This window comes from Peribacillus sp. FSL E2-0159 (genome assembly GCF_038643155.1).
Classification (GTDB): domain Bacteria; phylum Bacillota; class Bacilli; order Bacillales; family DSM-1321; genus Peribacillus; species Peribacillus simplex.
On sequence record NZ_CP152053.1, the window covers coordinates 378,530 to 493,872 of the forward strand.

Annotated in this window: 75 protein-coding genes, 9 rRNA genes, 4 pseudogenes and 4 riboswitches (2 of these 92 running past the window's edge); of the genes and pseudogenes, 74 read left to right on the forward strand and 14 right to left on the reverse strand. The window is 41.8% G+C overall.

Annotated features, from left to right (window positions below; translation table 11 throughout):
- Both NYE63_RS02025 and NYE63_RS02030 read right to left on the reverse strand, forming a co-directional pair.
- Window positions 1–173 carry the beginning of an MFS transporter gene (locus NYE63_RS02025; protein ID WP_342603883.1) on the reverse strand. It extends 1,144 nt beyond the left edge of the window, so only the first 173 of its 1,317 coding nucleotides appear in the window; the start codon lies at window positions 171–173; its stop codon lies beyond the left edge, outside the window.
- Window positions 174–273: 100 nt separating this feature from the next.
- On the reverse strand, window positions 274–990 hold the full coding sequence (locus NYE63_RS02030) for an RraA family protein (RefSeq protein WP_342603884.1): 717 nt from the start codon (window positions 988–990) through the stop codon (window positions 274–276).
- Between the two features lie 196 nt (window positions 991–1,186).
- On the opposite strand from NYE63_RS02030, the gene NYE63_RS02035 reads away from it, so the two are divergent.
- The 6 genes and pseudogenes from NYE63_RS02035 to gnd all read left to right on the forward strand — a co-directional run bounded on the left by NYE63_RS02035 (window position 1,187) and on the right by gnd (window position 7,361).
- Window positions 1,187–1,837, forward strand: coding sequence for a GntR family transcriptional regulator (locus NYE63_RS02035; RefSeq protein ID WP_342603885.1), 651 nt, complete (start codon window positions 1,187–1,189; stop codon window positions 1,835–1,837).
- 62 nt (window positions 1,838–1,899) lie between these two features.
- Window positions 1,900–2,156, forward strand: a pseudogene (locus tag NYE63_RS02040) (DDE-type integrase/transposase/recombinase); the annotation flags it as partial.
- Between the two features lie 90 nt (window positions 2,157–2,246).
- A complete protein-coding gene (locus NYE63_RS02045) occupies window positions 2,247–2,978 on the forward strand; it encodes a GntR family transcriptional regulator (RefSeq protein ID WP_342603886.1) in 732 nt (243 codons plus the stop codon).
- On the forward strand, window positions 2,971–4,515 hold the full coding sequence (gntK, locus tag NYE63_RS02050) for a gluconokinase (RefSeq protein ID WP_342603887.1): 1,545 nt from the start codon (window positions 2,971–2,973) through the stop codon (window positions 4,513–4,515). Before NYE63_RS02045 ends, gntK begins: the two co-directional genes overlap by 8 nt.
- Before the next feature lie 18 nt (window positions 4,516–4,533).
- Window positions 4,534–5,880, forward strand: a complete 1,347-nt coding sequence (locus tag NYE63_RS02055) for a GntP family permease (RefSeq protein ID WP_342603888.1) — start codon at window positions 4,534–4,536, stop codon at window positions 5,878–5,880.
- A 77-nt stretch (window positions 5,881–5,957) separates the two neighbouring features.
- On the forward strand, window positions 5,958–7,361 hold the full coding sequence (gene gnd / locus NYE63_RS02060; RefSeq protein WP_342603889.1) for a decarboxylating NADP(+)-dependent phosphogluconate dehydrogenase: 1,404 nt from the start codon (window positions 5,958–5,960) through the stop codon (window positions 7,359–7,361).
- A 357-nt stretch (window positions 7,362–7,718) separates the two neighbouring features.
- Here gnd and NYE63_RS02065 read toward each other — a convergent pair whose 3' ends face one another.
- Entirely contained in the window at window positions 7,719–7,937 is a 219-nt protein-coding gene (locus NYE63_RS02065; protein WP_342603890.1) for a hypothetical protein, read from the reverse strand.
- Window positions 7,938–9,460: 1,523 nt separating this feature from the next.
- On the opposite strand from NYE63_RS02065, the pseudogene NYE63_RS02070 reads away from it, so the two are divergent.
- From NYE63_RS02070 to NYE63_RS02080, 3 genes and pseudogenes are all read left to right on the forward strand, one after another.
- Window positions 9,461–9,659: pseudogene (locus tag NYE63_RS02070) on the forward strand (IS3 family transposase); the annotation flags it as partial.
- A gap of 131 nt (window positions 9,660–9,790) precedes the next feature.
- Window positions 9,791–10,483, forward strand: a complete 693-nt coding sequence (locus tag NYE63_RS02075; protein WP_342603891.1) for a hypothetical protein — start codon at window positions 9,791–9,793, stop codon at window positions 10,481–10,483.
- 38 nt (window positions 10,484–10,521) lie between these two features.
- Window positions 10,522–13,707 carry a biotin/lipoyl-containing protein gene (locus tag NYE63_RS02080; RefSeq protein ID WP_342603892.1) on the forward strand — a complete coding sequence of 1,062 codons (3,186 nt, stop codon included), beginning with the start codon at window positions 10,522–10,524 and terminating at the stop codon, window positions 13,705–13,707.
- Between the two features lie 384 nt (window positions 13,708–14,091).
- Here the strand turns inward: NYE63_RS02080 and NYE63_RS02085 are convergent, their stop codons facing one another.
- Genes NYE63_RS02085 through NYE63_RS02095 form a run of 3 tightly spaced genes read right to left on the reverse strand, consistent with a single transcriptional unit; the run spans window position 14,092 to window position 17,994 of the window.
- The gene (locus NYE63_RS02085; RefSeq protein WP_342603893.1) at window positions 14,092–15,306 is read right to left on the reverse strand and encodes a Ger(x)C family spore germination protein; all 1,215 of its coding nucleotides are present in this window, start codon (window positions 15,304–15,306) and stop codon (window positions 14,092–14,094) included.
- Window positions 15,290–16,393 (reverse strand): spore germination protein, encoded by a 1,104-nt coding sequence (locus NYE63_RS02090; RefSeq protein WP_342603894.1) that lies wholly within the window; start codon window positions 16,391–16,393, stop codon window positions 15,290–15,292. The genes NYE63_RS02085 and NYE63_RS02090 overlap by 17 nt, the downstream gene beginning before the upstream one ends.
- Window positions 16,394–16,419: 26 nt before the next feature.
- On the reverse strand, window positions 16,420–17,994 hold the full coding sequence (locus tag NYE63_RS02095) for a spore germination protein (protein ID WP_342603895.1): 1,575 nt from the start codon (window positions 17,992–17,994) through the stop codon (window positions 16,420–16,422).
- Window positions 17,995–18,839: 845 nt separating this feature from the next.
- Here NYE63_RS02095 and pbp4b point away from each other — a divergent pair.
- The 14 genes and pseudogenes from pbp4b to NYE63_RS02165 all read left to right on the forward strand — a co-directional run bounded on the left by pbp4b (window position 18,840) and on the right by NYE63_RS02165 (window position 38,290).
- Window positions 18,840–20,195, forward strand: coding sequence for a penicillin binding protein PBP4B (gene pbp4b, locus NYE63_RS02100; protein ID WP_342605662.1), 1,356 nt, complete (start codon window positions 18,840–18,842; stop codon window positions 20,193–20,195).
- A gap of 52 nt (window positions 20,196–20,247) precedes the next feature.
- A pseudogene (locus NYE63_RS02105) lies at window positions 20,248–20,780 on the forward strand (iron chelate uptake ABC transporter family permease subunit); the annotation flags it as partial.
- Window positions 20,781–21,036: 256 nt separating this feature from the next.
- The gene (gene hutP / locus NYE63_RS02110) at window positions 21,037–21,486 is read left to right on the forward strand and encodes a hut operon transcriptional regulator HutP (RefSeq protein WP_207439498.1); all 450 of its coding nucleotides are present in this window, start codon (window positions 21,037–21,039) and stop codon (window positions 21,484–21,486) included.
- Window positions 21,487–21,601: 115 nt separating this feature from the next.
- The gene (hutH, locus tag NYE63_RS02115; RefSeq protein WP_342603896.1) at window positions 21,602–23,119 is read left to right on the forward strand and encodes a histidine ammonia-lyase; all 1,518 of its coding nucleotides are present in this window, start codon (window positions 21,602–21,604) and stop codon (window positions 23,117–23,119) included.
- A gap of 319 nt (window positions 23,120–23,438) precedes the next feature.
- Window positions 23,439–24,836: an amino acid permease gene (locus tag NYE63_RS02120; RefSeq protein WP_342605663.1), complete on the forward strand. Its 1,398-nt coding sequence runs from the start codon at window positions 23,439–23,441 to the stop codon at window positions 24,834–24,836.
- Between the two features lie 1,036 nt (window positions 24,837–25,872).
- Entirely contained in the window at window positions 25,873–27,078 is a 1,206-nt protein-coding gene (locus tag NYE63_RS02125) for a glycine betaine/L-proline ABC transporter ATP-binding protein (RefSeq protein WP_342603897.1), read from the forward strand.
- Window positions 27,079–27,082: 4 nt separating this feature from the next.
- Window positions 27,083–28,810, forward strand: a complete 1,728-nt coding sequence (locus tag NYE63_RS02130; RefSeq protein ID WP_342603898.1) for a glycine betaine ABC transporter substrate-binding protein — start codon at window positions 27,083–27,085, stop codon at window positions 28,808–28,810.
- 672 nt (window positions 28,811–29,482) lie between these two features.
- A complete protein-coding gene (locus tag NYE63_RS02135; protein WP_342605664.1) occupies window positions 29,483–30,682 on the forward strand; it encodes an FAD/NAD(P)-binding oxidoreductase in 1,200 nt (399 codons plus the stop codon).
- Between the two features lie 62 nt (window positions 30,683–30,744).
- Entirely contained in the window at window positions 30,745–32,157 is a 1,413-nt protein-coding gene (locus tag NYE63_RS02140) for an MBL fold metallo-hydrolase (protein WP_342603899.1), read from the forward strand.
- 240 nt (window positions 32,158–32,397) lie between these two features.
- Complete coding sequence (locus tag NYE63_RS02145; protein WP_342603900.1) at window positions 32,398–33,573, forward strand: MalY/PatB family protein; 1,176 nt, start codon at window positions 32,398–32,400, stop codon at window positions 33,571–33,573.
- Window positions 33,574–33,636: 63 nt separating this feature from the next.
- Complete coding sequence (locus tag NYE63_RS02150; protein ID WP_342603901.1) at window positions 33,637–35,082, forward strand: sigma 54-interacting transcriptional regulator; 1,446 nt, start codon at window positions 33,637–33,639, stop codon at window positions 35,080–35,082.
- 169 nt (window positions 35,083–35,251) lie between these two features.
- Window positions 35,252–36,730: an amino acid permease gene (locus NYE63_RS02155; protein ID WP_342603902.1), complete on the forward strand. Its 1,479-nt coding sequence runs from the start codon at window positions 35,252–35,254 to the stop codon at window positions 36,728–36,730.
- Window positions 36,731–36,822: 92 nt separating this feature from the next.
- Entirely contained in the window at window positions 36,823–37,200 is a 378-nt protein-coding gene (locus NYE63_RS02160) for a RidA family protein (protein ID WP_342603903.1), read from the forward strand.
- Between the two features lie 94 nt (window positions 37,201–37,294).
- The gene (locus NYE63_RS02165; protein WP_342603904.1) at window positions 37,295–38,290 is read left to right on the forward strand and encodes a D-cysteine desulfhydrase; all 996 of its coding nucleotides are present in this window, start codon (window positions 37,295–37,297) and stop codon (window positions 38,288–38,290) included.
- A 588-nt stretch (window positions 38,291–38,878) separates the two neighbouring features.
- Here NYE63_RS02165 and NYE63_RS02170 read toward each other — a convergent pair.
- Window positions 38,879–39,004, reverse strand: coding sequence for a hypothetical protein (locus tag NYE63_RS02170; RefSeq protein WP_342603905.1), 126 nt, complete (start codon window positions 39,002–39,004; stop codon window positions 38,879–38,881).
- 328 nt (window positions 39,005–39,332) lie between these two features.
- A complete protein-coding gene (locus tag NYE63_RS02175; protein WP_342603906.1) occupies window positions 39,333–39,515 on the reverse strand; it encodes a hypothetical protein in 183 nt (60 codons plus the stop codon).
- A 361-nt stretch (window positions 39,516–39,876) separates the two neighbouring features.
- Here NYE63_RS02175 and NYE63_RS02180 point away from each other — a divergent pair, with 361 nt between their 5' ends.
- The 7 genes from NYE63_RS02180 to essA all read left to right on the forward strand — a co-directional run bounded on the left by NYE63_RS02180 (window position 39,877) and on the right by essA (window position 51,334).
- On the forward strand, window positions 39,877–40,791 hold the full coding sequence (locus NYE63_RS02180) for a nucleoside hydrolase (RefSeq protein ID WP_342603907.1): 915 nt from the start codon (window positions 39,877–39,879) through the stop codon (window positions 40,789–40,791).
- Window positions 40,792–41,391: 600 nt separating this feature from the next.
- Entirely contained in the window at window positions 41,392–41,682 is a 291-nt protein-coding gene (locus NYE63_RS02185; protein WP_034306171.1) for a WXG100 family type VII secretion target, read from the forward strand.
- 96 nt (window positions 41,683–41,778) lie between these two features.
- Window positions 41,779–42,018: an EsaB/YukD family protein gene (locus NYE63_RS02190; RefSeq protein ID WP_342605665.1), complete on the forward strand. Its 240-nt coding sequence runs from the start codon at window positions 41,779–41,781 to the stop codon at window positions 42,016–42,018.
- A 71-nt stretch (window positions 42,019–42,089) separates the two neighbouring features.
- The gene (gene essB, locus NYE63_RS02195) at window positions 42,090–43,436 is read left to right on the forward strand and encodes a type VII secretion protein EssB (RefSeq protein ID WP_342603908.1); all 1,347 of its coding nucleotides are present in this window, start codon (window positions 42,090–42,092) and stop codon (window positions 43,434–43,436) included.
- A gap of 30 nt (window positions 43,437–43,466) precedes the next feature.
- The gene (gene essC / locus NYE63_RS02200) at window positions 43,467–47,945 is read left to right on the forward strand and encodes a type VII secretion protein EssC (protein WP_342603909.1); all 4,479 of its coding nucleotides are present in this window, start codon (window positions 43,467–43,469) and stop codon (window positions 47,943–47,945) included.
- On the forward strand, window positions 47,938–50,865 hold the full coding sequence (esaA, locus tag NYE63_RS02205; protein WP_342603910.1) for a type VII secretion protein EsaA: 2,928 nt from the start codon (window positions 47,938–47,940) through the stop codon (window positions 50,863–50,865). The genes essC and esaA overlap by 8 nt, the downstream gene beginning before the upstream one ends.
- The gene (essA, locus tag NYE63_RS02210) at window positions 50,852–51,334 is read left to right on the forward strand and encodes a type VII secretion protein EssA (RefSeq protein WP_342603911.1); all 483 of its coding nucleotides are present in this window, start codon (window positions 50,852–50,854) and stop codon (window positions 51,332–51,334) included. The genes esaA and essA overlap by 14 nt, the downstream gene beginning before the upstream one ends.
- A 291-nt stretch (window positions 51,335–51,625) precedes the next feature.
- Here the strand turns inward: essA and NYE63_RS02215 are convergent, their stop codons facing one another.
- Both NYE63_RS02215 and NYE63_RS02220 read right to left on the reverse strand, forming a co-directional pair.
- Window positions 51,626–52,576, reverse strand: a complete 951-nt coding sequence (locus NYE63_RS02215) for an ABC transporter substrate-binding protein (protein WP_342603912.1) — start codon at window positions 52,574–52,576, stop codon at window positions 51,626–51,628.
- A 3-nt stretch (window positions 52,577–52,579) separates the two neighbouring features.
- A pseudogene (locus NYE63_RS02220) lies at window positions 52,580–53,121 on the reverse strand (hypothetical protein).
- 157 nt (window positions 53,122–53,278) lie between these two features.
- Window positions 53,279–53,500: riboswitch (cobalamin riboswitch) on the reverse strand.
- A 197-nt stretch (window positions 53,501–53,697) separates the two neighbouring features.
- Between NYE63_RS02220 and NYE63_RS02225 the strand changes: the two are divergent.
- The 10 genes from NYE63_RS02225 to rrf (NYE63_RS02270) all read left to right on the forward strand — a co-directional run bounded on the left by NYE63_RS02225 (window position 53,698) and on the right by rrf (NYE63_RS02270) (window position 70,143).
- Window positions 53,698–54,654 carry a MoxR family ATPase gene (locus NYE63_RS02225; protein ID WP_342603913.1) on the forward strand — a complete coding sequence of 319 codons (957 nt, stop codon included), beginning with the start codon at window positions 53,698–53,700 and terminating at the stop codon, window positions 54,652–54,654.
- Entirely contained in the window at window positions 54,654–55,847 is a 1,194-nt protein-coding gene (locus NYE63_RS02230; protein WP_342603914.1) for a DUF58 domain-containing protein, read from the forward strand. Before NYE63_RS02225 ends, NYE63_RS02230 begins: the two co-directional genes overlap by 1 nt.
- Window positions 55,844–58,045 carry a DUF4129 domain-containing transglutaminase family protein gene (locus NYE63_RS02235; RefSeq protein WP_342603915.1) on the forward strand — a complete coding sequence of 734 codons (2,202 nt, stop codon included), beginning with the start codon at window positions 55,844–55,846 and terminating at the stop codon, window positions 58,043–58,045. The genes NYE63_RS02230 and NYE63_RS02235 overlap by 4 nt, the downstream gene beginning before the upstream one ends.
- A 36-nt stretch (window positions 58,046–58,081) precedes the next feature.
- Window positions 58,082–58,183, forward strand: a riboswitch (purine riboswitch).
- Window positions 58,184–58,325: 142 nt separating this feature from the next.
- Window positions 58,326–59,882, forward strand: a complete 1,557-nt coding sequence (gene guaA, locus NYE63_RS02240; RefSeq protein ID WP_342603916.1) for a glutamine-hydrolyzing GMP synthase — start codon at window positions 58,326–58,328, stop codon at window positions 59,880–59,882.
- Between the two features lie 221 nt (window positions 59,883–60,103).
- A riboswitch (purine riboswitch) is annotated at window positions 60,104–60,205 on the forward strand.
- Between the two features lie 100 nt (window positions 60,206–60,305).
- Window positions 60,306–61,637, forward strand: a complete 1,332-nt coding sequence (locus NYE63_RS02245) for an NCS2 family permease (protein WP_342603917.1) — start codon at window positions 60,306–60,308, stop codon at window positions 61,635–61,637.
- 153 nt (window positions 61,638–61,790) lie between these two features.
- A complete protein-coding gene (locus NYE63_RS02250) occupies window positions 61,791–62,633 on the forward strand; it encodes a transcription antiterminator (protein WP_342603918.1) in 843 nt (280 codons plus the stop codon).
- 214 nt (window positions 62,634–62,847) lie between these two features.
- Entirely contained in the window at window positions 62,848–64,917 is a 2,070-nt protein-coding gene (gene ptsG / locus NYE63_RS02255; protein ID WP_342603919.1) for a glucose-specific PTS transporter subunit IIBC, read from the forward strand.
- A gap of 387 nt (window positions 64,918–65,304) precedes the next feature.
- Window positions 65,305–66,855, forward strand: a 16S ribosomal RNA gene (locus NYE63_RS02260).
- Window positions 66,856–67,031: 176 nt separating this feature from the next.
- A 23S ribosomal RNA gene (locus NYE63_RS02265) occupies window positions 67,032–69,964 on the forward strand.
- A gap of 63 nt (window positions 69,965–70,027) precedes the next feature.
- Window positions 70,028–70,143: ribosomal RNA gene (rrf, locus tag NYE63_RS02270) — 5S ribosomal RNA — on the forward strand.
- Window positions 70,144–70,257: 114 nt separating this feature from the next.
- On the opposite strand, the gene NYE63_RS02275 is transcribed toward rrf (NYE63_RS02270), so the two are convergent.
- Window positions 70,258–70,473, reverse strand: coding sequence for a DUF3951 domain-containing protein (locus NYE63_RS02275; RefSeq protein WP_342603920.1), 216 nt, complete (start codon window positions 70,471–70,473; stop codon window positions 70,258–70,260).
- Window positions 70,474–71,041: 568 nt separating this feature from the next.
- On the opposite strand from NYE63_RS02275, the gene NYE63_RS02280 reads away from it, so the two are divergent.
- The 8 genes from NYE63_RS02280 to NYE63_RS02315 all read left to right on the forward strand — a co-directional run bounded on the left by NYE63_RS02280 (window position 71,042) and on the right by NYE63_RS02315 (window position 82,506).
- A 16S ribosomal RNA gene (locus tag NYE63_RS02280) occupies window positions 71,042–72,592 on the forward strand.
- A 176-nt stretch (window positions 72,593–72,768) separates the two neighbouring features.
- Window positions 72,769–75,701: ribosomal RNA gene (locus NYE63_RS02285) — 23S ribosomal RNA — on the forward strand.
- A gap of 63 nt (window positions 75,702–75,764) precedes the next feature.
- Window positions 75,765–75,880, forward strand: a 5S ribosomal RNA gene (rrf, locus tag NYE63_RS02290).
- Together the 16S, 23S and 5S rRNA genes form the textbook arrangement of a ribosomal RNA operon.
- A 912-nt stretch (window positions 75,881–76,792) precedes the next feature.
- The gene (locus NYE63_RS02295) at window positions 76,793–77,995 is read left to right on the forward strand and encodes an MFS transporter (protein ID WP_342603921.1); all 1,203 of its coding nucleotides are present in this window, start codon (window positions 76,793–76,795) and stop codon (window positions 77,993–77,995) included.
- A gap of 69 nt (window positions 77,996–78,064) precedes the next feature.
- Complete coding sequence (gene aroD / locus NYE63_RS02300; protein WP_342603922.1) at window positions 78,065–78,832, forward strand: type I 3-dehydroquinate dehydratase; 768 nt, start codon at window positions 78,065–78,067, stop codon at window positions 78,830–78,832.
- Between the two features lie 60 nt (window positions 78,833–78,892).
- Window positions 78,893–79,777 carry a shikimate dehydrogenase gene (locus tag NYE63_RS02305; RefSeq protein ID WP_342603923.1) on the forward strand — a complete coding sequence of 295 codons (885 nt, stop codon included), beginning with the start codon at window positions 78,893–78,895 and terminating at the stop codon, window positions 79,775–79,777.
- 279 nt (window positions 79,778–80,056) lie between these two features.
- Entirely contained in the window at window positions 80,057–81,265 is a 1,209-nt protein-coding gene (locus NYE63_RS02310) for an MFS transporter (RefSeq protein ID WP_342603924.1), read from the forward strand.
- A 227-nt stretch (window positions 81,266–81,492) separates the two neighbouring features.
- Window positions 81,493–82,506: a LacI family DNA-binding transcriptional regulator gene (locus NYE63_RS02315; RefSeq protein WP_342603925.1), complete on the forward strand. Its 1,014-nt coding sequence runs from the start codon at window positions 81,493–81,495 to the stop codon at window positions 82,504–82,506.
- Window positions 82,507–82,626: 120 nt separating this feature from the next.
- Here the strand turns inward: NYE63_RS02315 and NYE63_RS02320 are convergent, their stop codons facing one another.
- Window positions 82,627–83,184, reverse strand: a complete 558-nt coding sequence (locus NYE63_RS02320; protein WP_230304103.1) for a shikimate kinase — start codon at window positions 83,182–83,184, stop codon at window positions 82,627–82,629.
- An 800-nt stretch (window positions 83,185–83,984) separates the two neighbouring features.
- Between NYE63_RS02320 and NYE63_RS02325 the strand changes: the two genes are divergently transcribed.
- The 16 genes from NYE63_RS02325 (at window position 83,985) to purD (ending at window position 102,679) form a co-directional block, all read left to right on the forward strand.
- Window positions 83,985–85,535: ribosomal RNA gene (locus tag NYE63_RS02325) — 16S ribosomal RNA — on the forward strand.
- A 176-nt stretch (window positions 85,536–85,711) separates the two neighbouring features.
- A 23S ribosomal RNA gene (locus tag NYE63_RS02330) occupies window positions 85,712–88,644 on the forward strand.
- Between the two features lie 63 nt (window positions 88,645–88,707).
- A 5S ribosomal RNA gene (gene rrf / locus NYE63_RS02335) occupies window positions 88,708–88,823 on the forward strand.
- Between the two features lie 528 nt (window positions 88,824–89,351).
- Window positions 89,352–89,552 carry an NETI motif-containing protein gene (locus NYE63_RS02340; RefSeq protein WP_342603926.1) on the forward strand — a complete coding sequence of 67 codons (201 nt, stop codon included), beginning with the start codon at window positions 89,352–89,354 and terminating at the stop codon, window positions 89,550–89,552.
- 74 nt (window positions 89,553–89,626) lie between these two features.
- Window positions 89,627–89,728: riboswitch (purine riboswitch) on the forward strand.
- A gap of 179 nt (window positions 89,729–89,907) precedes the next feature.
- Window positions 89,908–90,396: a 5-(carboxyamino)imidazole ribonucleotide mutase gene (gene purE / locus NYE63_RS02345; RefSeq protein WP_063235771.1), complete on the forward strand. Its 489-nt coding sequence runs from the start codon at window positions 89,908–89,910 to the stop codon at window positions 90,394–90,396.
- Complete coding sequence (gene purK, locus NYE63_RS02350) at window positions 90,380–91,540, forward strand: 5-(carboxyamino)imidazole ribonucleotide synthase (RefSeq protein WP_342603927.1); 1,161 nt, start codon at window positions 90,380–90,382, stop codon at window positions 91,538–91,540. Before purE ends, purK begins: the two co-directional genes overlap by 17 nt.
- Entirely contained in the window at window positions 91,537–92,829 is a 1,293-nt protein-coding gene (gene purB, locus NYE63_RS02355) for an adenylosuccinate lyase (protein ID WP_342603928.1), read from the forward strand. The genes purK and purB overlap by 4 nt, the downstream gene beginning before the upstream one ends.
- Window positions 92,830–92,932: 103 nt before the next feature.
- Window positions 92,933–93,652 (forward strand): phosphoribosylaminoimidazolesuccinocarboxamide synthase, encoded by a 720-nt coding sequence (gene purC / locus NYE63_RS02360; protein WP_342603929.1) that lies wholly within the window; start codon window positions 92,933–92,935, stop codon window positions 93,650–93,652.
- The gene (gene purS / locus NYE63_RS02365; protein WP_034306118.1) at window positions 93,645–93,899 is read left to right on the forward strand and encodes a phosphoribosylformylglycinamidine synthase subunit PurS; all 255 of its coding nucleotides are present in this window, start codon (window positions 93,645–93,647) and stop codon (window positions 93,897–93,899) included. The genes purC and purS overlap by 8 nt, the downstream gene beginning before the upstream one ends.
- Complete coding sequence (gene purQ, locus NYE63_RS02370; RefSeq protein ID WP_137018223.1) at window positions 93,896–94,582, forward strand: phosphoribosylformylglycinamidine synthase subunit PurQ; 687 nt, start codon at window positions 93,896–93,898, stop codon at window positions 94,580–94,582. Before purS ends, purQ begins: the two co-directional genes overlap by 4 nt.
- A complete protein-coding gene (purL, locus tag NYE63_RS02375) occupies window positions 94,566–96,788 on the forward strand; it encodes a phosphoribosylformylglycinamidine synthase subunit PurL (protein WP_342603930.1) in 2,223 nt (740 codons plus the stop codon). The genes purQ and purL overlap by 17 nt, the downstream gene beginning before the upstream one ends.
- Complete coding sequence (gene purF, locus NYE63_RS02380; protein WP_192207627.1) at window positions 96,773–98,188, forward strand: amidophosphoribosyltransferase; 1,416 nt, start codon at window positions 96,773–96,775, stop codon at window positions 98,186–98,188. Before purL ends, purF begins: the two co-directional genes overlap by 16 nt.
- 42 nt (window positions 98,189–98,230) lie before the next feature.
- Window positions 98,231–99,256, forward strand: coding sequence for a phosphoribosylformylglycinamidine cyclo-ligase (gene purM / locus NYE63_RS02385; RefSeq protein WP_063235723.1), 1,026 nt, complete (start codon window positions 98,231–98,233; stop codon window positions 99,254–99,256).
- A complete protein-coding gene (gene purN, locus NYE63_RS02390) occupies window positions 99,256–99,831 on the forward strand; it encodes a phosphoribosylglycinamide formyltransferase (RefSeq protein WP_063595368.1) in 576 nt (191 codons plus the stop codon). The genes purM and purN overlap by 1 nt, the downstream gene beginning before the upstream one ends.
- Before the next feature lie 18 nt (window positions 99,832–99,849).
- A complete protein-coding gene (purH, locus tag NYE63_RS02395) occupies window positions 99,850–101,385 on the forward strand; it encodes a bifunctional phosphoribosylaminoimidazolecarboxamide formyltransferase/IMP cyclohydrolase (RefSeq protein ID WP_144478720.1) in 1,536 nt (511 codons plus the stop codon).
- Window positions 101,386–101,404: 19 nt separating this feature from the next.
- Window positions 101,405–102,679 (forward strand): phosphoribosylamine--glycine ligase, encoded by a 1,275-nt coding sequence (gene purD, locus NYE63_RS02400; protein ID WP_342603931.1) that lies wholly within the window; start codon window positions 101,405–101,407, stop codon window positions 102,677–102,679.
- A 49-nt stretch (window positions 102,680–102,728) separates the two neighbouring features.
- Here purD and NYE63_RS02405 read toward each other — a convergent pair whose 3' ends face one another.
- The gene (locus tag NYE63_RS02405) at window positions 102,729–102,995 is read right to left on the reverse strand and encodes a YgaP-like transmembrane domain (RefSeq protein ID WP_342603932.1); all 267 of its coding nucleotides are present in this window, start codon (window positions 102,993–102,995) and stop codon (window positions 102,729–102,731) included.
- Between the two features lie 145 nt (window positions 102,996–103,140).
- Here NYE63_RS02405 and NYE63_RS02410 point away from each other — a divergent pair, with 145 nt between their 5' ends.
- From NYE63_RS02410 to NYE63_RS02420, 3 genes are read left to right on the forward strand one after another with little or no spacing between them, the layout of a single operon-like run.
- Window positions 103,141–104,886, forward strand: a complete 1,746-nt coding sequence (locus tag NYE63_RS02410; RefSeq protein ID WP_342603933.1) for an adenine deaminase C-terminal domain-containing protein — start codon at window positions 103,141–103,143, stop codon at window positions 104,884–104,886.
- Window positions 104,887–104,929: 43 nt separating this feature from the next.
- Complete coding sequence (locus tag NYE63_RS02415; protein WP_342603934.1) at window positions 104,930–105,967, forward strand: DUF3048 domain-containing protein; 1,038 nt, start codon at window positions 104,930–104,932, stop codon at window positions 105,965–105,967.
- A gap of 26 nt (window positions 105,968–105,993) precedes the next feature.
- Entirely contained in the window at window positions 105,994–106,308 is a 315-nt protein-coding gene (locus NYE63_RS02420) for a YerC/YecD family TrpR-related protein (protein ID WP_034306094.1), read from the forward strand.
- Window positions 106,309–106,317: 9 nt separating this feature from the next.
- Here the strand turns inward: NYE63_RS02420 and NYE63_RS02425 are convergent, their stop codons facing one another.
- On the reverse strand, window positions 106,318–106,452 hold the full coding sequence (locus NYE63_RS02425) for a hypothetical protein (protein ID WP_260399461.1): 135 nt from the start codon (window positions 106,450–106,452) through the stop codon (window positions 106,318–106,320).
- Between the two features lie 78 nt (window positions 106,453–106,530).
- Between NYE63_RS02425 and NYE63_RS02430 the strand changes: the two genes are divergently transcribed.
- The 7 genes from NYE63_RS02430 to gatB all read left to right on the forward strand — a co-directional run.
- Complete coding sequence (locus NYE63_RS02430) at window positions 106,531–107,214, forward strand: heptaprenylglyceryl phosphate synthase (RefSeq protein ID WP_063235730.1); 684 nt, start codon at window positions 106,531–106,533, stop codon at window positions 107,212–107,214.
- 61 nt (window positions 107,215–107,275) lie between these two features.
- Window positions 107,276–109,522 carry a DNA helicase PcrA gene (gene pcrA / locus NYE63_RS02435; RefSeq protein ID WP_342603935.1) on the forward strand — a complete coding sequence of 749 codons (2,247 nt, stop codon included), beginning with the start codon at window positions 107,276–107,278 and terminating at the stop codon, window positions 109,520–109,522.
- A 103-nt stretch (window positions 109,523–109,625) separates the two neighbouring features.
- Window positions 109,626–111,632, forward strand: a complete 2,007-nt coding sequence (gene ligA / locus NYE63_RS02440; protein WP_342603936.1) for an NAD-dependent DNA ligase LigA — start codon at window positions 109,626–109,628, stop codon at window positions 111,630–111,632.
- An 11-nt stretch (window positions 111,633–111,643) separates the two neighbouring features.
- A complete protein-coding gene (locus tag NYE63_RS02445; RefSeq protein WP_342603937.1) occupies window positions 111,644–112,813 on the forward strand; it encodes a CamS family sex pheromone protein in 1,170 nt (389 codons plus the stop codon).
- A gap of 380 nt (window positions 112,814–113,193) precedes the next feature.
- A complete protein-coding gene (gene gatC / locus NYE63_RS02450; RefSeq protein WP_076372748.1) occupies window positions 113,194–113,484 on the forward strand; it encodes an Asp-tRNA(Asn)/Glu-tRNA(Gln) amidotransferase subunit GatC in 291 nt (96 codons plus the stop codon).
- Window positions 113,485–113,496: 12 nt separating this feature from the next.
- Window positions 113,497–114,957: an Asp-tRNA(Asn)/Glu-tRNA(Gln) amidotransferase subunit GatA gene (gene gatA / locus NYE63_RS02455; RefSeq protein WP_342603938.1), complete on the forward strand. Its 1,461-nt coding sequence runs from the start codon at window positions 113,497–113,499 to the stop codon at window positions 114,955–114,957.
- A gap of 12 nt (window positions 114,958–114,969) precedes the next feature.
- Window positions 114,970–115,343: the 5' portion of an Asp-tRNA(Asn)/Glu-tRNA(Gln) amidotransferase subunit GatB gene (gatB, locus tag NYE63_RS02460; RefSeq protein ID WP_251432209.1), read on the forward strand. Its footprint extends 1,054 nt past the window's final position; the window shows 374 of its 1,428 coding nt (coding positions 1–374); the start codon lies at window positions 114,970–114,972; its stop codon lies beyond the right edge, outside the window.

Sequence of the window (115,343 nt, forward strand, 5' to 3'; positions counted from 1 at the left end):
AGAGCATCCATCATCGGTTTAGCGACCACAGATAGATTGGCTCGGTCCATGTACGCTATCAAACCTATAATAAAAAAGATCAAACCCATTCCCCAACGTAATCCAATTTTTCTTTCCTTCCCTTGAGATTCGGCGATTAATTCTACCTGCTTATCGACCTTCACTTGTTTCATCTTTTTATCCACTTCCTTTATAAGAATTGATAACTGAAAAAGTATAAAACAGGATTATGTTGGGAGCCTAGGTGAGAAATAAGTATTTTTAGTAAATCGATTAATTCTGATTATTATCTAACATCTTTTCCCAAAGAGGATCGAAACGACGAAGGTATTTATCAACACCTAACGCTTGCAACTCTTGACGTCGTTTTTCATCTGCTTCTTCTTCCTTTTTGCCGATTTCAATAAAACTTAATGTTTCTTCTTGTGGAACAACTAACAGGCCATCGTTACTTCCAACAATAATATCCCCAGGGTTAATGATGCATCCTGAAATGGATACAGGCACATTTACGTCGCCACCAATACTATAGACTTTGGTAGTTAAAGGTGAAATCGCGTAAGAAAACACGGTGAATTGCAAATTATTAATTATTTTAGTGTCGGTGACAGGCCCGTTAATGATCGCAGCAATGGCTCCTTTTTCCATCGCAACTCTTGTTGTAATTTCTCCCCAACATGCAAAACGCTCTTCTTCGTTCATATCAATCACAACTACATCACCAGGCTGTACTAAATCCAGTGCCTTATAAACTAATAGACCGTCATTTGGAGGGATTCGGACCGTCACTGCCGGACCAGCAAATGTGGTTTCAATCGGGAATAAAGGCTTGATTTTCTTAGTACTGATTAATTGGAAATTCAAATGATGCCCATAATCACTTGGTGAAATAGTTCCCAATTGCTTTACTTCTTCAAGTTTGGGTCTTGGAGTTTTAGAATTTACCGTTATCATTACATTCATCCTTTCTTTGTAAACGCTATCAATCATTAACTTATACCTCTTATGACTTGTTGTATTTATGTTGTATATTATATGTATACAACAGGTAAACTTATTAGTCAATCTATTCTGAAATTTAAATACGCGATTTATATGATAGAATATAGTAAGTTAAAGAAATTCCTTGTTGTTTATTTTTATATACCATTATGTAGTATTAATACTTTTTAAAAGGATAGATAAAATGAGCATACACCAACCCAAAAGACAATTTTTAAAAGATCGAGCTTATGAGATGATTAAGAAACTACTTATGAACGGAGAGTTATCGCCAGGAGAATTTGTTAAAGAGGGGGATCTTAGTGAACAGTTAGAAATGAGCAGGACTCCTATTCGGTCAGCCCTTCAGCGTTTAGAACATGATGGATTGGTTCGTATTCATCCAAAGCAAGGTATCTATATATGTGATATTTCTGTGAAACAAGTCAATGAAGTGTATGAAATACGTATTGCACTTGAAACATTTGCGTTACGAAAGCTTTCACATAGTATTGAAAAACCCCAACTAGAAGAACTATATGACATCTTAAACAAGCAATACGAGTATATAAAAAATGAGGATTCCTATTCAGCACTTGAATATGATATGAGGTTCCATCTTAGAATAATGGAGTTTAATAAAAATGAACAAATGTTAGAGATGTTTAAAAGCATTAGAGAAAAACTGAAATTTTACGGAAAAGAAGTATTAAAGAAAAAAATAGATCGCCTAAAGCAAACATATGATGAACACGTATTAATTGTAGAGGCCCTGGAAAAAGGCAACACGGAAGAAGTAGTTCGAAATATTGAAGAACACTTACAATATGGCAGAAAAACGCTTCTGGATCCATGAACTGTACGGCAAAAGTGTTAAATGATCCTAGTTTCTAAAAAACATAAAAAAGGACTGACTTTGAACTGCAGTATCTGAACAACTTTGTGGAACAAGATCATCGTTTTATAAAAGCGGATCCGTTCCATGTGGGGATTGAAATCGTTTCGAACAGCCATATATTTTGAGTGGTATCGAAGCTATGCATAGGGTTAAAAAAAACCAACCTCATCAACGGGCAAAGTCTGCCCAAAATGAGGTTGAATTCATTCATAAGTTCATTTTGCACCAGAACCTTCTAAACTCCCCACGAATTTACCTTATACTAACAAGAATCTAGTTAAATTCAAAAAGCTTGCATTATCCATTATTTTTTTTTATTATAATACTTGTATACAAGTGTACTTGAACTCTACAAGAAGGTGAATTTATGACTGAATCAAAGGAATTTCTTTACCCTGTAAAATGGCTTTCAAAAGCTTCAGCTGGTGATCGTGTAACATCCGAGCTTAGAATGCGTATTATTTCGGGGATGATTGAAAGCGGTACCATCCTTTCTGAAAATAAATTAGCTGCTGATTTTGGTGTTAGCCGCTCACCAGTTCGTGAAGCGTTAAAAATACTGGCATCTGAAAATATCATCCGATTAGAAAGAATGGGTGCGGTTGTCATTGGTTTAACAGAAAAAAAATATGCAGAAATATATGATGTACGGATACTCATCGAGACGTTTGTATTTGAACGTCTAGTAAAGGTTGACACGAATGAATTAGTAATGGAGCTTAGTAAAATACTGGAAATGATGAAAATTTCCATAAAATACAGAGATGCTGATGAGTTTTCCTATCAGGATGTCCTGTTCCACGAAACGATCATTCGGTCCATCAATCATTCCTACATTCTGATGATTTGGGATAATTTAAAACCTGTGATGGAAAGTTTGATTCTTCTATCCATGCGTTGTCGTTTTAAAGAAAAGTATGAAGACTTTACACGGATCATTAATAATCATCAACTTTATATTGATGCGATAAGAACAAAAGATCGAGACCTCATGATTAAGTCGTTACATGTAAACTTTGATGATGTTCAAGGGGAAGTTGAAGACTTATGGATGGCCCAACAGATGCTTTCAAAAGGAGTCGAACAAGAAAATGACTAGCTATATGTTAGGTGTAGACATCGGTACAACAAGTACAAAAGCTGTATTATTTACGGAAAAAGGCGATGTCATTCAGCAAGAAAATATTGGTTATCCTCTTTACACACCGGATATGACAACAGCGGAACAAGACCCTGAGGAGATTTTCCAGGCTGTTCTGAAAGCCTTTTCAAATATAACGAAACAACATTCAGATAAAAAGATATCATTTATTTCATTTAGCAGTGCGATGCATAGTGTAATAGCTATGGATGAAAATGACCAGCCGCTAACCCGTTGTATCACTTGGGCAGATAATCGCAGTGAAGCTTGGACCCATAAAATTAAAGATGAATTAGATGGGCATGAAGTTTACAAACGAACCGGAACACCGATACACCCGATGTCTCCTTTATCCAAAATCACCTGGATTGTGAATGATCACCCAGAGATCGCAACCAATGCTAAAAAGTATATCGGGATTAAAGAATATATCTTTAAAAAGTTTTTTGATCAATATGTTGTCGATTATTCCCTTGCTTCATCCATGGGCATGTTGAATCTCAAAAACTTGGATTGGGATGAGGAAGCCTTAAGAATTGCTGGAATAACGCGTGGTCAATTATCTGAACTTGTACCAACAACAAAGATATTTAACAACTGTGACCCGGATTTAGCCAATCAAATTGGGATTGATCCACAAACCTCTTTTGTCATTGGGGCAAGTGATGGTGTCCTTTCAAATCTAGGTGTAAACGCTATCCGGAAAGGAGAAATCGCTGTCACGATTGGGACAAGCGGTGCGATTCGGACGATTATTGACGAGCCGAAAACAGACGAAAAAGGAAGAATCTTTTGCTATGCCTTAACGGAAAAGCATTGGGTGATTGGCGGGCCGGTAAACAATGGCGGGATGGTCCTTCGCTGGATTCGCGATGAGTTTGCTTCTTCCGAGGTAGAAACAGCTAAAAGGCTTGGAATCGACGCTTATGAAGTCTTAACCAAGATTGCCGAACGTGTAAGACCAGGCGCTGATGGATTGTTATTCCATCCATATCTTGCAGGTGAACGTGCACCATTATGGAATCCAGACGTGCGGGGTTCATTTTTCGGATTAACACTCTCGCATAAGAAAGAACATATGATTCGAGCAGCTCTAGAAGGAGTCATTTACAATTTATACACAGTATTTTTAGCCTTAACCGAATGTATGGAAGGTCCTGTGACCCGAATTCAAGCTACGGGAGGCTTCGCAAGGTCGGCTGTTTGGCGGCAAATGATGTCCGATATCTTTGAATCGGAGGTCGTGGTTCCAGAAAGCTACGAAAGTTCGTGCCTGGGTGCTTGTATATTAGGATTATATGCCACCGGGGAAATTGATTCCTTCGAAGTAGTTTCTGAAATGATAGGCAATACCCACAAGCACACACCGAAAGATGATTCTGTAAAAGAATATAGGCAACTACTGCCGATTTTTATTAACCTATCAAGGGTATTGGAAAACGAATATACACAGATTGCAAATTATCAAAGAAACTTAATAAATGCTACAAAGTAAAGACATGGAGGAATTAAAATGCCATTAGTTATAGTCGCTTTAGGAATTGTCGCTTTATTAATTTTAATAATGGGCTTAAAATTAAACACCTTTATTTCCTTAATCATTGTATCGTTTGGAGTAGCTTTAGCACTTGGGATGCCACTTGATGGAATTGTCAAAACCATTGAAGCTGGATTAGGCGGAACACTTGGTCACTTAGCGTTAATCTTTGGACTTGGAGCGATGTTGGGTAAGTTAATTGCAGATTCAGGCGGCGCGCAGCGCATTGCCATGACCCTTGTTAAAAAATTCGGTGAAAAGAATATTCAATGGGCAGTCGTAGCAGCATCATTTATTATCGGTGTCGCGTTATTTTTTGAAGTGGGATTAGTATTATTAATTCCAATCGTATTTGCCATTTCAAGAGAATTAAAAGTTTCGATATTATATCTTGGTATTCCAATGGTAGCGGCATTATCCGTAACTCACGGTTTCTTACCGCCGCATCCAGGACCAACCGTTATCGCTGGTGAATATGGTGCAGACATTGGTCAGGTTTTACTTTACGGCTTCATTATTGCGGTTCCAACCGTTATTTTAGCTGGACCAGTATTTACGAAGATAGCTAAAAGATTAGTACCTGAATCATTTACGAAAACAGGCAGCATTGCCTCTTTAGGGGAACAAAAATCTTTTAAACTTGAAGATACACCTGGATTTGGAATCAGTGTATTTACGGCTTTACTTCCGGTTATATTAATGTCAATTGCTACAATTATCACTTTGATGCAAAAAACAATGGGCTTTGAAGACAATGGTTTACTAGCAGCTATCCGTTTTATTGGTGAGGCCGGTACTTCCATGTTGCTCTCCTTATTATTTGCGGTCTATTCAATGGGATTAGCAAGAAAGATTCCAATGAAAGATATTATGGAATCTTGTACATCAGCAATCTTGCATATCGGAATGATGCTCTTAATCATAGGGGGCGGAGGAGCCTTCAAGCAAGTATTGATCGACGGCGGTGTAGGTGACTATGTAGCTGAATTATTTAAAGGTACATCATTATCACCAATCTTGCTTGCCTGGATCATCGCGGCAATCCTGCGTATTTCCTTAGGATCTGCAACCGTAGCTGCTTTAACGACAGCTGGTTTAGTTATTCCGATGTTAGGTCAGACGGACGCTAACCTTGCTCTAGTTGTACTTGCTACAGGAGCGGGAAGTTTAATCGCTTCACACGTTAACGATGCTGGTTTCTGGATGTTTAAAGAGTATTTTGGTTTAAGCATGAAAGAAACATTTGCAACATGGACCTTGCTTGAGACGATCATTTCAGTAGCTGGATTAGGATTTATTCTATTACTAAGCTTATTTGTATAAGCCTTTCCCGGCAGTAAATCCCCCACTATGGCAGGGATTTACTGCCTATTATTCTTACATAGAAGGAGCAGAAATAAATGTACAATACAATTGGTGTCATTGGTTTAGGGGTAATGGGCAGTAATATCGCTTTAAATATGGCTAGTAAAGGGGAACAAGTAGCTGTCTATAACTACACAAGAGATTTAACGGATCAGCTTGTAGCTGAATTGGACAGTCAGTCGCTCCATCCGTATTACGAAATCCAAGACTTTGTTCAGTCACTTGAAACTCCAAGAAAGGTTTTTCTAATGGTGACTGCGGGTAAGCCGATCGACTCGGTGATCAATTCATTGCTTCCTCATCTTGAATCAGGCGATATTATCATGGACGGCGGTAACTCCCATTACGAAGATACTGAACGCAGATATGATGAATTGAAATCTAAAGGAATCAGTTATTTGGGAATTGGTATTTCTGGTGGAGAAGTCGGGGCATTAAAGGGACCTTCAATCATGCCAGGCGGAGATAAAGACGCCTATGAAAAAGTAGCTCCGATTCTGACAAAAATCGCAGCACAAGTAAATGATGATCCTTGCTGTACCTATATCGGTCCAAAAGGAGCAGGTCATTTTGTAAAAATGGTACATAACGGGATTGAGTATGCAGATATGCAATTAATCGCCGAAGCCTATACATTTTTAAGAGAAAAGTTGCATTTGGAAGTTCATGAAATTGCTGACATCTTTGAAACATGGAATCAAGGCGAACTGAAAAGTTATTTAATCGAAATCACTGCTGAAATTTTAAGGAAAAAAGATGAAGTAACTGGCTTACCCTTGATCGATGTGATTCTTGATAAAGCAGGACAAAAAGGTACAGGCAAATGGACCAGCATGCAAGCTATTGATAACGGAATACCAGCATCGATTATTACTGAGTCTTTGTTTGCTCGCTATATTTCCGCTTTAAAAGAAGAGCGGGTTAATGCAGAAAATATTCTAACAGGCCCTGAGAACGATCAGCAAAAATTAGATAAAAATGAGTGGATTGACTATATTAGACAAGCATTATATATGGGAAAAGTTTGTGCATACGCACAAGGTTTCACTCAATATAAAATGACTTCTGAACTTTTCGGCTGGGATTTGCCTTTAAAGGATATTGCGCTGATTTTCCGTGGTGGCTGCATCATTCGTGCAGAATTTTTAAACGTCATTAGCGAAGCCTATCAAGAGCAGCCGAATCTGGCTAATTTATTAATCTCACCATATTTTGCCGAAAAGGTTACGGATTACCAGGTAGGATTGCGAAAGGTTGTCTGTGAGGGAATAAATTCCGGTATCTCGTTTCCATGTTTAAGCACTTCACTCACTTATTACGATAGTTATCGAAAAGGCATCTCAAATGCTAACCTTTTGCAAGCACAACGTGATTATTTTGGAGCACATACCTATGAACGACGTGATTTAGCAGGAGTCTTTCACACAAACTGGCAGTGATAGAAAATGATAAAAGAGACGATCATTTCTCAATAACCGTTCTTGAATTTGAGACAGTTACTTTACTTCAATAAGAGAGTTGCTTTGGCAGCTCTTTTTTTATGTAACAAAAGGGGGGCTATCTAAATTTTAAAACAAAGTTGATTGGAGCGGGTGTGCGAGACTCCTGCGGGAAAAGCGTGTCCAGGGGAGACTCCGCAGGCTGTAATTAAAGAGGGTGGAAATTTTAGTTAGGGCATTTTAATTGGTGTATTTAATTGATAATAATCCCTATATGATCGATAGGATACCATTTTTTTATCCTGATAATATCCATCTAACTGCAAAATTTTGGATTTATTGGTTTCTAAATAATAATTAAACCCTTCTTTCTAAACTATAGAAAGCATAGGAAATTCCAAGCATTTGTTTCTTGGTAACTTTTTTATCAGGGTGATGTTGTATAAAATCAGCCAACTGTTGTACAGATGTTGATGGAATGTCTGCGATATTAAATAAGGCTTCCTTAATACTAGACTTTACTTTATTCAAAGTAGTCTTTGCTTTATGTTTGATTTTGTTGGAATGCCTTGTCATAAATATCACTCCTACTCTGATTATAGTTAAAAGATTTATTATGTTATTTCCAATCATCAAACGAAGTAAACTCAAATTTTAATACTGGGAGAACTTCTACAAAAATAGAAAAAGACTTGGTGGAAAAGATTGACGGGCAACGAATAATGTTTTTTTGGAGGTTTAATACTCAGGTTAAGTGGTATATAAATGATATCGGTTTATAGCAGTTTATTCCCCTGCTACCTTAATTTTATGGCCGGGGTTCACTATGAAATAGTATCGTTTCATGAATGATGTCGGCAAGTGGCACATATTCTTCTTTTGATTATTACCAATTAGATAAAAAAGGAGTGATATATCATGAGGCAAATGTGTATTTACTGTTTTAAATGGGCTGACATAGATACGATGACACCAATTTTTGAACAAGGTAGAGAGTTCGTCAATTATTATTGTGAAGATTGTGTTACTGCTGTTATGGATAATTTGTTTAAGCTCCCATACAAACATGTATGCGAACAATCAAGAACCCACTAGCATCAAGCAATGCGAGTTAAAAGATAAGCGATTGAGCTGAAGCACCATAACTAGAAGCCATCTCAATCGAGAAGGGCTTTTTTTGTTCGGGTTTGTCCTCTTATTAAGAATAGCGCATTTTAAGATTAATTTAGTCGAACCTTTGCGAAATATTGATTTATAGTCCTTTTTTTATCCTATTACTTTCTTTTTCATTTAAAGATGAATGGGGGCATTAAATCTCCTGTTTCTAGGGGGCAACGAGGATTCAGTAATATATATTTAAAGGCGAAGGCCTCCCAAAGTTTACTGTGTGGGAGGCCTTTTCTTCATGTGAGAATGGAGCTTCATCTTTGTTTGAACATGGATGTAGATAATGAATATTAATGTAACTGCAAGTAATTATCTTCACCCAATTTGTATCCAGCAAGCAGGAGGTTTAACCCTAGTTATTTCAACCCACTTAAACAATATGATTATACCGAATATTATTAGGTAGTACCTATGAGGTAGTATATCGGAGTGAGGAAAAATTAAATTTGATGCATGATTTAATTAATGAATTTGAATTAGATATTAACAATATTTTTGTATACAACAGATGGGTATCTAAATAAAGTAATAGTAATATTTGTCTTTAACTTTAACAATATTGCTCTTTATTTCTTGTGTATCAGGATTTTATCAAAATAAAAACAGTTAAAGAAACTAAAGCATATAAGGGGAAGATTAACCTGTTAAAGGAATTCAATGTTTGTTATACTCTTGACGCTGATGTTAAGTGGGAGAAAATAAAAAAAGGATTGAGTAGTAAAAAAGAGGATGTTTTACAAGAAGTCTTAAAAAGGATGGAACACTGTGAGTATTTTATTGTAAAAAGTGATAGTAAGCATCATATTATCAATACATCTTTAATACGTTATATACGTATTTTTGATGGAAATAAGTAATCTCACTACTGCTTTCTTAGAATATAAGTTATGGTTGTATTCTCCTAACAGTCTATCTGGAAGGGGATTTTTTCTATGGTAAAAAAGGGGCAGGCCTTTTATACATATACAGAAGAATTAAAGCGGTAAGTTGGAGGAAGGCTGTCATTTCCGACAGCTTCGTGAGCGATTTAGTATCAAAAGTGATGCGCAAATAGCGAATTGGGTAAAGAAAGTCCAAAATAATGAGCCATTAGAAAACCAGTGCGGTATATGGAACCGTAGGAATTTTACTATCTAAAGCACAGGTGGACTAAAGCGCAATTCAAAATCTACATGGGCAGAGAAAATATATTTGGTACAAAAACAGCAGAGCAAGCTTATGTGCTATTCATGGTTGGTTAACACTTTGAAAGGAGTGTAAAGATGAATAAAGAATTAGATGATGGTTTTATTGGGGCATTAATGGTTTCCCTTCAAGACGAAAGGGTCATTGAAAAGATAAAAGAAATAGCAGAAGCGGGCTCGTATAGTCAAATGGGTGAACATAAGGAGCTGCTTAGAGAAAAAGAAAATGAAATTGCAAGGCTCCAACAAGAGATTGAGTCGAAAAAAGAGGAAATTAGTGAGTACCAAATAATGATCCACCATCTAAATGAGAAAATGGAATCCTATTTTAATGAATTACAAAAGAGAAGAGCAGACTTTCGGGAAGCAGAAGAACTTTATGAAGCTGTTCATCAATTATCCGAAACCACCAAAAGTTCCTTAAAAGGAATCTTCAAGGGCGGTTCGGTGCAGGAATTTATTGTCTGTGGTGTGCAATATGAAAACATTTCATCTTTGTGGGATTTTATTAAAAACGAGATTATGGAAGGACGAGAGCAGGAAAGAGAGATTTTGCTCGCCCTTTTTCTGTTTTTCTTTCAAGAGTACAGTAAAACATACGATACCCCTTTATATAAAATACAGGAAGTGAAAATGAATGAGGTCTTCAGAGAAGACTTATACATAAGAGCCCACAATAGCAAAATATCCGGGAACATTACGGACATCCTGCTGCCAGGATATATAAGCATTAATGGTAAAACCATTAAAAAATCCGTTGTGAGAATCTAGCAGGCGAAAAAGAGAATGATAATAAAGGAGAAATAACAATGACATCGATTATTATCCCAGAGATTGAAGAAGGCATTGAAAAAATCCTTCTTATGCAATGGTATAAACAGCCAGGCGATTATATTACGGTGGGCGAAAGCTTAGCCAAATTCAGCTGTGAGGGCATCGAATTTGACCTCTTTTCAGAAAAAGAAGGTACCCTTAAAGAATTGCATGTAGCGGAGGACACTATAGTCAAGATTGGTGATCTGATATGTTATTTGGATTCTGGTGAAGCTCTTTCAGGAGAATTATTAAAAGAAGTTGAAAAACAAGAAATAATAGAAGATAAAGAGCCCCTTGAGAACGTAACAAGTTTAGCTGAAAAAAATAACATAGACAGTTCTATTTACTTAATGAATAAGAACGAGGAGCAGGCTCTATTCTCACCTGATTCCCAAACCGTTCCGGTCTCTGCCATTTCAATGACTTATAAAGAAGTGAGATCTTTAATCAGCCATTTATATCAGAGTGCAGAAGAAACCTTTTTTAAGGATGAAGCGGGCTTCTTTCAAGACATTAAAAAGATGCTCCGTTCCAGATGGGTTTACATGAATAACGGAAATGTTATATATGATCACAACATTGCAGCTTTATTTCCTTATAGAAAATACTATGAATTAATGGACGAAGATTTTGACTACAAAAAGCATCTGGACGTTTCCGGTTTTATAGGTGATGCCATGACAAGGGAAGAAGCTGCCAAAAGTTTCAATACAACCGATCACCCTGTATATAAGAAAATAATAGCTTTAGAGGATTACTCCACGAGTAAAAATCCTTCCATTTCAAGGATATTTGCCAATCAAACGACGAACTCTTCTAAATCAATAGCTTTTAAATTCAACGGGTACGACATTCAAAATTTCGATGTAGTAAATCAAAAAACCAATTTGCTAGGAAAAGGATTTTTCGTTCCTGTTTTCCGTTTAAATGGGGAAAATGCCTTTGAAATCAATGATCAAATGGCTCTCCATCTCTGGCTGGAAAACCGGTTAGTACCAAGTGGATTAAGTGCAGAACGCCAGAAGGAGTATGACTATTTGCTGGCATTGTATCAATTAAAGGGTTTAGATCATGAAAATTTTCTAAAAGAATTGCCATCAATCGCTATTGATTCCAAGACGTTTTATGAAAAGCTTTTAAACTCTGAAAAAGTAAGAGCTGATATTGATACATATGATGAAAAGATGTTAACAGATCCAAACCGAGGACATTGGGATTTATGGCCTGTCCACTCTGATGAAAAGCCTTTAACGATAAAACTGAACGAAGAAATAATGGCCAGAAACCCTAAAATGGATATTAGGGAGGACGGCATAGTTGGCATTGATTTTGGAACGAAAAGTACAGTGGTCGTTCATCAAGAAGAAAGTGATTTTACCCTTCCCATGCGTATTGGGGTTGGCTACCTTAACACGGAAGTACAAGACTGGCATTATGAAAATCCAACTGTGATTGAATTTATTGATTTAGAACATTTCCTGGAGCTATATCAAGAAAAAGAAGGAAGACCAGATACAAGGTGGCAGGATGTGACGGTTTCCCACAATGCCCTTAACAACTTGATGAATGGAAAGAGTGACCATTATTATTCCATATTGAATAATCTAAAGCAGTGGGCTGGAGAAAAGAAAAACGAACTCCGATTAAAAGACAAGAGGGGATATGCCGTTGTACTGCGTTCCTTTCTGGACTTAACCGATCAGGAAATCAACCCAATTGAGTTATATGCCTACTACCTCGGTTTGTATATCAATAACCAGAACAATGGAATTTACCTGGATTACACCTTATCTTTCCCGGTGACGTATGAAAAAGAGGTAAGAGAAAAAATTCTAAAGTGTTTTGAGCGTGGGTTGAAAAAGTCGCTTCCTATGCCGATTCAGCAGGATGAAGAATTAATGAAAAAGTTTCGTGTCACCGCTGGGGCGAGTGAACCTGCTGCCTATGCCGTTTGTGCCTTACAGGAATACGGTTTTGAACCGGAAGAAGATGAAAAAACGTACTACGGTGTGTTTGATTTTGGTGGAGGAACGACAGATTTTGATTTTGGTATTTGGCGTGAAGCGGGCTTGAAAGAAAGCAGATATGATTATGTCATTGAGCATTTTGCAGCGGGCGGGGACCGTTATTTAGGCGGAGAGAACATGCTAGAGCTTTTGGCGTTTCAAGTGTTTAAAAACAATCAAAGAACAATGCGTGAGCTAAATATTCCTTTTACTCTCCCAGCAGAATGTGTGAAATTTCCCGGAAGTGAAACGCTGATTAATGAGTCACAAGAATCCAAGTTAAATACGAAACAATTGGTAGAAAAATTAAGGCCACTTTGGGAAAGACATGAACGGTATGAAGAACAGTTTGGAAAAGGCATGATTCGGACAGACTTGTTTGACAAAACGGGCCACGCAAAACTCAATGTGGAACTTTTGATCGATCAAGATGAAATGGAACAACTGATTGAGGAAAGAATTGAAAAAGGCATTAAAAATTTCTTTGAGTCATTAAGGCGCGCTTTTGCCTGGTCAGAACCCGGCAAAATTAATAAAGTAAATATACTGCTTGCGGGTAATTCAAGTAAATCCCCGGTCGTTATGAATCTATTTAATAAATGGATTGAAAGGGAAGTACAGAACACTCAAAACTGGGGAGAAGTGTCTGATAAACTTTTTGAGATTCTTCCACCACTAGGGACAGAAGGCGCTTATTTAAAGCAAGAAGAGAGAAACAGAGTGGTTAACCGCGATATTTTAACAGCTCCTACGGGAAAAACAGGCGTTGCTTTTGGACTTGTACAAAGCAGAAAAGGCGGAAGTATAAAAGTTATTGACCGCGATATGGTGAATGGTGAATCAAAGTTCAAGTATTTTCTTGGCATCGGGAGAAAAGGGAAATTAAAAACAGTGATAGATCAAGAAGAAGAATATAACATATGGCATCTTTTCATTGATGCGTCAGAAGAAGATTTTGAAATTTATTACACAAGCCTGCCGGAAGCTAGTACCAACCAGCTTGATATTAAGCAGGCACAGAGGAAAAAGCTTCGAATTGCGCATGCAGATGATTCAGCTTTTGTTTATATTCGAACCATAAGCCCGACTGTTATTGAATATGTTGTTGCAGACGAAGACTCGATTTTAAATGGGGTTTATTTAAGTGAAATTACAAAAGTGGAATTAAGCTGATCTTTCGCTTGAAAAATTTAGGAAGACATGTTAAACGAAAAATATTTTCATAAACACACAACAGATAGTGCGCGAAGACGATAACACCACGTAATAAATTTAGGATATGAATAAATAAAGAAGCTATTTGAGTGTATTAAATGGTAGATGTACCCAACTGGTTTATCGGTTAAGGTTTTATCTAAAAAGGGCCGTGAGTGAAAACAACTCACTTTAAAGTTAAAGGTCTCCCACAGTATACTGTGGGAGACCTTTTCATGCTCATCGTATTTGTATTCCCATGTTCGCCGTTTAATAGCTTCCCGTGGTACTTTATAATGTTTAAGAAAAATTTTTCACTTTCAACATTTAATGCTAGAAGCTCAATGTGTTTATCCTGAGGGTTCACTTCTTTGATCCTCCTGATGTTCCATAATCATTAATAGTTAATTTTACATCGTAGTTGATCTGAGTTTCACTAAATGTTTGGTCCCAATCCTTTTTGACCTTATTCCATACTTTGGGGTGCTCAATTCTCAATCGATTTCCGAAGCCAGCAACGTCCACTTGGTATTCTTTTTGCATTTTTTCTATTACATTCCCCACCAAGCGTTTCACTTCTTTTTCAGATGATTTTTCTGCTTTTTTGAGAAATTCATTTTTAAAAGTATTTCCCGAAACCACCCAATTTTCAGACAGTCTACCCACTGATTCAATGTTTACATCAAAAGAGATGTTGTTTCCTGTAACTCGAGGTATGATAATGCTTTTCATGGACTCTATTTCATACACAATCAGCTGACCGGTTTCTTTATAAAAGCTTTTCACTACACCGCCTTTCCCCTTACCTGTAATCCATGTTACGCCCTCCAGTTCTTCCTCATTCAAAGTACCAGCCATTTTGTGTGTCTTTCCATCGATCACGGCAGCTCCGGCAAATTTGACTTGCCCATCCGCTGATAGAACTTTTTGCAATAGAAAACTAGATCCTGATTTGATTTTGCTTTCTACTTTAATATGCGACATGGGAGGTAAAATCCTCGCTGTTCGATATGCATTTTCTACAATGCCAGCCAGACGAAACGCCGGAATTTCTCCTGCTTTCTTTGTTTCCAGTGTCTTGCTTGCTCTTCCTTTACTTATGAACACAAGACAGCTTGGTCTAACTTCACTTTCTCGAAAGTTTTGATCAAGTAATTGTTCCAATCTATACGATTTTGCAAGATCTTCGCCGATAACAACCACTTTCATATGGTGAGCGGTTACGGGTTGTTCACTTCTCAATGATATTTCACGAACCATTTGATGGAACGAATCTCCAGTTTCAGAAACGTTAACATAAGATTTTTGTTGTGGTCCTGATTGTTTCGTTGTTGAACTTGCTACTTGTGGAGTGATAAATTGATAGGTTGCAGTAATCAGGTCCTTTTTTGAATAACCATCCCCTTGTTCGTTTAACTTTTTCTCGATGGAGGACTTCTTGCCTTTATCGAATGCCAAACCTATACCTAAACTTTGCTCTTCGATTTCATGACTGCTCCAACATCCTGTAAGGAATAAGAACAAAAGAACGGAGAGGGAAATGAAGAGAGGACGTATATTGCTATGCGATTGTTTCATATTTCCCTCCCTTAATCCTTGAGATGATAAGCAGGAGAAGCGGGAGTAAACCAAATAATAACAAGGCGATATTGCCGACGAAATCTCCTTGTTTAAATAGGTCATTGATATTTCTCGGTATCATGGCAATGATGTAGAGAATTGGGAGCAAGCCAAACATAAATGGGTGAATGCTCTTTTTCGTAAGTTGAGCTAGCCCTAAAGCGGCTGCAAAGTATGTGATGGTAAATGTGGCGAATATTTGCATAATCCAAACCACGAGCAATAAAGATTCAAACCGCTCAAAGATCAAACCGGAGATTTCAAAACTCCGTATAAGGTCAAGTGTCGGCCATGTTCTCAGGACCACTCCATCAACAGATAATGCCCCGATAACCATTACGACCGTTATCACATAAAAAATCAATGGAATGGAAACTCCTACAAGCAGGGCTTTTACTGCTTTTTTTGGCTGATTCATAAACGGAAGAAGCAGTAGCATGATTTCAGGCCCTGAAAAAGCGAGAGCGGTTGTTTTTACTCCTTTTAGTACAGGGATGACTCCGTCTCCTAATACAGGACGCAGATTATCGATCTCAAATATTTTAAAGCTCATAAAGGTAACAGCCAAAAAAAGGATAACTGTCAAAGGTAATATAATCTCAAATAGACGGGCGATCGGGTTAATGCCACCGATGATCAGATAAAGACCTACCCACATGAAAATCATGGTAATTGCCCAAGTAGGGGTACCTTCAAGAAGTAAATACCTTACTACCTCCGCCATTGAACGGAGCTGAAACCCGGAAGTCATAAGAAAATAGCAGATTACAACCAAACTGAGTAACCTACCCACCCATTTTCCAACAATATCATTGATGTATTGATAAAAGGTTTTTTCGGGAAACTGTTGGCTTAATTTGACCATGATCACCCCCGCGATTATCGCTATAACTCCGCCAAAAATAACGCTTATCCATACATCTGGTGTATGTACCCTCTCTGTAGATGATCTGGGTAGGGTGAGTAATCCTGTGCCAAGTATGAAGTTGATGACAATGACAGCTGCTTGAGGAGTTGTGATTTTGTCTTTCGGACTGAGAATCATTCTTTAACCACCCTTTCACCGATAGATTATCCTTTACGCATGGGGTTTTTTGTATGCAACATCTTTGGACGGCTTTTCATCATCATAAGTGGCATGCGAACCATCAGGTCTTTCCACTCACTTAAGCGATAAGGAACGGCTGGACTCAAATAAGGCACACCAAAGCTTTTTAATTTCACTAAATGACTGGTCATTAAAAGAAAAAAGAGAATGACCCCATACAATCCAAATGTGGCAGCACAAATCATAGCTGGAAAACGCAAAATCCGTAATGTAATCCCAATACTATAGTGCGGAATAGAAAATGATGAAATAGCAGTTAACGCTACTACAATCACCAAAACAGGGCTAACAATCCCTGCCTGTACAGCAGCTTCTCCAATGATTAAACCGCCGACAATGCCCATTGCGGGACCGATTGGCTTAGGTAAGCGCAGTCCTGCTTCCCTTAATATCTCGATGGATATTTCCATGAATAAAGCTTCGATAAGTGCCGGAAACGGAACCCCGGACCTGGTTCCTATAATGGAGATGGCCAGTTTGGTCGGAATCAACCCTGAATGAAATGAGATGAAAGCAATATACAAAGACGGTGTAAAAAGAGCCAGAATAGCCGCGAGGTAACGAAGCATACGGATGAATGTACCAGGAATCCACCTTTCATAATAATCCTCCGGTGATTGTAACATCATGCTTAATGTTACTGGAACGATCAAAGCGAAGGGCGTCCCATCTAATAAGATGGCCACTCGACCTTCCATTAAAGCAGCGATCACGCGATCCGGACGCTCTGTATTCTGTACTTGCGGAAAAGGACTAAGGTAATTATCTTCGATAAGTTGCTCTACATAACCTGATTCAGGAACATTATCAATATCGATCTTCTTAATTCGGTTTTCTACCTCTTGAACTAATTCGGGATCAACAATATCTTTTATGTAAGCGACAACCAAGTCTTTTTTTGAACGCTTTCCTACTTGGAATTTTATTAATGATAAATTCTCAATTTCACCACTACCCCTTAAAAAAGATGTATTATCGCTCAATGATTCAGTGAAACCGACCCGTGGGCCTCTGACTAATGCCTCTGATACCGGTTCTTCAATCGTCCTTGTTTTAAGTTTTGTAGTTCCAAGGATCAGCGCATCCAATGATCCATCAATTAAAAGAGCGGTAGAACCTGTGAGTACTTTAGATGCTAATTCTTTAATGGAACGAACTGCTTCTATTTCACTAATGGCTAACACTTCATTTTTTATAAATTCTTTTGAAATGCTTCCTTTGAGGTAGGGAAGGTACTGGTTATATTCTGCTGAAAAATCAACCATCAATGAAGGCATAATATGCTTATCAATGAGATCTTTATCCGATAGTCCATCCGCAAAAATGATAACTGACCGTATACCGGTACGCCCTAGATTAAATTCCCGAAAATGCACATCCCAATTATGGCCAATTTCTTGCTTAACACAATCAAGATTAGAATTAAAATTATCTGTAAACTGACACGTTGCATCTTGGGAGGTAGTTGCTTCTTGTTTGTCCTTATCGGCACCTTTTCCTTTTTTACCAAACTTTGTTATCCACTCTTTCATCATCATCACTCATCCTTTGAGGTACGAAGCCTATTAAACAATTTGCTGATTGAATACGGTATAAAAAACACAATAAAAGCTTGTATAAAAACCTGCCATTCTGGAAGGTAGGAAACAATCGTTTTCCACATTTTCATCACCCTATACTTGCCTCAGATAGCAGCAGAATTATGTAAAATTCCTTTATTTCTAAAATAGTATTAATATCTTCTTCGTTTCTTATGCAATGAAGTTAAAAGCCACTAGCGTATTTGCATCAATTTATACTTCGCAATAGCTATGCGGAAAAAGTGATTTTGAATATAGTAGAGGAGAGAAAGAAGAGAAATCGATATCTGGGATTTATCCGAATGATTATAGTGAGATTTAATAAACATGAATCGTGGACAATTGATTGAGATGTTTAGTGAGGCTTTAGAAAGAAAAAAATAGAGGGTGTTTTTTTATCGGTGCTTTTACTGGGTATCTTAATTAACGATGAAATGAGGGAATTATTTTTATAATTGGCTTTTCCTCTTTGAAATGGAGAAGACTTATGCTCAAGATATTGAAATGTAATTTTAAAAATATAAATAACAAATTGAAATGATTTTCGAAATCATATATACTGAAAATTGAGAATTATTGTTAAATATTATCCACTTTTGGGGAATATTAGCATTTATCAACTTGAGAATTAGATATCCTAATCACAACCAGGGACGGAATAGGATACACGATTAGCGCTTTATAGGATTGTGAAGCCCGGAGAAAAAAGAATGGAATGAATGAGAATATTATCTATCGGTATTGGTCAAAAGGTAAAGTTGTTCCTTAGTTTTTAAAGTGCGATTTTAAAGGGGTGGAAAATGATGAATATATGGACAAGCTTCACACTAAGTTCAATTCTGGCACTTTCCCTACTAGCGCCATCCGTGTCTTTTGCTAATGAAAATCTAAATAAGGAAGCCGCCAGTCAGTATCCAATATTAAAGAAAGCAAAAAATCCAGAAGAAGCGGGCTTTTCGTCTGAAAAGCTGGAAAAGGTGGATCAGCTTATTGAAATGGAAGTGGCTGCCGGTTTCCCTGGTGCTGCCCTGATTGTCATAAAGGACGGGAAGATCGTTAAAAATGAAAGCTACGGGTACAAACAGAAATATAATGAACATACACCTCTTAAGAAGTTTCAGAAAATGGAAACTGACACGTTATTTGACCTTGCTTCAAACACTAAGATGTATGCAACCAATTTTGCTATTCAGAAATTGGTAAGTGAAGGCAAGCTGAATATCCAGGCAAGAGTTCAGCAATACATACCCGAATTCAAAGACACGGAGGAAGATGTGATCAAAGGAAAGGACAATCTGAGGATTATTGATGTTCTTCATCATACTGCAGGGTTTAGACCTGATCCGCAATACCATAATCCAAAGGTTTCTAAAGAACTTTATTCCCAGGAACGGGATAAGACCATCGAGTTCATTTCCAAAACACCGCTCACATATGTACCTGGAACACAGAATGTATACAGTGATGTCGATTATATGCTGCTTGGCGCCATTGTTGAAGAAATAACGGGTCAGCAGCTTGACAGCTATGTTGAAAATGAATTGTACAAGCCGCTTGGGTTGAAAAATACAAAGTTCAATCCTCTTCAAAAGGGCTTTAAACCAAATGATTTTGCTGCAACGGAATTGCTTGGTAACACCCGGGATGGCGTGATAGATTTCCCTAACATTCGCACATACACACTTCAAGGGGAAGTACATGATGAAAAAGCCTTTTATTCGATGGGAGGCGTTTCAGGGCATGCCGGTCTTTTCTCCAATACGAAAGATATGGCTGTCCTTCTGCAGGTTATGCTGAATGGCGGGGGATACGGTAAACATAAGTTGTTTGATCAAGGAACCATTGATGAATTCGTGGCGCCTTCCGAGATGAATCCTACCTATGGACTTGGATGGAGACGAAATGGCGATGCTAGCATGGAGTGGATGTTCAGTCCTTATGCGAGCGACAGTGCTTACGGTCATACTGGATGGACTGGGACAGTCACGATCATTGATCCCGAAATAGATTTAGGGATTGTTTTACTTACAAATAAAAAGCACTCTCCGCTCGTTAACCCTGTAGCCAATTCCAATCAGTTTTTCGGAGACCTCTTCAAAACAGGAAGCTATGGAAGTGTTGTAACTGCGATTTATGAAGCATTGGAAACGAATGAATAATTGTATATCTCCATAAAGTGAAAGGCCTCCCATTTGTGTCGGGAAAGGGCAGGTGACTCCTGCGAGACTATTATTGGTAGGCATAGAATTAATGCAGCATTCGGTGTAGGTCTGGATTTCATGAAGGCATTAATCTGGATATCCGGGACGATCTGGGGGACGAATTGGACTTTTGTCTGGGCGTTATTACCGTGGTTGGTCGTATTGATACCTTTAGCGATTTATAAATCCAAAGTATTGGATGTTTTGCGCTTAGGTGACTCGATTGCCATTGGAGTTGGTGTGCAGATAGAAAAGGAACGCAGGCTTTTATTGCTGATTTCAGTCGCATTGGCAGGTGTATGCGTTTCTGTGGGCGGAGGCATTACGTTTTTAGGCCTGATTGCACCGCATATAGCCAGGAGATTAGTGAGGGCAAGGCATGCAAAACTACTTCCACTGACTGCAATCTTAGGTTCATTATTGCTGTTATCTGCCGATACTTTAGGAAGAGTCATCATGGCCCCAATGGAATTGCCAGTGGGGATTATCGTTTCGATTTTAGGAGCGCCGTATTTTATCTACTTACTCGTGAAAAACATTTGATATATATGGAGAAGTATAGAAAAATTCCAGAAAAAAAGCCCATTTTCCAGGACGTTTATGAGAATGGGCTTTTTTGCATATGGGTGATTTTTAAAGGATATTAATGAGAGCTGTACGGTAGAAAGCAGGATTGGGGTGTTATAAATTATCCCCTAAAAGAAATTTTTAAAAAAATATGTTGACCGAATAGCTTGTATCCGCTTACAATAATATTTAGTTATTAGTGTATTTAGAAAATTGTAAAAGAGGTACTTGCATGACAAAGGAATTCGACAGAAGAATCGGGCGCCATGCAATCATGTACGCGTTTGCGGACGAAGAGGAAGAAGTCATATTGACGAATGATCTAAAGCGGATGGATTGGCTTTATGGAAAAGGTAAAGTCGGTTCAATGGAGCTGCAGAAAATAGTTGCGGCCATTGAGACATCAGCGAAAAGACTTGGATTAGTCAATCCCGATATGTATCGTGAAATGCATGCGCTGTATCATGCGATCATCGAAGCACTCCAAGGTGTGACACGCGGCCAAGTCGAGCTTGGTGGCCTTTTGAGGACTGCGGGCCTTCGGTTTGCAATCGTTCGGGGCAGGCCGTTTAAAAACGGGGACGAAGGTGAGTGGATTGCTGTCGCCGTGTATGGAACGATTGGAGCACCGGTTCGGGGATTTGAACATGAAGCCGTTGGCTTGGGAATTAACCACATTTAAATAATTAAAAGCCTATAGTTATTTTAGTGAAATAGGGGGCTGTATTGAAAGACTGGATAAGTCTGTCAATATGGCCTCCTTTTGTGTGTTTAAAAAAAGAATAGGGGTGTAGGAAATGATTATGTTAACGGGTCAAACTTTAACGATTGAAGAAGCGAAAAAAGTATTGTATGGAGAGGCATTTGTCACGGCTTCTGCTGAGAGTGTTAAGAAAGTTGAGAAAAGCCGGGAAGCGGTTGAAAATATCGTGAAACAAAAGAAGGTCATCTATGGTATCACAACAGGTTTTGGAAAGTTCAGCGATGTATTGATTGATGCAGAGGACGCAGAGCAGCTACAGTGGAATTTGATTCATTCCCATGCATGCGGAGTCGGGGAACCATTTCCAGAGGTGGTTTCGAGAGCTATGGTCCTTCTCCGTGCCAATGCACTATTAAAAGGGTTTTCAGGCGTCCGTCCTGTCGTCATTGAACGTTTGATCGATCTATTGAATGCTCATATCCACCCGGTCATCCCTCAGCAAGGTTCTCTTGGGGCAAGTGGGGACTTGGCGCCGCTTTCACATTTGGCGTTAGTATTGATGGGAGAAGGGGAAGTGTTTTATAAAGGAGAGCGAATGGAAGCCATCGTAGCTTTATCGAAGGAAGGCATTCTTCCAGTGACACTTAAAGCAAAAGAAGGTCTTGCATTAATTAACGGAACACAGGCCATGACGGGGATGGGCCTCGTAAATTACATTGAAGCTGAACAGCTGGCCCATCAAACTGAAGCGATTGCTTCACTGACTTTAGAGGGATTACGCGGCATTGAAGATGCCTTTGATCCGGATGTGCATCTAGCACGCGGTTACCGCCAGCAAACAGAGGTCGCGGAACGGATTAGCCGCATGATCAGCGGAAGCCAGCTTATCACCAAGCAAGGAGAACTGCGGGTACAGGATGCTTATTCGCTCCGCTGCATCCCGCAAGTGCATGGGGCATCATGGCAAACTCTTGATTATGTAAAAGAAAAATTAGAAATCGAAATGAATGCTGCGACAGATAATCCGCTTATTTTTGACGATGGGGAAAAGGTTATTTCAGGGGGGAACTTCCATGGCCAGCCAATTGCATTTGCGATGGACTTCATGAAAATCGCCGTTGCTGAGCTTGCGAACATTTCAGAGCGCCGCATTGAGCGACTCGTCAATCCTCAGCTGAATGATTTACCGCCATTCTTAAGTCCTTCACCTGGCTTGCAGTCGGGAGCGATGATCATGCAATATTGTGCAGCTTCACTCGTCTCTGAGAATAAAACACTCGCACATCCAGCAAGTGTTGATTCCATTCCATCTTCAGCAAACCAGGAAGATCATGTAAGCATGGGAACGATTGGGTCCCGACACGCCCATCAAATCATTCAGAACGTTCGCCGCGTTTTGGCGATTGAGCTCATTTGTGCCTTACAGGCGGTGGAATACCGTGGAATAGAAAAGATGGCTCCGTTTACAAAAGAGTTTTATACGGAAGCAAGAAAGCTCATTCCAAGCATTACCCAAGATCGTATCTTTTCAAAAGATATCGAAGCAACGGCAAGCTGGTTACATCAAATCGATTGGAATTCATTTATTCATAGGAGTTTACCTACAACATAATATGAAGTGCGGAATATCCGAATAAACGTTAGGCTTATAGCCCATTGACTTGGGTTTTAAGCCTAACATCGTTATGTAAATGCTACTAGATCCCAGAATCCAAAAAAGGTCTAAGCAGAGAAAATGACCTTGAAATAGTAATAAATACAGGAAATGACTATTGATGGAATGATCGAATTTACCTATTCGTCTAGATTAAATATGCATTTTTGGAGGGGAATCTAATTTGGAAAATCGGCAATTGCAACCACCTGTCATAAATGAACAAAACCAGCCGTCAAATACGTTACAAAGAAAGCTAAAAGCGCGCCATCTTACGATGATTTCGCTGGGCGGTGCAATTGGAACAGGGCTGTTCCTCGGAAGCGGACCGGCCATTCACTCTGCAGGGCCTGGCGGTGCTTTGGTCGCTTACGCCGTAATTGGTATAATGGTTTATTTTATTATGACAAGCCTCGGAGAACTGGCCTCATTCATGCCAGTCAGCGGAGCTTTCAGTACCTATGCTACGCGCTTCATCGACCCGGCATTAGGGTTTGCGCTTGGTTGGAACTATTGGTTCACTTGGGCGATGACTCTTGCCGCGGAACTATCTGCCGCAACGATGGTAATGAAGTTTTGGTTTCCGAACAGTCCTTCATTTTTATGGAGTTCTTTGTTCTTAGTATTGATATTCTTATTGAATTACGTATCTGTTAAAGGGTATGGAGAAGGGGAATATTGGTTCTCCCTCATTAAAGTGGCAACCATCATCATTTTTATCGTTGTCGGAATATTGATGATATTCGGGATCATGAACGGAGAGGCAATCGGTTTTAAAAACTTCACAGTTGGTGACGCTCCGTTTGCCGGTGGTTTTTTGGCAACATTGGGTATTTTCATTGCTGCTGGATTTTCTTTTCAAGGTACTGAAATAGTCGGTGTGGCAGCGGGTGAAAGTGAAAACCCGGCCAAAAATGTACCTCGTGCAGTTCGCAGTATCTTTTGGAGAATCTTCCTTTTTTACATCCTAGCCATACTTGTAATTGGATTGATCGTTCCTTATACGAATGGCAGTCTGCAAGGACACACGATCATGGTCAGCCCGTTTACGATGGTGTTTGAAAAAGTGGGACTGGCATTTGCTGCATCCGTGATGAACGCCATCATTTTGACGGCCGTATTATCCGCTGGTAATTCAAGTCTTTACGTGACAAGCCGAATGTTGTACTCAATGGCACAAGAAGGGCTGGCACCGCGTATTTTTGGGAAGCTTAACAAGCGCGGCATTCCCATTTGGGGACTGGTTATCACTTCACTTGTAGGGATGTTGGCCTTTTTTGCCTCTATCTTTGGTGATGGAGTTATTTATATTTGGCTTATGAATGCGGTTGGAGTCACTGGATTTATATTTTGGCTGGGTATAGCGGCAAGCCATTACAGATTTAGAAAAGCTTATATTGCTCAAGGGTATTCACTGGACGATCTTCCCTATAAGTCAAAATGGTTTCCTTTCGGACCGATATTTTCCTTTGCTCTTTGTTTTTTCGTTTTATTGGCGCAAAACTATCAGGCCTTTATTGGCGATGACATTAACTGGGCTGGTGTGTTCGCTGCCTATCTTGGCATCCCATTCTTTCTGGTAATGTGGCTAGGTTATAAGTTCATTAAGAAAACAAAAGTAATTCCGCTAGAGGAATGCCAAATTGATTTTGATGAACATAGGAATGCCAATTAGTATGTATCGATAATATGCATAAACCTTGAAATGAAATAGTTGTTTCAAGGTTTTTTTTTGTATATGTGACACATTTCCATGTATGTCTGGAAAAAACATAACCAATAAAAAAAGTATGAAATTCCAATTTTGCCAGATCCGGAACCGCTTAAATTTACCCGTTATTTAGGACTGAAAACCGCTTTTTCCTTTTTTTGGATCATTTAGGGATTTAAAAAAAATGAAAAAAATTTGTGGCGGATGATGGGCGTTTATGATTATAGGAAGCCAAAGTGTTGGTATATCAACGTTTTTAGAGTCTTCCGGAACCTTTAGAATCGATGGGGTAAATGGGCTTTTTAGGCAAGAATTCCGTCCCACATCATTTGAACTTATATTCATTCTTTGTTAAGGTAATGAAGTACTTTAGGGGAACAGGTTCAGTCAGTGTGCTTGGACTGAACAAAACTCTAAAATAAAAAACCATTATATTTCAGTTGATATATGCTGTGCCTGTTAGTTTCCTCAGTTGTATTGCACCTCTTTTCCCTGCAAAGCTCAAATTACACATTGGGAATCCCATAATCATATTTCTATGCGTTTTGGTGTTATACTGCACTGCAAGTATCATTCCACCTGGTTAAGGAAATGAAGTACTTTAGAGGGTAGTCGTAAGTCCACCATCTGGACAAAACTCTAAGTGGAAATCGTTAATATTACAGTTGGTATATGTTGTGCCTGCTAGTTTCCTCAGTTGTGATTGCACCTCTTTTTTCCTACTTGAAATGCTCAATTTATCACACATAATATAATCCAAGTAAAGAATTACTTCTTGGGAATAATAAATATAGATTATTTTTTTATGCACGTTATGCCCTGAGCCACTGAATAAGTGTCACTTCCGCTTTTTTTTGAAGGAAAAGTAATGGGGTAGAATAGCTTTGTTAATTTCGGTTATTTAAAGATACTTGTGCATTAATAATCATCACTCGCATAAAATGGGGGAATTCAGCAAAACTGAATATCATATGGGCAACTATTAGAATGAGGTGACTTGATGAAGCCGTATGTAGAAGTCAGAAATGTCTCGAAAATTTTTGGCAAATCTCCAAAAGCAGCAACAGACTTATTGAAGCAAGGCAAATCGAAAAAAGAAATCTTGAAAGAAACGGGACAAACGGTCGGAGTGAATAATGTTAATTTCGAGATTTATCCCGGCGAGATTTTTGTCATCATGGGCCTATCAGGAAGCGGGAAATCCACTTTGATCCGCATGTTCAATCGTTTGATCGACCCCACTTTGGGTGAAATCTTAATTGATGATGAAGATATCGTGAAGATGAACGCTGCCAGGTTAAGGGAAGTCAGACAAAAGAAAATAAGCATGGTATTTCAGAACTTTGCTTTATTTCCGCATAAAACGATATTGGAAAACGCTGAATTTGGGCTCGAAATTCAAAAAGTGGATCCAGTAAAACGTCATGAAAATGCTATGAAGGCTCTTGAGGCCGTTGGATTGAAAGGCTACGAAAATCAGCTGCCATCACAGCTTAGCGGTGGAATGCAGCAAAGGGTTGGGTTAGCCCGTGCACTAGCAAGTGATACGGATATCCTATTGATGGATGAAGCCTTCAGTGCCCTTGATCCATTGATTCGTAAGGATATGCAGGATGAACTGATTCAAATCCAAGATCAGTACAAAAAAACGATCATTTTCATTACCCATGATCTTGATGAAGCATTAAGAATCGGGGATAGAATTGCCCTTATGAAAGATGGAAGTGTAATTCAATTGGGAACCCCTGAACAAATCATGATGAATCCAGCCAATGAATTCGTCGAGAAGTTTGTGGAAGATGTTGATCTATCAAAAGTATTGACAGCATCTCACGTGATGATACGCCCAGAGAAGATCGCGGTGGACAGAGGTCCGAGGGTTGCCTTGGAAATCATGCGTAAACAAGGGTATTCCAGCATTTTTGTTGTGGATAGAAAGCAGAAGTTATTGGGGGCCGTGACTGCTGAACAGGCTCGTCAGGCAATGAGCAATAACCAATCGATTTCTGAAGTGATGTCAACTGATATCCCGACTGTAAAAGAGGATGAATTACTTGGAAACCTCATGGATGTGATGGCAACTTCGAGCTTGCCAATCTCAGTCATCGATGATCAGAAAAGAATTAAAGGAATTCTTCTTCGCGGTGCCGTTATCGGTGCTTTGGCAGGAAATAAAGATTCCTTGAATGAAATGGAGAGTGAATAATTCAATGAATATGCCGAAAATCCCACTAGGAGCATGGGTCGATTCTTTAGTGGATTGGATAACTATTGTATTTGCTGGATTATTTACATTTATAACAAATGTAATCGAGGGTCTATTGAATATCCTGGTCGATGTAATGAGTGCAGGACCTTCAATCGTTTTAATTATAGTCCTGACCCTTCTGGTTACCTATACAAGCAGATGGCCATTGGGAATATTTACATTCGTCAGCTTACTATTGATCGATAATCTTGGTTATTGGGAATCAAGCATCCAAACACTGGCGATCGTTATTTTGTCAGGAGTCTTAACGATAGTGATCGGGATACCGATTGGAATATGGTGTGCCCAAAATAACACGGTGCGTAAGATCGTTACCCCGATCTTGGACTTCATGCAAACGATGCCCGCATTCGTTTATTTGATTCCTTCGATCTTATTCTTTGGAATAGGGGTAGTACCGGGGATTATTGCGTCATTCATTTTCGCTATCGCACCGACAATCCGAATGACCAATCTTGGGATTCAGGAAGTGCCTAATGATTTGATCGAGGCATCGGATGCTTTTGGTTCAACCACCAGCCAAAAGCTATTCAAGGTACAAATACCATTGGCTACTCCAACTATTATGGCAGGAGTCAACCAAAGTATCATGTTGGCACTATCCATGGTTGTTACAGCCTCATTGGTTGGAGCACCCGGACTTGGGGCGGATGTCTACCGGGCTGTCAGCCAAATAAATGTGGGGCAAGGATTTGAAGCAGGATTATCCATCGTAATCATTGCAATCATTCTCGATCGTATCACGCAAAATCTTCGTAAACCAGCATACGAAAATCTCGTTAGCAGGAAAATCATTTTTATAATATTGGCTTTACTTGTTGTGGGTACTGCATTATTCGGTATTTTTACAAAAGAAAAAGCTGTAAACGGGGATGAAAACAGTCTTGCTGCCAAAGCCAATTATGAAATCATCGGAATTGAACCTGGAGCAGGAATAATGAAGTTGACTAAAACGGCTATAGATGATTATAAGCTGGATGATTGGAAAGTGGTTGAAGGGTCATCGGCAGCGATGGTTGCAGAATTGAAAAAAGCAATTGATAAAAAAGAACCAATCGTCGTTACAGGATGGTCACCGCATTGGATGTTCTCGAAATATGACTTGAAATATCTCGAAGACCCGAATGAATCCTTCGGTAAGGCTGAAAATATTAATTCGATTGCCAGAAAAGGCCTCGAACAAGATGCCCCCGGCGCTTATAAAATTCTTGATCAATTCTTCTGGGATACTAAAGATATGGAAGATGTAATGGTCAAAGTTACTGAAGGTATGTCTCCTTCAGAAGCAGCAGAAAAATGGATAAAGGAAAATCAGGACAAAGTATCCGAATGGACCAAAGGTGCTGAATCAGGAAATGGTGAAAAAATCAAACTGGTTTATGTTGCTTGGGACACTGAAATTGCCAGTACAAATGTGATTGGCAAGGTACTGGAGCAGAATGGCTATGATGTAACATTGAGTCAGGTTGAAGTGGGGCCAATGTTTGCTGGTGTAGCAAACGGAAGTGCGGACGCAATGGTGGCTGCATGGCTCCCAGGAACACATCTTGAATACTATAATAAGTATAAAGCTGATATGGTTGACCTTGGACCCAACTTAAAAGGAACAAAGCTTGGTCTGGTCGTACCGGATTACGTCGATGTTGATTCGATTGAAGACTTAAAATAAGAAAAACGAGGCAATTTTGTATTATCCCCTACAGGTAGACTGAGGAAAAAGAGAGCATGATAAAAATGTTCTTAACAGTTTAACCTGGGAGGGGATTTTTCTATGGCAAAAAAGGGCCAAAGAATTAATATGAGAAGTCAATCGTTTGATGTTGGATGAGGGTTAGTCATATCGTCAGCTTCGTGAGCGATTTGGTTTAAAGCACGACAGTATACATCCAGTTTTAAATTCTATAATACCAGTAACGTTAAATCGCCTAAATAAATTGAGGGCGATTTTTTTCTTTCATCAGAAGTAACACATTACCATTGTTTATGATCCTATTTCAGATAAACGAAGCCGGAAATAAAAATTCTTGTTAACCGATATGTTAAAGAACCATTTTATACAAGTTGATTTTATTACAGGTGCAAAAATAGTTCCTATTCCTAAGAAGGCTTCAAGCCTGATGAGAAAGTCTTTTTAATAAGAATGGTAGCAAAATTGAGAATTTATAAAGTGTGGGGTGTGTAAACCAAGCCGTTTTACAGGAGAAATAAGTTGGCATGTTTTTTGCTGTATAAAATGGTGAGTAAAAGTTGGTAGCCATTTACATCCTAATCATTCATGCTGAAGCATTTAGATTGGTGAGCCACTTTATAAAATGGAAATGAGGTGCTTAGAATGGCAAAGATGAAGAATGAAACACAATACAAAATTTTGATTGTAGGAGGTGGCAGTGCCGGAATTACGGTCGCAGCTCGTCTCTTGCGGGAATCACGCACTCTGAGCGGAAAGATTGCCATCATTGAACCTGCGACGAAACATTATTATCAGCCATTATGGACGCTTGTAGGAGCTGGCGAAGCTGACAAAATCGTGACACAAAGGGAGGAAGCATCCGTTATTCCGAACGGAGCCGTGTGGGTACAGGATGCGGTTACCACATTTCAGCCAGATGAAAACGTTGTTGTAACAGCATCCGGAAAGAAACTGCACTACGAATATCTAGTTGTCGCTGCAGGGATTCAAATTAACTGGCATGAAATCAAAGGTTTAAAAGAGAGTATTGGAAAGAATGGGGTATGTAGTAATTACTCTTATGATTATGTTGATAGCACTTGGGAGGCGATCAGAAACTTCAAGGGGGGGACTTCCATTTTTACAAATCCGAACACGCCGGTAAAATGCGGTGGAGCTCCTCAAAAAATTATGTATTTGGCAGAAGACTATTTCAGAAAATCAGGAGTTCGCCAGCAATCTGAGGTTATTTTTGTTTCAGGGAACCCATCCATATTCAATGTGAAAAAATATGAACAGGCACTAAATAAAATAATTGAACGAAAAGAAATCACGACATGTTTTATGCATCATCTAATTGAAATTGATGGTGACAAGAAACGAGCGACATTTGAAAACCTTAACACAAAAGAGCGCGTGAATATGCATTATGACATGATACATGTGGTACCGCCGATGAGCCCCCCTGATTTTATCAAGAATAGTTCCCTCGCAGCTAGTAATGGTTGGCTGAATGTAGATAAATATACGCTGCAGCATGAACACTTTGACAATATATTTGGCATAGGGGATTGCACAAACTTGCCTACGTCAAAAACAGGGGCTGCAATTCGGAAACAAGCGCCCGTGCTTGTGCAAAATTTACTTCATCGGATGCGTGCCAAACAAATGGTTCATAAATATGACGGCTATACATCATGTCCACTTGTTACTGGATACGGGCGGCTAATACTGGCTGAATTCAATTATGATTTACAGCCACAAGAAACCTTTCCTATCGATCAATCCCGTGAGAGGTTCAGTATGTATGTATTGAAGAAAAACTTGCTTCCCATTATGTATTGGAACGGGATGCTTAAAGGTATGATGTAATAACATTTCTGATAGCCATAACAAAACAAAAATAAGCAAGTCCCTTAAAAGGAGGATGATTTATGCTACTCAAGTATTTTTATGATGAGAAACTGGCTCAAGCTTCATATCTTGTGGGATGTCAAGCTACTGGCGAAGCGATCATTGTTGATCCGTCACGTAATATTGAATCTTACTTAAAAACGGCAAGAACACATGGCATGCAGATTGTGGGTGCAACGGAAACACACATCCACGCAGACTATTTGTCTGGTTCACAAGAGCTGGCTTCAAGGCTTGGGGCCACATTGTATTTGTCTGATGAAGGAGGGGCGGACTGGAAATATGAGTACGCAACTGGGTATGAACACTGCTTTCTAAGAAATGGAGATATCTTTGCCATTGGTAATATCAATTTTGAGGTGGTACATACACCAGGACACACACCTGAACATATATCACTGCTTATAACAGATGGGGGTGCATCTACCAAGGATCCACTCGGCATATTTACTGGGGATTTTGTATTTGTCGGTGATGTGGGGCGTCCCGACTTATTAGAAAAAGCCGCAGGGGTGCACGGGTCTTCGGAAAAAATGGCACGCATGATGTATCGGTCTTTACAGCAGTTTAAAAACCTTCCTGACTATCTGCAAGTATGGCCGGGGCATGGAGCGGGCAGTGCTTGTGGAAAAGCGCTAGGTGCAATCCCGTCATCAACTATCGGCTATGAAAAACGGACAAATTGGGCACTGCAATATAATAATGAGGATCGCTTTATAGAAGCGCTGTTGGCTGGACAGCCGGAGGCACCCCCTTATTTTTCAATGATGAAGCGGTTGAATAAAGAGGGATCGCAGCAAATTCGAAGTATAGCAGCACCACTTACAATGGAGGATTCAATAGATATTGTGCAGGAATGGACGGAACAGGGAATTGTCTTAGATACGCGTCCAGCCTGTGAATTTGCCACCAAGCATATACGAGGCGTAATTAATATCCCATATAACAAATCATTTGTAACGTGGGCGGGATGGCTCTTGGATTATGACTTGCCAATATACCTTCTAGCAAGCGATGCAGATGTTGCAGATATTGTAAAAGATCTCCAGTCCATTGGATTGGATCGCGTTATTGCAACAATGGAACCATATATCATTGAGCACGCTGGCGAATCTGATTCACGTGTTATGAAATATGAAGAATTGACTATGGATAAGATAGATGACGCAATTCAAACAGAAAGCATATATGTGCTTGATGTCCGAAGCATGGGCGAATGGAAGGAAGGCCATATTCCACAGGCTAATCATGTCATGCTTGGTCATTTACAAGAACAAGCACATAAACTTCCACATGATAAACCAATTTTGGTTTATTGCAAAACAGGAGGAAGATCAGCCATCGCTGCAAGCCTTTTACAAGTTCATGGTTTTAAAGAAGTACAAAGCCTTGTAGGCGGTTATGAGGAATGGAGAAAACAGAAGAAGTTGTAACCCACCGCAGATCTTAATGAAAATCTCTTAATTTTATCATCCATGCGAAAATATTTCCTAAGATTGCAAACGTGATTATGATTTTGGGGTGATTGGGTTTAAAAAAAGACCGCGTCACTAGGGAATTCAAACAAGATATTCTATGAAATAAGGAGAATTTATAAGAGAAATGAGTTGGCATGACAATTGCTTATATAAAAGGCAGGATACACAAGCAAACATGAGAAGGAGAGATACTCGATGAAATATAATTTTGACCAAGAAATCCGTCGACAGGGTACAGCCTGCGAAAAGTGGGATGATCTTGAAAATCATTTTGGCGTAAAGGATGTTATTCCGATGTGGGTGGCCGATATGGATTTTCAGTCTCCACAACCTGTCATTGAAGCATTAAAACAACGTGTGGAGCACGGTGTATATGGCTACATGCTTAGGCCTGACTCGTATATGGAATCCATTGTTGGTTGGCTAAAAAGAAGACATCGATGGTCCGTTGAGAAAGAATGGATTACCCACAGCCCAGGTGTGATTCCAGCCCTATCGTTGGCGATTCAGTCCTTCACGCAGACAGGGGACAAAATTATTATCCAACCGCCTGTATACCATCATTTTGCCCGTGTGATCCAAGCGAACGGCCGTGAAATCGTAAACAACCCGCTTAAGCTTGAAAATGGGAGTTATTCCATAGATTTCGATGATCTAGAGGCAAAGATAGATTCAACGGTAAAAATGTTGATTCTGTGTAGTCCTCATAACCCAATCGGAAGGGTATGGAGCAGAGAAGAATTGACGAGATTGGGACAGATTTGTATGAAGCATAACATTCTCGTTGTGGCAGATGAAATTCATTTTGACTTTGTTTATAAGACACATACACACATTCCTTTTGCCTCTATTTCAGAAGAGTTTGCGAATCATTCTCTTACCTGCATTGCGCCAAGCAAAACTTTTAACCTGATGGGTGTACAGACGTCAAGTATCATTATTCCAAACCAGCAGTTGCGTGAAAGGTATGATCGAGAACTTAATGCATTATCCATTGGTTCGCCGAACATATTTGGCGTTGTTGCGTTAGAGGCTGCATATCGACACGGAGAAGAATGGCTGGATCAGCTCCTTGAATATTTGCAGGGGAATTTGGAGTTCACTCTGAGTTACTTCAGCAAAAACATCCCGCAAATCAAAGTCATTCAGCCTGAAGGCTCATACCTTGTATGGCTTGATTGCCGGGAATTGGGAGTTGAAGAAATGGATCAATTTATGTTGCGCCGAGCAAGGGTTGCGATGAATGAAGGGCACATTTTCGGTATGGAAGGAAAAGGGTTTATGCGACTTAATATCGCTTGCCCGCGTTCGATGTTGAAAAATGCCTTGGGTGGCATAGAAAAAGCTGTTTCCTCTTTGTGCAAAGCGTAGAAATTTATTTTATAATAAAATTATTTTATTATTTCATATAGCGCTATAGCAGAGGAGGATAATATGGCAGGCTTTATCGGCATACAGCAGTTTATTCAAGATTACGCTGAGAACACAGCAGGAATCCTTGGTCTGGATATAACCGTGCTTGATGAAAAGGGCGTTCGCATTAGCGGAACCGGCTACTATAAAGATCTCATTGGCAAAACTGCTCCGGAAGGCTCCTTTTTCAGAATGATATTGGAAACAGGGGAGCCTGGAGTGGTTTACGATGTGAAAAGAGATGAGTCGCAGTGTAGGAGTTGTAAATTCGTAAATCAATGCAAAGAACTCGCGACCATCGGGTTTCCTATTGTAAAGCAAGACAAACCAGTTGGCGTCATCGGCATGATTGGTTTTTCCCATGAACAAAAGGAGAAAATGATTATAGAATCAGAGAATCTGATACAGTTTTTACGCAATGTTAGTACATTGTTAGTCAATAAATTAGCAATGCTGGATCCTGGTAAAGAACCGGGTTGCAAAATTCAAGAAGATATCCCGATCCCCCCGAAATCTATTACTTTTGAAAACATTCTTGGTAAAGATTCCGGGCTTCAAGATGTTGTTAAAAAAGCAAGACGGATTATAAACAGCCCATCCACTGTCCTGATTAGGGGAGATAGCGGTACAGGGAAGGAATTATTAGCCAAAGCGATTCATTTTGAAAGCAAGCGCCGGATGCATTCATTTGTAGCAGTTAATTGCGCTGCCATACCTGAGAGCTTGTTGGAAAGTGAGTTGTTTGGTTATGAGGGCGGATCATTTACCGGCTCAAGTCGGAATGGGAAAATGGGAAAATTCGAATTAGCGCACAACGGAACCATTTTTCTTGATGAAATTGGAGATATGCCGCTTTTCTTGCAGCCAAAGTTATTACGGGTTTTACAAGAAAGAGAGATTGAAAGAATCGGAGGAAAAAAAGCAATCGAGATTAATGTACGGGTGATTGCAGCCACTCACCGAAACCTGGAGGAAATGGTGCGAAACGGCACTTTTCGGGAGGATTTATATTATCGTCTCAATGTCCTCCCTCTCCATACCAAACCATTGAAAGAGCGGCGTGATGATATTGCTTTGTATCTCGAACATTTCATGAATAAACATTGTAAGAACATGCAAAGGTACCCATTGAGACTTGACCCCATGCTGGAGCGATGGCTCATACGCTATGATTGGCCGGGGAATATACGGCAGTTGGAAAACGCTGTAGAATATATGGTCAATATGGCCGAATCAGATATTGCGGGCTTCCATGATTTACCTGACTATCTCTTTCAACAGGATCCTCTATCTGTTGAGTGTAGTGGCTTAAGTTTAGAACAAATGATTTCAGAATATGAAAAAGACATAATCCAGAGCTTTTTCCTGGCTGAAAAATATCGAGATGATAAAGAACAAATTGCCCGGGAACTAAAGATCAGCCTGTCTACTCTTTATCGCAAGCTGGAAAAGTATAAATTATGTTAACTTCATCTATTTCACTCAAGAATGCGGGAGAGTGCTTATAGCATTTTCTCGGCTGAATTGACCGAAAATTATAAAAGTATTCCATCAATAAAGAGATTTTTCAAAAGAACAGTAAGATGAGCCTGCATGCCAATTTTATTTGAACTATGAGTAAACAGGGGGATACACTATGGGGAAATTAGAAGCAGAGATAAGCAACACCCTAGAAGAGCGAAATCCAAAAGCATCATTACAAAGGAAGCTTAAATCCAGACATTTAACGATGATGGCTATTGGTGGAGCTATTGGAACTGGATTGTTTGTATCCAGCGGATCGACGATTAGCACTGCGGGGCCGGGAGGAGCGCTTGCTGCATTCATTCTGGTCGGTATCATGGTCTATTTTGTCATGAATAGTTTAGGAGAGCTATCGGCCTTCTTACCGGTCCCAGGGGCCTTTGACATCTATGCCTCAAAGTATATTGATCCTGCGTTAGGCTTTGCGTTAGGTTGGAACTATTGGTATACGACCGCGATAACGGTTCCTGCAGATTTGGTGGCCTCTACTCTTATTATGAAGTATTGGTTTCCAGACGCACCTTCTATCTTGTGGAGCGCATTATTTCTGGGTTTGTTGATACTCTTAAATATTTTATCAGTCAAGGCATATGGGGAAAGTGAATACTGGTTTGCTGGTATTAAGGTCATCTCGATCATCGTGTTTCTCGTTATAGGGGTTGCCATGATTTTTGGAATTATGGGAGGACATGAGGTCGGATTCAGTAACTTTACCCAAGGGGATGCTCCTTTCCATGGCGGGCTTATATCTATCTTTAGTGTAGTGCTCATCGCCGGCTTTTCGTTCCAGGGAACTGAGGTGATTGCGACGGCTGCCGGTGAAACCGAAAATCCATCGAAAAACGTACCGAAAGCGATTAGGTCAATCTTCTGGCGAATCCTTATTTTCTACGTAATGACGATTTTTGTTATCGGTTTGATTATCCCTTATACAGATCCAAACCTGCTTAAATCCGGCGTTGAAAACGTATCTATCAGCCCCTTTACACTTGTTCTTCAGAAAGCTGGATTGGCATTTGCCGCTTCTGTAATGAATGCCGTGCTTCTTACATCTGTATTATCAGCAGCAAATTCAGCAATGTATGCTTCTTCACGCATGCTATGGGCTCTAGCAAAAGAAGGAAAGGCACCACGAATCTTTGCACGCCTTAACCGGAAGGGCATTCCCATGTTGGCCCTCTGTACAACAGCAATTATAGGACTAGTCTCTTTTTTAGCTTCCCTTTTTGGAAATGGTTCCGTTTTTATTTGGCTGGTAAACGCTTCAGCCCTTACCGGATTTATTAAATGGTTCGGGATTGCCGCTAGTCATTACCGCTTCCGTAAGGCATATATAGCCCAAGGTCGAGATCTAAATGAATTGCCGTTTAAAGCCAAATGGTACCCACTGGGCCCGGTTATCACGCTGTTATTTTTTGTGGTTTTCATTCTTGGACAGACTCTTTTTTTCGGACATCAAATTGGCTGGGCGGAAATAATGGCCACGTACATTGGTCTTCCTATTTTCTTACTTCTCTGGTTTGGTTATAAAATCATTAAGAAAACAAAAGTGGTCCCTCTTATGGAGTGTGACTTTGAGCGCAAAGAATAAGGTGGAAGGCTTGTGTAATGTAAGCGTTTTATTCAGAGGAATATTAAATTCAATTCCGTTTTACCGGAATTACAAAAAAAAAGGTGGTTTATATGATAAAAGAAACAATCATAACAAAAGAAGCCCCCAAGGCTATCGGTCCTTATTCACAAGGTATTAAAGTGGGAAATGTAGTTTACACTTCAGGGCAGCCCCCAATTGATCCTGAAACTGGGGAAATGCCTGATAATATTGAGGAGCAAACAAGGGTGTCATTGGAGAATCTTAAGAAGGTTTTAGAAGCGGCGGGATCAAGCTTACAGCAGGTAATAAAAACAACGGTTTTTTTAAACGATATGAATCACTTTGCCGTGATGAATCATGTATATGGAGAATTTTTTTCTGATAATTATCCGGCAAGAAGTGCGATTGAAGTTGCTCGTTTACCTAAAGATGCTTTTATTGAAATAGAAGCGTTCGCTATTATTTAATTATATACTTGAAAAGAGAACGTCAGATTGATATTCTCTTTTCTTTTATGTAAATATGGCCAGTCTTAAACAGAGAATACGGAGGAGTTTTAATATGAATCTAGCACAATTTCCTAGACAGCGATATACACCAACAGATACACCCATTGAGAAATTACATCATTTTTCTGAAGTTCTTGGAGGCCCTTCCATTTATGTTAAACGAGATGATATGCTTGGTCTGACGGCTGGGGGAAATAAAACAAGAAAACTGGAATTCCTTGTTGCCGATGCGTTGGAAAAAGGCGCGGATACGTTGATTACATGTGGAGGCATTCAATCAAATCATTGCCGCTTGACACTAGCTGCTGCCGTTAAAGAGAAAATGAAATGCATCCTTGTATTGGAAGAGGGCCTTTCAAAAGAGTCAGAGCCGGATTTTAACGGTAACTATTTTCTCTATCATTTATTGGGCGCTGACCAAATTATAGTTGTACCTAATGGATCGGACTTAATGCAAGAAATGCAGAAAGTGGCTAAAGAGGTGACAGAGAAAGGACATCGACCTTACATCATTCCCGTTGGGGGATCCAATGTCATTGGTGCAACGGGATATGTTGCATGCGCTCAGGAGATTTTAGCACAGTCCTTTGAGCAAGGCATTGATTTGAAAACAGTTATTTGTGTAAGCGGCAGTGGGGGAATGCATGCTGGTTTGGTTGCAGGATTTCAAGGAAACCAAAGTGGAATATCAGTAATTGGCATAAATGTAAGCAGAGGAAAAGCTGAACAAGAAGAGAAAGTTTTTCAGCTTGTTAGAGAAACTACAACACACATCGGCATACAAAATGAGATCCCTCGCGAGGCAGTTACGTGTTTTGATGAGTATGTCGGACCGGGTTATGCTCTGCCTACACCTGAAATGGTGGAAGCAGTCAAGCTAATGGCAAGAACAGAAGGGATTTTGCTGGATCCGGTATATACGGGTAAAGCGGCAGCGGGACTCATTGATTTAATCCAAAAAGGCACCTTTAAGCCGGAGGATAACATCCTATTTGTTCACTCTGGTGGTGCTTCATCGCTATACGCGAATACTTCTCTCTTTTATTGAAATCTGATTATTATATGGCGATAGTGTGAATCAAAAAAAAATAAAATAGAAGGCCAAGTAAATATCCGGTTCTGGTTCTAAGATGCCTTTATTTGAAAGAGGTATTTAGAATCAGTCTCATGCAGCCATACCAAATAGTTGATGAATGAACTTCATCTGATTTGGAATAGACTTGAAAAATGCTTTCTCCTGCTGTGGGATAGAATCTGATGAAAATTATCTCGTAATTGGACTATTAAATAAGGTTTATTATTTTTCATTGGTAAAAATGAGCTGGACGAAAATTTCCGGCTCATTAGAACATGGTTTTTAAGAAAACATTCACCATAATGTACATGTCCTTTCCTTCCATATATTCAGTTTTCAGTCGCTGGTTCAATCCCATCGTCTTCCAAAAGAAAAGCTCCATTTGGCTAAGCGGCTTACAGCTTAACCAATGGGGCTTTTTAAAGTATATGTGAGATATCCTTTTTTGAAAATTATATTCAGCTGTTAAAAATATATAATTGATATACGTTTTTTCTTTGTTTGGCATTTTATCAACAAATGGAGATTACATACGGAAAAACAGTTGTTTTTTTCTTTTCATCAAATTCTAAAAGTCTCATCCAATAATTGATAAATGACAAGCATTAGAATGGCATCGTTCCCTGTTGCTTTGTATTTAACTTGCTGTTCTATTCCAAAATAATGGCCATTAACCGTCATCAACATCTAATTGTAATCATTTACAAGTTCATCTCATAATAGTGGACCGCTAGACCCTACAGCAATAGATTTATTCTTTTGAACCTAAGGATAAATAATATGAGAAGGGATGATATGGGTTTATCTTTTGGCGATCTAAAAATTCTTTTGACCATTCTGTCCGGTTTGAAGATTTTCCATATTAATAAAAATAAGTATTCATAGCTTCCCTTCCTTAACAGGTGCGTAAGAGACAATCCCTTAGGCGAAGACCCATATTAGTTTATTCAGTCAAAATGAAATTTCCTCGTTTTTTCAGTTTTAATGGGCCACTGGGGTTTATAAATACTGAAATTCAATGTATGGGAACGAACTTACTTCTCAATTCCTCTTCCGTTACTTCGATCTTTCCTTTCAAATCTTCAGCCAGTAATACATAACTTTTCACACCAATGAATTCTGAATGTGATATTAAAAAGAACTTTGTTCCCTTCTTATACGCAGAAGGATCATCTTCAATCAACTTAAACATTTTCATCCTTTTTCCACCTTGGATATCATAAATTCGTACCGCATGTATTCATAACTACCTATGGAGTAGACGTAATAGCTTTGAACAAGTTGAAAAGGAAATAGGTCACTACTAAGATACAACTTCTTCTTTCCACTTTTTATATCATTGATATTTATGAGCGGTCAACTATTTTTACTGGTAGATGCAAGAACCCGCGGGCATTGTCATTTGTTTGCGAATTATGAGTATTCCTAACTTTCTGTGGAACTGCCTATCGTTGAATGTTAAAATTCAGATGGAAAACAGTGTTTCATGATACATAAGAAAGAGAAAAGAGAGGCATTGTAAGAGCTCTCGAAAAGTGATTTTGGAAGGTGTGGAAATATTGAAACCAATCATATTCGATGTTGATACTGGAATTGATGATGCCATGGCAATGGCGTATGCTTTAAATTCCCCAGAATTGGAATTGCTCGGATTCACCACTTGCTTTGGTAACGTACCCGTTGTTGAATCGACCCGCAATACACTTGCCGTTTTGGAGAAATTAAATAGGCGCATTCCGGTTTTTGAAGGTGCTGACCAAACTTTGGTGCGCGGAAGGAAGAAGAAATATCCCAAGCATGTTCATGGGGAAGACGGGTTAGGAAATACCCTTCAGTTTGAACCGAGTATCAAAGCTTCACAAGGAAATGCAGTAGATTTCATTATCGATCAAGTGAAAAGCCGACCGCATGAAATTACGGTCATTGCAGTGGGTCCACTGACTAACATCGCATTGGCGATTAAAAAAGCCCCAACGATCATGTCCTTGGTAAAAGAGGTCGTTATTATGGGCGGTGCCGTAAACGTACCAGGAAATGTAACGCCCTATGCTGAAGCGAACATAATATCAGATCCTGAGGCAGCTGATCAGGTATTTGCTTCAGGGCTGCCAATCACCCTAGTTGGGCTTGATGTGACACTGCAAACATACCTACTGAAATCGAAGCTTGATGATTGGCGTGCCACTGGTAAGGAAAGCGCCAAATTTTTAGCGGAAATGACCGATTATTATATGAAAGCATATGAAAACTCCCATCCAGGTTTAGGCGGTTGTGCCCTTCACGATCCGCTTGCGGTCGGGGTTGCGATTGATTCCAGTTTTGTGAGTACAGAATGGATGAACGTCAAGGTGGTGACCGAAGGTGAAGAAACAGGCAGGACAATCGGTCAAAAGGCTGGCGAACCTAGGATCCGCGTCTGTACGAATGTGGAAAGTGATCGGTTTGTGAAACATTTCTTGGAACGGGTTATATGAGGACTTGGTCATTTGATAAGGTCATTGACTAAACAACGTAATTGAAATCATGTATAAGGTATAAAGGCTATCACTTTTCCAAAAACCTTTGGGAAGAGATGGCCTGTTTCTATTGGATAAATTGATTCTCGCTATATGTCGTATTCTGCTGTAGCTGAAGTAAGTAGGAGGCCGAAAAAAGCGGAGTCAGGCCACAATATATTTTGTTCAAAAAAAAGGACGTCCGAATGAACGGAGGACCTTTTTTACGATCAGTATGGAAACGATTTAATTTCTGACTTTAATCAAACGTTTGATTAATTTCTAGAAAAGAAAGTCTAAAGTCTCTATTATTTTGGTGGAAACCATATTATTGGATAACGATTAAGGAATATTGGGTATAAAGAACTTTTTTTACCATGAAAAAGTAAAATGTTAAAAATTAATTAAAAAGCGGGTTTAAAGATTTGGGAAAACAGGTACATAGACTTTCATAATGCCATATTTAGGTTTTTTTGCATAATCATAATTTCCCATTTTTCGACTTTGCACTTATTTATATGGCAGAAAATGTATGGTTCCATTAAAATGTAATATATAAGATAAAAGGAGGATTTTTCTATGTCACAAATTCGCGTAACACCTTCGGAACTGAAAGATGTAGCTAGACAATATGATAATGAGAGCCAACAAGTAACGGATATGATTGGTCGTTTAGATAGAATGAGAGATCATTTAACTGGTATTTGGGAAGGTTCTTCCAGTGAGGCTTTCGTAGGTCAGTACGAAGAATTAAAGCCTTCATTCATGGATATGGCTCGCTTGTTGAATGAAGTTTCTCAACAATTGAATAAATCAGCTCAAATCCTTGAAGACACAGATAATCAGATTGCTAGTCAAATTCGCGGATAATCATTAGGTCAATGAGATAAAGAATTTTCTAGGAAAAAGCGCCGCGACTCTTTTTGAAGATCGTGGTGTTTTTTTGCTTTAAAAGAGGTGGTTTCCATATATATTCAACTGACGATCGATTTAAACAGGTATACAGGGGAAGTGTTTGATTTGCAAGTGTCAAATTACCGCTCCATCAAGAAGGTTGTGGAAATAATATGGCAGGTAAAGGATATTGACAGTGCACCTAAAGAAGGCTATTGGGTGCGGGTCCAGAATAAAGAGTTCGTATGTTCAGGTTATGAAACCCTGCTTGATAGCGGAATTACGACGGGGGACCGCCTTGAGATCCTCTAATGGATTAAGTGCGGACTCTTTATAGGAAAAAAGTCTAAAGCCCTTTAGCAGGGGTAAAGGAGTTACATAAAATGGATGAGAAACCATATCTGGAGAAAAAAACAGAAGCTGCAATGATGAAGGATGATAAGGGTTATTCGTTCGTTTTCCAACGGGCAAAACTAACGATGCAAGACCCACTGGAATTACAGCTTATTCATGAAGCGGATGATGCTCTCCAGAAACATATAGAAGTGACAGAGGACGAGGTGCAGATCAGAGTAAATCCACCAGCCTCTTTTTTTGTTTTTTCCAAAGCTAAAGATAAAAATCCATTGAGTAGATGGTTATCGTCTTATCAAATCTTGAAGAAAATCAGGAATCATGAATTGAGTCGCCTGCAACTAGTCGTCTGTCCAGAAAATATCGTTTTTGATTCAAGCTTGGCCCCATATTTCCTGCATTATGGCGTAAAAGACAGTTTGCCTCCTTATGAGCATAATCAAGATGAGCTATTTAAAGAAACGAAGGCAACCATTTCTGCGCTTGTGGATGGGCAGTATACATTCGAAGAGTATTTGCTTTACCATAAAACACTAAAACTATCGAACGAATCACAAAGTATATTGGCATCGGGGACTTGGGATGAACTTTCCACGGTCATTCAAAATCGGATAGATGCTTTAGAGAAGGAAGAAAAAGCATTTGTGCATATCCCTGAAAAGAAATGGAAAACGGGCCGTTATACACTTTGGGGTACGGTGATCGTTCTAGTGCCACTGCTCTGGTTTACGATTTACACACTATTCTTCTCCCAACCTAAGCAGGATGCATATGTAGAAAGCGGTGAAAGCTTTTTAAAACAAAAATATAGTGAAGTCATTGACCGGTTGGAAAACTACGATCCGAAAAATATGCCGTATGTCGTTCAATATGAACTGGCGAAATCCTACGTCACTTATGAACCGTTGGAGGGAGTAGCTAGGAAAAATGTAGAAAATGCAATCACATTGCAGACCGATAGCCAGTATCTCCTATATTGGATCTATATAGGCAGGGGCATGAACGAGGACGCGATCGATTTGGCGAGAATCATGGAGGATCGCGAATTAATTACATATGGTCTGTTGAATCAGAAAGAACAAATCAAGTTGGACGATAACCTTTCTGGGGAAGAAAAGGAAACGCAAATTAAAGAAATCGATACTGAGTTGTCCGAATATGAAAAGGAACTAAAGGAATTGAAAAAGCAATTGGAGGAACAGCAAGATCAGAACCCTGCTGCAACAGAGTCCAATATAGAGGATAAAGGCGCAGCGGAAGCAAAACCTGCAGTAAAAGAAGAAGAAGCGGAAAACGAAGCTGCTTCTGGCGGGAAAGAGGACAGTAAGGATTCCTCCAATAAATCATCTGAAGAAAAAGAGAAAAGCAAAGAGTGAGCAATGGGCCTTTTGCGGAGGTGAGATTTAATGAGTTTATTATGGATTTATTCTAAGGAAACCTACCAATCCTATACGATCAAGGATGATCATAACGGTCCAATTACGATTGGGCCATCAAAACAGGATACGATCACCGTTTATTCCATTCCCTTTGAACATGGTCCTATCAAGCTGGAAAAACATGAGGGACTTGATGGATATGGGGTTTTTAGAGAGGACAAGAAACTTGGCGATGTAAAGCTATTCCAAAGCTTCACCTTTCATGAAGGAGAAGAAACGGTCGAGATTTTTTACACGGCAGGGGAATTGGAAGAAAGCCTCTATTATATAGGCAACTTGAAAGAAATCACTTTATCGGCCAAGGTGGGTGCGACTTTCCGTAAAGAAGGACCAGTTTCCGGCAATGGCTTTTCCTTTGTGCTTCATAAAGGGCAGTGGTATCTCATGCCAAAGGAAAACAGGATTTACCTGAATGGTGAAAGGGTAACGAAGGCTGTTCCCATTCAAAATGGTGATCTGATTTGCTGGCCTAATATGGCGCTGAGGTTGATTGAAGGCGACTTATTGATGATTCATAGTGCCGAGAGTTATGAAACTTCTTTATCTAAAATGAAGAAGCCAATCTCTGAAATGAAAAAAAACTATCCACAATATCGCCGGACACCAAGGATGATCTACGAATTGCCGGATGAGAAAGTGACGATATCTTTTCCGAGCCAGGAATCGGAAGATAATAATAGAGGGTTATGGCTAATCCTTATGCCTCCCTTAATGATGCTAATTGTCATGGGAGTCATCACGATGATTCAGCCTCGGGGAATTTTCATCATCATATCGATTGTGATGTTCACAACGACTTTAGTTACCTCGACGGTACAATACTTTAAAGACAAAAAGAAGCAAAAATTCAGAGAAGAAAAACGTCAACGTGTATATACCAGGTATTTAGAGCAGAAGAGGGAAGAACTGCAAGAGCTGTCTGAAAAACAAAAGAATGTGCTGTTCTATCATTACCCTTCCTTTGAAAGGATGAAGCATTTAACTGATAGTATTAGCGACCGTATATGGGAGCGGACTTTGGATAGTGAAGACTCTCTGCACTTTAAGATCGGAACGGCGACCATACCCTCAAGTTATCAGGTGTCGGTAAATAGTAGCGATATGTCCAATCGGGATATAGATGACTTACTTGAGCAGTCACAGGAACTTGTGGATGTATACAAAAACCTGGATGATCTTCCGTTATTCATCGATTTATCAAACGGATCGATGGGACTGGTCGGAAAGGAATCGATTGTTAAACGGGAGCTGCAACAACTGATTGGGCAACTGGCCTTTTTTCATAGTTATCATGATGTTCGATTTGTGGCCATTTTTCCGGAAAAGGATTACCAAGAATGGGAATGGATGAAATGGCTCCCTCATTTTCAATTGCCGCATGCATATGCAAAAGGCTTTATATATAATGAGCAATCACGTGACCAGCTACTGACCTCGATTTATCAGCTATTGAGGGAAAGAGATTTGGATGAAAACAAAGGGAAAGTGAAATTCACTCCCCACTTTGTCTTTATTGTCACGGATCGTAATTTAATTGCGGAGCATGTCATATTGGAATATTTAGAAGGTAAAACAGACGATTTAGGTATCTCGACGATTTTTGCAGCAGATGCAAAAGAGAGTTTGACTGAAAATGTTCATACGCTTGTGAAGTATATAAATGATCTTGAAGGTGAAATTCTCATCCAGCAAACGAAGGCTGTTCATACTCCTTTTAAACTTGATGCATATTCAAAAGAAGGAAATGAGCGATATGCACGTACGCTGCGTTCGCTAGATCATCAAAAAGGCATGAACAATTCCATACCAGAAACGGTATCATTTCTGGAATTATTGAAAGCCCGTGAAGTGGAAGATCTGCCTATCAGCCAAAACTGGCGGACCAATCAGTCTTCCAAATCCTTGGCAGTTCCCATTGGATTGAAAGGGAAAACGGATAGGGTTGAATTGAACTTGCATGAAAAGGCGCATGGCCCCCATGGATTGGTTGCTGGAACGACAGGATCGGGGAAAAGTGAATTACTGCAAACCTACATCCTATCATTAGCCGTTCATTATCATCCACATGAAGTTGCCTTTTTGCTCATTGATTATAAAGGTGGGGGAATGGCACAGCCATTCAGGCAGATTCCGCATCTGCTAGGAGTCATTACGAATATTGAGGGAAGCAAGAACTTCAGTGCCAGGGCACTAGCCTCCATCAATAGCGAATTGAAGAAACGCCAGCGCATGTTTGATCGATACGAAGTCAATCATATCAACGATTACACGGATTTATACAAAGAAGGCAAAGCGGATGAACCGTTACCGCACTTATTTTTGATATCAGATGAGTTTGCGGAACTTAAAAACGAAGAACCAGATTTCATTCGCGAATTAGTGAGTACGGCTCGAATTGGACGGAGCTTGGGAGTTCATTTAATTCTTGCTACACAAAAGCCAGGCGGTGTAATTGATAACCAGATTTGGAGTAATGCACGTTTTAAAATTTCCTTGAAAGTGCAGGATGCCAATGATAGTAAGGAAATTCTTAAAAATAGCGATGCGGCAAATATTACTGTCACCGGACGAGGATATTTGCAGGTAGGAAATAACGAGGTTTATGAATTGTTCCAGTCTGCGTGGAGCGGTGCACCATATTTAGAGGATACGGTTGGATCTGAGGATGAAGTGGCACTTGTTACAGACCTCGGTCTGGTTCAAATCTCAAATGTATCGGAACAGATCACTAATAAGAGGAAAGAAAAGATTAGTGAAATTGAAGCTGTGGCGGATCGAATTGTGGCGACACAGGAAGAAATGGAGATTAAGAAGTTGGCAAGCCCATGGCTGCCGCCTCTTTCAGATCGTTTATCGAGAAACACTGAAAGAAGCCTGACGAGGAATCAATTTCACCTGGGAATGAAGGATGAGCCCGAATTTCAGAGCCAGACAAATTATGTCTATAACTGGATTGAAGACGGGAATGTCGGGGTTTTTGGTTCTTCCGGATACGGCAAGTCAACTACCGTTTTGACACTTCTCTTTAGTTTTGCAGATCAATTCAGTCCTGAAGAACTGCATTATTATATTTTCGATTTCGGAAATAGCGCTTTACTGCCAATGCGCCAGCTGCCTCATACTGGGGAATACTTTAGGTTCGATGAGTTAAGGAAAATTGAAAAATTCATGTTATTCATGAAGGCGGAAATGGAAAGGCGTAAGCAGCTTTTTTCAGAAAAGGAGCTTAGTAACATAAAGCTTTATAATGCATTAGTGGAAGATGAATTGCCGATTATTTATATCGTGGTCGACAATTTTGACTTAGTGAAGGATGAGTTGCAGGACCAGGAAGCGCAATTCGTTCAGTTTGCACGTGATGGACAATCACTTGGAATATTCATGATTTTAACGGCAACGAGAATCAATGCGATTCGCCAGCCGTTAATGAATAGTCTTAAGACGAAGGTCGTCCATTACTTAATGGACAGTTCGGAACAATATTCAGTTTTGGGGAGAACCCCTTATGAAAATGAACCTGTTCCTGGTAGAGCGTTGGTGAAAAAGGACCAAACCTATCTCACGCAGGTTTATTTACCAGCCGATGGAGCGGATGATATAGCCGTTTTGGAAGAAATGAAACAAGCCGTTGCAGTACATAAGGTTAACTATAAGGAAATGGCTAAACCGCCGGCGATTCCGATGTTACCGACACGTCTTGATTCCAGCAGCTTCAAGAGTTACTGCTCACAAGCCATTAAGAAGGATTCCCTTCCAATTGGGCTTTCAGAGGAAAGCGTTGCACCTGTTTTCCTGGAGTTGAATTCCAATCCATTCCTGCTTGTCGTAGGACAGTCACGTAAAGGGAAAACGAATGTCCTTAAAGTGCTCTTGGAATCGTTGCTTACACAGACAATTGGGGAAATTGGTTTATTTGACGGAGTTGATCGTGGTCTATCTTCTTATGCTTTAGAGGAGAAGGTGAGCTATGTGGAAACAAAAGATCAGATAACCGAATGGCTCGATCATATCACTGAAATATTTGAAGAACGTGAACGAAGTTATCTAGAGGCATTGGAAATGAAACCAATGAAGCAACTGGAATTCCCACGGATCATGTTTGTCGTAGATAGCATTTCAAGGATCCAACAAACGATAGACGGCAGGATCCAGGATAGGATCAGCGGTTTGATGAAACAGTACAGCCATCTTGGGTTTAGTCTGATTGTCGCTGGAAATGCCAACGACTTCACCAAGGGGTATGATTCGTTGACAACCGAACTGAAACAAGTCAGACAGGCTGTTTTGCTTCTTAAAAAATCGGACCAAAGCTTGTATACGCTCTCCTATTCCAGAAAAGAAGAAGAAATACTGCCGGGTTACGGGTATTTTGTTCTGAATGGCCAGGAGAGTAAAGTCCAAATTCCACTAAGTGAAGAAAGAAGGAGAGTGCAAGAGAGTGTCTGAAAAAATAAAACCGATGCTATTAATCGGTAAAATACTGGTGATCTTAGCGCTGCCAATTTTGTTTTTTTCTTATATTGGCCAAAATCCAATGAAAAAGACAGAAACGGCTTCTCGTGAAATCGCCATTGTAAATGAAGATAATGGCACTGAATTTAACAATAATCCCATTTACGTGGGCTCAGAGCTTGTTACTACATTGGACAAGGATTCTGAATATGAGTGGTTTGTGGTTAATAGAAGTACGGCGGAAAGTGGACTTGCAAATGAAAAGTATGATGCAGTTATATATTTTCCATCCGATTTTTCAAAGAATATTTATACCTTCGATGATGAACAGCCTGTCAAGGCGGGGATAAAATACAAGGTACAGCCTAGTTTGAATGCAGAGAACATGGAAAAGGTACAGAAGGAATTAGAGAAGACAAAGAGCAAAATGAATAAGCATATTTCAACACAGTATTGGAGCTATGTTTCCCAATCAGTCGAGGACATCCGTAAGAAGTTCGATAATGTCCTTGCTAAAGAAATCGCTTTTCAAAACACGATGTATGAGTTTTATACTCCAAGCTCGGAAAGCCTTGCTGGCGAAATCAAGCAGCATAAAGACATGCTTGAAGGAGTCTTTGCCCAGACTAAGGATGCAGGGAAAACGAGTAATGAAACAATGGATGAAATAGGAAACACTAAGACTCAAATGGCTTCCTTTGTACAAGATGTAGTATCTTTTGAGGAATATCAAAAAGCTCAAAGTATCCTTTTTGAGAAGACTTCAGTCCAAAATCAGCAGCTTGTCAGGGAGAGTGTTCAATCCTATGACAAGGTGCTGAATGAGGGGAACCAATCTATACCAGAAATTCAGCAAGGGATGAATACGAAATACAGCCTTAATGATCAAGGCATTAGTGAGAATATTGGAATCATGCAGGAGAAACTCGATTCCAGCAGTAATGAATTGGAACAATTTTCAACAAGCATGAAAGACAAACAAGTAGAACAAATTACGAAAATCACCCAAGATCAACAAAGCTCAATTGAGCAATTTAAACAATCGGAAGAGGCGGGTCTTGATAACCTTCAGTCCACCTTGCTTGTGCAAAGAGGAAATCTTGCAAGCAGCTCTGGCGAGGGGGAGGTTATTGATGATGGAACGACGCCTATAGAAGATATTGAAACGGAAACGGGAAAAGGTGAATCGGTTGCTGCACCTGAAAAGAAGGACCCGATTGATGAACTGTCGCTGCAGGTACTACTGGATCAAATCAACGGGATCAACACGGCACTTGAAAGTTTGGTGCCGGCAGAAGGAAGTGAAGGAGCTGCTGAACAAATCAATATTCTTACAGCAGAGCTTCAAGCGGAAATCAATAATCTCAGCGGAACGGTAAACGGCAGAACGGGAAATTATAATCAAGTGATAACGGAGTTTAATACACTGGTAGATTCATATAATGATCTGCTGGCGCAGTTTACACAATTACAAGCTGATTATAATGAACTCGGTACGAATTATAAGGACTTAGGTGACCAATGGAAAAAGTCACAGGAAGATATTCAAAAATTACAGGAAATCCAGAGTATGACAATCGATGAGGCGATCGCAGAAATCAAGACTCTCGAACAGTCACTTCTTGAAAAAGTGGGGGGAGAAAGGCGAGCAGTGCTGGTGAAGGCCTTTGAAAATCCTATCACCAATCGGGATTCCACTACCCTCCTTGCCTATTACGGTTCACTTTCATCTTATGGTGAATTGGCTGATAGAGTCACGGAAGCAAATGTAGATAAGGTATTTGCAGCCAATATAAAAGAATTAGAAAACCTGAAAAATGGGGTTTCCGGAAACGTAGATGAAGAAGCGAAACTCGTTAAAGCCAGTTTAGCGGGAGTCAATGAGAACTTCGGGATGTTCTCAGATTCCATTATGGGTTATATGAAAGAATATGATGCTAACGTTGCAACGGGTCAGAAAGCTACTTTAGCTGAATTAGCGGCAATTACCGGGAAGGCTCAAGAAGTGTCTGCCAATTTGTCAGATCATATGGAAGTTCCTGAAATGGAGGCCGAACCGGCAGTTAACCTTGATGGAGAAATGTTTGTATCACTTCAAGACAATACGGCAACAACTGTCGGCTTCATTTCCGACCTTGTCAATTCTGTAGCGGAACGACAGGACACGGTCACGAAGGATACAGCAGACCTGCAAGCGAAAGTGGGGTCAGTACAGGAAAGGGCCGATCAGCTAAATGATAATTGGTCCCAAAATGTAGACTCAACCGTAAAAATCAAGACGGACGTATATAGTGTCTTGAATAACACACTAGTCGATGATCAGCAGAACGGGTATGTGTACGAATATTTAGCGAATCCCGTACAAATCAGCGGGGAAGTCCTTCATCAGGAAAAGGTTAATATCCCACCGATTGTCATGTTGGTGATCATACTCATTTCTGGGTTATTGATCGGTTTCTTCCTGCATCATTATGAAACCATTCCAATGATGGTCCATGCGGCCTTGTTTACCTTATTGAATCTGATCGTAGGTTTAATCATTAGCATGTATGGTTTGAAGATCTATCCACTGGGAGATATGCAGGAGATTAAATGGACCGCTTTCACCGTCCTGCTTTTATTCTTCTGTTCAGCGTTTACCCGACTTGCCTTCTCGATTGGGCCGTTTGTCGGTGCTATCCTGGTGATTGGTTTGATCAGTTTCTTTACCATTCCATTATTGGATTTAATCATGCCTAATTTCAATGTAGATCACCCGGTTGCAGACGTATACATGTCCATTCAATTCGGTGATCAGTCGGCATTCATTCCGGCTAGTATCATCTTGATTGTGCTGACGCTTATCGCAACGATCATTCCATATATAGTGAAGCGTCTTACAGAAAGAAGAGCAATGGCCCATGAAGTGGAATAAATACGTAATGCCTGTCTTGCTTATCCTGTTTTTTAGCCATGCACCTCATGGCGGGGCGGAAGAGGAACCCATGGTGGAGCCCAATGAATATCAAGAAAAGGATATTGATATTCAAACGGAGTATTTCCATGAAGAAGGATTGTTGGAACAGAAGCGGGAACTGCCTGAAGAACAAAAGGACCTTACTTTTGAAAGAGGGAAATATGATGTCATTGACTCGGTGAAGGACTCACTGTTTCTGTCTCCGGTAACGGAGAATCAAAATAATACCATCGCTTCAAAATCAGAACAGCTTGGATTATTCTCGGAGGCCAGCATTCGAACGAGAAGCGAAGAAGAAACAGAGCCTTCCCTTAATTTTGACTTGACGATATTGCTCGGCATCGTTTTGGCACTTTTGGTCGTTTGTTTGTTTTTTATCCTCATTCCGAAAATGGGGAAGCTGAATGGAGAGGTTAAACGAAAATGAAAACAGCCCGATTCCTGGCATAAGTCAGGAATCGGGCTGTTTTTGCTACATATCCAGAACGGTTTTAATAAGCCCTAAAAGAAGGGCAGCTGCGAATATCAAAATAAAGAATTTTTTATACATGATCAGTACCTCTTATATCTTATGAGTGGATTGCAATCATTTTAGCATAAACAAGACAGAAAAGAAGTTTACTTAAGAATATACAGATCAAAAGGGCGTGGCTTCATTGCCCTAAAGACCGGAGCGGGAAAGGAAGAGGATGCGCCATTGGCGCATCCTCCTTTCGTATTATTTGAACAAGTCAGGATAAACAGTCTTTGCTGCGAGTTCAACAGCTTCCCCGATCCTTGGTCCAGGACGTGACATGACATTTTCATCAAGCAAATGGACGTCATCGTTCTTCACCGCATCGATATCTTCCCAGCCTTTACGTGATTTAATTTCACCAACAGCATCATCTGTATACGTGGCAGTGGTGATGATGGATTTAGGGTTCCTTTTGACGATCTCTTCATCAGATACCTTAACCCAGCCTTTTTGGTCATCAAAGATGTTTTTAATGCCGGCAGTATCCAGGATTTCATGTTGGAATGTTTCAGCTCCTGCTGTATAGATTTCTGGAGCAGGGCTAATTTCAAAGTATGTTTGTTCCTTTTCATTTAAAGTTTCCACTTTTTCTTCGACACTTGCAATTTGGGATTTGATATCTTTCACTAATTCATCCCCTTTTTCGGCAACACCCATCACTTTAGCAATCTGCCCGATATCACCGTATACATCATCGAAATTTGCCGCAGATTTAATGATGAACACAGGGATGCCGGCATCTTCGAGTGGTTTCAGTGTCGCTTCATCACCAATGGTATAAGCTATGATGGCATCAGGTTTCAAGGCAATGATTTTTTCTGCATTGATATTAACAGAGTCAGAAACATGTTCGATATTCTTTGCTTCCTCTGGATAATTATCGAAGTCTGTCACACCAACGACTTTATCACCCTGTTCAAGGGCAAATAAAATTTCCGTATTGCTTGGCTGAAGTGAAACGACTTTTTCCGGGATTTTCTCGAATTTTATTTTCTTACCAGTATCATCCGTAACGGTATAGTCCTTGATTTCTTCGGCCTTCTTAGTATCTTTATTATCCGGTGCGGCTTGATCATCGTTTACTCCGCATCCGGAAAGGAAAAGGGTAAGCATCAGCATGGAAATCCAACTGAATCGTAGGGTTCTCTTCATTATTTATTCCTCCGTTTTCGTTTTCGTGGGTTTGGTTGGGTATGATTTACTTATAAATGGAATCTCCTCGATCCCCTGTTGCTTATTGACGTAGACTGCCATCGCGAATAATACATTTGCAAGCAAGTGAGCGTAATCAAATAGAATTCCTGGAATTTCCCTCTCCAGACTTACCTTGTGTAAAGCACGCACGGACTTTTTGGCTTCACTTCGGCAAGTATGCAAAGTACATGCTGCGGTTGAGCCTTGTGGAAGGACGAACGTTTCGATTCGATCTTTCACTTCAGCGACATACCGGTCGTAGATTGCACTTAAACGGTCGAGATCATCGCCGGTAATGGCTAATTTCCCACGAACTGAACCATTTAAATGGTAAGCCATGGGCAACAGTTCCATTAAGTCACGGTATACTTCGGGGACATCCTCAGTAAGCGAGGCGGCCAAGCCGATTTGTGTCGTCAATGAGTTTGTACGGATTTCAAAATCGACGGTTGATACGGTCGCATGTATGGGTAGCATAAAAAACGAAAGTCTTTCTTTGCCATAACTCTTCCTCCTTTTTCGTATTGGGTGAATGACCTCCGTATTGCTTTTTCCAGCAAAACAAATAGCCGACCAAGAGGTTTGGTCGGCTTCGGGCATCTATGTATCTGTAGTAGAAAAAAGATGGGAGAGCCGTACAATCTCCTATCTTCCGAAGAGCATAATACGATGAATGAAGGCAGGTCTCCTGGCTTGTGCGTCATTTTACTCTAAGAACCTTCCCATTTGGGTTAAATGGACGGTAATCGGCATACGATTACCGTCTTCAAATAGTGGTATGCATCTTATTTCATTAGCACTTACAGTTGCGGAAACAGCTTCGGTTTTAAACCGAATTCCCTATTAAGCTGACAAGGCAGCACCTTTTTCTGCAAGGTTCATATTCACTTAGCAACAGTTTACCATACCTTTTTCATTAAGCCGCATTAATATTTTTAGACAAATTCGTTTATGGTTTACCGAATATCTAGTAAACTTACAATGTAAGGTTTAATTGGATCTTAATGTAAAATACGTGATATTGAAAACGTATGAAATAATAGTGATAATGTGAATCTGTGAATCTCGGGAGGTAGAGAATGATTTATAAGCAGGTCAATCAAAAACTGGAAATGGTTCTAGGGAATATCGAAAAGGTGATTATCGGAAAACGGGATATAGCAGAACTAAGCATCGTGGCACTCCTTTCCGGTGGACATGTCTTATTGGAGGATGTTCCGGGTGTGGGAAAGACAGTCATGGTAAGGGCACTGGCAAAATCAATAGGTGCAAGCTTTAAGCGAATTCAATTCACACCTGATTTACTTCCTTCTGATGTTACTGGTGTTTCAATCTTCAATGCTAAGGAACAAGAATTCATTTTTAGGCCAGGTCCGATAATGGGACATATTATTTTAGCTGATGAAATTAACCGGACCTCGCCGAAAACTCAGTCTGCATTGCTTGAAGCCATGGAAGAGGCAAGTGTGACGATTGATGGTGTAACAAGGGGATTGGAGAAGCCCTTCTTCGTAATGGCGACACAAAATCCGATCGAGTACGAGGGAACATATCCGCTTCCGGAGGCTCAATTGGATAGATTCCTATTAAAAATGAGAATGGGCTATCCAGGTGTGGAAGAAGAGATAGAGGTTCTTCATAGGGTTCAATACACAGCACCGCTAGAGGAACTGGAATCCGTCATCACCTTGGATGAATTGATAGAATTACAGGCTGAGGTAAAAGCGGTGATAGTGGATGACACAATAAAACGATATATTGTTGAATTGGCGAATCATACACGTACGCATGAAGGGGTTTATTTAGGGGTAAGCCCGCGTGGGTCGATAGCATTGATGAAGGCAGCCCAAGCTTACGCGCTGATCCAGGGCAGGGACTATGTTCTGCCGGACGATGTTCAATATTTAGTTCCATTCGTATTTTCCCACCGGCTTATTTTGAAACCTGAAGCGAGTTATGATGGCTTCGATGCTGGAATGGTGATACATGAAATTGTCGCGACAACACAAGTGCCTGTGAAGCGGGCTGTGACCTAATGCGCAAAATCATCAACATTTTAAGGGGAAATATGGGTGTGATCGGACTTGTATTACTAATAACCGTTTCCTTTTGCTATGCAATGTTTCAAGGCGGTTTTGTCAGTTGGTTCATTTTTTATTCATTTTTGCCGTTTTCTGTGTACGCTTTGATCCTGCTGTTTTATCCGCTGCATGATTTTACCGTTGAGAGAAAGGTCAATAAAAGGGAATGCCAGGCCGGCGAATCTGTTGAGATAGCATTGACGTTTACCCGTAAAAACCGGCTGCCCCTATTATTTATGGTGGTAGAGGAGGAATTGCCTCAGGAGATGGAAGATAGGGGTTTCCAAAGGAAAATAATTATCTTTCCGGGATTCAAGCGTACCTTCAGCATGTCATATACATTGGAAAACTTGCAGCGCGGAGATCATTCGTTTCAATCGATCCGCTTTTGGATTGGGGACTTTTTCGGGCTAGTCGAAAAGGAAGCGATATATAGTTCACCTTTGAAAATAACTGTTTTTCCTCGTTATCATGAGCTTGCCTACAGTGATCTTGATCGAGTGTTCAATCAGGGGGCAGTGGTTTCAACAAAGAAAACACAACGGGAACATTCAGTGGTCTCCGGGGTAAGGGAATATCAGCCAGGCGATCAGTTGTCATGGATTAACTGGAAGGCGACGGCTAGAACGAGTGAAATCATGACGAAGGAATTCGAAGTGCAGAAAAACCGGGATGCATTCATCATGCTTGATGAAAAGCCTTCGGAATTATTTGAAGAATCCATTGTAATGGCGGCTTCCATTGCACACGCCATGTTGAAGAAAGGCATGGAAATTGGGTATGTGAGTATGGGATCGAGGTTAATCATACCGGCAGCAGCAGGAAATAACCAGAAACGAAAGATTCTTTACCGACTTGTTAAAGAAGAGCCAAGTGATTCAAACGCATTGAACGAAAATGTCAGGAAGGGAATTCTTCCGGCAAATGCTGCTGTGATATTCATCGTTTCAGACTTAACCTTAGAAAAGGTGGACATATTGAGTGCTTTCCGGCCTAATCAGGGATTAATGGTATGTGTAAAGAAACAGGCAGATCTTACTGATCAGGAAAGGTTGTCAAGTTCTACAGCTGTTTCGAGGGGGATAAAGGTTAGCTTTTTTGAACATGGCCAACTAAAGTCTGTCAGATCAGAGGTGATGGCGAAATGAATGTCACAAGCGAAAGATTGGAAAGGTTCATGCACGTCCTCATGTATGTATTTGGTCTGTTGTTGATTACTGAATGGTTAAGGCCTGTCGATAAACTCACCGATACAGGTAATATCATCATTTTTATCTTATTTTTGCTCTATTCCCTACTACTGCATTATTTCCGCATACATTGGTCAATCCGATTTATTCTCATTAGTGCTTATATAATGATTTCATTACAGTTCCTCCATTCAAAAGACGCTTTATTTCAATTGTCATGGCTGAAAGGATTTCTAGCGGATTTTAAGGGCAATCTTGGTTTTATATATGATGGGAATTGGGAGTTGATCACAAATCCATTTCGAACGTTACTATTTTTTGTCCTTCTTTGGCTTGTAACATATTTGATTCATTACTGGGTGATGGTGAGGCAAAGCATCTTTTTCTTTTTTATGTTAACGGTGATTTTCATATCTGTACTTGACACATTCACTCCTTATGTGGGGGACAAGGCAATGATTAGAATCATCATCATCGGGTTCTTGATGCTTGGCCTGCTGTCCCTGCTGCGACTAACGATACAGGAGAGGATTAAGTTTCCGATTTCTTCCATCAATAAGTGGATCTTGATGCTGACCGGCATGATATTGGTAAGTGTCCTTGTTGGTTTCGCTGCCCCAAAGCTTTCTCCGCAGTGGCCGGACCCGGTGCCTTATATTACTTCTTATTCTGATAAAGCGGGGAATGAAGACGGTGATTCGAAGCGTAAAAGTGTCGGATATGATGAAGACGATTCGGATCTTGGCGGTTCGATAGAGCCGGATAATTCCATCGTTTTTTATAATAATGCTCCTGCAGGACATTACTGGAAAGTCGAGAACAAGGATATTTATACCGGTAAAGGGTGGGTTTCCTTACTGGAAACGGACTTTCACACTTTTTCCAACGGGCAGGATATGGCATCTTTAGATATTTACGACGTTCCTGAAGTGGTAAGAACAGAAGAAATGACGGCAAAAGTGTCCATGACGGAATCATATTCCCATATCCTTCATCCGCAGTCCGGGTATTTAAAAAAGATTGAGGGCAAAAACGGAATGGATTTCAAATATTATCAGGGTATGGACAAAGTTATTTCCGAACAGGGTACTGGCGAACCACTGTCCATGAAAGAGTATGAGTTGGTTTATGATATGCCGAGTTTTGATATAGCTGAGTTAAGGAAGGTAACGGAACCCGACGAAGCGATGGATTTATTAATGGAAAAAAACACTCAGCTTCCAGAGGGATTGCCAAACCGGATATATGAATTGGCATCCCGGCTTACAAGGAGTGAAACGAATTGGTACGATAAAGCAAAAGCCATTGAGAATTATTTTGACGGACCTGAATTCATTTATTCTAAGGACGATATTCCGTATCCGGAGAGCAATCAAGATTATGTCGATCAATTCTTATTCGAGACACAGATAGGTTATTGCGATAATTTTTCAAGTGCAATGGTCGTTTTACTAAGAGCCGCCAATATTCCTGCAAGGTGGGTAAAGGGCTATACGGAAGGCGAAAAATCAATCCTTGATGGCGAATCCGTTTATAAGGTGACCAATAATAATGCACATTCCTGGGTCGAGGTTTATTTTTCAGGGATAGGCTGGGTTCCCTTCGAGCCGACAAAGGGTTTCAATGGGGAAGTTGAATTTTACGATTCGGAATTGAAACAGGAAGTGATCAAGAACCCTGAAGAAACCCCAATTAATGAAGAGCAACCAAAGAAAGAGACCAGGGAACGCCAGGACACACCAGAGAGGGAAACTCAATCTTCCGTGAAAATTGGTATTGAGAACATGGAAGGGTTCTTAAAATGGACTGCTACCACACTGTCAGGTTTATTGATTCTCGCTTCTATTGGTTATTTCTTCAGAAGGAAGTGGATTCCTCATCTGCAGATTTTTCGTTATAGAAGGAACTCCAGTGCTCATTTCTCGACAGCTTATTTAATATTATTGAAACAATTAAAACGAGCGGGTTTAGTTCGTCCGGAGGGGCAAACTTTAAGGGAGTACGCCGCTTATGTGGATGCAGTGTACGATACAGATGAGATGAGTGAATTGACGGCTGGATACGAGTTAATGTTATATCGGGGAGACGTGGAAGATGGCGAATGGAAACACTTTCAAAAGGGTTGGGAAAGCTTAATGAGAAAAACTAGCTCTTGACCAGGTTTTTATTATATTGATACAATAACAAAAACTAACTTAAACTAATATATCCTTCATATATCCTCGATAATATGGATCGAAAGTTTCTACCGAATCACCGTAAATGATTTGACTATGAAGGCGGATTTTAACAGGAAAGCTGAAAATCTGCCTTCGTCTATACTTTTTCTGTATTTTTGAGGGTGGATTTTTAGTTTTTCTTTTTTTATGATAATATTTTTTATAAGAAATTATCACTCGATTTTATGAGTGAATTACATTGATAGAGGTGACGTTTGTGCCGGGGAAAACAGAATTGCAAAAAAACCAGGAAATGATCGTAGTACTTGATTTCGGAAGCCAATATAATCAATTGATCACTCGTCGTATCCGCGAATTTGGTGTGTACAGTGAGCTTCATCCTCATACAATTACTGTAGAAGAAATCGAGAAAATGAACCCAACTGGAATAATTTTCTCAGGGGGTCCGAACAGTGTTTATGATGCAACTGCATTTGGTTGTGATGAACGCATATTCGAAATGGGCCTACCGATTTTCGGTATTTGTTATGGCATGCAGCTAATGACTAAACATTTTGGCGGTAAAGTGGAACCAGCGAAAAACCGTGAATACGGAAAAGCGACACTTGCCATCCAAAATGAGTCTAAGTTATTCAGTGACCTGCCGAAAGAACAAATCGTCTGGATGAGCCATGGCGATTTAGTAGTGGAAACGCCTGAAGGTTTCAAAATTGATGGGACGAACCCGTCTTGCCCAATTTCGGCTATGAGTGACGAGTCACGTAAATTGTATGCCGTGCAATTCCATCCTGAAGTCCGTCATTCCGTATACGGTAATGACATTTTGAAAAATTTCGTATTCGGCGTTTGTGGCTGCAAAGGTGACTGGTCAATGGAGAACTTCATTGAAATCGAGATGGAGAAAATCCGCCAAACGGTCGGAGATAAAAAAGTGTTATGCGCTTTGAGCGGCGGAGTTGATTCATCCGTTGTTGCTGTATTGATCCATAAAGCGATTGGCGATCAGCTGACATGTATTTTCGTTGATCATGGATTACTTCGTAAAGGGGAAGCCGAAGGTGTAATGGAAACATTCAGAGAAGGCTTCAATATGAACGTAATCAAGGTCGATGCAAAAGAACGTTTCCTATCGAAGCTTGCTGGCGTTTCAGATCCGGAACAAAAACGGAAAATCATCGGTAACGAGTTCATCTACGTATTCGATGACGAAGCAACGAAGCTCGAAGGGATTGATTTCCTTGCACAGGGTACACTTTACACAGACATTATTGAAAGTGGTACGGCCACTGCACAAACAATTAAATCGCATCACAACGTTGGCGGTCTGCCGGAAGATATGCAATTTAAATTGATTGAGCCTTTGAACACTCTATTCAAGGATGAAGTGCGTGCACTTGGAAGTGAAATGGGCATTCCAGATGAAATCGTTTGGCGTCAACCGTTCCCGGGTCCAGGTTTAGGTATTCGTGTATTAGGTGAAATTTCAGATGAAAAACTTGAAATCGTTCGTGAATCTGACCATATCTTACGTGAAGAAATTAAAAAGAATGGTTTGGAACGCGAAATTTGGCAGTATTTTACGGTGCTTCCTAACATTCGAAGCGTAGGGGTAATGGGCGATGCGCGTACGTATGACTATACAATCGGGATCCGTGCAGTTACATCCATTGACGGAATGACTTCCGATTGGGCAAGAATTCCATGGGATGTACTTGAAATCATCTCAACGAGAATCGTTAATGAGGTAAACCATGTAAACCGCGTCGTGTATGACATTACGTCTAAGCCGCCTGCAACGATCGAGTGGGAATAGAACATTAATCATCCAATCAGTGAAGGAATTAACCTTCACTGATTTTTTTTGGTTAAAAATTTTGAATATGTCGTTTACTTACATTTCACGTATGTTGGCGAATATATAGTGGTGATAAGTAAGGAATATATAGCGAAACGCGAACATTGCCTAAAATTACATAAAAAATATTCGGTTGATATATTGACGATTATTTTGGTGACTGATACACTATACCTATAATAATAAAAAAACATAATTGTCGTATAATATTGGGGATATGGCCCAAAAGTTTCTACCAAGCTGCCGTGAACGGCTTGACTACGATGTGGATGGATTGGCGAGGATAAATCGCCACTTCTGTACATGACCGCAGTCAAGCCCCGTTCGGAACCGAATGGGGCATTTTCTGTTGGCACGATTTTATGATAGGGGAGACTCATAATGAAAAATTATTTTCGGTTTAACGAGCTGGGAACCAATTATCGCCGTGAAATACTTGGTGGACTGACTACGTTCCTTTCAATGGCATATATCCTGGTTGTTAACCCTGTAATGCTGACTTTACAAAGTATCGAGGACTATCCGGATGAATTGAGAATGGACTACGGAGCGGTTTTTGCAGCGACCGCCTTAGCAGCTGCAATCGGCTCGATATTGATGGGACTCATAGCCAGGTATCCAATCTCGCTTGCTCCGGGTATGGGATTGAATGCTTTCTTTGCTTTTACCGTTGTACTTGGTTTTGGAATTCCTTGGCAGACGGCTTTATCAGGAGTATTGATTTCAGGTATTATCTTCGTTTTGCTTTCCCTATCGGGAATACGTGAGAAAATCATTAATGCAATTCCAGTTGAATTGAAATACGCAGTTGGAGCCGGTATCGGTTTATTCATTACTTTTGTAGGGTTTCAGAATGCTGGAATCATCACGAATGATGACAGCGTTCTTGTCGGACTGGGTGACTTAACATCAGGGAATACTTTATTGGCTGTGTTTGGTATTGTGGTAACCGTCATTTTGATGACGAGAGGCGTCAAAAGCGGCGTGTTCATAGGGATGGTCATTACAGCCATTGCAGGAATGATTTTTGGACAAGTTCCGGTACCGGAGAAAATAATCGGTGCTGTTCCTAGCATAGCACCTACATTCGGAGTTGCGTTCGATGCCTTTGGAAATCCCGGTGATCTCTTCACTGGTCAAATGTTAATCGTAATATTGACCTTCTTGTTCGTAGCTTTCTTCGATACAGCGGGTACGTTGGTGGCTGTCGCGCAACAAGCTGGATTGATGAAGGATAATGTTCTTCCTAGAGTGGGAAAAGGATTACTTGCTGATTCATTATCCATCGTTTCAGGTGCAATTCTTGGTACATCCACCACGACATCTTATGTAGAGTCTACATCTGGTGTAGCTGCTGGTGCTCGAAGCGGTTTTGCGGCTGTGGTGACAGGTTTACTGTTTATCCTATCCCTTTTCTTCTTCCCGCTTCTTTCGGTTGTGACATCTGCGGTGACTGCGCCGGCATTGGTTATAGTCGGAGTACTAATGGCATCATCACTTAAAAATATTGACTGGCAGAAGTTCGAAATTGCGGTTCCGGCCTTCTTTACGGTTATCATGATGCCTATGACATATTCAATTGCGACAGGTATAGCTTGTGGATTCATCTTCTATCCGATCACTATGTCGATGAAAGGAAGAGCTAAAGAGGTTCACCCAATCATGTGGGGGCTTGGAGTCGTCTTCCTACTATATTTCATTTTCTTGAAGTAATAATGCAAGTAAGTAAGGAGAGTCCTGGTTTCGGGGCTCTTCTTTCATGTTGTAAGAGAAAGCTCATATCGTGTATAGTAAAAGGACTAAGTACTAAGTACTTTATCCTGTATGGGGCATAGGGATGACTTTGAGAAAAAAAGAGGGAGAAAAATGAATGGTTTTATCGTTGAAAAGGTTTTGAACAATAATGTGGTGATTGCCACGCATCCGTCGTATGGAGAAGTCGTTTCTATTGGAAAGGGCTTGGGCTTCAACCGAAAGAAAGGCGAAGAGTTGAGTCCGGAACTGGCGGAGAAAACGTTTGTCCTGAAAAATGTTAAGGAACAGGAAAGTTACAAAAAACTTTTGCCGCAGATCGATCAAAATCTTCAAGCTGCCATTATAGAATCCATTCATCTCATTAATGACCGAGTAACTGGAAAACTCAATGAACATATACATGTTGGTTTAACAGATCATTTATTGTTCGCCCTTCAGCGTGTTTCACAAGGAATGACTATCAAAAACCCATTCTTGAAAGAAACGATAACCCTTTATCCTTTTGAACATGATATTGCTGTTGATGTAATCGAATTAATTCAAGATAAGACAGGCATAGGCCTACCACAAGGGGAAATCGGTTTTATTACGCTTCATATTCATAGCGCAATATCAAATAAAGACTTATCGGAAGTCAATCAGCATTCGCAGTTAATCTATCATCTTATCCAAGTCGTTGAAGAACAGCTCAAAGTACAAATTAATAAGGATAGCATAGACTATTCACGTTTGGTCCGTCATTTAAGATTCATGATAGACAGGGTGTTGGCTGGGGAAAAAGTAGAGGAGCCCGAAAAAATTGCATTGCTATTGAAAGAAGAATATCCTTTGTGTTACAATATCGCTTGGAAGCTAATAAAAATTATGCAGCAGAAATTAGGCAAACCGGTTTGTGATGCGGAAGCTGTCTATCTAACGATGCATATCCAACGATTACAGAAGAAAATAAAATAAACATACATTAACTTACGTGTTACTGATTCGATCAGGCATAAGTGAGGAGAATGATTGTTATGAAAGAGGGTATTATATACCTGAATTTTCATTTCAATCCTATCTTTGCTTATGCCTTTTTTGTATTTGAATTCTGATGCGTGGGAAGATGAATACCATCGTTAAATGTAACCGTTTTATTAGCATGGAAAAACAGTAAAGAGGAGGAAAACCTATGTTTAAGAAGTTGTTTGGTGTTTTGCAAAAAATCGGAAAAGCTTTGATGCTTCCTGTAGCCATTTTACCAGCGGCCGGAATTTTGCTTGCGTTTGGTAATGCATTGCAAAACGAAACTTTGTTGGATATCGCCCCGTTTCTTGCGAGTGGCGGAGTGGAAATGGTCGCATCGGTAATGGAGAATGCCGGAAATATTATTTTTGGGAATCTTCCCTTGTTGTTTGCTGTGGGGGTCGCAATTGGGTTAGCTGGCGGAGATGGTGTTGCCGGCCTGGCGGCGATTATCGGGTTCTTGATTATGAATGTAACAATGGGAACTGTTCTTGGGATTGACGCTGCCGACATTGAGAACAATGGTGCAGTGTATAGCAATGTTCTGGGAATCCCGACGTTGGGAACTGGCGTGTTCGGCGGTATTATTGTCGGTGTCATGGCTGCTGTTATGTATAATAAATTTTATGAAATTGAACTGCCTTCTTATTTAGGATTCTTTGCAGGTAAACGTTTTGTACCAATTGTAACAGCCGCAAGTGCAGTTATTCTTGGGTTGTTGATGATTTTAGTTTGGCCGACGATTCAATCAGGGTTAAATTCATTTTCCGAAAATATGTTGGGTGCTAATCTGACTCTGGGAGCTTTCGTGTTTGGGGTTGTAGAACGTGCACTGATTCCTTTTGGATTGCATCATATTTTCTATTCGCCATTCTGGTTCGAATTTGGCAGCTATATCCCTCAAGGCGGGGGAACGCCAGTCAGAGGAGACCAAGCCATCTTCATGGCACAAATTAAAGATGGCGTACAGAATTTAACGGCAGGTACTTTCATGACTGGTAAATATCCATTTATGATGTTCGGATTACCAGCTGCGGCTTTGGCCATTTATCATGAAGCAAGACCGGAAAGAAAGAAAATAGTCGGGGGCTTGATGGCTTCTGCGGCACTTACATCTTTCTTGACTGGGATTACTGAGCCACTAGAATTTGCCTTCTTATTTGTTGCACCGGTACTTTTCGGGATTCACTGTCTGTTTGCAGGTCTATCATTCATGACTATGCATTTACTGGACGTAAAAATCGGGATGACGTTCTCGGGCGGGTTGATCGATTACGTTCTGTTTGGTTTAATTAATCCTCAAACTAATGCTTGGATTGTTATTCCGGTTGGTTTGGCCTTTGCGCTTATCTATTACTTTGGATTCCGATTTGCGATAAGGACGTTTAACCTAAAAACTCCTGGTCGTGAAGTGGACGAGGACGAGGAAGCGGAAGGATCTGCAAGTACAGCTGGAAGTCTCCCTGGCGATATCTTGGATGCTATGGGCGGAAAAGAAAATATTTCTCACTTAGATGCTTGCATTACCCGTCTTCGTGTATCAGTCAATGACATCGGTAACGTTGATAAAAATAGGCTGAAAAAACTTGGTGCCGCTGGAGTTCTGGAAGTGGGCAATAACATCCAAGCAATCTTCGGACCGCGTTCAGAAACGATCAAGGGGCAAATGAAAGATATCATCGATGGAAAAAGGCCTCGTAAAGTAGAAGCCTCTCCTGAAGAGGGCGTGGAAAAACAAATCGAGGATATCGTCCCGAAACCTTTACGGACGGATGAAGTTTCCGAGCGATTCGTTTCACCTATTAAAGGGGAATTAAAACCGATCACGGAAGTACCTGATGCAGTTTTTGCTGAAAAAATGATGGGTGATGGGTTTGCCATTGTACCGGAGGAAGGATTGGTTGTTTCTCCTGTAGACGGTACGATCGTTAACCTATTCCCGACTAAACATGCAATAGGCATCGTTTCCGAAGCTGGACGTGAAATCTTGATACATGTCGGAATCGATACAGTTAAGTTAGAAGGCAAAGGTTTCGAAGCACTTGTTGCTCAAGGAGATAAAGTGACAAGTGGACAGCCATTGCTTAAAGTTGATATAGAATATGTCAAAAACAATGCCAGCTCTATCATTACGCCAATCGTCTTTACTAACCTTTCCGAAGGTGAAAGTGTGAAGATTGAAAAGGCCGGAAATGTAGATAGGGAAGAAGCGGACGTAATTTCCATCAATAAATAATCATTAAAAATAGGAGGGTAGCTATAATCAGCTGCCCTCCTGTTTTTTGATAATTCGTTAGCAGGGTCCGGCTTCTATAGAAAGAAAGTAGTGTATATATAGAAGAAGATAGTGGTTAATGAAAAAAAGAGGGGGATTTTAAAAGATTAAATTGACTTATCTATATGCAGGTGCTAATATATTAAATACACCGCTTGAGACAAAAAAGACAAGCAAGTAAATGATAACTTGTTGTTGACTTTATGTTTGAAAGGTGTTAAACTAATTAAGTCGCTAAAGAAGCGATGGAAAATATTGCTCTTTGAAAACTGAACAAAACAAAGCGCCAACGTTAAATTTTAAGTGAGCACACACTATCAAAAAAGCAAAATGAGCAAGTCAAACATTTCTTCGGAGAGTTTGATCCTGGCTCAGGACGAACGCTGGCGGCGTGCCTAATACATGCAAGTCGAGCGAATCGACGGGAGCTTGCTCCCTGAGATTAGCGGCGGACGGGTGAGTAACACGTGGGCAACCTGCCTATAAGACTGGGATAACTTCGGGAAACCGGAGCTAATACCGGATACGTTCTTTTCTCGCATGAGAGAAGATGGAAAGACGGTTTACGCTGTCACTTATAGATGGGCCCGCGGCGCATTAGCTAGTTGGTGAGGTAATGGCTCACCAAGGCGACGATGCGTAGCCGACCTGAGAGGGTGATCGGCCACACTGGGACTGAGACACGGCCCAGACTCCTACGGGAGGCAGCAGTAGGGAATCTTCCGCAATGGACGAAAGTCTGACGGAGCAACGCCGCGTGAACGAAGAAGGCCTTCGGGTCGTAAAGTTCTGTTGTTAGGGAAGAACAAGTACCAGAGTAACTGCTGGTACCTTGACGGTACCTAACCAGAAAGCCACGGCTAACTACGTGCCAGCAGCCGCGGTAATACGTAGGTGGCAAGCGTTGTCCGGAATTATTGGGCGTAAAGCGCGCGCAGGTGGTTCCTTAAGTCTGATGTGAAAGCCCACGGCTCAACCGTGGAGGGTCATTGGAAACTGGGGAACTTGAGTGCAGAAGAGGAAAGTGGAATTCCAAGTGTAGCGGTGAAATGCGTAGAGATTTGGAGGAACACCAGTGGCGAAGGCGACTTTCTGGTCTGTAACTGACACTGAGGCGCGAAAGCGTGGGGAGCAAACAGGATTAGATACCCTGGTAGTCCACGCCGTAAACGATGAGTGCTAAGTGTTAGAGGGTTTCCGCCCTTTAGTGCTGCAGCTAACGCATTAAGCACTCCGCCTGGGGAGTACGGCCGCAAGGCTGAAACTCAAAGGAATTGACGGGGGCCCGCACAAGCGGTGGAGCATGTGGTTTAATTCGAAGCAACGCGAAGAACCTTACCAGGTCTTGACATCCTCTGACAACCCTAGAGATAGGGCTTTCCCCTTCGGGGGACAGAGTGACAGGTGGTGCATGGTTGTCGTCAGCTCGTGTCGTGAGATGTTGGGTTAAGTCCCGCAACGAGCGCAACCCTTGATCTTAGTTGCCAGCATTCAGTTGGGCACTCTAAGGTGACTGCCGGTGACAAACCGGAGGAAGGTGGGGATGACGTCAAATCATCATGCCCCTTATGACCTGGGCTACACACGTGCTACAATGGATGGTACAAAGGGCTGCAAACCTGCGAAGGTAAGCGAATCCCATAAAGCCATTCTCAGTTCGGATTGTAGGCTGCAACTCGCCTACATGAAGCCGGAATCGCTAGTAATCGCGGATCAGCATGCCGCGGTGAATACGTTCCCGGGCCTTGTACACACCGCCCGTCACACCACGAGAGTTTGTAACACCCGAAGTCGGTGAGGTAACCTTTATGGAGCCAGCCGCCTAAGGTGGGACAGATGATTGGGGTGAAGTCGTAACAAGGTAGCCGTATCGGAAGGTGCGGCTGGATCACCTCCTTTCTAAGGATAATTACGAGAGCGCTTTTGTTTTGTTCAGTTTTGAATGAGTAATTCATTCAAATAAGAAAGACAAGCATCACGATGTGATGGATTCTTTCTGCTTTGTTCCTTGAAAACTAGATAATAGATAGAAGGCAATTAATTTTTTTCAAAGCATCTGTAAGATCTTTTTTAACGGTTAAGTTAGAAAGGGCGCACGGTGGATGCCTTGGCACTAGGAGCCGATGAAGGACGGGACTAACACCGATATGCTTCGGGGAGCTGTAAGTAAGCTTTGATCCGGAGATTTCCGAATGGGGAAACCCACTGTTCGTAATGGAACAGTATCTTTACCTGAATACATAGGGTACTGAAGGCAGACCCGGGGAACTGAAACATCTAAGTACCCGGAGGAAGAGAAAGCAAATGCGATTTCCTGAGTAGCGGCGAGCGAAACGGAATTAGCCCAAACCAAGAGGCTTGCCTCTTGGGGTTGTAGGACACTCAACATGGAGTTACAAAGGAACGGGGTAAATGAAGTGATCTGGAAAGGTCCGTCAAAGAAGGTAAAAACCCTGTAGTTGAAACTTCGTTCCCTCCTGAGTGGATCCTGAGTACGGCGGGACACGAGAAATCCCGTCGGAAGCAGGGAGGACCATCTCCCAAGGCTAAATACTCCCTAGTGACCGATAGTGAACCAGTACCGTGAGGGAAAGGTGAAAAGCACCCCGGAAGGGGAGTGAAATAGATCCTGAAACCGTGTGCCTACAAGTAGTCAAAGCCCGTTAATGGGTAATGGCGTGCCTTTTGTAGAATGAACCGGCGAGTTACGATTTCATGCGAGGTTAAGTTGATAAGACGGAGCCGCAGCGAAAGCGAGTCTGAATAGGGCGAATGAGTATGAGGTCGTAGACCCGAAACCAGGTGATCTACCCATGTCCAGGGTGAAGTTCAGGTAACACTGAATGGAGGCCCGAACCCACGCACGTTGAAAAGTGCGGGGATGAGGTGTGGGTAGCGGAGAAATTCCAATCGAACCTGGAGATAGCTGGTTCTCTCCGAAATAGCTTTAGGGCTAGCCTCAAGATGAGAGTATTGGAGGTAGAGCACTGATTGGACTAGGGGCCCCCAACGGGTTACCGAATTCAGTCAAACTCCGAATGCCAAATACTTATTCTTGGGAGTCAGACTGCGAGTGATAAGATCCGTAGTCGAAAGGGAAACAGCCCAGACCACCAGCTAAGGTCCCAAAGTATACGTTAAGTGGAAAAGGATGTGGAGTTGCTTAGACAACCAGGATGTTGGCTCAGAAGCAGCCACCATTTAAAGAGTGCGTAATAGCTCACTGGTCGAGTGACTCCGCGCCGAAAATGTACCGGGGCTAAACGTATCACCGAAGCTGTGGATTGACACCGTATGGTGTCGATGGTAGGAGAGCGTTCTAAGGGCGTTGAAGTCAGACCGGAAGGACTGGTGGAGCGCTTAGAAGTGAGAATGCCGGTATGAGTAGCGAAAGAAGGGTGAGAATCCCTTCCACCGAATGCCTAAGGTTTCCTGAGGAAGGCTCGTCCGCTCAGGGTTAGTCGGGACCTAAGCCGAGGCCGAAAGGCGTAGGCGATGGACAACAGGTTGATATTCCTGTACCACCTATACATCGTTTGAACGATGGGGGGACGCAGAAGGATAGGGTAAGCGCGCTGTTGGATATGCGCGTCCAAGCAGTTAGGCCGGAAACGAGGCAAATCCCGTTTCCATTAAGGCGGAGCTGTGATGGCGAGGGAAATATAGTACCGAAGTTCCTGATTCCACGCTGCCAAGAAAAGCCTCTAGTGAGATGTAAGGTGCCCGTACCGCAAACCGACACAGGTAGGCGAGGAGAGAATCCTAAGGTGTGCGAGAGAACTCTCGTTAAGGAACTCGGCAAAATGACCCCGTAACTTCGGGAGAAGGGGTGCTTTTTAGGGTGAATAGCCCAGAAAAGCCGCAGTGAATAGGCCCAGGCGACTGTTTAGCAAAAACACAGGTCTCTGCGAAGCCGCAAGGCGAAGTATAGGGGCTGACACCTGCCCGGTGCTGGAAGGTTAAGGGGAGAGGTTAGCGCAAGCGAAGCTTTGAACCGAAGCCCCAGTAAACGGCGGCCGTAACTATAACGGTCCTAAGGTAGCGAAATTCCTTGTCGGGTAAGTTCCGACCCGCACGAAAGGTGTAACGATCTGGGCACTGTCTCAACGAGAGACTCGGTGAAATTATAGTACCTGTGAAGATGCAGGTTACCCGCGACAGGACGGAAAGACCCCGTGGAGCTTTACTGCAGCCTGATATTGAATTTTGGTACAGCTTGTACAGGATAGGTAGGAGCCTGAGAAGCCGGAGCGCTAGCTTCGGTGGAGGCGTTGGTGGGATACTACCCTGGCTGTATTGAAATTCTAACCCGCGCCCCTTATCGGGGTGGGAGACAGTGTCAGGTGGGCAGTTTGACTGGGGCGGTCGCCTCCTAAAGAGTAACGGAGGCGCCCAAAGGTTCCCTCAGAATGGTTGGAAATCATTCGTAGAGTGTAAAGGCACAAGGGAGCTTGACTGCGAGACCTACAAGTCGAGCAGGGACGAAAGTCGGGCTTAGTGATCCGGTGGTTCCGCATGGAAGGGCCATCGCTCAACGGATAAAAGCTACCCCGGGGATAACAGGCTTATCTCCCCCAAGAGTCCACATCGACGGGGAGGTTTGGCACCTCGATGTCGGCTCATCGCATCCTGGGGCTGTAGTCGGTCCCAAGGGTTGGGCTGTTCGCCCATTAAAGCGGTACGCGAGCTGGGTTCAGAACGTCGTGAGACAGTTCGGTCCCTATCCGTCGCGGGCGCAGGAAATTTGAGAGGAGCTGTCCTTAGTACGAGAGGACCGGGATGGACGCACCGCTGGTGTACCAGTTGTCTTGCCAAAGGCATAGCTGGGTAGCTACGTGCGGACGGGATAAGTGCTGAAAGCATCTAAGCATGAAGCCCCCCTCAAGATGAGATTTCCCATGGCGCAAGCTAGTAAGATCCCTGAAAGATGATCAGGTTGATAGGTCAGAGGTGGAAGCGTGGCGACATGTGGAGCTGACTGATACTAATAGATCGAGGACTTAACCAACGCTTTAAAAAAATGAAATACCTTCTTATTATCTAGTTTTGAAGGAACAACGTTCCTTTCATGTTTGGTGGCGATAGCGAAGAGGTCACACCCGTTCCCATTCCGAACACGGCAGTTAAGCTCTTCAGCGCCGATGGTAGTTGGGGGTTTCCCCCTGTGAGAGTAGGACGCCGCCAAGCCATTTAAAAAGATCAGCCATCCGGCTGGTCTTTTTTGTGTTCATAAGGTCATGAAAAAAGATGGCAGTTTTCACATACAGTGTTGCTTTCTTGACCATATAATAAAAGGCTGCTTTAAAAAATCTTGTCGTTATTTAATTTCTCTTCATATTGAATGTGATGCTTGGTATCCTGTATTGGATTATCTTGTTGTATATCGTCACCTTTGATTCCCATTGTGATGTCATCATAAGGTGTGTATCTATTTGAAGGCGTTGATTCCTTTTTAATCAGCCGATAGCAAACAAAGCCTATTACAGAAATAACAAATAAAGTATAAACATATGCCATTTAATCACTCCTTAAATAAGATTACTTACTACTATATTTTATTATATCCTATAATATTCCTTTATTTGAAAACAACAAACTTTACAATATGAAAACAGCGAGAAAGATAATAACCTTTAAGGCTTTGTCGGGATACCTTCAAGTGTGTATTTTCTTTTAGCAAAACGGACCTTGAAACCATTCTTGATCTAATTTTGAGAAAAAGAATTATTTATTGTGAAATGTGTTGACTTTATGGTGCGAAAGGATTAATATAAATAAGCACCAACTAAGACAAACGAAAAACTTCATCGCTTTTGGCTGATTGCTGAAAAGAAATAATAACTATTGACTTCTTACTATGAAAATGATAAGATGAAATGGTCGCTGAAAAACACAGCGATTTAAAATAAGTTAAAAACTTCGCAGAAGTTGACAACTAATCAATAAGATGTTATGATGAATAAACAGCCGTTCGAAAGAACGATTGTGAAAATTGCTCTTTGAAAACTGAACAAAACAAAGCGCCAACGTTAAATTTTAAGTGAGCACACACTATCAAAAAAGCAAAATGAGCAAGTCAAACATTTCTTCGGAGAGTTTGATCCTGGCTCAGGACGAACGCTGGCGGCGTGCCTAATACATGCAAGTCGAGCGAATCGACGGGAGCTTGCTCCCTGAGATTAGCGGCGGACGGGTGAGTAACACGTGGGCAACCTGCCTATAAGACTGGGATAACTTCGGGAAACCGGAGCTAATACCGGATACGTTCTTTTCTCGCATGAGAGAAGATGGAAAGACGGTTTACGCTGTCACTTATAGATGGGCCCGCGGCGCATTAGCTAGTTGGTGAGGTAATGGCTCACCAAGGCGACGATGCGTAGCCGACCTGAGAGGGTGATCGGCCACACTGGGACTGAGACACGGCCCAGACTCCTACGGGAGGCAGCAGTAGGGAATCTTCCGCAATGGACGAAAGTCTGACGGAGCAACGCCGCGTGAACGAAGAAGGCCTTCGGGTCGTAAAGTTCTGTTGTTAGGGAAGAACAAGTACCAGAGTAACTGCTGGTACCTTGACGGTACCTAACCAGAAAGCCACGGCTAACTACGTGCCAGCAGCCGCGGTAATACGTAGGTGGCAAGCGTTGTCCGGAATTATTGGGCGTAAAGCGCGCGCAGGTGGTTCCTTAAGTCTGATGTGAAAGCCCACGGCTCAACCGTGGAGGGTCATTGGAAACTGGGGAACTTGAGTGCAGAAGAGGAAAGTGGAATTCCAAGTGTAGCGGTGAAATGCGTAGAGATTTGGAGGAACACCAGTGGCGAAGGCGACTTTCTGGTCTGTAACTGACACTGAGGCGCGAAAGCGTGGGGAGCAAACAGGATTAGATACCCTGGTAGTCCACGCCGTAAACGATGAGTGCTAAGTGTTAGAGGGTTTCCGCCCTTTAGTGCTGCAGCTAACGCATTAAGCACTCCGCCTGGGGAGTACGGCCGCAAGGCTGAAACTCAAAGGAATTGACGGGGGCCCGCACAAGCGGTGGAGCATGTGGTTTAATTCGAAGCAACGCGAAGAACCTTACCAGGTCTTGACATCCTCTGACAACCCTAGAGATAGGGCTTTCCCCTTCGGGGGACAGAGTGACAGGTGGTGCATGGTTGTCGTCAGCTCGTGTCGTGAGATGTTGGGTTAAGTCCCGCAACGAGCGCAACCCTTGATCTTAGTTGCCAGCATTCAGTTGGGCACTCTAAGGTGACTGCCGGTGACAAACCGGAGGAAGGTGGGGATGACGTCAAATCATCATGCCCCTTATGACCTGGGCTACACACGTGCTACAATGGATGGTACAAAGGGCTGCAAACCTGCGAAGGTAAGCGAATCCCATAAAGCCATTCTCAGTTCGGATTGTAGGCTGCAACTCGCCTACATGAAGCCGGAATCGCTAGTAATCGCGGATCAGCATGCCGCGGTGAATACGTTCCCGGGCCTTGTACACACCGCCCGTCACACCACGAGAGTTTGTAACACCCGAAGTCGGTGAGGTAACCTTTATGGAGCCAGCCGCCTAAGGTGGGACAGATGATTGGGGTGAAGTCGTAACAAGGTAGCCGTATCGGAAGGTGCGGCTGGATCACCTCCTTTCTAAGGATAATTACGAGAGCGCTTTTGTTTTGTTCAGTTTTGAATGAGTAATTCATTCAAATAAGAAAGACAAGCATCACGATGTGATGGATTCTTTCTGCTTTGTTCCTTGAAAACTAGATAATAGATAGAAGGCAATTAATTTTTTTCAAAGCATCTGTAAGATCTTTTTTAACGGTTAAGTTAGAAAGGGCGCACGGTGGATGCCTTGGCACTAGGAGCCGATGAAGGACGGGACTAACACCGATATGCTTCGGGGAGCTGTAAGTAAGCTTTGATCCGGAGATTTCCGAATGGGGAAACCCACTGTTCGTAATGGAACAGTATCTTTACCTGAATACATAGGGTACTGAAGGCAGACCCGGGGAACTGAAACATCTAAGTACCCGGAGGAAGAGAAAGCAAATGCGATTTCCTGAGTAGCGGCGAGCGAAACGGAATTAGCCCAAACCAAGAGGCTTGCCTCTTGGGGTTGTAGGACACTCAACATGGAGTTACAAAGGAACGGGGTAAATGAAGTGATCTGGAAAGGTCCGTCAAAGAAGGTAAAAACCCTGTAGTTGAAACTTCGTTCCCTCCTGAGTGGATCCTGAGTACGGCGGGACACGAGAAATCCCGTCGGAAGCAGGGAGGACCATCTCCCAAGGCTAAATACTCCCTAGTGACCGATAGTGAACCAGTACCGTGAGGGAAAGGTGAAAAGCACCCCGGAAGGGGAGTGAAATAGATCCTGAAACCGTGTGCCTACAAGTAGTCAAAGCCCGTTAATGGGTAATGGCGTGCCTTTTGTAGAATGAACCGGCGAGTTACGATTTCATGCGAGGTTAAGTTGATAAGACGGAGCCGCAGCGAAAGCGAGTCTGAATAGGGCGAATGAGTATGAGGTCGTAGACCCGAAACCAGGTGATCTACCCATGTCCAGGGTGAAGTTCAGGTAACACTGAATGGAGGCCCGAACCCACGCACGTTGAAAAGTGCGGGGATGAGGTGTGGGTAGCGGAGAAATTCCAATCGAACCTGGAGATAGCTGGTTCTCTCCGAAATAGCTTTAGGGCTAGCCTCAAGATGAGAGTATTGGAGGTAGAGCACTGATTGGACTAGGGGCCCCCAACGGGTTACCGAATTCAGTCAAACTCCGAATGCCAAATACTTATTCTTGGGAGTCAGACTGCGAGTGATAAGATCCGTAGTCGAAAGGGAAACAGCCCAGACCACCAGCTAAGGTCCCAAAGTATACGTTAAGTGGAAAAGGATGTGGAGTTGCTTAGACAACCAGGATGTTGGCTCAGAAGCAGCCACCATTTAAAGAGTGCGTAATAGCTCACTGGTCGAGTGACTCCGCGCCGAAAATGTACCGGGGCTAAACGTATCACCGAAGCTGTGGATTGACACCGTATGGTGTCGATGGTAGGAGAGCGTTCTAAGGGCGTTGAAGTCAGACCGGAAGGACTGGTGGAGCGCTTAGAAGTGAGAATGCCGGTATGAGTAGCGAAAGAAGGGTGAGAATCCCTTCCACCGAATGCCTAAGGTTTCCTGAGGAAGGCTCGTCCGCTCAGGGTTAGTCGGGACCTAAGCCGAGGCCGAAAGGCGTAGGCGATGGACAACAGGTTGATATTCCTGTACCACCTATACATCGTTTGAACGATGGGGGGACGCAGAAGGATAGGGTAAGCGCGCTGTTGGATATGCGCGTCCAAGCAGTTAGGCCGGAAACGAGGCAAATCCCGTTTCCATTAAGGCGGAGCTGTGATGGCGAGGGAAATATAGTACCGAAGTTCCTGATTCCACGCTGCCAAGAAAAGCCTCTAGTGAGATGTAAGGTGCCCGTACCGCAAACCGACACAGGTAGGCGAGGAGAGAATCCTAAGGTGTGCGAGAGAACTCTCGTTAAGGAACTCGGCAAAATGACCCCGTAACTTCGGGAGAAGGGGTGCTTTTTAGGGTGAATAGCCCAGAAAAGCCGCAGTGAATAGGCCCAGGCGACTGTTTAGCAAAAACACAGGTCTCTGCGAAGCCGCAAGGCGAAGTATAGGGGCTGACACCTGCCCGGTGCTGGAAGGTTAAGGGGAGAGGTTAGCGCAAGCGAAGCTTTGAACCGAAGCCCCAGTAAACGGCGGCCGTAACTATAACGGTCCTAAGGTAGCGAAATTCCTTGTCGGGTAAGTTCCGACCCGCACGAAAGGTGTAACGATCTGGGCACTGTCTCAACGAGAGACTCGGTGAAATTATAGTACCTGTGAAGATGCAGGTTACCCGCGACAGGACGGAAAGACCCCGTGGAGCTTTACTGCAGCCTGATATTGAATTTTGGTACAGCTTGTACAGGATAGGTAGGAGCCTGAGAAGCCGGAGCGCTAGCTTCGGTGGAGGCGTTGGTGGGATACTACCCTGGCTGTATTGAAATTCTAACCCGCGCCCCTTATCGGGGTGGGAGACAGTGTCAGGTGGGCAGTTTGACTGGGGCGGTCGCCTCCTAAAGAGTAACGGAGGCGCCCAAAGGTTCCCTCAGAATGGTTGGAAATCATTCGTAGAGTGTAAAGGCACAAGGGAGCTTGACTGCGAGACCTACAAGTCGAGCAGGGACGAAAGTCGGGCTTAGTGATCCGGTGGTTCCGCATGGAAGGGCCATCGCTCAACGGATAAAAGCTACCCCGGGGATAACAGGCTTATCTCCCCCAAGAGTCCACATCGACGGGGAGGTTTGGCACCTCGATGTCGGCTCATCGCATCCTGGGGCTGTAGTCGGTCCCAAGGGTTGGGCTGTTCGCCCATTAAAGCGGTACGCGAGCTGGGTTCAGAACGTCGTGAGACAGTTCGGTCCCTATCCGTCGCGGGCGCAGGAAATTTGAGAGGAGCTGTCCTTAGTACGAGAGGACCGGGATGGACGCACCGCTGGTGTACCAGTTGTCTTGCCAAAGGCATAGCTGGGTAGCTACGTGCGGACGGGATAAGTGCTGAAAGCATCTAAGCATGAAGCCCCCCTCAAGATGAGATTTCCCATGGCGCAAGCTAGTAAGATCCCTGAAAGATGATCAGGTTGATAGGTCAGAGGTGGAAGCGTGGCGACATGTGGAGCTGACTGATACTAATAGATCGAGGACTTAACCAACGCTTTAAAAAAATGAAATACCTTCTTATTATCTAGTTTTGAAGGAACAACGTTCCTTTCATGTTTGGTGGCGATAGCGAAGAGGTCACACCCGTTCCCATTCCGAACACGGCAGTTAAGCTCTTCAGCGCCGATGGTAGTTGGGGGTTTCCCCCTGTGAGAGTAGGACGCCGCCAAGCCATTTAAAAAGATCAGCCATCCGGCTGGTCTTTTTTGCGTTATGAATCAAAAAGCTTTGTGAAAATTATGAAGCCTTGTTATTTCTATTATATAGAAGTTGTTATTTCACCATTGAGAAGGGGAAAATGAAAATTGATTCTCATTTTATATTAAGAATCGTTTTAAATCACCTGAAATGTATAAGCGAATATTCTTCCAGCCTTACTTAGACAGGGATATGGGTTATTCAATTCGATTGCAAATAACTGGAGAATTGGATTTAAATAAGCAGCAGTACATATATTTTGGCTAAAAAGAAATTTATTCAGAAACTGGTAACTAAAAAAGTGGGGAATACCGAAATAGAAGGGGGTCCTCATAAATGATAAAATACTTTGTGTCACAGCAAATAAAAATATTCTTCATCTTGTATGAGCGGTAATAAATCCAAGGTATAGCTGAACTTATAAGATAAATGAGATCGAAAATGAGCACTTCGAAATTTAGAAATAAAGAGTATGAGGAATCTCTTTATAGTTATTATGGACCGCTCGTGAGTTTGACACAATTAAATTAGCGCAGTATAATAATCCAGTAGAACGATATACTAAATAAAGTTAACTAATTAACTTTGGCATAAGTGTAAATTCAATACCTTTTGAATTCAGAAACTAATTGCTTTGAATAATTAGTAGAACGATATACCAAGGAATTAGTAGAACGATGTACTAACATGAACTTAAGATTAGTAGAACGATATACTAGTTATGCGAAAAGTTAGTAGAACGATATACTAACTGAAGTCGGTTAACCTAATGAAGTTTATTGTTTTTATTTAGTATTGTATTTATGGTATGGGGCAAGGGGGCAGCTTCTGAAAGGCTTAATAATCAAATTGCATTTCGATAACTTTTTTAATAGGGGTGTGTTTCATGAAAAATCCATTTATAAAAATGGCCACAGGTTTATATATTAGCTATTTTATTTTAGGTATGATCAATATTATCATCGGATCAAATATGGAGAATTTGTCCAATCAATTAAATACAAGTGCCTCAGGGATAAGTTACTTGGTTTCTGCTATAGGAATCGGTAAGTTAGTTTCCTTGTTTTTCGCCGGTAGACTGTCGGATAAATTAGGAAGGAAACCATTTGTTGTTTCAGCATCTTTTATCTACCTAATCTTCCTCATAGGTATACCTTTGGCTCCTAACTATACATTGGCATTTATATTTGCTGTATGTGCTGGTATTGCAAACTCATTTTTGGATGCTGGTACGTATCCAGCACTTATTGAGGCTTTTCAAAAGAAAGCTGGTTCCGCTACCGTATTAATAAAAGCGTTCGTTTCAGTCGGTGCCGCACTTCTTCCATTTATTATGGCGTTTTTTATAGCTAGAGATATGTTTTACGGGTATACATTCTTCTTAATGGCTGCTGTTTATCTTGTTAATGGATTTTTCCTGCTTAAGGTTTCATTCCCGGATCATAAAGCTCAAAGCCATACTGAAGATGATAAACAAGCTGTGCCGGTTCAACACCAATTCCTCTCAAAACCGAAGTTTGCCCAGGAGGGGGTGGCCGTCATACTATTAGGCTTCACATCAACTGCTTTATTCATGTTGGTTCAAGTCTGGCTCCCGAACTTTGGACAAGATGTATTGGGGTTAACCCAGGCTAAGGCTGTTCAATTGCTTAGTTACTATAGCATTGGCTCCCTTGTTTCTGTCATTTTACTAGCAGTTCTATTGAATAAAGTAATTAAGCCCATTACCGTCATGATTATCTATCCGATCATTGCAGCATTATCTTTATTGTCACTCATTTACATCCAACAACCATTTATGACTGTTTTGAGCGCTTTCTTCATTGGTCTTTCAACCGCAGGGGTGTTCCAATTAGCCATGACGATAATAACAGAATTCTTCCCAGCCAATAAAGGGACTATTACTTCATATGTAAACATTGCAGCTAGTTCAGCCTTTATCATCATACCTTTCGTTACAGGTATCATTTCTAAGAGCGCTGGTTTAACTGCAGTCTTCTTATTTGATGTGGCAATAGCGGTAGTTAGTATCTTATTGGCCGTATTTGTTGCCTATCGATATAAAAAGGTAATTAAGGTTTCCGATTAAACGGTCTAGCCGAACATCCGTGGGGCATGAATCTCCACTGATGATAATGATAAAAGGGGGAAAAAATCCATGCAAACAATCACAATCACAATCAAAGACGTAACGATCGGAGAAGGGGTACCAAAGATCATCGTTCCACTAATGGGGACAACTGAAGAAGAACTGCTTAAAGAAGTTGAAACGGTAAATGCGCTACAGCCGGATATCATTGAATGGCGAGTAGATGTCTATGAACAGGTTGAAAGCTTAGAAGCCGTTTCGGATATGATTTCTAAACTTAGAAGTGCTGTACCCAATACTTTGCTGCTTTTCACTTTTAGAAGCCATAAAGAAGGCGGGAACAAGGAAATCAGCGATGATTATTATTTCCAACTTCTTCATGCTGCAATTGGAACGAAGAATATTGATCTTGTCGATGTGGAGTTGTTTTATGAAGAATCATCAGTTAAGGAGACTGTAAAGGTAGCTGAGGAAAATGGCGTATACGTAGTGATGTGTAACCATGATTTCGATAAGACACCAGCAAAAGAAGAAATCATTTACCGATTGCGTAAGATGCAGGAACTTGGCGCCCATATTCCAAAAATCGCTGTAATGCCCCAAACTGTTGGTGACTTACTCATTTTATTAGATGCAACTTACACGATGAAAACAAAGTATGCCGATCGTCCATTCATTACGATGTCAATGTCGGGGACAGGCCTGGTCAGCCGATTATCAGGTGCGGTGTTTGGATCTGCTTGTACATTTGGTGCCGGAAAAGAAGCATCTGCCCCAGGACAAATTCCTGTTACTCAATTAAGAGATGTATTGGAGATCATTGATAAAAATATTTAACTCATAATTCCTTCCAAGAAGGAATTTATATAAAGTTTTAAAAATCAGGGGGAATAGAACATGGAAAATTTAGGACGAATTAATGGGAAAACAGAATTAGTAGGATTGCTGGCAACACCAATCGGACATTCTTTATCACCTGCTATGCATAATTTAGCTTTCGATAAATTAGGCTTGAATTGCGCCTATTTAGCATTTGAAGTTGGAAATGAACAGCTGGAAGATGCAGTCAAAGGGATGCGTGCATTAAATGTAAAAGGATTTAACGTCTCCATGCCTAATAAAATGAAAATCCTTCCATATCTTGACGAGTTGGCAGACAGTGCTAAATTTTCTGGTGCCGTTAATACAGTTGTCAATGTCGACGGAAAGTTCGTAGGGCACAGTACCGATGGAATGGGATATACTCGGAACCTAAAAGAACATGGTATAGATATTAAAGGCAAGAAAATGACACTTATCGGTTCAGGTGGGGCTGCTACTCCAATTGCCATTCAATCTGCGCTGGAGGGTGTGGCGGAAATCAGCATTTTTGCTCGTGATGATGCTTTCTTCCCGCAAGCAGAAGAGAATGTACGAATCATCAATGAAGATATGAAGCACTTAAATGTGAAAGCCAATGTATACCCTCTTGAAAATGTTGAACAATTAAAGGCTGAAGTCGCAACTAGTGATATTTTGGCAAATGGAACCGGCGTTGGCATGAAACCACTTGAAGGCTTAAGTGTCATTCAAGACGAATCAATGCTGCGTCCTGATTTAATCGTAACCGATGTTGTTTACATCCCACGTAAATCTAAACTAATGGAACAAGCTGAGGCTGCCGGTGCTACAGCTATTAATGGTCTAGGGATGATGCTTTGGCAAGGTGCATTGGCCTTTGAATTATGGACAGGTCAACAGATGCCTGTTGATTACATCAAAGAGCAATTGTTTGCAGAATAATATGATTCCACTCTGGAGATCATTCTCCATTTTATCGTAATAGAGGTTTTTTGATACTTGATGTGTATCATCGTTAAATGATTACATCAAATGAGTGCAGAAACCTCAGAGCTAAGAAATGCAGGGAGTGAAATCCTTTGTTTTTCTTAGCGTTTTTTTTTTTGAAAAGTGGTTTTCATTAAAATGGATAACATAAAGGGGAGGCTTTAACGTAATTACATTTTGCATTAAAGTGTTCTAGGGGAGAAACACAACGTGATTTATTATAGGGGTGTAATAATGAAAAATCAGTATTTTAAAGCGGCATCTGGCATGTATATTAACTATTTCCTGCTGGGGATGGTTAATATAATTCTCGCCTCAAACATGTCCTCTTTAACAGAACAATGGGATACGGATTCTACTGGCATCAGTTATCTAATTGCAGCAATAGGAATAGGCAGATTACTCACGTATGGTCTCTCGGGAGTATTATCAGATAAATTTGGAAGAAAGCCGTTGATCATTGTCTCTTCGGTTATAATGGGAGTTTTTTTAATTGGAATTCCATTTTCCCCCACATATGAAATGGCCTTTGTATTTGCTTTACTTGCGGGAATTTCCAACTCAGCCATGGATGCTGGTACATATCCGGCGCTAACTGAAATGTTTCCTGAATCTGCTGGTTCCGCCAGTGTTATGGTTAAAGCTTTTGGTTCACTTGGTGCAACCATCCTACCATTCATGATCTTGTTTCTTACTACGAACCAATTATTTTACGGGTTTGCATTTTTATTACCGGCTGTCATCTATTTCATGAATATGTTTTTTGTGTTGTCCGCTTCATTTCCAAAAAGCAAATCCGATGCTATCAGTAATGAGGAGGATTTGCATATGAACAGGTTCATAACTGAACCTAAATTCTGGAACGAAGGAGTCGCGCTAATCATAATTGGGTTTACATCAACTGCGTTATTTACAGTTTCGCAAATCTGGTTACCGAGTTTCGGCCAGGAAGTCGCAGGGATGTCATCTTCAAGTGCAATTAAATTATTGAGCTATTATAGTGTTGGATCACTTATTTCCGTCCTGCTATTATCCATCTTATTAAACAAATGGATTAAGCCAGTGACGGTGATATTGCTTTATCCAATGATTACTTTACTTACGGTAATCATCATATTAACGATTCATTCACCTATTGTCTTAAGTATAAGCTCTTTTTTCCTTGGAGCCTCGACAGCTGGGATATTTCAATTAACCATTGCAATAATGACTGAACTATTCTGGAGGAAAAAAGGAACTGTAACAGGGATCGTTGCGACGGCATCCAGTTTGGCGAGCGTCATTTTACCAATTGCAACGGGCTTGATTGCTAAGAGTGGGGACATATCGCATATATTTCTTTTTGATTGCTTTATTGCAACTATAGGAATCCTAGCGGCAGCTTTTGTTTATTATCGGTATAAAAAATTGACTCAGCACCAGACCATATTTAACCATGGCTAAAAAATATTGAAGGATTACTTAAAACTCCATCTTCTAGAACTAGGGTGGCGTTTTTTTTTGGACTAATGAATATTGGATATAGATGTATTGGAGTGAGTATTAATCGATGAGATACCCATGTTCCAAAAGCAAGGGGTGTAATAATGACAGTAACTATATTATTATTATAGTAAGAACATGATAATAATAAGTACATCAAAAAATACATTCAAGATGGTGATTGAACTATGAAACAATCCAAAAAAGGGCGGGTCACGCTGCAACAGGTTGCGAAACATGCTGGGGTATCTACATCCACTGCTTCCCTTATCGTTCGCAATAACCCTCGAATATCGGAAGCGACGCGAAAAAAGGTATTAAAATCCATGCATGAATTGGGTTATGTTTATGATAGAATTGCAGCAAACCTAAGGTCGCAGAGTTCCGATACTGTAGGAATCATTATTACCGACATATCAAATACCTTTTTTTCTGAATTCCTGATAGGCGTTCACGATGCATTGGATGAGGTCGGGTATACAGTGTTGCTAGGGACTACATTCGACTCGGTTGCCAAGCAAGACCATCTCCTTTCAACCATGATGGAACATAGGGTGGGAGGCCTGATTCTTTGTCCTGTCTCTGAAAGTTCACAAGATACAATTGAACGGTTAAATGAAATTGACACGCCGATGGTCCTTGCTGTCAGGGAACTGCCTGGAGTGAATAGTGACTATGTAGGCATAGACTATCCAGAAGGAGCAAGGATCGCTGTTGATCATCTCCTTGGAAAGGGGCATAAAAGAATTGCGCTCCTTGGTGGCATCAAGGAATCTTCTACTTGGATCGAGAGAATGGAGGGATACCGTGAAGCTCTTTCAAGAGCGGGATTGGAAGTGGATGAATCGTTGGTGATAGATAGTGCCCCTACACGGGAGGGAGGGCTGAAGGCTGTTTTGAAAGTACTTGAGAATCCTAATCCGCCTACCGCAATTTTTTGCTTTAGCGACTTAATTGCCTTCGGTGTTATGCAAGGATTAATGATGAAGGGATTTACCCCTGGAAAAGATATAGATATCGTAGGGTTCGATAACGTTCCAGTCGCAGAAATCTATCATCCTCCGCTAACGACCATTTCCTCATTCCCTAGACGTATTGGAAAAGAGGCAGCGAATCTTCTGTATCAGCAAATGGAGAAAATTGAACGTGAACAACAGCGAATCATATTGAATCCAGAACTGATTATTAGAGAGTCTTCCTAAAAAAGAAAAATAAAAAGGTGATAAGTATACAGGAGGCTAGTTATCCATACCGCTGTACCCTTTTCATCTTTTCTATTATTCTTTTATTGGGAACATTGATTATATAAAAAAAGGATGGTCTTACTTAAGCGGTTCATAAATATCCCAGGCTACTTTCAATGAATCGACTATAAAGTCTGCCACTTCATCAACATCAAGATCATTAGTATTCACTTTTGAATGATGATAGGAGTATATTTCTTGTCTGGTGTAAAAGAGTTCTTCGATTTCCTCAAGGGACCGACTTTGTAAAACAGGTCTACTATCAATAAGTAAGCCAATTCTTTCTTTCCAGTATTCCCAAGATAAGTCCAGATAAAAGACAATGCAATTGGATAAACAGATATTCCGTATATCCTCTTGTAAAAATGCCCCGCCTCCAACTGAAATGATTTTCAATTGTTGTTGACTAAAGCTTTCAATCACACTTTTTTCTTTTTCGCGAAAAGCTTTTTCCCCAAACTTCTTGAATATTTCTGTAGTGGGCATATTGAATTCCTTTTCAATTTCTTGATCTATATCAATAAAGTCCCTATATAATTTCCTTGCTACTTTCTGTCCGATCGTCGTCTTTCCTACCCCCATAAAGCCAATAAAAACGATACTTTGCATCCTCAAAGATGTGTTTTTATTAATCATTTATAAATCCCTCTCCCAACTATTTTTAAAATGATTAAAAGTCTCTCCTGAAATTTTTAAAATATATTTATTATAGTACAAGAAAGTAAAATTGTAAAAAAATTTTTTAATATTTGGACAATGAAATTCCGTGATTTAGCGGTTTATTTTTAATTCAATCTATCCGAAAGGAACAATCAATTTTTCAGTATTCGATTTATACATCTAATTATACGTTTCCTCATCATATATAAGGTTGTTATTGCCATTACCTATCAATTGCAAGTTTTATGGATTTTGCCAAAAGCATTACTAGGTAGAAGGGGAATGTTTGTCAAATGGGTCTTTGATTTAATAAAATGGATGGGATCAATGATTTTGTTGGATTATATATTTTAAGCGGAAGCCAAGGTATGGCTGGCGTATTTATTCCTCTATATAATTGATTAAATCATTTAACGAGGAAATGTATGAAATGTGTTGACTTTATTGTGGGAAGGGATTAATATAAATAAGCACCAACTAAGACAAACGAAAAACTTCATCGCTTTTGGCTGATTGCTGAAAGAAATAATAACTATTGACTTCTTACTGTGAAAATGATAAGATGAAATGGTCGCTGGAAAACACAGCGATTTAAAATAAGTTAAAAACTTCGCAGAAGTTGACAACTAATCAATAAGATGTTATGATGAATAAACAGCCGTTCGGAAGAACGATTGTGAAAATTGCTCTTTGAAAACTGAACAAAACAAAGCGCCAACGTTAAATTTTAAGTGAGCACACACTATCAAAAAAGCAAAATGAGCAAGTCAAACATTTCTTCGGAGAGTTTGATCCTGGCTCAGGACGAACGCTGGCGGCGTGCCTAATACATGCAAGTCGAGCGAATCGACGGGAGCTTGCTCCCTGAGATTAGCGGCGGACGGGTGAGTAACACGTGGGCAACCTGCCTATAAGACTGGGATAACTTCGGGAAACCGGAGCTAATACCGGATACGTTCTTTTCTCGCATGAGAGAAGATGGAAAGACGGTTTACGCTGTCACTTATAGATGGGCCCGCGGCGCATTAGCTAGTTGGTGAGGTAATGGCTCACCAAGGCGACGATGCGTAGCCGACCTGAGAGGGTGATCGGCCACACTGGGACTGAGACACGGCCCAGACTCCTACGGGAGGCAGCAGTAGGGAATCTTCCGCAATGGACGAAAGTCTGACGGAGCAACGCCGCGTGAACGAAGAAGGCCTTCGGGTCGTAAAGTTCTGTTGTTAGGGAAGAACAAGTACCAGAGTAACTGCTGGTACCTTGACGGTACCTAACCAGAAAGCCACGGCTAACTACGTGCCAGCAGCCGCGGTAATACGTAGGTGGCAAGCGTTGTCCGGAATTATTGGGCGTAAAGCGCGCGCAGGTGGTTCCTTAAGTCTGATGTGAAAGCCCACGGCTCAACCGTGGAGGGTCATTGGAAACTGGGGAACTTGAGTGCAGAAGAGGAAAGTGGAATTCCAAGTGTAGCGGTGAAATGCGTAGAGATTTGGAGGAACACCAGTGGCGAAGGCGACTTTCTGGTCTGTAACTGACACTGAGGCGCGAAAGCGTGGGGAGCAAACAGGATTAGATACCCTGGTAGTCCACGCCGTAAACGATGAGTGCTAAGTGTTAGAGGGTTTCCGCCCTTTAGTGCTGCAGCTAACGCATTAAGCACTCCGCCTGGGGAGTACGGCCGCAAGGCTGAAACTCAAAGGAATTGACGGGGGCCCGCACAAGCGGTGGAGCATGTGGTTTAATTCGAAGCAACGCGAAGAACCTTACCAGGTCTTGACATCCTCTGACAACCCTAGAGATAGGGCTTTCCCCTTCGGGGGACAGAGTGACAGGTGGTGCATGGTTGTCGTCAGCTCGTGTCGTGAGATGTTGGGTTAAGTCCCGCAACGAGCGCAACCCTTGATCTTAGTTGCCAGCATTCAGTTGGGCACTCTAAGGTGACTGCCGGTGACAAACCGGAGGAAGGTGGGGATGACGTCAAATCATCATGCCCCTTATGACCTGGGCTACACACGTGCTACAATGGATGGTACAAAGGGCTGCAAACCTGCGAAGGTAAGCGAATCCCATAAAGCCATTCTCAGTTCGGATTGTAGGCTGCAACTCGCCTACATGAAGCCGGAATCGCTAGTAATCGCGGATCAGCATGCCGCGGTGAATACGTTCCCGGGCCTTGTACACACCGCCCGTCACACCACGAGAGTTTGTAACACCCGAAGTCGGTGAGGTAACCTTTATGGAGCCAGCCGCCTAAGGTGGGACAGATGATTGGGGTGAAGTCGTAACAAGGTAGCCGTATCGGAAGGTGCGGCTGGATCACCTCCTTTCTAAGGATAATTACGAGAGCGCTTTTGTTTTGTTCAGTTTTGAATGAGTAATTCATTCAAATAAGAAAGACAAGCATCACGATGTGATGGATTCTTTCTGCTTTGTTCCTTGAAAACTAGATAATAGATAGAAGGCAATTAATTTTTTTCAAAGCATCTGTAAGATCTTTTTTAACGGTTAAGTTAGAAAGGGCGCACGGTGGATGCCTTGGCACTAGGAGCCGATGAAGGACGGGACTAACACCGATATGCTTCGGGGAGCTGTAAGTAAGCTTTGATCCGGAGATTTCCGAATGGGGAAACCCACTGTTCGTAATGGAACAGTATCTTTACCTGAATACATAGGGTACTGAAGGCAGACCCGGGGAACTGAAACATCTAAGTACCCGGAGGAAGAGAAAGCAAATGCGATTTCCTGAGTAGCGGCGAGCGAAACGGAATTAGCCCAAACCAAGAGGCTTGCCTCTTGGGGTTGTAGGACACTCAACATGGAGTTACAAAGGAACGGGGTAAATGAAGTGATCTGGAAAGGTCCGTCAAAGAAGGTAAAAACCCTGTAGTTGAAACTTCGTTCCCTCCTGAGTGGATCCTGAGTACGGCGGGACACGAGAAATCCCGTCGGAAGCAGGGAGGACCATCTCCCAAGGCTAAATACTCCCTAGTGACCGATAGTGAACCAGTACCGTGAGGGAAAGGTGAAAAGCACCCCGGAAGGGGAGTGAAATAGATCCTGAAACCGTGTGCCTACAAGTAGTCAAAGCCCGTTAATGGGTAATGGCGTGCCTTTTGTAGAATGAACCGGCGAGTTACGATTTCATGCGAGGTTAAGTTGATAAGACGGAGCCGCAGCGAAAGCGAGTCTGAATAGGGCGAATGAGTATGAGGTCGTAGACCCGAAACCAGGTGATCTACCCATGTCCAGGGTGAAGTTCAGGTAACACTGAATGGAGGCCCGAACCCACGCACGTTGAAAAGTGCGGGGATGAGGTGTGGGTAGCGGAGAAATTCCAATCGAACCTGGAGATAGCTGGTTCTCTCCGAAATAGCTTTAGGGCTAGCCTCAAGATGAGAGTATTGGAGGTAGAGCACTGATTGGACTAGGGGCCCCCAACGGGTTACCGAATTCAGTCAAACTCCGAATGCCAAATACTTATTCTTGGGAGTCAGACTGCGAGTGATAAGATCCGTAGTCGAAAGGGAAACAGCCCAGACCACCAGCTAAGGTCCCAAAGTATACGTTAAGTGGAAAAGGATGTGGAGTTGCTTAGACAACCAGGATGTTGGCTCAGAAGCAGCCACCATTTAAAGAGTGCGTAATAGCTCACTGGTCGAGTGACTCCGCGCCGAAAATGTACCGGGGCTAAACGTATCACCGAAGCTGTGGATTGACACCGTATGGTGTCGATGGTAGGAGAGCGTTCTAAGGGCGTTGAAGTCAGACCGGAAGGACTGGTGGAGCGCTTAGAAGTGAGAATGCCGGTATGAGTAGCGAAAGAAGGGTGAGAATCCCTTCCACCGAATGCCTAAGGTTTCCTGAGGAAGGCTCGTCCGCTCAGGGTTAGTCGGGACCTAAGCCGAGGCCGAAAGGCGTAGGCGATGGACAACAGGTTGATATTCCTGTACCACCTATACATCGTTTGAACGATGGGGGGACGCAGAAGGATAGGGTAAGCGCGCTGTTGGATATGCGCGTCCAAGCAGTTAGGCCGGAAACGAGGCAAATCCCGTTTCCATTAAGGCGGAGCTGTGATGGCGAGGGAAATATAGTACCGAAGTTCCTGATTCCACGCTGCCAAGAAAAGCCTCTAGTGAGATGTAAGGTGCCCGTACCGCAAACCGACACAGGTAGGCGAGGAGAGAATCCTAAGGTGTGCGAGAGAACTCTCGTTAAGGAACTCGGCAAAATGACCCCGTAACTTCGGGAGAAGGGGTGCTTTTTAGGGTGAATAGCCCAGAAAAGCCGCAGTGAATAGGCCCAGGCGACTGTTTAGCAAAAACACAGGTCTCTGCGAAGCCGCAAGGCGAAGTATAGGGGCTGACACCTGCCCGGTGCTGGAAGGTTAAGGGGAGAGGTTAGCGCAAGCGAAGCTTTGAACCGAAGCCCCAGTAAACGGCGGCCGTAACTATAACGGTCCTAAGGTAGCGAAATTCCTTGTCGGGTAAGTTCCGACCCGCACGAAAGGTGTAACGATCTGGGCACTGTCTCAACGAGAGACTCGGTGAAATTATAGTACCTGTGAAGATGCAGGTTACCCGCGACAGGACGGAAAGACCCCGTGGAGCTTTACTGCAGCCTGATATTGAATTTTGGTACAGCTTGTACAGGATAGGTAGGAGCCTGAGAAGCCGGAGCGCTAGCTTCGGTGGAGGCGTTGGTGGGATACTACCCTGGCTGTATTGAAATTCTAACCCGCGCCCCTTATCGGGGTGGGAGACAGTGTCAGGTGGGCAGTTTGACTGGGGCGGTCGCCTCCTAAAGAGTAACGGAGGCGCCCAAAGGTTCCCTCAGAATGGTTGGAAATCATTCGTAGAGTGTAAAGGCACAAGGGAGCTTGACTGCGAGACCTACAAGTCGAGCAGGGACGAAAGTCGGGCTTAGTGATCCGGTGGTTCCGCATGGAAGGGCCATCGCTCAACGGATAAAAGCTACCCCGGGGATAACAGGCTTATCTCCCCCAAGAGTCCACATCGACGGGGAGGTTTGGCACCTCGATGTCGGCTCATCGCATCCTGGGGCTGTAGTCGGTCCCAAGGGTTGGGCTGTTCGCCCATTAAAGCGGTACGCGAGCTGGGTTCAGAACGTCGTGAGACAGTTCGGTCCCTATCCGTCGCGGGCGCAGGAAATTTGAGAGGAGCTGTCCTTAGTACGAGAGGACCGGGATGGACGCACCGCTGGTGTACCAGTTGTCTTGCCAAAGGCATAGCTGGGTAGCTACGTGCGGACGGGATAAGTGCTGAAAGCATCTAAGCATGAAGCCCCCCTCAAGATGAGATTTCCCATGGCGCAAGCTAGTAAGATCCCTGAAAGATGATCAGGTTGATAGGTCAGAGGTGGAAGCGTGGCGACATGTGGAGCTGACTGATACTAATAGATCGAGGACTTAACCAACGCTTTAAAAAAATGAAATACCTTCTTATTATCTAGTTTTGAAGGAACAACGTTCCTTTTATGTTTGGTGGCGATAGCGAAGAGGTCACACCCGTTCCCATTCCGAACACGGCAGTTAAGCTCTTCAGCGCCGATGGTAGTTGGGGGTTTCCCCCTGTGAGAGTAGGACGCCGCCAAGCCATTTCAAAGACCAGCCAACCGGCTGGTCTTTTTTGTATTTCCATGTTATCGGTTTCAGGGAGAATTAACGCAAATTTGACCGTTCCAAAGTGAAATAAATCTACCTGCAGCTTATTTAATTCGAACTATCGTTATATCCTCTCGAATTCTTATATCAACGGTCTCACTTGAATTGACATAATTCATGAGAGCAATATACGAATATGTACCAATCATTGAGCAGAGGTTAATTTAATGAATCAGGCTATAGTAATTCAGAGGGGGAGACGGGGAGGATATTAAAGGGGATGTATAATTTATGAGTGTAGGTGCTCTTACGGAACACAGGGATTTCATACTCTGAGGAATTATGGATATTTCTATTATAATGTAATCGGTTTTATTGAAATATATTTTTGTCTTAACTTGTTCTTTTCATTATACTAGGAAGAATTTATTGTTGATGAAGAACTTATTATTAATAATAATGCAAGTTGGATACTAAAGAAGAAGACAGACAAAATAAAATTATGGAAGGGATCGATATTATGAGTAAAAAGAGTAAGGAAAAGTTTGAAGTTATCGAAGGCGAGTCGATCGATGCCTGTTTAGATCGAATTAAAGCGGCAGGGTACTTTCCTGTAAGGCGAATGGAAGAGCCTATCTTTGCCGAGAGAATCGAGAATGGCAAGGTCCATTATGTGCCAATTGATCGAAAAATTGTATTCGAAGCAAAATTAATCGAGTAAAACACGAACGATTAATTAATATCACGCAAAAATATTCGATATTAACTTGACATTAAATAGGCCGGAAGGTAAGATGAAGTTACATTAATACATCTCATATAATCATGGGGATATGGCCCAAAAGTTTCTACCTGATGACCGTAAATCATCGGACTATGAGAAAAGCATCTGACTATTTCGGAAACTAGCCAAGTCTTTTTGTACTTTTTCAAAAAGGGCTTTCTTTTCCGGACAGGTTGCTTTCTCGATGAGGAAGCAACCTGTCCGGTTTTTTAATTTACATGTGATAGATAATGATAAGCGTCCGTCTGCATACTCGGGACGCCATAATATGAGTGTTGGAGGGAAAGATTATATGAAACCGCAAGTTGGGGTTATTATGGGAAGTGTCTCGGATTGGGAAACGATGAAATACGCTTGTGAGTCATTGGAACAGCTTGAGATTCCCTATGAAAAAAGAGTCGTTTCCGCCCACCGGACGCCGGATTTACTATTTGAATATGCAGAGAGTGCAAAAGAGAGAGATATTAAAGTGATTATTGCCGGAGCAGGCGGGGCTGCACATCTTCCAGGTATGACCGCCGCTAAAACGATTGTCCCTGTGATAGGCGTACCAATACAGTCGAAGGCATTAAATGGGATGGATTCGTTATTATCGATTGTTCAAATGCCTGGTGGCGTACCGGTTGCAACGGTTGCGATCGGAAAAGCGGGCGCAGTCAATGCCGGTTTGTTTGCGGCTCAAATATTAGCAGCTTTTGATTCTGACATTGCTGATAGGTTAGAGGCTTTACGAGACGAAACCAGAGAAAAGGTGTTACAGAGCAGTGAACAACTTAAATAATACAGTCATTTTACCGGGACAGACCATTGGAATAATCGGCGGTGGGCAATTGGGCAGGATGATGGCCTTATCGGCTAAGGCATCGGGCTTTAAGATAGCGGTCCTTGAGCCGACTGCAGAAGGTCCATGTGCTCAAGTGGCGGATATAGAAATCACTGGTGCTTATGATGATATCGAAGCATTGAAAAGATTAGCTGAGGTCAGTGACGTCATAACATACGAGTTTGAAAATATCAGTTCGGAAGCCCTGGATTGGTTAAAGCAACATGCTTTTCTTCCGCAGGGCTCAGAATTATTAAAGCTGACACAGGATAGACTTACAGAAAAAAAAGCCATATCTGATGCAGGAGCTTCTGTTGCTCCATATCAGGAAATACAGGATATTTCAGAAATTCACCTTCATATAGAGAAATTAGGGTACCCTAGTGTGTTAAAAACGACGCGGGGCGGTTATGATGGAAAAGGGCAGTTGGTTATAAAGGAAGAAGCCGATATCAAGAAGGCTGATTCACTGCTCAAAACAGGTAAATGTGTGCTGGAAGCCTGGATTCCTTTCGTAAAAGAAATCTCCATTATCGTGACGCGTAAGGCAGATGGCGAGGCAAGTCATTTCCCGATTGCGGAAAACATTCATATTGAAAACATTCTTCATAAAAGTATTGTTCCTGCCCGTATTAGTCAACAAGCTGAACGGAAAGCTATTAATGAAGCTTTGCAGCTTGCAGAGAAACTTGATTTGGTGGGGACATTGGCAGTAGAGATGTTTTTAACCGCTCAGGATGAAATCATCATTAATGAATTAGCGCCAAGACCTCATAACTCAGGCCATTATACAATGGAAGCATGTGAGACTTCACAGTTCGAACAGCATATAAGGGCTGTCTGCAATTGGCCACTCGGAAATACAGCGTTATTGAAGCCTGTGGTAATGGTAAACATCCTTGGTGAACATATCGGACACTTAATGGATGAAATTCCGACGCTATCGGATTGGAAGGTTCACCTTTACGGTAAGAAAGAAGCCAAGCTTAAGCGGAAAATGGGCCATGTGAATATTTTACGTCCAACGATTGAGGAAGCTCTTTTGGAAAGTGATCGAAGCAAAATATGGAATCAACAGGTTGAAACGGAGGAAGTAAAATGATTGAACGTTATACCCGCCCAGAGATGGGAAACATTTGGACAGAAAAGAACCGCTTTAATGCGTGGTTGGAAGTTGAAATCTTAGCTTGTGAAGCATGGTCTGAACTAGGTGTCATTCCAAAAGAAGATGTGAAGCTTCTTCGTGAAAATGCTACATTCGATGTGGACCGTATCAATGAAATCGAAAAAGATACACGCCACGATGTTGTTGCTTTTACACGTGCGGTTTCTGAAACGTTGGGTGAAGAACGGAAATGGGTCCATTACGGACTGACTTCTACTGATGTGGTGGATACAGCTCTTTCATATGTGATAAAGCAAGCGAATGATATCCTTGCCAAGGATTTAAATAACTTCGTGGAGATCCTGAAAAATAAAGCGAAAGAACATAAATACACGGTTCAAATGGGACGTACACATGGAGTTCATGCGGAACCGACCACTTTTGGATTGAAACTGGCACTTTGGTATCAAGAAATGAAACGAAATGTCGAACGTTTTGAAGAAGCTAGAAAGAACATAGAGGTTGGGAAAATCTCTGGTGCTGTCGGAACTTATGCTAACATCGACCCGTTCGTTGAAAAATTCGTTTGTGAAAAGCTTGGCCTTGAAGCAGCGCCTATTTCAACACAAACATTGCAGCGCGATCGCCACGCACATTATATGAGCACATTGGCATTAATTGCGACATCAATTGAAAAGTTCGCAGTGGAAATTCGCGGCTTGCAAAAAAGTGAAACACGCGAAGTGGAAGAATTCTTTGCAAAAGGACAAAAGGGATCTTCGGCAATGCCTCATAAACGGAATCCAATCGGCTCAGAAAATATGACGGGTATGGCTCGTGTAATCCGCGGTTACATGATGACAGCATATGAGAATGTACCATTATGGCATGAACGTGACATTTCTCATTCTTCTGCTGAGCGCATCATCTTGCCGGATGCAACGATCGCATTAAACTACATGCTGAACCGTTTCAGCAACATAGTTAAGAACTTGACCGTTTATCCAGAAAATATGAAACGAAATATGGACCGTACGCTGGGATTGATTTTCTCACAACGTGTGCTGCTTTCCCTTATCGATAAAGGACTTGTCCGTGAAGAAGCTTATGATACGGTTCAGCCGAAAGCGATGGAAGCGTGGGAGCTTCAGGTTCCATTCAGAAGCCTGATCGAAAAGGATGATAAAATCACAAGCTTGCTTACGAAAGAAGAACTTGATGATTGTTTCGATCCTACACATCACTTGAAAAATGTTGATGTAATCTTTGATCGTTTAGGTTTATAAAAGTGAAGGCGGCAAACATGGCACCTCTAAACGGTGATATGTTTGCCAAGCCTGATCATTGGCAGGAAGATTCATAATATTCACAATGTGGGGGTCTGGACAGATGGAAAAACGAGAATTGTTGTATGAAGGAAAAGCGAAACAGATTTTTGCAACGGACAACAGTGAAATAGTATGGGTGGAATATAAGGATTCGGCAACAGCGTTTAATGGTGAGAAGAAGTCAGAGATTGCCGGAAAAGGTAAGTTGAATAATCAAATTACTTGCTTATTATTTTCAAAGCTTGCCCAGGAAAATATCCCGTCCCATTTTATTGAAAAGCTTTCCGACAGGGAGCAGCTAGTCAAGAGGGTATCCATCATTCCGCTTGAAGTCGTTGTCAGAAATACGGCTGCCGGCAGTTTTTCTAAAAGGACTGGCATTGAAGAAGGCCAGCCGCTCAAGAAAACGCTGATTGAGTTTTACTATAAAGACGACGAGCTCGGCGATCCTCTGTTAACGGAAGACCATATTGAAGAATTGGAACTTGCAAGCAAGGAAGATGTAGCCATTTTAAAAGAAAAGGCACAAGAAATCAGTATCGTCTTAACTTCCTTCTTTAAAGAATTGGACATTAAATTGATTGATTTTAAATTAGAGTTCGGTAAAACCCCGAATGGAGACATTCTGCTGGCAGATGAAATTTCACCTGATACCTGCCGATTATGGGATATTAACACGAACGAAAAGTTAGACAAAGATGTATTCCGCCGTAATTTAGGCAGTTTAACAGATGCTTACGAAAAAATACTAGCAAAGTTGGAGGGCACTCAACATGTATAAGGTTAAAGTATATATCACACTACGCGAAAGTGTACTAGATCCACAGGGAGCAGCAGTGCAACAATCACTTCATAGTTTGACTTATAACGAAGTTAGTGATGTTCGAGTGGGGAAATACATTGAACTTACAATTAAGGATACGGATCGTGATTTAGATCAACTTGTGAAAGAAATGTGTGAAAAACTATTGGCCAATACGGTAATTGAAGCTTACCGTTATGATGTTGAGGAGGTTATCACCCAATGAAATTTGCTGTCATAGTTTTCCCTGGTTCCAATTGTGATGTCGATATGTACCATGCGATAAAGGATGCACTGGGGGAAGAAGTGGAGTATGTTTGGCACTCTACAGACAATCTAGATCAGTATGATGGGATTCTCCTTCCTGGAGGTTTCTCTTATGGAGACTATTTACGCTCTGGAGCAATTGCACGATTTTCGAATGTAATGGCCGAAGTCGTAAAAGCGGCACAAGCAGGAAAGCCTGTATTGGGTGTCTGCAATGGTTTTCAGATTTTACTTGAAGCAGGACTTTTACCTGGAGCGATGCGCCGTAATGAAGGCTTGAAATTCATTTGCCGCAATGTAGGATTGAAAGTTGAAAATAATCAATCGATGTTCACGACAGGATATGAATTAAATGAAACGATTACGATTCCAGTTGCCCATGGTGAAGGGAATTACTACTGTGATAATGAGACATTGGCTGAATTAAAACAAAACAACCGCATCTTGTTCACATATGATGGTGAAAATCCAAACGGAAGCTTGGAACAAATAGCGGGAATTACAAATGAACAAGGAAACGTCCTCGGAATGATGCCTCATCCCGAACGTGCTGTTGATTCGCTGCTTGGCAGTAAAGACGGCTTAAAGATTTTTCAATCCATCGTAAAAAACTGGAGGGAATCACATGTTATTACAGCTTGAACCAAGTCCGGAAAAAATTAAATCGGATCGATTGTACGCCACTATGGGACTATCCGATGATGAATTTGCAATGGTGGAAAAAATCTTAGGCAGACTGCCGAATTATACGGAAACTGGATTATTTTCGGTAATGTGGTCAGAGCATTGTTCCTACAAAAATTCAAAACCCATCTTAAGGAAGTTCCCGATTACAGGGGAGAAAGTGCTACAAGGTCCTGGTGAAGGAGCAGGTATCGTTGATATCGGTGACGATCAGGCTGTCGTTTTTAAAATAGAAAGTCATAACCACCCATCGGCAATTGAACCTTATCAAGGTGCTGCTACTGGTGTCGGCGGTATTATCCGTGATGTTTTCTCCATGGGTGCCCGTCCGATTGCGATGCTGAACTCGCTTCGCTTCGGTGAGTTAGACAATGATCGTGTGAAATATTTATTTAAAGAAGTGGTTGCAGGGATTGCAGGATATGGGAACTGTATCGGAATTCCAACTGTCGGCGGAGAAATTCAATTTGATCCATCGTATGAAGGAAATCCTCTGGTCAATGCAATGTGTGTCGGTTTGATCGATCATAAGGACATTAAAAAAGGCCAAGCGCATGGAGTGGGCAACACAGTGATGTATGTGGGTGCCAAAACTGGACGTGATGGTATTCATGGAGCAACATTTGCATCTGAAGAGCTATCAGAGTCTTCAGAAGAAAAACGGCCTGCCGTACAAGTAGGCGATCCATTCATGGAGAAACTGCTTTTGGAAGCATGCCTTGAATTGATTCAAAATGATGCCCTTGTTGGTATTCAGGATATGGGAGCAGCGGGTCTTACAAGTTCATCTGCCGAAATGGCGAGCAAAGCTGGCTCAGGAATAAAAATGAACCTTGATTTAGTACCGCAGCGTGAAACGGGAATGACAGCATATGAAATGATGCTTTCTGAATCACAAGAGCGAATGCTGATCGTTGTAACTAAAGGACGCGAACAGGAAATCGTTGACTTGTTTACGAAATATGACCTAGAAGCGGTTGCTGTTGGAGAAGTAACGGATGATAAAAATCTAACACTTTCCCATCAAGGTGAAATCGTTGCTGAGGTTCCGGTTGATGCATTGGCTGAAGAAGCTCCGATTTATCACAAGCCATCTGCAGAACCGCAATATTTCCGTGACTTCCAAAGCATGGCGGCAGAAGTGCCAGTCATTGAAGATTATAAAGATACATTGGTATCACTATTGAAGCAACCGACAATTTCGAGTAAGGAATGGGTCTACGACCAATATGATTACATGGTCCGCACGAATACAGTCGTCGCACCTGGGTCTGATGCAGCGGTAGTGCGTGTACGGGGTACAAATAAGGCCCTTGCCATGACGACGGATTGCAACTCCCGCTTTATTTATTTAGATCCTGAAACAGGTGGCAAAATCGCAGTGGCTGAAGCTGCCCGTAACATCATTTGCTCGGGTGCGGAACCTTTAGCGATTACGGATTGCTTGAATTTCGGGAATCCAGAAAAACCTGAAATATTTTGGCAATTGGAAAAAGCGGCAGACGGTATGAGTGAAGCTTGCAGAAGTTTAAGTACTCCTGTAATTGGCGGAAATGTCTCCCTTTACAATGAAACGAATGGTGAAGCGATTTATCCGACACCAGTAGTTGGGATGGTTGGTCTTGTCAGTGACCTTCAGCACATCACTACCCAAACATTTAAAAATGAATCCGATTTGATATATGTGGTCGGCGAAGCGAAAGTTGAATTTGGCGGCAGTGAATTACAGAAAATGCTAGAGGGTAAAATCTTTGGACGCGCTCCGGAACTTGATTTGGCCGTTGAACAAAAACGTCAGCAGCAAATCCTCACTGCAATCCAAAAAGGACTTGTTGCATCAGCCCATGACCTTTCGGAAGGCGGTTTGGCAGTGGCTTTAGCTGAATCTTTATTCGGGGCTAGCAAGCTTGGGGCAAAAGTAAATTTAGCGGGCGAACCGGTATCAGAATTATTCAGTGAAACGCAATCTCGATTCCTACTATCCATCAAGCCTGAAAACAAAACGGCATTCGAAGCGCTAGTTGAAGATGCGATATGCATTGGCTCAGTAACGGGAGATAATAAATTAGTCGTGGCAACAGACAGTGATAGCAAAGTATTGGAAGCGGACGTTGAAGATTTACAAACAGCTTGGAAGGGAGCCATACCATGCTTGCTGAAATAAGAAGCCTAAACGAAGAGTGTGGTGTTGTTGGAGTCTGGGGACATCCCGATGCAGCACAGCTGGCTTACTACGGTTTGCATAGCTTACAGCATCGTGGTCAAGAGGGAGCTGGCATCGTCGTGACGGACGGTGAGCAGATGTCCATCTCCAAGGGTGAAGGTCTAGTCACAGAGATATTCACGGCCGAAAAAATGCAGGCACTTTCAGGTACCGGAAAAGCGGCAATCGGCCATGTCCGTTATACAACGGCAGGCGGCGGCGGGTATCAAAATGTTCAGCCTTTCTTGTTTAATTCACATACAGGAGGGCTGGCCCTTGCTCATAATGGGAATATCGTCAATGCCCATCAGTTAAAAGCACAGCTTGAAGGACAGGGAAGCATTTTTCAAACGACATCTGATACGGAAGTTCTGGCCCATCTGATTAAACGCTCCGGCTACTCGGATGTCAGAGATTCCGTGAAGAATAGTTTAAGCATGTTGAAGGGAGCCTATGCCTTTGTCATCATGACAGAAAACCAAATGATCATGGCAAGAGATCCACATGGCTTCCGTCCACTTTCCTTGGGTAAAATAGGCGATGCATATTTCGCTGCATCCGAAACATGTGCACTTGATATTGTAGGTGCAGAATTCATCCGCGATATTGAGCCGGGTGAACTGGTTGTCATTAATGATGAGGGAATCACATCCGAATACTTTTCGCTTTCCAGTCAACAGGCAATGTGCACGATGGAGTACGTGTATTTTTCCCGTCCGGATAGCAACATTGATGGTATCAATGTTCATACGGCACGAAAAAACCTTGGCAAGCAAATGGCACTGGAAACCAAAATTGAAGCCGATGTAGTTACAGGTGTACCTGATTCCAGCATTTCGGCAGCGATTGGCTATGCTGAAGCTGCAGGCATTCCCTATGAAATGGGTTTAATAAAAAATCGGTATGTTGGACGGACGTTCATTCAGCCATCACAAAGTCTGCGTGAACAAGGCGTGAAGATGAAACTATCACCTGTAAGAGGGGTAGTCGAAGGTAAGCGGGTCATAATGGTTGATGATTCAATCGTCCGTGGGACAACGAGCAGAAGGATTGTCCGCATGTTAAAAGATGCCGGAGCGAAAGAAGTGCATGTAGTAATCAGCTCACCACCGATCAAGAATCCGTGTTTTTATGGTATAGACACGTCTAAAAAGGAAGAACTGATTGCGAGCTCTAAATCGGTGGAGGAAATAAGGGAAATCATCGGTGCTGATTCCTTAACTTTTTTAAGTGTCGAAGGTATGGTCGAAGCAATTGGACGACCGTTTCCTGGAGAAACGCGCGGTTCATGCCTAGCTTGTTTCACCGGAAATTATCCGACTGAAATTTTTGAATACGAACGAGAAAAAACAAAATGTTAATCAAGTCGGCAATGATGATTGATTTTCGGAGGAGGATTTCAAATGGCTAATGCATATAAACAGGCTGGTGTGGATATTGAGGCTGGTTATGAAGCGGTAAATCGAATGAAAAAACATGTAAAGCGCACATTACGTCCAGAAGTAATGAATGGTCTTGGCGGTTTCGGCGGCATGTTTGATTTATCTTCCTTGAACCTTAAAGAACCTGTGCTCATTTCTGGTACGGATGGAGTGGGTACGAAACTTTTGTTGGCGTTCATGATGGATAAACACGATACAATTGGAGTGGATTGTGTAGCTATGTGCGTCAATGATGTTGTCGTTCAAGGTGCTGCACCTTTATACTTTTTAGATTATATTGCCTGCGGTAAAGCAGATCCTGAACGAATTGAAATGATCGTCAAAGGGATTGCAGATGGCTGTGAGCAGGCGGGATGTGCTTTAATCGGCGGAGAAACAGCTGAAATGCCAGGAATGTACGAGACGGAAGAATACGATGTGGCAGGTTTTACTGTAGGTGCCGTTGAAAAATCACGTCTAATTACTGGTGAAGCGATTTCTGCGGGAGATGTCGTTATTGGTCTCGCTTCAAGCGGCATCCACAGTAATGGGTATTCCCTTGTTCGTAAAATCCTTCTTGAAGACTCAGGTATGTCGCTTCATGACTTCGTACCGGAACTGGATTGCAAGTTGGGAGAGGAATTATTAAAACCGACAAAAATCTATGTGAAGTCCGTTTTATCGACGTTGGAAAAATTTGATGTTAATGGTCTTGCCCATATCACTGGCGGAGGGTTCATCGAGAATATTCCGCGTATTCTTCCTGAAGGATGCGGTGTTGAAATCGAGCTTGGAAGCTGGGAAATTCCAACTATATTCTCATTCCTTGAAGAAAAAGGGAACCTTGTAAAAGAGGAAATGTTCAATATCTTCAATATGGGTATTGGAATGACGGCTGTCGTGAAAAAAGAAGTGGCATCAGATGTGCTAGCCCACCTACAGTCTTGCGGTGAAGAAGCCTCAGTTATTGGAACGGTTGTGGATGGAAATGGAGTGTCGTTCAAATAATGAAACGCCTTGCTGTCTTTGCATCAGGTAACGGTAGTAATTTTCAATCAATTGCTGAAGCAATAAAAAGTGGAAAGTTGGAAGCGGAAATCTGTCTTGTCGTTTGCGATCGTGAAGACGCATATGTGCTTGAGAGAGCTAAGCTTGAGAATATTGATTCTTTCTCCTTTTCAGCGAAGAATTACTCTAACAAAACTGAGTATGAATCGGAAATCCTGGAAAAACTTCGTCAGTATGAGATAGAATTTATCATTCTGGCTGGTTATATGCGTTTGATCGGTCCGACATTATTACAAAAGTATTCACAGAGGATTGTGAACATCCACCCTTCACTCTTGCCTAGTTTTCCAGGCAAGGATGCAATTGGCCAGGCTTTTGACGCCGGAGTGAAGGAAACGGGGGTAACGGTTCATTATGTTGATGATGGAATGGACACAGGACCGGTCATTGCCCAAAAAGCAGTGCCAATTCTTGAGGGGGATACGAAAGACATCCTCCAAAAAAGAATTCAGGAAATGGAGCATGACTTGTATCCGTCAGTTTTGCAGGAGCTATGCCACAAGAAACTTACTTAATGGAGGGACCAACATAACATGAAGAAACGTGCATTAATTAGTGTATCGGATAAAACAGGTATCGTAGAATTTGCTCAAGGTTTAATTGAAGCAGGTTTTGAAATTATTTCTACAGGCGGTACCAAAAAAACGCTGCAGGATAATGGTATTGAGGTAATTGGAATCAGTGACGTCACCGGTTTCCCGGAAATATTGGATGGACGTGTTAAAACGCTTCACCCGAATGTCCATGGAGCGGTGTTGGCAAAACATGATGACAAAAATCACGCAGCACAGCTTGCAGAGCATAATATTGAACCCATTCAACTTGTCTGTGTAAACCTATATCCATTCCAAGCGACTATTTCCAAACCGGAAGTCACTGTGGAAGATGCTATCGAAAACATCGATATCGGTGGACCGACAATGCTTCGTTCTTCTGCCAAAAACCACGAATATGTGACTGTTATCGTTGATTCCAATGATTATCCTACCGTATTGGCTGAGCTGAAACAAAACGGAGGGGTATCAAAAACCACGAATCGCCGCCTGGCTGCAAAAGTTTTCCGCCATACAGCAGCATATGATGCCGTTATTTCAGAGTATATGACAGAGCTTGCCGATGAAGAAAATCCTGAATCATTGACTGTTACCTATGAATTGAAACAGTCGCTTCGTTATGGGGAAAATCCACATCAAAAAGCCGCATTCTATAAAAAGCCGCTCGGTTCCGTTTTCTCAATTGCAGAAGCGAAGCAATTACATGGAAAAGAACTTTCATACAACAACATTAATGATGCTGATGCAGCACTTCAAATCGTTAAAGAATTCAATGAGCCGGCTGCTGTTGCAGTCAAACATATGAATCCTTGCGGCGTTGGTGTCGGTGCAACCATTTTGGAAGCATATGAAAAAGCTTATGAGGCAGATGCTACCTCCATTTTCGGTGGGATCATCGCTTTGAACCGTGAAGTTGATAAGGCGACTGCGGAAAAGCTTCATGAAATTTTCCTTGAAATCATCATTGCTCCTGGGTTTACGCAAGAGGCAGTGGAAGTATTGACAAGCAAGAAAAACCTTCGCTTATTAACGATCGATTTCGACGCGGTTAAAAAGCCTGAACGTAAATTGACATCCATTGAAGGCGGATTACTTATTCAAGATCGGGATGCACATAGCTTAAAGGATGCGGAGGTAAAAGTGGCAACGAAACGTGAGCCTACCCCTGAAGAGTGGAAAGCCATGGAACTTGGCTGGAAAATCGTGAAACATGTCAAGTCGAATGCAATAGTGGTTTGTAACGATCAAATGACATTAGGCGTTGGCGCAGGTCAAATGAACCGTGTGGGAGCTGCAAAAATTGCTCTGGAACAAGCTGGGGAAAGAGTGACAGGAAGTGCATTGGCATCAGATGCTTTCTTCCCAATGGATGATACTGTAGAAGCGGCGGCGAAAGCGGGCGTCACGGCAATCATTCAGCCTGGTGGATCTGTTAAAGATGAGGATTCAATCAAGAAAGCTGATGAATATGGGATTACGATGGTGTTTACAGGAATTCGTCACTTTAAACATTAATCAAAAATGAGGTGCGATAATGAATGTATTAGTAATTGGCCGGGGCGGCAGGGAGCATGCCATAGCCCGCAAACTATTTGAAAGTAAACGGGTTGGGACTGTTTTTGCAGCTCCGGGAAATCCAGGGATGACCGATGTAGCGACTCTTGTTCCAATTGATGAAAACAATCACGCGGATTTGGTTGCCTTTGCCAAGAAGAATGCAGTTTCATTAACGGTGATCGGGCCCGAAACCCCATTGTTGAATGGACTTGCCGATGATTTTACGGAGGCAGGATTACAGGTATTTGGCCCTAATGGCCGTGCTGCAGTCATCGAGGGAAGTAAATCCTTTGCTAAAGATTTAATGAAGAACTACAGCATTCCGACAGCAGAATATGAAACCTTTGCTGATTATGATTCAGCAAAAGCATATATCGAAAAAATGGGTGCCCCCATCGTCATAAAAGCGGATGGTTTGGCTGCAGGAAAAGGTGTCGTAGTTGCTATGACGATGGAAGAGGCGTTAGACGCCATCCATGATATGCTAGTCGGAGCGAAGTTCGGGGAAGCATCTGCCAAAGTCGTCATTGAGGAATTTCTTGATGGCGAGGAATTTTCATTGATGGCATTCGTTAATGGGGAAAAAGTGTATCCGATGGTCATTGCTCAAGATCATAAGCGGGTTTTCGACGGAGATCAGGGTCCGAACACAGGTGGAATGGGTGCATACTCACCGGTGCCGCAAATTTCCGATGAAATGATTCAGACTGCAGTCGAAACAATTCTTAAGCCCACGGTAAATGCGATGATTTCGGAAAATCGCCGTTTTACAGGAATATTATATGCTGGGTTGATCGCTACTGAAAAAGGCACAAAAGTCATTGAGTTCAATGCCCGTTTTGGCGATCCGGAAACGCAAGTTGTTTTACCACGCCTAAAAACAGATTTCGTAGATACGCTAGAAGCGGTTCTTTCTGGAGAGGATTTACAACTTGAATGGCATGAAGAAGCCGTTCTTGGAGTGGTCGTCGCAGCTGATGGATATCCAGGGGAATATAAAAAGGGATCTATCATTAAAGGCTTGGAAAAGATTGATCCGAACGCCCATGTTTATCATGCTGGAACGGCTCTTAATAGTGAGGGGAATTTCATCTCTAATGGCGGACGAGTTCTTCTGGTTGCTGCAAAAGGGAAAGATTTGGCCTCTGCCCAAGCTGAAGTATATAAAGAGTTGGGGCATATTGAGAAAGACGGCTTATTCTGGCGAACGGATATTGGCTACCGTGCAATAAAATACAATTTTTCATCATAATATAAAGAAGCTGACTCTAAGCGGAGTCAGCTTCTTCTTTAGAAAAAACTTAATATGAATCAGATTGATTGGATTCGTTTTCCTGTTTTGATTCGTTTTTCATAAAGCTTTGTCCGTTTTCCAATGCATCGACGACAGGACAATAGCGGAGAATGCCTTCGCCTATTTTCATGGCGGAAAGCATGACCACGAATATATAAGATTGGTTTTTCCATGGTTTCTTTACCATTTTAGCCATTGCCCATGTTAGAAGTGTAAAACCACAGGTAATTCGCATTAACGCATTTATTATACTGATATTTTGTTTAAAATTCATTTAAAGTCCATCCCTTCACAAAAATTTAACAAAATTCTGGATAACATTACTGTTCTAATGAGGCAAGTATGTTACTATGAAATAAAATTGGATTGAAAATGGTTTTTCATACAACTGTTTCTAAAAAATTATGGGGGAATGTTTAATGCTTGAACAGCGCTATAGATGGAAAAATAAGCATCTAAGAGAACATATAGATGTGCTGGATGGCAATAGGGCACCACACATTCTGCTTAAAAATACGACTTATTTAAATCAGGCTTTACGAAAATGGGTAAAAGCGAATATATGGATATATGATGATCGCATCATATATGTTGGCGATAAGCTTCCTGATAATATAGACCGCTGTGAAATGGTAGACTGTACAAACCAGTACTTAGTCCCGGGTTATATTGAGCCGCATTCACACCCTTCTCAATTATATAATCCCCTTTCTTTTTCACGTTATGCATCTCATTTTGGCACAACGACATTGATCAATGATAACTTGCCGTTTCTATTGCAGTTAGATAAAAAGAAAGCGTTTTCTCTTTTGAAAGAATTACGTAACATTCCTGTAACAATGTATTGGTGGAGCCGTTTTGATGGACAAACGGAATTGATAGATGAAGACATGGTCTTTTCCCATGGGGCCGTTAAATCATGGCTGGAGCATGATGCCGTACTACAGGGCGGGGAGCTGACTGGATGGCCGAAGCTTCTCGATGGGGATGACATGATGTTGCACTGGATTCAGGAAGCCAAGCGAATGAGGAAGAAAATAGAAGGACATTTTCCAGGTGCTTCAGAGAAGACTTTAGCAAAAATGACCTTGTTCGGAGCCGATTGTGATCATGAGGCAATGACAGGTGATGAAGTCATGTCGCGGTTGCTGCAGGGCTATTATGTATCGTTAAGACATTCTTCGATCCGGCCAGATCTTCCAAAGATGATCAAGGAAATCCATGAATTGGGCATTGATCATTATGACAAATTCTTTTATACGACTGATGGATCGCCGCCATCCTTTTATGAAGGTGGTTTCATAGACTGCTTGATTAAAATAGCGATAGAGCATGGCGTCCCGGTCATCGATGCATACAATATGGCAACTATCAACATCGCACGATATTATAACATTGAGTACCTTCATGGTAATATTGCCACTGGAAGAGTAGCGAACATCAACTTCCTGACCGATGTAAAGGAACCTGCACCGGTTTCGGTAATGGCAAAAGGTAAGTGGGTTAAAAGGGATGGCGAAATCATTCCGGATAAACAGGAAATCGAATGGAGTGATTTCGATTTTAAACCACTCGATCTTGATTGGGAGCTTAGTTTAAAGGAAGATTTTGAATTTTCCATGCCGTTTGGGATTGAATTGGTCAATAATGTTATTACGAAACCGTACTCCCTTGCCAATGATGTTGGGCATGAAGAACTGAACTTTGAGGATGATGAATGCTTTTTCATGCTTATTGATCGGGAAGGGAAATGGCGCATCAATACGATATTAAAAGGGTTTGCGGATAAATTGTGTGGCTTTGCCGGCTCTTATACAAATACAGGTGATATCATATTAATCGGTAAAAGGAAAAAGGATATGCATTTGGCATTTAACCGGCTTAAGGAGATTGGCGGTGGAATCGTTTTAACGGAACACGGAAAGGTGATTCATGAACTTCCTCTGAAATTAAAGGGAGTCATGTCCACCAAAGAGGTTCCTGAACTGATTGAAGAGGAAAATGTATTGAAAACTTTGCTGCGTGAGAGGGGATATCGCTTCGCCGATCCTGTGTACACCCTTTCATTCTTTTCAACAACCCATCTGCCATATATAAGGCTAACCCAGCGGGGAGTATATGATGTTATGAATAAAACTATACTCTTTCCCACTATAATGCGTTAAAATATAAGAGAAGAAATGGCTAATAAATCAGAGGAGTGGAAAGATGAATTTAAAGAGAGTTCTTTTCATCGTTATTGCTATTTTACTGCTGGCAGGCTGTTCGACGAAAGAAAATCCTGCAACGGATGACAGTAAGCCGAAAGATCAGGCTGTCATCAAAAATACAGATGTGAAAAATGAACCTTCCAATAAGTTTCCACTTACAGGTATAGCCACCGATGAAGGCAGTGAGCAAAGGGCTGCAGCAGTGATGGTTAATAATCATCCGGAAGCACGCCCGCAATCGGGCCTCTCAGAAGCCGATATCGTCTACGAAATGCTCGCAGAAGGTGACATAACCAGATTTTTAGCTATCTTCCAAAGTGAAATGCCAAGCCAAATCGGTCCGATTCGGAGTGCAAGGGACTATTATATCGAATTGGCTAAAGGCATGGATTGCATCTATGTGTGTCATGGGAATAGCCCCGAGGCAAAAACCATGCTGGACAAAGGGTATATTGATAACTTGAACGGATTATATTATGATGGTACTTTGTTTCAACGTTCGGCAGATCGAAAAGCACCTCATAATTCCTACATCTCCTTTGAGGACATCCAAAAAGGCGCGAAGGAAAAGGGATATGAGTTGAATGGTGCACCGGAGCCTTATACTTTCCTGACAAAGGAAGAGGAGGCTAGCCTTCAAGGGGAACCGGCATTGAAAACCGAGATTTCCTACGGATCAGACGAGTATGATGTACAGTATGAATACGAAGCCACGGAAGAGAAATATAAACGTTATTCGAATGGAGAGCAAACAGTCGAACATAAATCGAATAAACCTATTTTACTTGATAATATATTGATCATTGAGGCTGCTCATCAAGTGATTGACGATAAAGGGCGTCGTAAAATCGACTTGAAAAGTGGCGGAAAAGGTTATTTACTTCAAAAAGGAAAAGCGAATGAAGTAGAATGGGTTAATAAGGATGGTCGGATTATACCAGTGAAAAACGAAGAAGAAGTAGGATTGATTCCAGGGAAAACCTGGGTCAATATTATTCCGGATGAACCTGGTTTAGTAGGAGACGTCTCATTTTGATACCCATGAAATTGAGGGGGAGTAACATGCAAATTGATAAGTTAAGGGGAAAAGAAACGGATCAGCTGTTTAAGTCGATCCTTTCCTTGCGTGATTTGGACGAATGCTATCGATTTTTTGATGATTTATGCACAGTCAATGAAATTTCATCACTGGCACAGCGTCTTGAAGTAGCTCGCATGCTTGAAGAAGGTAAAACCTATCATAAAATCGAAACGGAAACGGGTGCAAGCACGGCTACGATTTCCAGGGTCAAACGCTGCTTGAATTACGGAAATGATGCTTACTCTATGGCACTTAACCGTATTAAGGATAACGTTGAGGAAACAACTGAATCTTAATTTTATCGATTATAATAACAAGCCGAGGAATTCATTTCCCGGCTTTTTATTTTGGGGGTCCATCACTTTCTTTGCTGGCTGTCTTTCAGCCGTATCCGTGTTATATTGGAATTTAGATTCAGAGGTTCCATTTGGTAATAACATTTTATCGATACTTCTCTTTTTTAATGAAAAATCTTAATGCTATAATGGTGTAATGGGAAGTGTGAATGGAGGATTATAATGTACGATTTTCGCGAGTGGAAACATGTTTTCAAACTCGATCCAAATAAAGAAATAAGTGATGAGGCCCTTGAGAAAGTCTGTGAATCCGGTACTGATGCAATCATGGTCGGAGGAACGGATGGAATCACGCTTGAGAATGTGCTTCATTTAATGGCACGTGTCAGACGATATACCGTTCCATGTGTGATGGAAATTTCCTCTGTTGAAACGGTGACGCCAGGGTTTGATTTATATTTCATTCCGAGTGTCCTGAATAGCACCAACCCGGATTGGATGATGAAACTGCATCAGCAAGCAGTCAAAGAATACGGATACCTTTTGAATTGGGATGAAATTTTCGTTGAAGGGTACTGTATTCTGAATCCAGAGTGCAAGGCGGCCCAATTGACGAAAGCCAATACCGATTTGGATATGGATGATGTGGGTGCATACGCGATGATGGCTGAAAAGATGTTCAACCTGCCGATTTTTTATTTGGAATACAGCGGTGATTATGGCGATGTACAGATGGTGGAAGCGGCAAAAGAGAGTTTGGAGGATACCGTACTATTCTATGGTGGTGGGATAAAATCGGTTGAACAGGCCAAAGAGATGTCTAAGATTGCGGATGTCATCGTTGTCGGCAATGTGATTTATGAAGATTTGAAAGTGGCACTTGCAACAGTTTCGGCAGTTAAATGAAATCATGTAATAAATATAGTATACTAAAACAGAAACGAATGTTCGTATAGGTGGTGTGATAATGCAATATTTAGCGGAAAAATTACTAATAGGTTTGAATGAACAGCAACAAAAAGCAGTGAAATCAACTGATGGCCCACTTTTAATCATGGCTGGGGCAGGAAGTGGAAAGACGCGTGTGCTGACTCACCGAATAGCTTACTTGATGGTCGAGAAGGAAATAGCGCCATGGAACATCCTCGCAATCACGTTCACCAACAAAGCGGCACGTGAGATGAAGGAGAGGATCCGCGCCATACTTGGCGGTGCATCCGAAGATATCTGGATTTCAACTTTCCACTCGATGTGTGTCCGCATTTTACGAAGAGATATCGACCGTATCGGATTTAATAGGAACTTTTCGATATTGGATACGACGGATCAGCAATCGGTCATAAAACAAATCATGAAAGATCGTAATATGGATACAAAGAAATATGATTACCGTGCCATTTTGGGTAGCATCAGTTCAGCGAAAAATGAATTGGTCGGGCCGGAAGAGTACCTGAAGACGGCTTCTGATTACTTCACTAAAGTAACTGCAGATGTATATACGGAATATCAAAAACGGCTGCGTAAAAATTCAGCGCTTGATTTCGATGATTTGATCATGATGACGATTCAATTGTTCCAGCTCGTACCTGAGGTGCTTGAATATTATCAGCGTAAATTTCAATACATTCATGTTGATGAGTACCAAGATACGAACAGGGCTCAATACATGCTTGTTAAACTACTGGCTTCACGCTTCCGTAATCTCTGTGTTGTCGGGGATTCCGATCAATCGATCTATCGTTGGCGCGGTGCGGATATTGCGAATATCCTTTCATTTGAAAAAGATTATCCGAATGCCAACATGATTTTCCTTGAACAGAATTACCGCTCGACGAAAAAGATTCTTGCAGCGGCGAATAAGGTCATCGGTAACAATCAAAACCGTAAGCCGAAAAATCTTTGGACCGAGAATGTAGAGGGCAATAAGTTATTTTATTACCGTGCAGACAATGAACAAGGGGAAGCACAATTTGTAGCCGGAAAGATAAATGAGTTAGTTCAGGGCGGCAGCAGGAAATACTCCGATATAGCAATACTTTATAGAACAAATGCACAATCACGTGTCATGGAGGAAGTTCTGCTTAAATCCAATATAAATTATGCAATAGTCGGGGGAACCAAGTTCTATGACCGTAAAGAGATTAAGGATTTACTTGCCTATCTTCGCCTTATTGCGAATCCTGATGATGACATCAGTCTCCGCCGTGTAATCAATGTACCAAAACGCGGAATTGGTGCAACTTCAATGGACAAAGTGGCAGATTATGCAGATCAATATGATGTTTCCATTTATAAAGCACTCGAATCTGTGGAAATGGTGGGGATAAGCGGGAAGGCAACCAAAGCGGCAAGAGAATTCCATACGCTGATCACTAACTATACAAATCAGCAGGAGTACTTATCCGTGACGGAACTGGTGGAGGAAGTCATTAAGAAAACCGGTTACCGTGAGATGCTGCAGGCAGAAAAAACGATTGAATCGCAAAGCCGGCTTGAAAACATAGATGAGTTTTTATCTGTTACGAAAGCATTCGAAAGTAACAGCGAGGACAAATCATTGGTGGGCTTTTTGACTGACCTGGCGTTGGTTGCCGATATAGACCAACTTGATGAGAATTCCGAAGAAGCTACAAATATGGTAACGTTGATGACGCTGCATTCAGCGAAGGGACTTGAATATCCGGTGGTCTTTCTATTGGGCCTTGAAGAAGGGGTTTTCCCTCACAGCCGTTCGCTTATGGATGAAGAGGAGATGGAAGAAGAACGCCGTCTGGCTTATGTTGGAATTACAAGGGCTGAAAATGAACTATTCATAAGCAATGCCCAAATGCGGACATTGTATGGACGGACGAGCATGAATCCAGTTTCACGTTTCATCAGTGAAATACCGGAGGAACTTCTTGAAGATCTAAAACCGAAACCGGCTCCTAGAGCTAGGCAAACACCTTTCAGTTCTTCGAGAACGGGATCTCCTTCGACAGCTTCCACAAGAAAAGTGCCTGCCTTTGGAAAAGCTGTTTCTGCACCATCCGCAACGGGCGGTGAAGAGATCGGCTGGGCTGTCGGCGACCGTGCATCCCATAAAAAATGGGGGATAGGAACCGTGGTGAGCGTAAAAGGAGAAGGCGAAGGGAAGGAACTGGATATTGCCTTTCCAAGTCCAATCGGCATCAAACGCCTATTGGCGAAATTTGCACCAGTTGAAAAAGCATAAGCTATTAATATGTTTCTACTGGTAAAGAATAGGGATATCTGACTTTAGACACCGCTCTTCTATAAGAAGTGCGGTGGAGTCTTCTTTAGAAAGGATTGAACGTATGGACGTACAAGCTGCAGAGCAGAAAGTGCTAGAACTGCAAACTTTATTGAACCAATACAGCTATGAATATTATGTGATGGACCAGCCATCAGTACCTGATGCTGAATATGATCGGCTACTCCGTGAACTTATTGAGTATGAGGAGAAATTTCCGGAACTGCAATCGGCGGACTCACCGACACAACGGGTCGGTGGCGCCATTTTGGATATGTTTGAAAAAGTGGAGCATACCACACCGATGCTTAGTTTAGGCAATGCCTTCAATGAAAGTGACTTACGGGATTTTGACAGAAAGGTCAGACAATCTGTAGGTGACGATTTTTCCTATGTATGTGAATTGAAAATTGATGGACTTGCCGTCACTCTTCAATATGAGAATGGATATTTCGTAAGAGGGGCAACCCGTGGAGATGGGACGATCGGTGAAGATATTACCGCTAATTTGAAAACGATCAAGTCGATTCCATTGAAGTTGCGGGAGCCGGTTGCCATAGAAGTGCGCGGTGAGGCCTTCATGCCAAAAAAATCATTTGAATCATTAAATAAGGCTAAGGAAGAACGCGGTGAGGAACCATTTGCAAACCCACGAAATGCAGCTGCCGGTTCGTTAAGGCAGCTTGATCCAAAACTTGCTGCGAAACGGAACTTGGATATTTTCCTTTATGCGATTGCCGATCTGGGGGAAACAGGGGTCCGTTCCCACAGTGAGGGTTTGGATTTATTGGATCGGCTCGGTTTTAAGACGAATCGGGAAAGAAAAACATGCTCGAATATAGAGGAAGTGCTGGCCTATATAGTAGAATGGACGGAACACCGTCCAAACTTAGCCTATGATATTGATGGAATTGTCGTAAAGGTGGATTCCCTTGAACAGCAGGATGAATTAGGTTTTACTGCTAAAAGTCCGCGATGGGCCATTGCATATAAATTCCCAGCTGAAGAAGTCATTACAACCCTAAGGGATATCGAGCTGAATGTTGGCCGTACGGGTGTATTGACCCCGACCGCCGTTTTGGACCCCGTTCGGGTAGCAGGTACGACTGTACAGCGAGCCTCACTTCATAACGAAGACTTAATCCGTGAAAAGGACATCAGAATAGGAGATCAAGTGGTCGTGAAAAAGGCCGGTGATATCATTCCAGAGGTGGTTAATGTACTGGCAGAACGCCGTACAGGGGAAGAAGTCGAATTCCAGATGCCGACTGAGTGCCCGGAATGCAGCAGTGAACTTGTCCGGTTGGACGGGGAGGTTGCTTTACGCTGCATCAACCCGAAGTGTCCTGCACAAATACGGGAGGGCTTGATTCACTTTGTTTCCCGTACAGCAATGAATATAGACAGTCTTGGTGAAAAAGTGATTAGCTTGTTGTTTAAAGAAGAACTCATCCAAGATGTGGCTGATATATATAAGCTTACATACGATCAACTGATTGCTTTGGAAAGGATGGGGGATAAATCCGTCAATAAACTTCTTCAAGCAATCGAAGCTTCGAAAACCAACTCGTTGGAAAAATTACTATTCGGGCTGGGCATTCGCCATGTTGGTTCAAAAGCGGCCAAGACACTTGCGAGGGAATTCGGGACGATGGAAGCATTAAGCAAGGCGAGCCGTGAAGAACTAACGGCCATTAATGAAATAGGTGATAAGATGGCCGATTCCATCGTAGCCTATTTTGAATTGGAAGAAGTACATGCATTAATGAATGAGTTGGATGCAGCTGGTGTAAATCTTACTTTCAAAGGGCCAAGAGCTGTTGCTATTGAAGATATCGACTCCGTTTTTTCCGGTAAAACAGTCGTTTTAACGGGTAAACTGCATAAGCTAACACGTAACGAAGCAAAAGAGAAATTAGAGGCGCTAGGAGCTAACGTTGCTGGAAGTGTCAGCAAGAAAACCGATTTGGTCGTAGCTGGCGAAGATGCCGGTTCCAAGCTGGCAAAAGCTGAAAGCCTAGGCGTCATGGTATGGGATGAAGAGAGACTGATTGAGGAACTAAATAAATAAGAGGTGTAACTATGAGGAAACACTCTATTTTGGGGATGATTCTTATACTGCTTCTTGCTGGATGTGCGCCTAGTTTTGAGGATAAGCAAGAGGTAGTTCAAGACTCCAAAGATAAAAAAGAAACGGCAATTATTCCGAAGTATAAAATTTCGGAAGAATATTATCAAACAATCCTACCGTTTGAACCATCAAAAGCACGTGGTTTGGTCGTATCCAATCTAAATACCCGATATGACATTGAAGAATTCGAAAATGGATTGATGCGGTTGGCCCAAACCCAATTCGACCCAGAAGATTACCTGTTTCAAGAGGGGCAAATACTAGATAGTTCAGAGATATCTTCTTGGCTGAACAGAAAATATACCGATAGTCAGTTGAAAGAAAAGGACATGAAAGCCTCAAAGAATCTTGGCTTGAACCCGGTTGATCCAGGTAAAGGTGACATTGATAAGCGGAATCAAGAAAATCCGATCTATCTTGCCCATGTTTTAGAACATAATTACTTGGTAAAAACAAAAGATAATTCAGTGAGCCTTGGCGGAGTTGTAATTGGTCTTGCGCTGAATTCAGTGCATTACTATCAAAAAGAAGCATACGGTGCCACCTATGAAAAGAAAATCGATAGTAATAAGCTAAAGCAAGAAGGGGAGAAAATTGCTGCAGAAGTCTTAAAACGGCTGCGTAAAAAGGACAAGCTGAAAAATGTTCCGATTACGATTGCCCTATTCGAGCAAAATGAAAAATCTTCAGTAGTCCCTGGGAATTTCATTTCCTATACAAATATCGATAATAACTCTGACAACATTGGAAAATGGACGGACTTGGACGAAGAGTATTTCCTATTTCCTTCAGCAGGTGCTGAAAAAAAATACCGTGATGACGTCAATACTTTCACGAACTTTAAAGAAGATGTCGAAGAATACTTCCCTAACTTTAACGGAGTCATCGGCAGGGCGTTCTATATGGATGATCAACTACAAAGTCTGAACATCGATATCCCCATTCAATTTTATGGGAACTCTGAAGCCATCGGCTTTACCCAATATGTTGCTGGGCTTATAATGGAACGTTTCCCGAACTATATTGCCGTACAGGTATCCATTACCTCTGTAAATGGACCTGAAGCGCTCATAGTCCGTGAAGCAAATCAGGACGAACCAACCGTGCATATATACGAATGAAAAAAGATGAAGCTTAACGGCTTCATCTTTTTTGCGACCCACTTTAAAATTGGAATCTATTTCTTGTGAATTTCAAAATAACTTTAACCAGGAACAAAAATATATAATAGAAAGTAAACCCTTCCATCTTAGGAAGCAAATACTTTAAAAAGGGAACATTTGTCGAATTTTAAAGGCCTTATTGTCATTTCCCCGGAAATTTCGGCAACTTTCCCATATTTCCCGGAAAATATCTCTTTTTCCTTACGAAATAATTGAATTTCGACACTGTATCTCTTGTTGCTTTACTGTGTAATAGTTTGATATGATTTAGACGATGATTATATGGAGAAAAGCGACGAAATTCAGTCGATTTGGATATTTTTTCGGAGGTGAAGAGAATGTCACGTATTTCTATGGAACAAGTTAAACACGTTGCCCATTTGGCTCGTTTGGCTATTACGGAAGAAGAAGCACAACAGTTTCAGCATCAGCTTGACCAAATGATTTCATTCGCGGAGCAGTTGAATGAGCTTGATACGGATCAAGTAAACCCGACTTCTCACGTTTTGGATATGAAGAATGTTATGCGCGAAGATGTCGCAAAACCGGGATTGCCAGTAGAAGAAGTAGTTAAAAATGCACCGGATAGCAAAGAAGGATATATCCGTGTACCATCAATAATTGAATAAGGAGGGACAATGATGTCGTTGTTCGAACAAAAGGTTTCTGAGCTTCATGAACGCTTACATAAGAAAGAGATAAGTGTCACTGATCTTGTTAACGAATCGTATAAGCGAATCGGACAAGTAGAGGACAAGGTGAAGGCATTTTTGACACTTGATGAAGAAAACGCCCGCAATCAAGCAAAACGATTGGATGATCAATTGGTAAAAGGCGAGAACGAAGGCGCTTTATTTGGTATGCCAATCGGAGTGAAGGATAATATTGTCACTAAAAATTTGCGTACGACTTGTGCGAGCAAAATTTTGGAGAACTTTGATCCAATCTATGATGCAACCGTTGTTCAAAAGCTACAGAAAGCAGAAACGGTTACAATAGGGAAATTAAATATGGATGAATTTGCGATGGGTTCTTCTAATGAGAACTCAGCATTTCAGGCAACACGCAACCCTTGGAACACGGAATTTGTGCCAGGAGGTTCTTCGGGTGGTTCAGCTGCATCTGTTGCTTCCGGTGAAGTCCTATTCTCTTTAGGTTCCGATACGGGTGGATCGATCCGCCAACCAGCGGCCTATTGTGGAGTTGTCGGCTTAAAACCTACATATGGACGGGTTTCCCGATTCGGACTAGTAGCATTTGCGTCTTCATTGGACCAAATTGGGCCAGTTACAAGAACGGTTGAAGATAACGCTTATTTGCTTGAAGCGATTTCAGGTGTAGATCCAATGGATTCGACCTCTGCTAATGTTGACGTGCCGAGTTTTGTGAATTCGTTAACAGGCGATGTTAGAGGATTGAAAATAGCTGTACCTAAAGAATATCTTGGTGAAGGCGTTGGGGAAGAAGCACGTAATTCCGTACTTGAAGCGTTAAAAGTATTAGAGGGGCTTGGAGCTGAATGGGAAGAGGTATCCTTGCCGCATTCCAAATATGCTTTAGCTGCCTATTACCTGCTATCTTCATCGGAAGCTTCGGCTAACCTTTCACGTTTTGACGGAGTGCGTTACGGACATCGTACAGATAATGCAGAGACTCTTATCGAAATGTATAAGCAAACCCGTGCAGAAGGATTCGGTGACGAAGTGAAACGCCGTATCATGCTTGGAACGTTCTCCTTAAGTTCCGGTTATTATGATGCTTATTATAAAAAGGCTCAAAAAGTACGTACATTAATCAAAAAAGACTTTGAAGATGTCTTTGAAAAATACGATGTCATCGTTGGGCCGACTACACCTACGCCTGCATTTAAAATTGGTGAAAAAGTCGACGATCCATTAACGATGTATGCGAATGATATCTTGACGATTCCAGTCAATCTTGCTGGTGTACCAGGTATATCCGTGCCATGTGGATTCGCAGCGAATGGGCTTCCGCTTGGACTGCAAATGATTGGGAAGCATTTTGATGAAAGCACGATTTATCGCGCGGCTCACGCATTTGAGCAAGCAACAGATTTTCATAAACAATTTCCTAAGCTGTAAGGGGTGAAAAAAATGGACTTTGAAACGGTGATTGGTCTAGAAGTACACGTAGAATTAAAAACGGATTCTAAAATTTTCTCAGCGAGCCCAAATCATTTTGGTGCCGCTCCAAATAGTAACACGACTGTAATTGACCTAGGCTACCCAGGAGTATTGCCTGTCGTCAATAAAAAGGCTGTTGATTTTGCAATGAAGGCTGCAATTGCCCTGAATTGCGAAGTGGCGGAAATTACGAAATTCGACCGGAAAAACTATTTTTACCCGGACAATCCTAAAGCATACCAAATTTCACAGTTCGATCAACCGATCGGTGAGCATGGTTGGATTGAAATCGAAGTGGGCGGCAAGAAAAAGAAAATTGGCATTACCCGCATTCATATGGAAGA

Coding starts and splice junctions, on each gene's coding strand:
- NYE63_RS02030 (WP_342603884.1), bottom strand. CDS start 990: ATGATTGATAGCGTTTACAAAGAAAGGATGAATGTAATGATAACGGTA.
- NYE63_RS02035 (WP_342603885.1), top strand. CDS start 1,187: ATGAGCATACACCAACCCAAAAGACAATTTTTAAAAGATCGAGCTTAT.
- NYE63_RS02045 (WP_342603886.1), top strand. CDS start 2,247: ATGACTGAATCAAAGGAATTTCTTTACCCTGTAAAATGGCTTTCAAAA.
- gntK (WP_342603887.1), top strand. CDS start 2,971: ATGACTAGCTATATGTTAGGTGTAGACATCGGTACAACAAGTACAAAA.
- NYE63_RS02055 (WP_342603888.1), top strand. CDS start 4,534: ATGCCATTAGTTATAGTCGCTTTAGGAATTGTCGCTTTATTAATTTTA.
- gnd (WP_342603889.1), top strand. CDS start 5,958: ATGTACAATACAATTGGTGTCATTGGTTTAGGGGTAATGGGCAGTAAT.
- NYE63_RS02065 (WP_342603890.1), bottom strand. CDS start 7,937: ATGACAAGGCATTCCAACAAAATCAAACATAAAGCAAAGACTACTTTG.
- NYE63_RS02075 (WP_342603891.1), top strand. CDS start 9,791: ATGAATAAAGAATTAGATGATGGTTTTATTGGGGCATTAATGGTTTCC.
- NYE63_RS02080 (WP_342603892.1), top strand. CDS start 10,522: ATGACATCGATTATTATCCCAGAGATTGAAGAAGGCATTGAAAAAATC.
- NYE63_RS02085 (WP_342603893.1), bottom strand. CDS start 15,306: ATGAAACAATCGCATAGCAATATACGTCCTCTCTTCATTTCCCTCTCC.
- NYE63_RS02090 (WP_342603894.1), bottom strand. CDS start 16,393: ATGATTCTCAGTCCGAAAGACAAAATCACAACTCCTCAAGCAGCTGTC.
- NYE63_RS02095 (WP_342603895.1), bottom strand. CDS start 17,994: ATGATGATGAAAGAGTGGATAACAAAGTTTGGTAAAAAAGGAAAAGGT.
- pbp4b (WP_342605662.1), top strand. CDS start 18,840: ATGAATATATGGACAAGCTTCACACTAAGTTCAATTCTGGCACTTTCC.
- hutP (WP_207439498.1), top strand. CDS start 21,037: ATGACAAAGGAATTCGACAGAAGAATCGGGCGCCATGCAATCATGTAC.
- hutH (WP_342603896.1), top strand. CDS start 21,602: ATGATTATGTTAACGGGTCAAACTTTAACGATTGAAGAAGCGAAAAAA.
- NYE63_RS02120 (WP_342605663.1), top strand. CDS start 23,439: ATGATTTCGCTGGGCGGTGCAATTGGAACAGGGCTGTTCCTCGGAAGC.
- NYE63_RS02125 (WP_342603897.1), top strand. CDS start 25,873: ATGAAGCCGTATGTAGAAGTCAGAAATGTCTCGAAAATTTTTGGCAAA.
- NYE63_RS02130 (WP_342603898.1), top strand. CDS start 27,083: ATGAATATGCCGAAAATCCCACTAGGAGCATGGGTCGATTCTTTAGTG.
- NYE63_RS02135 (WP_342605664.1), top strand. CDS start 29,483: ATGAAGAATGAAACACAATACAAAATTTTGATTGTAGGAGGTGGCAGT.
- NYE63_RS02140 (WP_342603899.1), top strand. CDS start 30,745: ATGCTACTCAAGTATTTTTATGATGAGAAACTGGCTCAAGCTTCATAT.
- NYE63_RS02145 (WP_342603900.1), top strand. CDS start 32,398: ATGAAATATAATTTTGACCAAGAAATCCGTCGACAGGGTACAGCCTGC.
- NYE63_RS02150 (WP_342603901.1), top strand. CDS start 33,637: ATGGCAGGCTTTATCGGCATACAGCAGTTTATTCAAGATTACGCTGAG.
- NYE63_RS02155 (WP_342603902.1), top strand. CDS start 35,252: ATGGGGAAATTAGAAGCAGAGATAAGCAACACCCTAGAAGAGCGAAAT.
- NYE63_RS02160 (WP_342603903.1), top strand. CDS start 36,823: ATGATAAAAGAAACAATCATAACAAAAGAAGCCCCCAAGGCTATCGGT.
- NYE63_RS02165 (WP_342603904.1), top strand. CDS start 37,295: ATGAATCTAGCACAATTTCCTAGACAGCGATATACACCAACAGATACA.
- NYE63_RS02170 (WP_342603905.1), bottom strand. CDS start 39,004: ATGTTGATGACGGTTAATGGCCATTATTTTGGAATAGAACAGCAAGTT.
- NYE63_RS02175 (WP_342603906.1), bottom strand. CDS start 39,515: ATGAAAATGTTTAAGTTGATTGAAGATGATCCTTCTGCGTATAAGAAG.
- NYE63_RS02185 (WP_034306171.1), top strand. CDS start 41,392: ATGTCACAAATTCGCGTAACACCTTCGGAACTGAAAGATGTAGCTAGA.
- essB (WP_342603908.1), top strand. CDS start 42,090: ATGGATGAGAAACCATATCTGGAGAAAAAAACAGAAGCTGCAATGATG.
- essC (WP_342603909.1), top strand. CDS start 43,467: ATGAGTTTATTATGGATTTATTCTAAGGAAACCTACCAATCCTATACG.
- essA (WP_342603911.1), top strand. CDS start 50,852: ATGAAGTGGAATAAATACGTAATGCCTGTCTTGCTTATCCTGTTTTTT.
- NYE63_RS02215 (WP_342603912.1), bottom strand. CDS start 52,576: ATGAAGAGAACCCTACGATTCAGTTGGATTTCCATGCTGATGCTTACC.
- NYE63_RS02225 (WP_342603913.1), top strand. CDS start 53,698: ATGATTTATAAGCAGGTCAATCAAAAACTGGAAATGGTTCTAGGGAAT.
- NYE63_RS02230 (WP_342603914.1), top strand. CDS start 54,654: ATGCGCAAAATCATCAACATTTTAAGGGGAAATATGGGTGTGATCGGA.
- NYE63_RS02235 (WP_342603915.1), top strand. CDS start 55,844: ATGAATGTCACAAGCGAAAGATTGGAAAGGTTCATGCACGTCCTCATG.
- NYE63_RS02245 (WP_342603917.1), top strand. CDS start 60,306: ATGAAAAATTATTTTCGGTTTAACGAGCTGGGAACCAATTATCGCCGT.
- NYE63_RS02250 (WP_342603918.1), top strand. CDS start 61,791: ATGAATGGTTTTATCGTTGAAAAGGTTTTGAACAATAATGTGGTGATT.
- ptsG (WP_342603919.1), top strand. CDS start 62,848: ATGTTTAAGAAGTTGTTTGGTGTTTTGCAAAAAATCGGAAAAGCTTTG.
- NYE63_RS02275 (WP_342603920.1), bottom strand. CDS start 70,473: ATGGCATATGTTTATACTTTATTTGTTATTTCTGTAATAGGCTTTGTT.
- NYE63_RS02295 (WP_342603921.1), top strand. CDS start 76,793: ATGAAAAATCCATTTATAAAAATGGCCACAGGTTTATATATTAGCTAT.
- aroD (WP_342603922.1), top strand. CDS start 78,065: ATGCAAACAATCACAATCACAATCAAAGACGTAACGATCGGAGAAGGG.
- NYE63_RS02305 (WP_342603923.1), top strand. CDS start 78,893: ATGGAAAATTTAGGACGAATTAATGGGAAAACAGAATTAGTAGGATTG.
- NYE63_RS02310 (WP_342603924.1), top strand. CDS start 80,057: ATGAAAAATCAGTATTTTAAAGCGGCATCTGGCATGTATATTAACTAT.
- NYE63_RS02315 (WP_342603925.1), top strand. CDS start 81,493: ATGAAACAATCCAAAAAAGGGCGGGTCACGCTGCAACAGGTTGCGAAA.
- NYE63_RS02320 (WP_230304103.1), bottom strand. CDS start 83,184: ATGATTAATAAAAACACATCTTTGAGGATGCAAAGTATCGTTTTTATT.
- NYE63_RS02340 (WP_342603926.1), top strand. CDS start 89,352: ATGAGTAAAAAGAGTAAGGAAAAGTTTGAAGTTATCGAAGGCGAGTCG.
- purE (WP_063235771.1), top strand. CDS start 89,908: ATGAAACCGCAAGTTGGGGTTATTATGGGAAGTGTCTCGGATTGGGAA.
- purB (WP_342603928.1), top strand. CDS start 91,537: ATGATTGAACGTTATACCCGCCCAGAGATGGGAAACATTTGGACAGAA.
- purC (WP_342603929.1), top strand. CDS start 92,933: ATGGAAAAACGAGAATTGTTGTATGAAGGAAAAGCGAAACAGATTTTT.
- purS (WP_034306118.1), top strand. CDS start 93,645: ATGTATAAGGTTAAAGTATATATCACACTACGCGAAAGTGTACTAGAT.
- purQ (WP_137018223.1), top strand. CDS start 93,896: ATGAAATTTGCTGTCATAGTTTTCCCTGGTTCCAATTGTGATGTCGAT.
- purL (WP_342603930.1), top strand. CDS start 94,566: ATGTTATTACAGCTTGAACCAAGTCCGGAAAAAATTAAATCGGATCGA.
- purF (WP_192207627.1), top strand. CDS start 96,773: ATGCTTGCTGAAATAAGAAGCCTAAACGAAGAGTGTGGTGTTGTTGGA.
- purM (WP_063235723.1), top strand. CDS start 98,231: ATGGCTAATGCATATAAACAGGCTGGTGTGGATATTGAGGCTGGTTAT.
- purN (WP_063595368.1), top strand. CDS start 99,256: ATGAAACGCCTTGCTGTCTTTGCATCAGGTAACGGTAGTAATTTTCAA.
- purH (WP_144478720.1), top strand. CDS start 99,850: ATGAAGAAACGTGCATTAATTAGTGTATCGGATAAAACAGGTATCGTA.
- purD (WP_342603931.1), top strand. CDS start 101,405: ATGAATGTATTAGTAATTGGCCGGGGCGGCAGGGAGCATGCCATAGCC.
- NYE63_RS02405 (WP_342603932.1), bottom strand. CDS start 102,995: ATGAATTTTAAACAAAATATCAGTATAATAAATGCGTTAATGCGAATT.
- NYE63_RS02410 (WP_342603933.1), top strand. CDS start 103,141: ATGCTTGAACAGCGCTATAGATGGAAAAATAAGCATCTAAGAGAACAT.
- NYE63_RS02415 (WP_342603934.1), top strand. CDS start 104,930: ATGAATTTAAAGAGAGTTCTTTTCATCGTTATTGCTATTTTACTGCTG.
- NYE63_RS02420 (WP_034306094.1), top strand. CDS start 105,994: ATGCAAATTGATAAGTTAAGGGGAAAAGAAACGGATCAGCTGTTTAAG.
- NYE63_RS02425 (WP_260399461.1), bottom strand. CDS start 106,452: ATGTTATTACCAAATGGAACCTCTGAATCTAAATTCCAATATAACACG.
- NYE63_RS02430 (WP_063235730.1), top strand. CDS start 106,531: ATGTACGATTTTCGCGAGTGGAAACATGTTTTCAAACTCGATCCAAAT.
- pcrA (WP_342603935.1), top strand. CDS start 107,276: ATGCAATATTTAGCGGAAAAATTACTAATAGGTTTGAATGAACAGCAA.
- ligA (WP_342603936.1), top strand. CDS start 109,626: ATGGACGTACAAGCTGCAGAGCAGAAAGTGCTAGAACTGCAAACTTTA.
- NYE63_RS02445 (WP_342603937.1), top strand. CDS start 111,644: ATGAGGAAACACTCTATTTTGGGGATGATTCTTATACTGCTTCTTGCT.
- gatC (WP_076372748.1), top strand. CDS start 113,194: ATGTCACGTATTTCTATGGAACAAGTTAAACACGTTGCCCATTTGGCT.
- gatA (WP_342603938.1), top strand. CDS start 113,497: ATGTCGTTGTTCGAACAAAAGGTTTCTGAGCTTCATGAACGCTTACAT.